Below are 115,343 nucleotides of genomic sequence, written 5' to 3'. Positions count from 1 at the left end.
AATTTATAATAGACTTAGGTTTTATAAATGATTCCGATGATAAACTTTATGTAGTAACAAATGAAAAATTATATATATTTGAAAAAAATATTATTAAAAATCAATACTATATAAATAATTTAAAAAATATAATTTATGACTCAGGAAAAATTTATTTATTCACAAATGATTTAAAAGTTTTTAATTCTAAGGATTTAAAACTTGAAAAAAGTGCTGAAATAGGGGACGATTATTTGAATTCTTATATACTAGATGGGAATATTTTGTTAGTTAAAAAAACTGGGTATGTATTATTCGGAAAAAGTAACTTAAAATCGAAAGAATTCCCTGCTGAAGTAACGGATTCAATTAAAGGTGATGATTCGGTTTATTTGATACTTAAAAATGGATATAAAAAAATAAAATAGGAGGAATTTTCTTTGAACGAAAAATATTTATTACTGACTTTTAATTCAGTTAATCATACAATGCAAATAGAAAAAGAACTTAAAAATTTAGAAAAGAAATTTAAAACAATTCCAACTCCAAGAGAAGTAAGTCGTTCTTGTGGACTTGCAATCTTACTTGATCCAAGTGAGCTGGAAACTGCTAAATCTTTAAAAGAAGCAGGAAAAAATGTCGACTATCTTTGGTATTTTGAAAAAACAAAAGATAGAGGAAATGTTGTAACGGAGATAAATATTAATGAATAATTTTTTTGAAAACTTAATTCCCTCTGAGTCAATCAGAAATATTGTTTTAAAATTATTATTATCTATTGTGGTTTTTATTTTTGCAAAAGTTTTAATTTACTTTTTTGCAAAAGTTTTAAAAAAAGTAGTTAAGACTTATAAGAAAAATGACCATAGCAATATAAAAAAAGTAAATTCAATTGTTTCAATATTATCAAGTGTATTTAAGTATATAATTTATTTTTTTGTAGTAGTTATAATTTTAGGTATTTTTGGTGTGAATACTTATTCTTTAATAGCTACTGCTGGAGTTGGTGGTATCATAATAGCATTTGGTGTTCAAAGTATTGTAAAAGATTTATTTAGTGGAGTTTTCATTCTTTTAGATGATCAATATAATGTTGGAGATGATGTTATTATTAATAATATTTCTGGTAGTGTTTTAGCTATTAATATGAGAAATACACAGATACAAGGATACGATGGAAGTGTTAATACAATTTCAAATGGAAGTATTACAACTGTTACAAATTTAAGTAAAGGAAATCAAAGATCTGTTGTTACTTTTTGTTTCCCAGTTGATGTAGATGTTGAAAAGATTAAAAAAATAATTAGTACTTATTCAATAGAGTTTACTGAAAAGAATGATTCTGTTATAAAAGCTCCTGAATATTTTGGAGTTACAGAGATTCAAAGCTATTATATAAAAATTGCTGTTGCTCTTTGGAGTAAACAGTCAACACAATGGAGTAATGAAAAGAATTTAAGAGAAGAATTATATAAAAAATTTAAAGAAGAAAATATTGAATTTTTGAAACTTGAAAAGGGTGATAAAATTGTATAAATATCAAATATCGGATATTGTTGTACTAAAAAAAGAGCATCCCTGTGGAACCAACAAATGGCAAATTCTAAGAACAGGAATAGATATAAAATTAAAATGCTTAGGCTGCGACAGGGAAGTTTGGGTTAAAAGAATAGATTTTGAAAAAAGACTTAGAAAAGTTGAAATAGATGGTAAACTTTATAAAGTTGCAAATCTTTAATTGGAGGTAGTTATGGACTTTTTAGAATTAGCAAAAAAGAGATATTCAGTAAGGGAGTTTTCTAGTAAGAAAGTTGAAAAAGAAAAGATTTTAAAGATTTTAGAATCAGCTAAGATTGCTCTTACTGCCAAAAATAAACAACCAATAAAAATTTATTATTGTACTGATGATGAAAAGTTAAAATTATTGAATGAGTCTTCACCATGTGAATATAACTCACAACTTATGTTTGTTATAACATATAATTTAGAAGAATGTTGGTATAATAGTCATACTGGAATTCCAAGTGGAATTGTTGACGCTACAATTGCATCTACACATATGGTACTAGAAGCAGAAGATTTAGGGCTAGGTTCAGTTTATATTGGGGCATTTAATCCCGAAATTGTTAGGGAAAAATTTGATATTCCTGAACAAAATCAAATAGCAATGCTTTTGTTTATGGGATATAAGGCTGAAAGTTCAGAACCTTCTCCTATGCATGAAACTTTTAAATTAGATGAAGAATTGTTTGAGGAACTAAAAATAAGATAATTGAAGAGGAAGATATATGGATAAAATATTAAAAGATTTATTTTCTTTTCAAGATATCGAATATAAAGACTTTAATTCAAAACTAATTCCAACTGTAGATAAAGACTTAATAATTGGAGTTAGAACTCCTATTTTAAGAAATTATGCTAAGAAATTATTTAAAGAGGATGAAAAAAGAACTTTTAATTTTTTAAATAATCTTCCGCATAAATACTATGAAGAAAATAATTTACATGGATGTTTAATTGAGCAAATAAAAGATTTTGATTTAGCAATGGAATATACTAAAAAGTTTGTTCCATTCATTGATAACTGGGCAACTTGCGACTTATTTTCTCCAAAAGTTTTTAAAAAATATCCAAATGAGACATATAAATATGTTTTAGATTGGATAAAAGATGAAAAAACTTATGTTATAAGATACGGAATAGGTCTTTTGCTTTCAAATTATTTGGATGAAAATTTTAAAGAAGAACATTTGGAAATTGTTTCAAATGTAAGGTCTAAAGAATATTATGTAAATATGATGATTGCTTGGTATTTTGCAACTGCTCTTGCTAAACAACAAAAATATGCTATAAAGTATATTGAAAATAAAAAACTTGATGATTGGACACATAATAAAGCAATTCAAAAGGCGATTGAGAGTAGAAGAATTACTGATGAACAAAAAACGTATTTAAGAAGTTTAAAAGTTAAATAGAGAAATAAAATGAAAAGAGCGATTGGCTCTTTTTTTGTTGGTCTTGACGAAAATATTTTAATATTATAAAATAAAGTATTATATATTGTTGTTGGGGGAGAGATGGAAAATTTAAGTACAGTAATCGAAAGATTAAAAAAACTGCAACAAAATTTATCAGAAATTGGTGATTCACTTTGACATTTCAAAGTTGAAAAAGAGATATAAAGAGTTAGAAGCTAAAAGTTTTAAAGAAGATTTTTGGAATGATCCAAAAAATGCAAAATCAATTTTAGATGAAATGAAGCATTTAAAGTTTAAGATAGAAACATTTAATTGTTTAAGTCAAAAAATTTTAGACTCAATAGAATTCATAGAAATTTTATCTGACGAAGAGTTTATGGAATATGAAAAAGAAGCGTTAAAGAATATTCAAAATATAGAAAAGGAATATTTTTCATTGAAGTTGAATACTTTAATGGTTGGCGAATATGACTCAAATAATGCGATTTTAGAAATTCATGCTGGAGCAGGTGGAACAGACGCTCAAGATTGGACAGAAATGTTACAACGTCTTTATACTAGATGGATAAGTAGTAAGGGATTTTCGTTTTCGATTTTGGACTACAATTCTGATACTGAAGGTGGTATAAAGTCTGTTACTTTAAAGGTTGAGGGTGAAAATGCTTATGGATTTTTAAAAGGCGAAAAAGGAGTTCATAGACTTGTTAGAATTTCTCCTTACGATTCTTCAAATAAAAGACATACAAGTTTTGCAAGTGTTGATGTTTTTCCGGAAATAGAAGAAATTACTGATATTGAAATAAATCCTAAAGATTTAAGAATTGATACTTATAGATCTGGAGGAGCTGGAGGACAACATGTCAATAAAACGGATTCAGCAGTCAGAATAACTCATATTCCTACAGGAGTAACTGTTTCTTGTCAATCCGAAAGAAGTCAAATGTTCAATAGAGATACGGCGATGAGACAGCTTATTGCAAAACTCTTAATTATAAAGCAAGAAGAAAATAGGGAAAAAATTGAGGATATACAAGGAAAATATTCCCAAATTGCATGGGGCTCACAGATAAGATCTTATGTTTTCCAACCTTATACTCTTGTTAAGGATCATCGTACAGGATATGAAACAGCAAATGTTGAGTCTGTTATAAATGGAAATATTGATGAATTTATAAATCAATATTTATGTGAGTTAGTAAAAAAAAGCAGGTGATTTTATGAAAAGAGAAACGGCTATTAGAATTGTTGCACTTATATTAGCTTTTATGATGGTAGTTGGAATATTACCAACAATTATAGGATTATTTATATAATGCAAGTTACAAATATTAGTTATAGTAAGTCTAAAGAAGTTTTTGAAGTAGTTTTTGAAGATGAAACAAAACTTCTTTTGAATTACAATATTTTTGAAAAATACAAAGTTTCAGTTGATATGGATTTTTCAGAAACTGAAATTCAAGAAATGAAGTATTTTTCAGATATTGAAAGAGCAAAGTCAAGAGCTATTAATTATATCTCAGGAAAGTTAAAAACAAAATATGAAGTAAAATTAAAGCTTAAAGAGAAAGATTTTACAGAAGATATTATTGATGAAGTTATAGATATTTTAGAAAGAGAAGAATATCTTAACGATAGACTTTATTGCGAAGTTTTTATTGAAGATAAAAAACAATTAAATGGTTATGGAAAAAATAAAATAAAATCTTTATTGATTCAAAAAGGTGTTTCAAAAAGCGTGTTTGAAGATTTTTTAGATGAGTTTGAATATGAAGAAGAATTTGACAATGCACTAAAAATGGGTATAAAAAAACTGAACCTATTGTCTAATGAAGATGATAATTTCAAAAAAAAACAAAAGTTAATAAACTATTTAGCTTATAGAGGTTTTAGTTTTGATGTTATAAATGATGTTTTAAGGGAAATTTTATGATGACTTTTGTATATATGTTAGAGTGTAATGATGGAACTTTTTATACTGGTTATACAACCGATTTAAAAGCTAGAATTGAAAAACATAACTCAGGTTGTGGAGCAAAGTATACAAGAGGAAGAACTCCCGTAAAATTACTTTATTTTGAAGTTTATGAAACAAAGTCTGAGGCACTTAAAAGAGAAATAAAGATTAAGAAGATGACTAGGTTAAAAAAAGAAAAATTAGTATTAAATTTTGATAAAAGTAAATTTTCTACTTATATGGAAGGTGATGTCTAATGATTAATAAAAATTTATATGAAAAATATAATGATTTAAGAGAAAATTTAGCGGAATTATTACTTTTAAAAGAAGACATTATTTCAATTAGAAATGACTTAGTTTTAGAAGATGAGGAAAAGTTTAAGCTTTTATATAAAAAGAATATGGAAAGCCTTGTAAAAATTCAAAAATCTCTTGAAAGAGATGTAATGAACCTTTTTAGGGCAGGAGAGATATTAAAAACTCTTGAATTTTCAGATAATTTCGTAGATGTAAGTCAAGTCTACACAATTATTGATTCAGAAAATAGAAATAGTAAAAAATTTAATTCAAATGAAGTTAAAAATTTTGTTGGACTGTTTGATGAATTAGATTATGAGGAAAACAAGGGTTGTGATGATGTATTCAAAGCAATTGCAAAGGAAATTTCTCCTCAAGCAAATAATAAAAATTGGAATAAAGAACTTTGGAAAAAGACGCTAAAAGCAAAAGCTGATGATAGCAAAAGAACAATGAATAAAATATTTAAAACAATTGAGGAAGAAAATTTAACTACAAATCCTTTGGATTTTGATATTGATGAGTACTCAGAAAACATTCGTACTTTGGAAAAAAATTTGGAATTCCTTCAAAGAGAAGTTAGAAACTTAGGAGAATCATGTAAGGATAATCTTGATGAAGAGAAGGTTAAAAGAATGGAAAAATTGTTGAAAAATGTTGAAGATAAAAAGTCTGAAATTAATCATTCAATTGAAATTTTGACAAAAATTAAAAATGGATTAATGGATGGATTCATTGCATCTTTACCAACGAATAAAAATGGAATTTTAAATTAGGGGGAAAATATGGAACTAAAATATGAAATTGCAGAAGAATTAGGCGTTCTTTCTGAAAATGAAAAAGGATGGAGAAAAGAATTAAACTTAGTTAGTTGGAATGAAAGAGAACCTAAGTATGATATTAGAGATTGGAATCCTAATCATGATAGAATGTCAAAGGGTATAACTCTAACTAAGGAAGAAGCAGAAGCTCTTTATGAAATATTAAAAGAAGAATTTGGAGAATAATGTGAAAAAACTTTTTGGAAAATTTATTATAGGACTTTCTAATGTATTAAATAAAATTTTTGGAGCAACCATAAATGGTTTATCCTATATTGTAAATTTATTGAGTAATATAGCAGTTCTCTTAGTGTTAGCCGGTGTGGTACTACTAGCTTTAAGTTCATTTTTGCTTCCGGTTATAATAACAATTTTATTGTTTCATCCTGCTTTTTGGATTATTATATTTGTATTTTTTATTGTTCCATTTCTTGGAAAGAAATTTATTTCATTTCTTAGATATTTTAACTATTCACTATGTGAGTATTTAAACGATTATGGTAATTTTTTAATTGGTAATAACAGTGGTTTCTCATCTTTTAAAGAATATAAAAGAAAATATGAAGATGCACAAGAAGAACAACGTAAAAGAGAACGTGAAGAAAGACAAAGAAGAGAACAAGAAGAATGGGAAAGAAGATTTAATGCTTTCAACGAATATTTTTCAAGTCAAGGAAGCTACTATGGAAATTATAACGGAAATTATAATGGCTACTATCAAAATACAGGTGGTGCAAGTTATGACCCATATAGCGACTTTAAAAATAAATTTGAAAATGCTTGTAAAGTGTTAGAATTTAATTCTTATGATATTGATTTTTATCAAGTTAAGCTTCAATATAGAAAACTTGCAAAAAAATATCATCCTGATTTAAATAGAGATACAGATACAACAGAAAAATTTCAAGAAATTAATTCAGCTTTTGAATTTTTAACTGAAGAAAATATTAGAAGATATAATCAAATGAAAAGATAGTGAAAGATAATCACTATCTTTTTTAAATTGTAAAAATGTGGTAAAATAAATATATAATATATTATTGGAGGTAGTTATGAATATAGTAGATCGTTTTGTGGAATATGCAAAAATAGACACTCAATCAAATCCTAAATCTGAAACTGTTCCTTCAACAGAAAAGCAAAAGAATTTAGGAAATTTACTTGTAAAACAATTAAAAGAAATGGGAATTGAAAATGCTCATATCGATGAAAAAGGTTATGTTTATGCGCATTTAAAATCAAATGTAGATAGAGATTTAAAGAAAGTTGGTTTTATTGCACATATGGATACTGCAACAGAACTTACTGGAGCAAATGTAAATCCACAATTTGTTGATTACAAAGGTGGAGATATTAAATTAAATGATGAAGTAACAATGTCTGTAAAGGAATTTCCTTGTTTAAATGAAGTTGTAGGAGAAAGACTTATTACAACTGATGGAAATACTTTATTAGGTGCAGATGACAAATCAGGTATTGCAATTATAATGGATGCAATTCAAAATATAATTTCAAACAATTTACCTCATGGAGATATTTCAATTGGATTTACTCCTGATGAAGAAATTGGACGTGGAGCAGATCATTTTGACGTTGCGAAATTTGGAGCTGATTTTGCTTATACTATTGATGGTGGAGCAATTGGAGAACTTGAATACGAAAGTTTCAATGCTTGTAGTGCTGTTGTAGATATTAAAGGAAAAAATGTTCATCCAGGATCTGCAAAAGATATAATGAGAAATTCACTAATAGTTGCTCATAATCTTTTATCAATGTTACCTGCAAATGAAAGACCTGAACATACTGAAGGTTATGATGGATTTTATCATTTATTAGAAATGAACGGAGATACTGAAAATACTCATATGGAATTTATCATAAGAGATTTTGATAGAGAAAAATTTGAATACAAAAAAGAATATATGAAAAAGGTAGTTGAAGTTTTAAACTTCAAATATGATAATTCAATTAAATTAGAACTTGAAGATTCATATTACAATATGAGAGAAAAATTAGAAGATAGAAAAGATATTATTGATCTTGCATATAATTCAATGGTTGAAGTTGGTATTACTCCAAAAGTTAAGGCTATTAGAGGAGGTACTGACGGTTCAAGACTTTCTTTCATGGGACTACCTTGTCCAAATATTTTTGCAGGTGGTTTTAACTTCCACGGCAGATATGAATTTGTACCGGTTTCATATATGGAAAAAGGTTCAGAATTACTTGTAAAAATCGTTGAAAATATCGTAAAAGGAGAATAATATGAATTTAAAACCTGAAAGAGTTTTTCACTATTTTAGAGAAATATCAGATATTCCTCATGAATCACATAATGAAAAAGCAATATCTGATTATATCTATAATTTTGGGAAAAAATTAGGACTTGAAACTAAACAAGATGACATACTAAATGTTTATATAAGAAAACCTGCAACAAAGGGCTATGAAAATAAGCCTGGAATTATCTTACAAGGCCATATGGATATGGTTTGTGAAAAAGCTACAAGCTCAAATCATAATTTTGCAACTGATAAAATTGAGTGGGTTATAAAAGATGATTTGATTTTTGCTAATGACACTACACTTGGAGCTGATGACGGAATTGCAGTTGCTATGGCAATGGCTATTTTGGAAGATGAAAATTTAGTTCATCCAGAACTTGAAGTTATTATAACAGTTGCTGAAGAAACTACAATGGGAGGAGCTTTAGGACTTGAAAAAGGTCTATTAAAAGGAAAATATTTATTTAATATAGACTCTGAAGAAGAAGGAATTTTAACATTAGGTTCAGCAGGAGGAACTCTTTTTAAAACAAATCTAGAATTAAAATTTGAAAATAAAGAAGTAGAACTTGTTAAACTTCATTTCGATGGATATTTCGGAGGACATTCTGGAATGGAAATTGGAAAAAATAGAAGAAATATGATTAAGACAATCGCTGAATTCATTAAAGAAAGTGGACTTTCAATAGCTAGTGTTGACTGTGGGAATAAAGATAATGCAATCCCTAGAGTTGGAGAATTGGTAATCGAAAACTCAGAAAAACTAGATGAATTAATTGCTAAATTTACTGAAAAATATAATGGTGAAGAACAACTTACAATTGATAAAAAAGAGATTTTCAAAGGAAAAGTTTTAACAAATGCATTAAAAGATGTATTAGTTGAAGTTTTAGAAGCTTTACCAACAGGCGTAAATACACAAGACGAAACAGGTATTATAAGTTCTTCAAATCTTGCAATAGTTCAAACTACAGAAAATGAAATTTTAATTCGTGATTCTATACGTTCAGCTTCTATTAGTATTTTAGAAGAAATGAAAAATTCTTTTTCAAAAATCGCTGAAAAATTCTGCTTAAATTATGAATTTGCTGGAGGTTATCCATCTTGGGAAAAGAAAGAAAACTCAAGTTTGCAAAAATATGCAAATAAAGTTTATAAAGATTTGACAGGAAAAGAATTTGAAAATATTATAATTCACGCTGGTCTTGAATGTGGAGCAATTTACGAAAAATATCCAAATCTTGAATTAATTTCATTCGGACCAGATATTAGAGGAGCTCATACTCCAAAAGAAAATATTTCAATTTCATCAACTGAAAGAGTTTATGACTTTACTTTAAAATTGATAGAAGAAATTGCTAAAAACTAATTTAAAAATCAGTTAACTTAAGTTAACTGATTTTTTTATAAATAAATAAGTTTTAAAAATTCAATTTTCTAGATTTATTGAAAAAATAGAGTTTTTATGTTAAGATTATTATATATAATGAAAATTTAGGAGGTATTTTTATGACACCACATAATAGAGCGATAAAAGGAGAAATTGCAGAAACTGTCTTAATGCCAGGAGATCCTTTAAGAGCTAAGTTTATCGCAGAAAACTTTTTAGAAGATGTTACTCAATTTAATGATGTAAGAGGAATGTTAGGATATACAGGTACTTATAAGGGTAAAAAAGTTTCAGTTATGGGAAGTGGAATGGGTGTTCCATCAATTGGAATTTATTCTTATGAATTAATTCATTTCTATGGAGTTAAAAATCTAATTAGAATTGGATCTTGTGGAGCATATAGTGATAAATTAAAACTTTATGATGTAGTTGTAGGAATGGCTTCATCAACAGATTCTAATTTTGCACATCAATATAAATTAGATGGAACTTATTCAGCAAACTGTTCATGGGAACTTTTAAGAAAAACTTATGAAGCATCAAAAGACTTAAATATAGATATCAATGTTGGTAATATATTCTGTTCTGATATTTTCTATAATGCTGCTCCAGAAGATTGGAAAAACTGGGAAAAATTAGGAGTTCTTGCAGTTGATATGGAAAGTTATGCTCTTTACTGTAATGCAAATTATGCGGGAGTTAATGCTATTACTATATTAACTGTATCAGATTCTTTCCATTTCAAAGAAATCACAACTCCAGAAGAAAGACAAAATAGTTTTACAACAATGATGAAATTAGCATTGGAGATAGCATAATGGAGTTAAATAGGTATATGGATCATACTGCTTTAAAAGCAGATACCACTTATGAAATGATAGATAAGCTTTGTGAAGAAGCTAAAAAATATGATTTCTTTTCAGTTTGTGTCAATGGTTGTCATGTAAAAAGATGTGCTGAAAATCTAAAAGGTACAAATACTAAAGTTTGTACTGTTGTAGGTTTTCCTTTAGGAGCAATGACAACTGAAAGCAAAGTGTTTGAAACTGAAAATGCGATTAAAAATGGTGCAAGTGAAATTGACATGGTAATAAATATTGGTGCATTAAAATCAAATGATTTAGATTTTGTATATAATGATATTAAAGCGCTTGTAGATGTTACAAGAAATAAGGCGCTACTAAAAGTTATTTTAGAGACTTGTCTATTAACTGATGAAGAAATTATAAAAGTTTCAGAACTTTGTGTTAAAGCGGGGGCTGAATTTGTAAAGACTTCAACAGGATTTAGCACTTCAGGAGCTAATGAACATGTAGTAGCAATTATGAAAAAAACAGTTGGAGAGAATGCAAAAGTTAAAGCTAGTGGTGGAATCAGGGATAAGGCAACTGCTTTAAAAATGATTGAACTAGGTGCAGACAGACTGGGAGTAAGTGCAAGTGTACAAATAATTACTGAATAATTGGAAGTTGTAAAACAACTTCCTTTTTTTTATTTTGAGTAAAGAAGATTTCAAGGTATTCACCTTAAAAAAGTGTGGATGAAGGACTACTTATTATTTTTAAATAAATTTGATTATCGTTTTCTTTTATAGGGTATATCTTTTATTAGAATTAAGGAGATGATTTTATGAAAAAAATTTTAATACCTTTAATTATTTGTGTATTAATATTTGGATTTATTATAACATATAAAGGAAATGCTAAAAAAGGAGAAAAGACTATGGAAAGGCCAAAAGTTGATTTAAGTTTAATTAAAAATAAAGGAGAAATATATTTAGCAGGAGGTTGCTTCTGGGGTGTAGAGGGATATTATTCAAAAATTGAAGGAATATTAGATACAACAGTAGGATATGCCAATGGAAATGGAACAGATACAAATTATGAAAAAATTAAAAGTACAGATCATTCCGAAACTGTCCATATTGTTTATGATAAAGATATAATTTCTCTTGAAGAAATTTTACAACATTATTTTAGAATAATAGAACCTACAAGCGTTAATAGACAAGGTAATGATATTGGTAGACAATATAGAACAGGAATATATTTTGTTGACGAAAATGACAAGAGTATTATAGATAAATTTATTGACAGTCAAAGAGCAAATTATGATAAACCTATAACAGTAGAGGTAGAAAATTTAAAAAACTTTGTTGTTGCAGAAGAATATCATCAAGATTATTTAAAGAAAAATCCAAATGGATATTGTCATATTGATTTAGATCTTGCTGATAAACCACTTGAAAGAGTAGGTGGTAAATATAAAAAGCCAAGTAACGAAGAATTAAAAAATAAACTAACTGAATTGCAATATAATGTAACTCAAAATTCTGCTACAGAAAGACCTTATACAAGTGAATACGATAAGTTTGATGAAAAAGGAATATATGTAGATATTGTAACTGGAGAGCCACTTTTTTCATCTAAAGATAAATATGATGCAGGTTGTGGATGGCCAAGCTTTACAAAGCCAATTGATGAAAATATAAATTATAAAAGAGATAGTAGTCATGGTATGGAAAGAATAGAAGTAAAAAGTAAGGGTGGAGATTCCCACTTAGGTCATGTGTTTGATGATGGTCCTAAAGATAAAGGTGGAAAGAGATATTGTATCAATGGAGCTTCGTTAAGATTTATTCCATTAGAAGATATGGAAAAAGAAGGATATGGAAAATATATTGATAAGGTTAAATAAAAGTAATTTCAAAATTTAATTAGGAAAAGGTATATAATTAAAAAAATATGATTATATACCTTTTTTATTTTTTTGTACAATTTCACCTATAAATATTTGTAAAATACAGAGATTTAAGTTTTTAGCATATACAAAGTGATATATAGATAAATAAAAAATTAATAAAAAAATAAAAAAGTTTTCCTAAAAATATATTGACTTATATTTCAATAAAGTGTATAATACAAGTAATAAATTTTATAGGAGGTATTATATGAACTTATTATCTAATTTTGTATTACTAAGCGGTTCAAATTTTGTTGAAACTATCAACAAAATAAACGATTTTATCGCTGGTAAGATTTTGGTAACAGGTTTGTTATTTGCGGGATTATTCCTTTCATTTATTTTGGGCTTCCCACAAATTACAAAAATGGGAAGAGCATTCAAACTAGTTTTTGGAGGACTTTTCAAAAAACAAGAAGGACCTAAAGAAGAAGGTTCTATGTCATCATTCCAAGCATTAGCTACAGCAGTAGCTGCTCAAGTTGGAACAGGTAACGTTGCAGGGGTTGCAACTGCTATTACTGCAGGTGGACCTGGAGCTGTTTTCTGGATGTGGGTATCAGCATTCTTTGGAATGGGAACAATTTTCGTAGAAGCAGTTTTAGCTCAAAAATACAGATCTAAAATTGATGGAGAATATGTTGGTGGACCTGCTTACTACATATCAAAAGGTCTTAAGAAAACAGGTGGATTTGCTAAAGTTTTAGCTGGATTTTTCTCAATCGCTATTGTATTAGCTTTAGGATTCATGGGAAATGCTGTTCAATCAAACTCAATAGCATCAGGTATTCAAGGTATTAAAGGACTTGAAAATATTAACCCAGCAATTGTTGGTGTTGTTATTGCTATCCTTGCTGCTTTAATCTTCGTTGGTGGTATGGACAGAATTGCAAAATTCGCAGAATTAGTTGTTCCTGTAATGGCAGCTGTTTATATCTTAGGAAGCTTAGTAATCTTAGTATTATATGCTAGTCATGTTGGACCTACATTTGCTTGGATTTTCAAGAGTGCATTTAATGGAACTGCAGTAGCTGGTGGTATCGCTGGGGCAGCAGTTAAAGTTGCTGTTCAAAAAGGTGTTGCTAGAGGATTATTCTCTAACGAAGCTGGTATGGGTTCTACACCACATGCTCACGCTGTAGCACATGTTAAACACCCTGCTGAACAAGGTTTAACAGCTATTATCGGTGTATTCATTGATACTGTTTTAGTATGTTCTGCAACTGCACTTGCAATCTTAGTAACAGGTGCTTATGATGTTAAAGGTGCTGATGGAAAATTCTTAGCAGGTGCTCAATTAACTCAACAAGCATTTAGATCTGCATTTGGTTCAGGCGGAGCTATTTTCTTAGCAATATGTCTATCATTCTTCGCATTTACAACTATCGTTGGTTGGTACTATTTCGGAGAAGCAAACATCAAATACTTATTTGGTAAAGCTGGTCTATTACCATATAGAGCTATAGTTCTTATCTGTATCGTAGCTGGTTCTCTTGGAGAAGTTGCTATCGTTTGGTCATTAGCAGATATCTTCAATACTTTAATGGTAATACCAAACTTAATTGCTATCCTTTGGTTATCATTTGAAGCTAGAGCTATTATGAAAGATTACAATAAGTGCTTATTAAATAATGATGTTCATTATGATTATGAAGTAAAATAATTTATTAAAAATTAAGGAGAGATTTAATCTCTCCTTTTTTATGCTTAAATTTAATATTTTTGTAACACTTTTGTAATATTTTTGTAATTTTTATCGTTTATTTTTAGCTATTTCTTGTTTTTGTATTAAAAATATGTTAAAATTATCAGTAATAGTATATTTTTGATATTAATAGGAGGAATTTATGAAATTAACTAAGAAAGTTTTACTATGTTCTCTAGTTGTAAGTAATCTATTAGTTTTTAATAATACACTTGGAAATGAAAAGATTGTAAAAGCTTCTGAGTACAGAAATAGAATTTTTTATGATAATAGTGGAAAACCTGCAACTGGTTGGTATGATGATGGTAAGGCTTGGTACTATTTTAAAAATGGTAAAAAACTTACTGGTTATGCTACAGATGGAAATGGTAAAAAATATTTTTATGAAGGTAAATATGCATCTGGTTGGTTTGATGACGGAACTGCATGGTATTTCTTCCAAGACGGTTCTAAACTTGTAGGTTACGGTGTAGACGGAAATGGAAAGAAATATTTCTACAATGGAAAGTATGCATCCGGTTGGTTTAATGATGGAAATGCATGGTATTTCTTCCAAGACGGTTCTAAACATAGTGGCTATGGAACAGATGGAAACGGGAAAAAATATTTCTACAATGGAAAGTATGCATCTGGTTGGTTTGATGATGGAAGTGCTTGGTACTTCTTTAAAGACGGCTCTAAACATCGTGGATATGGTGTAGATGGAAATGGAAAGAGATTCTTTGATAATGGTAAATATGCTAACTGGTGGTATGATGATGGAACTGCATGGTATTTCTTCCAAGATGGAGTAAAATTCACAGGTAGAGCAAAAGATGCATCAGGAACAAAAGATTTCATTAATGGTAAATATGCTTCATCAGCAAGAAATAAATATAAAGATGGTATTTTCTATGATGAAAATGGTGGTCCTGCTAACGGATGGTATAGTGACGGAACAGCATGGTATTTCTTTAAAGACGGATACAAACATCGCGGATATGGAGTAGACGGAAATGGAAAAAAATATTTCTACAATGGAAAGTATGCATCTGGTTGGTATGATGATGGAAGTGCATGGTACTTTTTTAAAGACGGCTCTAAACATCGTGGATATGGTGTAGATGGAAATGGAAAGAGATTTTTTGATAATGGTAAATATGCTAACTGGTGGTATGATGATGGAACTGCATGGTATTTCTTCCAAGATGGAGTAAAATTCACAGGTAGAGCAAAAGATGCATCAGGGACAAGAGATTTTGTAAATGGTAAATACTCAACAAATGTAAAGAAAAAATATAAAGATGGTTTATTCTATGATGATAATGGAGTTCTTGCATCTGGTTGGTATGATGACGGCAGTGCATGGTATTTCTTTAAAAATGGAAAGAAACTAAGTGGATACGATTATGATGCTAATGGAAAGAAATTTTTCTATAATGGTAAATATGCTGCTGGTTGGTATGATGACGGAACAGCATGGTATTTCTTCCAAGATGGAGAAAAATTTACTGGAAAAGCAAGAGATGAATCTGGACTAAGAGATTTTGTAAATGGTAAGTATAGAAAAGTTACTTCTCAATCAGAATTTATAGATAAGATTACTCCAAGTGTCTTAAAAGCTGTAAAAGGTAAGGGCTTATTCCCTTCAATTGCTATTGCACAAGCTTGTTTAGAAACAAGATATGGTAATGACGGATTATCACCTGCGCCAATTTACAATTTATTTGGAATAAAGGCTGCTAAGAATACACCTGCTTCCAGATATGTTGAAATAAAGACAGCTGAATATAATGATAGTGGTGAAAAATATTATATAATTGCTAAATTTATGAAGTTCACTGATTATGATGATTCTTGTGAATATTATTCAAATTTATTTACAAGAAATAGTTGGCTTAGAGATTACTATAAAGGTGTTTTAGCTGCTAAAACTCCAGAAGAAGCTGCAAATGCATTAACTGGAACTTATGCAACAGATCCAAATTATGGTAAAAAACTATTAGAAATAATAGAAAAACATGGTTTAAAAGCTTTAGATAAAAAAATATATAAAAATGGAGTAAAACCTTAATGAAAAAATTTAAGAATGAATTTATTGGTATTTCCTCAGGATTTCTGTGGGCAGTTAATGGTTTAGTATTATCCGTATTACTAGGAAGTGAATTAATGAAAAACTATAGTGAGGCAATTGTGTTTTTCCTACCTTTAGTTTTTGCAGGATTCAACGATTTGTTCGCGGGATTATTAGTACTTGGATATGATAAGTTTTTGGGAAAATTGAAGCTATTTTTACCTTCATTAAAAACGAAAACTGGAAAATGGGTTTGCTTAGCAGGCTTGATTGGAGGACCTGTTGGACAATGTTCATATATAATGGGAATTTCTCTTGCAGGACCAGCTTACGCTATTCCAATTTCAGCATTGTGTCCAATGTTTGGTACAATTTTATCTTTTATATTTTTAAAAGAAAAAATAAATTTAAAAACATTTATTTGTATTGTTGGTTGTATAATAGGAACATTTGTACTTTCTTATGAAGAACCTTCAGGAAATTATCCTTATTTTTACTTAGGAATATTATTTTCTTTAATAGCAGGTTTTAGTTGGGGACTTGAAGCTACTATTGTAACTTATGCAACCAAGGAAGAACTTGATGAAGAAATAATACTAACAATAAGGGAATTAATTTCAGGAATAAGTATATTATTCTTAGTATTACCTATTATGAAACTTTTTGGTGGTTTTGTTACTACAATACAAAGTTTTGCTATATTAAAATATTTATTCTTTGCAGGATTCTTTGCAGGTTTAAGTTATCTACTTTACTATAAAGGAATGAACTTAAATGGTGTATCAAAAGGAATGGCATTGAACAGCACATTTAGTTTATGGAGTGTTGTATTATCAGTGATATTTTTATCCACACCTCTTACTATGTTTTTAGTAGTAGGAGTAATAATTGTAACAATATCAATAATTGGCCTATCATTTAATGGCTAACATTCTTAATAAGATCTATAAAAAAATTTAATTATTTTACTATAAACTATTTATTTAAAATTAAAAATGTAGTATAATAAGTATATATGAAAAATAAAAGGAGGAAATTTGTATGCATCCAATGTTACAAAAAAGCGTAGACACAGGTTACATGAAAGAAGAACATGGTCTATATATCGAAGAAGCTATTGCTAAGGGAGAAACTTTAATTATTTCAGGACATAGATCAGCTGGAATAAGACCATTTATGGCAGCTGTTATGGCTGTTGCTAAAGGTTCACATAAGACTGTTCAAGTTAAAGATGAAGCTGGAATCGAAGCTGCAAGTGATGTAGATTATATTTTAATTCCTGCACTTACAGAAGAAAACTGCGAATCAATGGTTCAAGCAGCTTTCAATAAAAAAGGAATGTCAACTATTACTTACAAAGAAACTGAATTAAAATATTCAATGATGAAAATCATGAAAGTTCAAGCTAAAGAAGTTGGAGATTTAAGTAAAGTTGTTCATTTAGTTGAATGTAGAAAATTAGATGGTATCCCACACTTAATTAACTTCAGTAAATTTACTTATGACGATAAAGGAAAAGTAAAAAGAGAAGATTTACTAAGCTGTGAAGATTACGAATAAAAATAAAGTTAAAGCAAGATTTTAATCTTGCTTTTTTTATGCAAAAAATCTCGATTTAAAATGATAAATATAACTTTAATTGAAAAATTATGTGTTTTATGTTATCATATTTGTTAGTATTGGAGGATTTTTTGTGATTATTTTTGGATTAGACCCTGGACTTGCAATAGTTGGGTACGGGATTATTGAAGCTATCGGAAATAGAGTGAGACTTATAGATTATGGAGTAATTGAAACTAAGTCAGGGGTTCCACTTCCAGATAGACTTAAAATTATTGATGAAGAATTGAATAGATTAATTGAATTGCATAATGTTGATGAATTAGCAATTGAAGAACTTTTCTTTAACAAGAATGTTAAGACTGTAATAAATGTTGCACAAGCTAGGGGTGTTGAAATTTTATCTTTTACAAAGAAAAATATCTTAGCTTATGAATATACTCCTTTACAAGTTAAACAAGCAATTACAGGCTATGGTAGAGCGGATAAAAAGCAAATGCAAGAGAGTGTTAAGATGATTTTTAAACTTCAATCCGTTCCAAAGCCAGATGATGCAGCAGATGCTTTGGCAATTGCTCTTTGTCATTTTTTTAGTTTGAAATTTAAAGAACAATTTAGAATGAAATAGGTGTTTTATGTACGAATATATTAGTGGAGAACTTAAATTTATCTACAATGATTATATCGTTATAGATAATGGAGGAATAGGTTATAAGATTTTTACTTCTAACAATACATTATTCAATGTAACTGTTGGAGAATATTATACGATTTATACAGATTATATAGTAAAAGAAGATTATGTTGCTTTATTTGGATTTAAAACAATTGATGAACTATCAATGTTTAAATTACTTATAAGTGTAAATAGCATTGGTCCAAAAGTTGCTTGTGGGATTTTATCCTCAATGTCTGTTGATAGTCTAAAATTGACAATAGTAAATGGGGATGCCGTTGTTCTTGCGACTGCAAAGGGTGTGGGAAAGAAAACTGCACAAAAAATCATTTTGGAATTAAAAGATAAAATTTCAATTGATAGTATTAGTAGCAAAGATATTTCTGGAATAGAACCAACTGTAGAAAGTGGAAAAGACTTTGAAAAGAGAGAACTTGTATCTGATGCTTTAATTAATTTAGGATTTATGAAAAATGATATTGAGAGATTTCTTTCAAGTATAAACATTGATGAAATGGAAATTGAAGATATTATTAAACTTAGTATGAAACAATTATAGGTGTAAGTATGTTTGAAGATTTTGAAGATAGAATTATTGGTACTGGATTTTCAAGAGAAGATATTGAAATAGAAACCAGTTTAAGGCCAAAATGGATTGATGAATACATTGGTCAAGAAAAAGCAAAAGAAAGACTTAAGATTTTTATTGAGGCTGCAAAAACAAGAAATGAACCACTCGATCATTGTTTACTTTATGGTCCACCAGGACTTGGTAAAACAACTCTTGCAAATATTATTGCAAATGAAATGGGTGTTAATATTAGAGTTACATCAGGACCTGCAATAGAAAAACCTAGCGACCTTGCAAGTATTTTAACAAATTTAAGTAAAGACGATGTTTTGTTTATAGATGAAATTCACAGAATAAACAGAAGTGTTGAAGAAATTTTATATCCAGCAATGGAAGATTATGCTCTTGATATAATAATTGGTAAAGGACCAAGCGCAAGAAGTCTTAGAATTGACCTTGAAAAATTTACATTGATAGGAGCGACAACAAGAACAGGACAATTAACAGGACCACTTCGTGATAGATTTGGAATTATGTTGAGTCTTGAATTATATAGTATTGAAAATTTACAAAAAATAATTACAAGATCTGCTGGAATTTTAGGAGTTGATATTGAACCTGAGGGAGCTCTTGAAATTGCAAGACGTTCAAGAGGAACGCCAAGAATTGCAAACAGACTTTTAAAGAGAGTTAGAGACTTCGCACAGGTTAAAAGAAATGGTAAAATTGATTATCAAACAAGTAAAGATGGACTTGATATTTTAGAAGTTGATTCTCTTGGACTTGATACAATAGATAGAAAGATAATAACTACAATAATAGATAATTTTTCAGGTGGGCCTGTTGGAATTGATACAATCGCTGCTTCCACAGGTGAGGAGAGAATTACAATTGAGGATGTCTATGAACCTTATTTACTACAAATAGGATTTCTAAGTAGAACAAGCAGAGGAAGAATTGTAACAGATAAAGCATATAAACATTTTGGTAGAATGAAAAAGTAAAATATATTATTAGTGTATTTCAGAGTATGGACAAAATCTTTACTTTGTCCACACTCTGAGAATTAGCTATATTTTTATATTGTTAATTCTCTTTTTTTTGGAGGATGTAATGAAAAAGATTATTTGTTTTCTTTTAGCTTTAATATTTTTAACTTCTTGTGGATCTTTTAGAAATAAAAATTCTAATGTAAATACAAATGAACTCATATTTTTTAAGGGAGAAAATAGGGAAGTTAGAAATAAAAAACTTATAGAGGATTTAGAGTATTTTGAAAGTGTAATGCTTGAAAAACATCAAAGGGAATATAGATATATTACAGATGAAGATTTTAAAAATAGAATAAAAGAATTAAAATCAAATATAGATAATATTTCTGATAGTGAGTTTGTAGTTGAAATTCAACGAATAATTAGCTATTTTAAAGAAGGACATCTTAGTTTTTTAAATCCAAGTCAGGCTATATTACCTTTTTATTTAAAAACTTTTGATGATGGTACATATATAATCGGAATTGAAAAAGAGTATGAAGAGTATAATTTTAGTAAAGTAAAAAGTATAAATGGAATTGAGATAAAAGATATTAGGGAAAAAGCAAAGGAAATAATTTCTGGAGATAATAAATATAATATTGATTATTGGGTTGATTATTATATAACAGATTTGGATTATCTTGTAGGACTTAAATTAATTTCAAATGTAAATGAAATAAATGTAGTGATTGAAAAAGATAAAAAAGAATTTAATGTAAAGTTTAAACCGAAGATTAATAGGGATGTTAAAACAGAAAAAAGTGAATATTCTGAAACAGAGGAATTTAAGAAAAATAAAGAAATTTATAAAAAATCAATATTAAAATTAATTGAAAAATCATCAGGAAAAGAAAGAGAAAAATTAGAAAATGATTTTAAGAAAATAGACAATTTAGAGTTTGTTATATATAATTATATTGGCAAATCTTTTTTAGAAATTGACAATATTCCATATAAGATGAATCCAAAACAATCTTATACTTTTGAAACTTTTCCGAAGAACAAAGCAATGGTTCTTCATTATAATAAATGTTTTAGTGAAGAACATAAACCTTTTGACAAATTTTCAGCTGAATTTTTTAATTACATTCGAGATAATAAAAATTTATTGGAAATTAATAATATAATAATTGATTTAAGATATAATGAGGGAGGAAGCGAAACTGTTTTTCTATCTTTTTTAGATGAGTTAGAAAAGTATGAGAAGGAAAATAAAAAATTAAGAATTCATATTTTAGTAGGAAGAAATACTTTTTCTGCAGGAACAAGTGCAGTATATTCTCTAAAGAAAAAATTTAAAGATGCTACAATTTTTGGAGAGCCTTTGGCAGGAGGAATTTATTCGTCAGGAAATGTAACACAAGATATTTTGCCTAATAGTAAATTAATATTCAGTTATGGACAAAGCTTTTTCGACAATACAAAAGATAATAAAGATTTATTTACAGAAAAAGAAATAAAAGAAAATGTATTAATTCCGAATGAAATTTTAAAACCGACAATAAAAGATTATATTGACAATAGAGATTATGTTTTAGAAGAAATATTGAATAGAATGAAAAAGTAACGATTATTTAACCGTTACTTTTTTTACTTTAAGAATTTATAAATAATGTATTGTAAAAGCTTGTTTTAATTAAAAAAATTTGAAAAATATTGGAAAACAATATATAATATTACATTGTAGAAGTATTTTATATTTTAATAAAGGAAGAGAGTTAATGAATAGTTTAAAAACTGATGATTTTGATTTTGAGCTTGATGAGTCTTTGATTGCTCAGTTTCCGCTTAAGGATAGATCAAGTTCAAAACTTTTAGTTGTGAATAGAGAAAATTTTGATTTAGAACATAAAAATTTTAAAAATATTGTTGATTATATAAAAAAAGATGATGTTTTAGTAATTAATGATACTAAAGTTATTCCTGCAAGACTTTTTGGAGCAAGACCGGGTAAGGACGAAGCGATTGAAGTTTTGCTCTTGAAAAAGCACGAGGATAATACTTGGGAAACTTTGGTTAAGCCCGGAAAGAAAATGAAGATAGGCTCAAAAGTTGAGTTTGGGAATGGAAAATTGCTTGGAGAAGTTGTAGGTATAAGTGAGGATGGAGAAAGATTTGTAAAATTTTCTTATGATGGAATTTTTGAAGAAATTTTGGACGAACTTGGAACAATGCCACTTCCACCATATATTCATGAAAAATTGGAAGAAAGAGACAGATACCAAACTGTTTATGCAAAACATAATGGTTCCGCCGCAGCACCAACAGCAGGACTTCATTTTACAGATGAACTTTTAAAAGAGCTTCAAGAAAAGGGAGTTAAGATTGCAAGAGTTACTCTTCATGTCGGACTTGGAACTTTTAGACCTGTTAAGGTTGATAATGTTTTGGAACATAAGATGCATGATGAGTATTATGAAATTTCAGAAGAAAGTGTTGAAATAATTAATTATGCAAAAGAAAATGGAAATAGAATTTTTGCAGTTGGGACTACTAGCGTAAGAACTTTGGAAACAGTTTATAAAAAATATGGAAAACTTGTAGCTTGTAAAGGAAATACGGATATTTTCATTTATCCAGGTTTTGAGTTTAAGGTTGTTGATTGCCTTATTACAAATTTTCATTTACCAAAATCAACATTAATTATGCTTGTTAGTGCTTTTGCATCAAAAGAGATAATAATGAATGCATATAATGAGGCTACAAAGAATAAATACAGATTTTTCAGTTTTGGAGATGCAATGCTTATTAAAAAGGAGAAGTAATGGAGTTAAAATATGAATTGATAAAAAAGTCTTCTGACTGTAATGCAAGACTTGGAAAAATATATACAAACAGGGGTGTTATCGAAACTCCAATTTTTATGCCAGTAGGAACGAGAGCGACTGTAAAGGCTATGAATGTAGATGAGTTAAAAGAGATTGGCTCACAAATTATTTTAGGAAATACTTATCATTTATATTTAAAACCTGGTCAAGAAATTATTAGAATGGCTGGTGGACTTCATAAGTTTATGAATTGGGACAAGCCGATTTTAACAGATAGTGGTGGTTTTCAAGTTTTCAGTCTTGGAGATATTAGAAAAATAACTGAAGAAGGTGTAGAATTTAGATCTCACATTGACGGTTCAAAGCATTTTATTTCTCCAGAAAAATCAATGGAAATTCAAAATGATTTAGGCTCTGATATTATGATGGCTTTTGATGAATGCGCACCATATCCTGCAAGTTATGATTATGTAAAGAATTCTATGGAAAGAACTTTACGTTGGTTAAAAAGATGTAAGGATTATCATAAAAATACAGATAATCAAGCACTTTTTGGAATTATTCAAGGTGGAATGTTCAAAGATTTAAGAAGAGAGTCAGCACTTGCTACAATAGAAATGGATTTACCGGGATATGCTATTGGTGGACTAAGTGTAGGTGAACCTAAAGATATTATGGTTGAATATCTAAATTATACAGTACAATTTATGCCTGAAAATAAGCCTAGATATTTAATGGGAGTAGGAACTCCAGATTATTTATTTGAAGCTGTTGAAGCTGGAATTGATATGGCTGACTGTGTTCTTCCTACAAGAATTGCAAGAAACGGAACTGCAATGACTTCAAAGGGAAAACTCGTTATAAAAAATGCTAAATATGCAAAGGACTTTGCTCCACTTGATGATGAATGTGATTGCTATGCTTGTAAAAATCATACAAGAGCTTATATAAGACATTTAATAAATGTTGATGAAATATTAGGAGCAAGACTTCTTTCAATTCATAATTTAAGATTTTTACTTAAAACAATGGAAAATATAAGACAAGCAATTAGAGAAGATAGATTTTTAGAATACAAAAAAGAATTCTATAAAAAATATGGATATGAGGACTAAAAATGAATAAATTTTTAAAATTATTGTTAATTTTAGCGATTACTCCGATAATTTTGGCTACAACAGGTTTTGTTGTATTGCCATCATCAGTTTTTGCTTATATCAAAGACGGAAAAGAAGTTTTTATCGGATCATATATGATTTTTACATTTGCCATAGCAAATACAGTATTATCATTTTTTGGAATAACATATTTAAGAAGAGTAAAAAAGAAATTTAATGACGAAAATTATCCAATGGGAGTAACAGTTGTTGCATTTATAAACTTACTAATCTCTATTATGTGTAATTACTTTACATTTTCAGTTTTAAAACTAATGTTAAAAAATTCAAAAATGGAAATTCCTTTTTTATTAATTAGATTAGTCTTTACTTTAATAGCAATTTTAACTGTAATGTATGGAATTTATCTAAGACAAGCAAAAAAAGATAATGAGTTTGCAATAAGAAACAAATGGACATTAACAAATGAAATAGTTTTTACTCTAGCTAATAAATTCTCTGGAGTTGTATTTATTGCAGGAGGAGTTTTTATTTCAATTGTAACTTGGATAATAACAAATCAAAATCAACTATATATAACAACAATGTTTACTTTGGGAATTTGTGCTTTATCGTCAAACTATATAAGTAGAACAGTTGGTATGAGATATAAAATTATGTATAAAGAGAAAAAATAAAAATAAAAAAGAAGTCGTTTAAGCGACTTCTTTTAATTTGTAATTTTTTATAAATACTGCTAATAGTAAATAAAATATAATAAATACAGTTTGTGAGCCTATGAATATTAAAAATTGTTCTGAATTTATATTTTGTAAAAAGTGTATAAAATAATATTGCGGCATAAACTTTGAAAGATTTACAACTCCTTGTGGCAATAATCTTACAGGGAAAAATACTCCTGATGAGAATGCCATTACTAGTGTAAAAGCTGCATTTATACCATTTATAACTTTTACATTTTTTGATAATGATACAAATAGTTGTCCAAGTGAAATTGCAGTAAATGAGAAAACTAGAACAGCTAATATAGTATAAATTATATTTGCTTTTGACATATCCAGATTTATTCTTAAAAGTACAATGGAGATGTAGATTGCAGATATAAATACTGCTATAATAATTTGAGCTGCAAATTGTTGTAACATTTGTGATTTTTGAGAATAAGGAGATAGTCCCATTCTCTTTAATAAACTTTCTTTTTTAAATTCTGAATCTATATTTATAATTATAGAAATAACATCCATAAATACAAGATAGCTTAGTATTGCAAAAGATGCTGCAAATGCTTCATTTGATTCTTCTTGGCTGTATAATTTTGTATCTACTATTTTAACATCTATTTCTTTATTTAAGGTATCTATAACTTCTTTTTGATCTACATTTGATTTATATCCAGCTAGTGTATAATTCATATATTTGTTTAAATCTATCTTTAAAAAAGTTATATAAGCAGTTTTTGTTGAAGCTAAAAGGGATATAGCTTTTTTATCATTTAGTAAATTTTGTTTAAAATCTTTTTTTATTTCAATAAAAGCTGTAATTTTATTTTCAACTATTTGTTTTTTTGCTTCGTCTTCAGTTATTTGTCCTTCTGTTACATTATGTTTTTCTTTTATATAATTTATAAAAGCTTTTGAATCTTCACTTTTGTCTTGGTCATTAATCATTATATCGAGTTTCATTGCTTTGAATTCTGTTTCTTTAGAGCTTTGACTAGTAAATATAATTAACAAAAGCATAAAAATCATGAAAGAAAATATAATAGTCTTTATATTTTTAAAACATATTTTTAAATAATTTTTAAAAATCATTATATTTATGCCTCCTTAAGTAAATTAGTGTAATTCCAAATAATATCAATGAAAAAGGAATTATATATTGAATCATTGATATTAAGTAATTTATATCATTTGCTATATTAACACCCAATAGAGCATTTTCCATATATATTGTTGGATTTATTTTTTTTATGATAGGGAAATTAGTAGTAATTATATTTGTAACTCCTGTTCCCATCATTCCGGAAGTGTAGTTCATTAATAAAATAAGTCCAAGCCCTAACGCCGTTTTCTTTTCTGTTCCCGATTTTATTGATACTGAAAGTAGCATTCCCATTGTTATACCAAAAAACATAATAATTATTATGGTAACAAATGTAGCGAGATAGTTTGTTATTAAAGTTATTCCAAAAACAAATTTTACATATAAAATTAGAAGCAAAGTGTTAAAACCTGAAACTAATAATGTAGATAAAATACCATTAATCAAATATATTGATTTTTTAAGTGGTGAAACCAGCATTCTCACTGCAAAATCTGATGTTCCATATAAAATGTTATCAATATAAGCAACACCATCAAACATAGTATAAAGACTTGTCATAATGACTATTGAAAAAAGCATCATTTCAACTCCACTTGAGCTTTGATTTTTATTTTCAATGAATTCTTTATTCATATTTTTAATTATTTCAACTTGATTAATTTTTGTTTCTTTTAATTGTTTCACTTGATCAAGTATATTTTTAACAATCATAACTTCAGAATCAGATGATACTATTTTCATTGATAAATCATCTTCGATATATGCTTTATATTCTTTATTTTTTAAATCCGTTAAAACATCTTCTTTAACTTCTTTTAAGTTAAGATGAGGTATTTGTTTTAAAATAGTTATATTTGGGTTATTTTTGTCAATACCAACATTTACAGATTCGAATGATTTTCCAACATTAGGCATAACAATGCAGAAAAATGTTGCTAAAATTAATGGAAAAAAAGTATTCCAAAAAAAAGCCATTTTATCTCTTACTAAAGTAAGTAAGTTAATTTTTAAAGCAGATAAAATTCCCATTATTCTCTAAGCTCCTTTCCAGTCATTTCTAAGAATATATCTTCTAATTTTGGTTTCTTAGAAAAGATTTCTTCATATACAACATTGTTATCATCAAGTAAGTAAATTAATCTTTTAATATTTCCAACATCGTTAGAATAGTTTAAAGTTACTTGATTTTCTTTTACTTCAACGTCAACTACGTCATCTTGATTTTCTAAAATTGAAATGATTTCAGGTTTTATATAACCTACAACTGTAATTTTTTCTTTTACACTAACACCATTAATTAAAGTTTGCATATCTCCTGTTAATATATTTTTTCCATTATCCATAATTGAAATTTTGTTACAAAGATATTCAGCTTCATCTAGATAATGAGTAGTATATAGGATTGATGCTCCGTTATCAGCTAAATTTTTTATTCCGTCTAAAATGAATTTTCTACTTTGAGCATCTACTGCAACAGTTGGTTCATCAAGAATAACTAATTCTGGTTTGTGCGAAATTCCACAAGCGATATTTAAACGTCTTTTAAGTCCACCAGAAAGTTTCTTTTGTAACATTTTTTCGTGACTTTGAAGTCCAGTAAATTCTATTGCTTCGTTAACAAGTCTTTTTCTTTCGTTTTTATTTTGAACATATAGTCCACAAAAATAATCAATATTTTCTCTAACATTTAAGTTTTCAAATACTGCTAGTTCTTGAGGAACAATTCCTATTTTTCTTTTTATATCATATTCGTTTTGAATATCTTTTTTTCCAAAAACCTCGATATTTCCACTATCATATTTTAAAAGAGATAGTATACACATTATTGAAGTTGTCTTTCCACAACCGTTAGGACCTAGTAGTCCAAGAACATCTCCTTTCTCAAGAGATAAATTAAAATGGTCTAAAACAATTTTTTCCTTATATTTTTTTATTAAGTCTTCTACTTTTATAATCATAATTATCACCTCGCAATAATTATATCAATTATTTTTTTGCATTTTTAGTGTAAGATGTAATTTTATGAATATGACAAATGTAATTTTTTGAAAAATATGGTAAAATATATGTATAATATAAATAAAGATAATATTTTTTGATAATAATATGGAGATTTTATGGTATTTTTAAAATATTTTTTACTAAATTTTTTATATTTATTTTCAGATGAATTAAGTTTTACAAATGTAGCAATTTTTAGTTTTGTTTCTTTAATTTTTGTACTTATTATAGAGATTAGGGAAAGTTTTTATTCTAGCACAGTTTTGTCAGTTGTTTTTTTAATTGTAATTTACTTTTTTCCTGAATTTAGATTTTTTATGTTCTCTTTTGTTTATGCAATATATAGTAAATCAATTTACAATATTCCTATATTTTTTGTATTTTTAATAACTAGAGAATTGAACTTTTTTGCATTGGCATTACTAATCGTTTGTCTTTCACAATATGATAGAGAACTTTATGAAAAAAAAGTCAACTATTATAAAGAATTTTTAAATTTTTATAAATCAAATTATAAATTAAAAAAAGATTTAAAGACATTATATCTTGAAGAAGAAAAAAAGAATTATGAAAATATCTTAAAAGAGAGAGAAAAAATTTCAAGAGAATTGCATAATTCGATAGGTCATACTATTTCAGCATCTGTTTTAGAGCTTAGAGCTTTAGAGTTTATGACAGATGATGAAGATGTAAAAACTGCTCTAATTAGAGTTAGAGAAAATCTTTCTGTTGGTCTTGTAGATATTAGAAAAATAATTCACAATATGTATAAATCAGCTTTTGATTTGCAAAGTTCGATAGAAAAAATTATAAATGTTCCAAATGTTAATACTAAATTAATATATAAAATAAAGAATAAAATGAATGAAAATTTAAGTTTTGATATTCTTAGTATAGTAAAAGAAGCATTTACTAATTTTACTAAGTATTCTAATGGAGATACATTTACAGTTAGAATTATAGAAAACGAAAGTTCATATATTATAACAATTTTTGACAATGGAAAGAATATTAATTTTAAAAAAGATGAAGGCTTAGGAATCTCATCTATGGAAGAATTGGCTAGAAAATATAAGGGGCTATTTAATATAATTACTGATGATGGTTTTAAAATAAATATTACAATAGGTAAGGGTGAATAGAGTGAAATTAATAATGGTTGATGATGATGTTCTTGTATTAAATGCACTAAGTACAATTTTAGGCAAAAGTGGTTATGAAATTGTGCTGGCAACAACGGATTCAAAAAAAGCTATTGAAACATATAAAGAAAATAAAGTTGATGTTGTTATTTTAGATATAAGAATGAAAGAAATAAATGGTGTTGATGTTGCAATAGAATTATTAGAATATGATAAAGAAGCAAAGATAATGCTACTTACAACTTTTAATGATAGTGATGATATTATGAGAGGAATTGATAGAGGAGTTTTAGGGGTTATTTTAAAAGATAATGTAGCATCTCTAATTCCTGCGATAGAGAGTGTAAGTCTTGGAAATAAGATTATTGATAATGAATTAAATATTAAGAGTCTTTTTAAAACGACAAAAAAAGAATTTGATCTTTTAACACAAAAGGAAATAGAAATTTTAGAACAGATTGCAAAAGGGCTTTCAAATAAAGAAATCTCAGAAAAATTATTTTTAAGTGAGGGAACTGTTAGAAATTATATTTCTGGAATATTAGAAAAATTAGATCTTAGAGATAGAACACAACTTGCAATATATTATTATACAAAATAAAAAAGCCAACGATGTTGGCTTTTTATTTTTAATAAATATTTAATTATTTAAAGCAAATAAAATTAATAATTGCTTTTGTGAAATGAAAACAATCAAATATTTATTATTTTGATATTAATTAATTTCTATGACTGTTACTATTTAATTCATATACAATTGCTTGAAGTAAATTTGGTTTATGAACAAATGCCTTTTGTGGTAATTTAAATACAGTCTTACCTTCATCGTTTCTTACAACAACATTACCTATTTTAGCATAAATATCATATTCATCCCAGTTATATTCTTTACCATTAACTTTGAAATAGTTTTTTGTGATTTCAATCTTTAGACTTTCTTCTAGAATTTTTCTAACAGTTTTGAAGCCTAATCTACGATTCTTTGGATCGTGATATAAGAATTCTACAGTTTCTCCATCATATATTTTTTTCATGTATATTGGATAGTTAACTTTAACAAAATCTTCTTGCCAAAGTTTAAATGCTTTTTTAGAATACCCACTTCCAGATAAAGATTTCCACTTTCCATTTGCATAATACCAAATTGCTAGAAATTCAATAGGATTAACTGGATTAGATATAAAGAAATAATCTAAATCTTTATAAAGAATCTTTTCGTTATCTTGTTTACCAATAACAACACCATCATCGTAATAATATAATTTAGGGAATAATACGAATAAATAATATGGTAATACATATGCACATAATATTAAAAATAAAGAAATTCCTCCTACAAGAAGAATAGCTGGTGTCATAGATCCCTTTTTTGTAATATTGTCAATATTACGTACAAAAAGTCTAATAAATGCGAATAAGAAACCATTAAATAATACAAAACATGCTAAAGCAATTAATTTTAAGAATAATTTAAGTCCTTGAGTTTCCTTTTCTGTTCCAAAATTTTTCAAAATGTCACCTCCTTATGAAATATCAAAATTATATAACTATATTGATTATTATTATATAATTAATGATATTTTAGCATAATTAAATTTTCAATTCAAGATGCTGTTTTTTTAAAAATTTTATAAAATATTAATATTATATAGAATTGCATAAATATTTATTTTTAATTGAATAAATTTGCAATTTTTGGTATAATACTTAGTAAGTGGAGGTGTATTAATTATGAATAAAAATAAATATGAAAACGGCAGTATTAAAATATCAAATGATATTTTTTATATGATAACAGCTATGGCAACTCTTGAAGTTGATGGTGTTAAACATATAGTTGGAATCCCTGAAGATGCTGAAAAAATTAATGCAAAAAATTCTAAGAAGGGAATTGAAATTGAATTTTTGGAAAATGGAATTCAAGTTTCTGTTAAAGTTGTTGTAGAATATGGACAAAAATTTGAGGAAATTGTTAAGAAAATTCAAGAAAATATAAAATTAAAGATAGAAATAATGACAAGTATTAAAGTGTTAGGTGTGAATATTTGTATTGAATCTATTGAAAAGTAGAGAGTTTATATGACAAGAAGTGAAGCACGTGAGTGGTGTATGAAGTTGATTTATCAACTTAGCATACAGGACAGTTTCAAATGTGATGAGATTGAAAGTTTTATAGAATATTTTGATTTACCTACTAGTGAACTTAAATATATTAGAAAAAATTGCAACTCTATAATCGAACACATTGATGAAATTGACAATATAATAAAAGATAATTTAGAAGGTTGTTGGAATTACAATAGAATAGCTAAAATAGATTTAGCAATTTTAAGAATTGCTGTTAATGAAATCTATTACTTAGATGATATTCCTGAGAGTGTTGCAATAAATGAAGCTATAGAAATTGCAAATAAGTATTCTACAGAAGCTTCATATAAATTTATAAACGGTATTCTAGGAACTATAGTAAGGTCTAAAAATAACATTTAATTTTAGGAGGCAATTATGGGAATTATTAATACTTTATTGCTTATTGGATTTGCTGGAATTGTTTGTTCTGGCATTGCTGTTTCAACTTATTTAATTGGAACGGAAGGTACAAAAAGATGGATTGTCTATCCGATTCTTTGTATTGTGTGTTTTGCAATATTCTTGTTTTTTAAACATACAATGATTCCTAAATTATTACCATGGAGAAATGCATATTTAATAATATCATACTATGTTCCATTGGTTTGTAGTTTGAGTGCATTAATTGCAATTCCTAAAAAATCTTTAAAAGCATTAATTGAACATGTATTACCTGCAATAAGTATATTTGCAATTTTTGGAGTTCTTTTAGTGTTATTCTAAATAGGAGAAATTTGATGACAACATTTAAGGTTAAAGAAGTAAGTAAGTATATTGCAAATGTACTTAGAAGAGATTCTTTTTTATCCAATATTAGTGTTGAAGGCGAAGTATCTAATTTTAAAAAATCGGGAGGACATAGTTATTTTAGTATAAAAGATGATGAAGCTATGCTAAAATGCGTTGTTTTTAAAACTGTACCGATTGCACAAAATTTAAATCTTACTGACGGACAGAAGGTTGTTGTAACCGGAACCGTTATGACTTATGAAAAGGGTAGCTACTATCAAATCCTTTGTAAAAATGTTGAAGAGGTTGGGCGTGGAAATTTATATGAACAATTTCTAGCTCTTAAAGAAAAACTTTCAAAAGAAGGCCTCTTTAATGCTGAATTTAAAAAACCTATTCCGAAATTTCCAAAGAATATCGGAGTTGTTACAGCTAAAAATGGAGCTGCTATTCGTGATATCTTAAATACTTTAAGAAGAAGATATAGGATTGCGAATATCTATTTTTATCCTGCAAAAGTTCAAGGAATTGGTGCTAGTGAGGAAATAGCTGAAGGTGTTAAATACTTAGATTCACTCGATTTTATTGATACAATAATAGTCGGTAGAGGTGGTGGTTCTTTTGAAGATTTGAATGCGTTTAATGATGAAAATCTTATTAGAACCATTTTTAATTGTAAAAAACCAATTATTTCAGCAGTAGGTCATGAGATAGATACAATGCTTACGGATTATGTTGCAGATAAAAGAGCAGCGACTCCGACAGCAGGTGCAGAGCTTTCATCAGTGAGTATGGATGAGTTAAAAGAATTTTTAAGTCAAGCTGAGAAAAAACTTAATAAAAATATTTTAGAGGAAATTTCTGCTGAAAAAATTCAGCTAGAACATTTTAAGAAAGAATTGGAATATTATAATCCAGTTAATAGGATTACTACATTAAAAGAAAATCTAGAGAATTTAAAAAAATCTTTAGACGAAAAAATAAATGCTGTATTTAAGTATAATAAACAATTACTAGACTTTAAAAGACAATCTTTGGAGATTATTAATCCAACAAGTGTTTTAGAGAGAGGATATAGTATTATTTATAATGATAAAAATGAAATTGTAAAAGATATTAAGGATGTAAATGTAGGAGATTCTTTGAAACTTAAGGTTTCTAATGGAGAAATTATTTCCGATATTAAGGAGATTATAGATGGCAATTAAGTTAGAAAATTACGATAAGGGAATTGAAGAGCTTATAAAAATTGTGAATACTTTAGAAAAAGAACAATTAAGTCTTGAAAAGAGTATTGAATTATATAAAAAGGGAATTAAACTTCATAAAGAATTAGTTGAAATTCTTGAAAAAGAAGAGGGAAGACTTTTCTTATTTGATGAAAATTCAGAGTCTGAAGATCAAAAATTTGTTGAGAAAACATTAGAAGATGGACAAGTGAGTTTAGAGTTATAATGGACAATTTTTTAAGTTTGATTGAAAAAGATAAAAGAATTATTGAAGATAGACTAGATTTAGTTTATAAAAATCAAAATGAATTTGAAAAAATGTGCGCATATTCTTTTTCTGTTGGTGGAAAGAGAATAAGAGCAATTTTACTTTTAGAGTCTTTTAAAAGTTATAAGGAAGTTTCTGATTTAGCTTTAGACTTTGCTATTTCTCTTGAGCTTATACATAATTACTCTCTTGTTCATGATGATTTACCTGAAATGGATGATGATAAATTTAGAAGAGGAGTTCTTTCTGTTTATGGTAAATATGGACAATCAAATGCAGTTTTGGTTGGAGATGAACTTTTAAATAATGCAAATTTAATTATGTTTAAAGCTATTAAAAAACTTGATAATATTCAAGAGATAAAAAATGCAGTTAGTGCAAGTGAAATTATTCTTAATTCGAGTGGAATAAATGGAATGATTTATGGTCAATTTTTAGATCTTGAAAATAAGGTAGAAGATTTAAGCGATATTGAAAAAATAAATGATTTAAAAACAGGAGAGCTTTTTAAAGCTGCTATTTTATCAGGCGCAAAATTAGCTGGAGCTAGTGATGAAGATTTACTTCACTTAGAAATCTATGCAAAAAATTTGGGACTTGTTTTCCAACTTCAAGATGATTTATTCGATTTTGAAGAGGATGTTAAACTTAATAAAAAGACTTTTGCAACTATTCTTGGTAAAAATGAAGTTGAAAAGAAAATTAATGAGTTAAATCGTATTTCTTTTGAAGAAATAAATAAAATTTCTGGGAATAAGGATTTCTTTATAGACTTTATAGACTTTATGGCAAAAAGGACATACTAATGGAAAGAGCAGATATTTGTTTAGTAAATTTAGGGCTTGCTAAGTCTAGAACTTATGCTAAAAAGATTATTTCTGAAAAAAGAGCTTTTTATGATGGAAAAGTAATAGAAAAAGTGTCCATGCTAATTGAAGATGAAAAGTTAATAACAATAAACTCAACTTTTGAAGATACTTATGTTGGCAGAGGGGCAATTAAATTGGACTGTGCAATTAAAAATTTTAATCTCAATTTGAATAATTTAGTTTGTATGGATATAGGAGCCTCAACTGGTGGTTTTACTCAAATCATGTTAAATGAGAATGCTAAAAAAGTTTATGCAATAGATGTTGGTAGAGATCAACTTGTAGATAGTTTATTAAATGATAAAAGGGTTATAAGTCTAGAAAATACAAATTTTAGATATTTAGATTTTGAACTAATAGGAGAAAAAGTCGATTTTGTTTCGATAGATGTCTCATTTATTTCTTTAAGATATATCTTTGAAAATTTGCATAAATTTTTAAAAGAAGATAGCTTAATTGTTGCATTAATTAAGCCACAATTTGAATGTGAAGGAAAAAGTCTTAGTAAGAAAGGTATTGTCAAGTCTGAAAAAGTAATTGATGATGTTATTGAGAAAATTAGACTGTATGCTTTAGCTAATAAATTAGAAATTATTTCTATCATTGATTCTCCAATTCTTGGAGGAGATGGGAATAAAGAAAAATTAGCACTTATTAAAGGAATTTTTTAAGAGGTTTTTATGAAAAAATATACAAGACAAAGAATTATTTTAGATTTAGTTGAAAATAATGAAATAAAAACGCAGGAAGAACTATCAGAATGTTTAGAAAAGAAAGGTATTCGTTCTACACAAGCAACTGTTTCTAGAGATATTAAGGAATTAAAAATTTTAAAAGTTCAAAATAAAAACGGTGAATATAAGTATAAAGTTGTGGACTCAATTTATGATTCTTTAGATGAAAGATTAAATAAGATTTGTAAACTTGCGATTTTATCTATAAAACATAATGAAGATATGATACTTATAAAGACTATTCCACATACTGCGAGTATTTGTGGATCATATATTGAAAGTGCCAAGTTGAAAATGGTTAGTGGTATTGTAACTGGTACTGATACTATTTTTATTGCAGTTGATGACAAATCTTTTTTAGATTCTGTAATTGAAGATATAAAGAAACTAGTAAGGTAGGGATTTTATGTTATCTGAATTATATATAAGAAATTTAGCGATTGTTGATGAAATAAAAATTTCCTTTACTGAAGGACTTAATATTTTAACGGGAGAAACAGGAACTGGTAAGTCTATAATTATCGGTGCTATTTCTTTGCTTTGTGGTGGGAGAGCTAATACTTCGTCCATAGGTAAACGTAGTGATACTGCTTATGTAGAAGGTGTTTTTTTCCTTTCAGAATATGATGAAACAATAATAAAAAATAAATTTGAATCGCTAGAATTAGATATAGAAATTGAAGATAATATGTTAGTTATTTCAAGAACTGTAAGTAAAAATGGAAGATCAGTTTCAAAGATAAATAATAGAACTGTAAATAATTCTATTCTATCAGAAATAATGATAAATATTTTAAATGTTTGTGGGCAACATGATAGCTACACTCTATTTAATAGAACAGATTTTGTTGAGGTTTTAGACAGTTTTTGTGATGATGAATTTAGAAAAAAATTAAGAGAAATAGAAGTACTATATGGAAAAATAAAAAAGACAAGTACTGATTTAAAGAAGTTAAAAAATAAAGTTAATAATTTTGATGAAAATATTGAAGAAATAAAAGCTGAGATTGAAGAACTTAATAGCCTAGAATTAGAGACATTGGATGAAGAATTCATTGAAAATGAGCTTGATAAATACAATAATAGTCAAGTTATTTTAGGTTGTTGTGGAAATTTAATTGAGCTTTTTGATGGTGAGGGGTCAGAAGTTAATGCTTTTTCTATTTTGAACGAAATAAATAGAAATATTACACTTCTTGAAGAAAATGATAAAACTGTTAAATTAAGTGAAGACTTTGAAAATCTTTCTTTTGGTTTAAAAGAGATTTATGCAAAAATACAAGACTATTATTCAAATATTTATATTGATGAAGAAAGTTTAATGATTTTACAAGAAAAATTCAATCTTTTGAATGACTTAAAGAGAAAACTTAAGACAGATAAAAATGGATTAATAAAATATAAAAATTCATTAGAAGAAGATATATATTTACTTGAACATTCAAAAGATTTACTACTGGAAGAAAACAATAAACTTAAAAAATTAAGTGAAGAATATAAAAAACTTGCAAATGAAATTTCAAATTCTAGAAAAGAAGTTGCAAGAAGAATTGAAAAATTAATTGAAAAAGAACTTTTAGATTTGGATTTGAAAAATTCAATATTTAAAATCGATATAAAAACTAATAATAAAATTACAAATATTGGTTTTGATGAAGTTACTTTTTTAATCTCTACAAATAAGGGAGAAGAGCTTCAAGAAATTTACAAGATTGCATCAGGTGGGGAACTTAGTAGAATTATGTTAGGTTTTAAGAAAGTTTTATCTGATAGAGATAAGATAGCAACTCTTGTTTTTGATGAAATTGATACGGGTATAAGTGGAGTAACTGCTCAGATAGTTGGAGAAAAACTTGCAGAAATTTCAAAAAATCATCAACTTCTTGTAATTTCGCATTTACCACAAATTTCTGTTTTATCTGATACTCACTTTATAATAAGCAAAGAGACAGTTGGAGATATAACTTTATCTAAAGTTGTATGTGCAAATTATGATGAAAAAGTTATGGAAATTTCAAGGCTTATTGGTGGTGCAAATATTAATGATACAACTATAAGACAATCAAAGGAAATGATTGAAATTGCAAACGAAAAAAAGGAAAGATTAAGATGTACAGAAAAGTAAAAACCGAAGAAATTTTTGATGGAAAAATTTTGAATTTAAAACTTGAATATTTTGAAAAAGATGAAAAAATCTTAAAAAGAGAAATTGTTGAGCATAAAGATGCAGTAGCAATTTTTCCGATAGATGAAGAAGGTTTTGTATATTTAGTTAAACAATATAGATTTCCTATTCAAAAAGAATTCTTGGAAATTCCAGCAGGACTTGTGGAAGTTGGAGAAAACTATGAAGAAACAGCTCTTAGAGAGTTACAAGAGGAAATTGGATTTAGTTCAAATACCCTTGAAAAAATCTTTGAAGGATACAACAGTGTGGGTTTTTGTACTGAAAAAACAGTAATTTACAGAGCTGATAGTCTATTTCCTTCAAAACTACCAGAAGATGATGATGAGAATTTAAGTATGGTTAAAATTCATTTTGAAGACTTAAAAAGAATGTATTTTAATGGAGAAATAAATGATTTTAAAACAGCAATGGCTATTTTAAATGAGATAAATAGGGGGTAGTATGGACAATTTAATGGAGCATGTAATCGTTGGAATTGCAGTAATGTTTGTAATTGTTGCTTGCAGAATTTTTCAAGCATATGTAGCTTTAGCTTTAGGAGATGATACACCCAAGCAAAAAGGAGCAACAAGTTTAAATCCTGCTAATCATATTGATTTAATGGGTTTTATTTGCTTTATATTATTCAAATTTGGTTGGGCAAAACCAATAGAAATTAAGATGTCAAATTTTAAAAATAGATTTTGGGGAAAAATAATTTATTCTTTATCAAATGCTTTTATGTGTTTTATAATTGCGTTAATATCAGCAATTTTATATATCAAGATTGGAAAGGATAACGAACTATTATTTTTACTATTTAGAGATATATTTTCAATAAGTATAGTTTTTGGTATTATTGGATTAATACCTTTACCACCATTTGATGGAGCAATTTTTATAAGTGCTTTTTTATCAAGTGATGTAGAGTATGAATATTTTAAACTTTCAAATTATACAACTCTAATTTTACTAGCTTTAATAGTTACAAGAACATTTGGAACTTTCTTATCACCTATTGTTACTGAAGTTGGGAAGCATATACTTAATCTTGCAATTATGTTGGTGATGTAATGCAATTAATGGTAAATTTAGATGCCTATTCAGGTCCTTTGGATTTGTTACTTGACTTAATTTCAAAACAAAAAGTTGATATTTATGATATAGAAATAAGTAAAATAACAAGACATTATTTAGAAGTAATTGAGAATTCTATTCACAGTGAAGATACTGATATTTCTGCTTTTTTGATTATGTCCAGTACTTTAGTTGAAATTAAATCTAGAAGTTTAATTCCAAAAAATATAGACGAAGATGAGGATGAAATTGTTACAAGAGAACAATTGATTGAAAGACTTGTAGAATATAGAAAGTTCAAAAAAGTTGGAGAGTATTTTAAAAATCTTGAAGCTGAAGGAAGTAAGGCATATTCAAAAATGCAATCTGATATAACAGAATATATAACAGAAGATAAAGAAGTTATTTTGAATACTGACGTAAATGTTTTATTAAATTTAATGGAAAATATTATTAATCAGTATAAAGAGAAAAATGATGAGAGTTCTTTTGATAAAATCATAGAAAAAGATTTATTTCCAATTGAAAAGTATATTTCTATGATAAAGTCAAAATTATATGAGAAAAAAGAAGCCTATTTTGAAGAATTAATTTTTCAAAATGGAACAAAAAGTGAGCTTATAACAATATTTATATCTATTTTGGAACTTGTTAAAAATAATTTTGTTAGGATTTTTCAAGATAAAGATAATAAAATTAAGCTTAATTTAGTGGGGGAAGAAGTTGAATAGTAGAGAATATAAGCAAGTAATTGAACAGTTATTATTCGTTTATGGAGATCCTTTAAAAATTGATGATATTGCAAAAGTATTAGAAATTTCTGTAAAAGAAGCTACTGTTTTAGCTGATGAGTTGGTAGAAGAATTTGAGTTTCAAAAAAGAGGACTTGTTATTCAAAAAATTTCTAACCATTATCAAATAAAGACCAGAAAAGAATATCATGAAACAATTTCAAAGCTATTTGAAAAAGTTACAATGAAACATTTAACTAACTCAACTTTAGAAACTTTGGCTATAATTGCATATAAACAACCAATTACTAGACAAGAAATTGAAGAGATTAGAGGAGTTAAATGTAATAGTTCTATTGATACTTTACTTTCAAAAGACTTTATTGAAGAGGCTGGAAGACTTGATAGAATTGGAAAGCCAATTATCTATAAAACAACTTTAAATTTTTTGAATCAATTTAATTTAAAATCGTTAAAAGATTTACCCGATATTGAGAAATTCATTTCAGATGAAGAAAAAAATCAAATAGTTGATGATGAAATAAATATGGAAATTGAAGATGAGAATAAATAAATTTATTGCAAATACAGGCTATTGTTCTAGAAGAAAAGCAGATTTGTTATTAGAACAGGGAAAAGTTCTTGTAAACGGTAAACTTGCAGAAATGGGAATGGAAGTATCTGAACAAGATGAAATAACAGTTGAAGGTAAAAAAATAGCTTTAGAAGAGGTTAAAAGATATTATCTACTAAATAAGCCTATTGGATATTCCAGTACGGCTAAGGCACAAAATCAGGAAAAAATAGTTTTAGATTTAATAGATTCCAAAGAGAGAATATATCCAGTAGGTCGATTGGATAAGGATAGCTTTGGACTTTTACTTTTAACAAATGATGGTGATTTAGCTTTTAGATTAACTCATCCAAAGCATAATGTTGAAAAAGAATACATTGTTCAAGTTGATAAAAAAATTAAAGATGGTGATTTAAAGAAACTATCTGAGGGAATAATACTTGAGGGCAGAATGACTAGAGAAGCAAGGTTTGAAATATTTGATTTTAAAAATAATATAGTTAAAGTTTTTCTAAAAGAAGGAAGAAATAGACAGATAAGAAAAATGTTTAAAATATTAGGATATAATGTTGTTTCTTTAGAAAGAGTTGCTTTTGGAAAGATAAAACTTGGAAATTTAAAAATAGGTACTTACAGAAAACTTTGTAAAGAAGAAATAGAATATTTAAGGAGTTTATAATGATAGGATTAAAAAATGCTACGCCAGAAGAATTTGAAGAACTTTATGTTAAATATGGAATTGGCGGAAGTATGGACTTATCTGTTCCAACATTTTATTTTAGTTTAGTTATGGAAGAAAATATAATTGGATATGTAAAACTAACATTTAGAGATGAAGATTATTATTTAGAAGAGATAAAATACGATGAAGGAATGGAAAAATTTAATAGATTTTTTATAAAATGTATTGCTTATAAAGTATATACAAAAGAAAAGAAGAGCTTTTATTCTAGAATATTTTTTGATGGAATTTCAGGAGTAACTAAAATAAAAGATGATTTATACATTTATGATGTAGACGAAATTTTAGAACAAGGAAAGTGTTGTAGTGGCTGTAATAATAAATAATACTAAGAATTTAATAGAATTTTTTATGCATAGTTATATCAAAGATGTAAATATTGCAGTTGATATGACGGTTGGGAATGGATTTGATGCTCAAAACATTTTGGAGATTATTAAACCAAAAAAACTATATTGTTTTGATATACAACAAGAAGCTTTGGATAATTCAAAAAATTTACTTAAAGATTTTTCTAATTATGAATTAATATTAGATAATCATAGAAATTTTGATAAATATGTTAAAGATTATGTTGATTTTGCAATATATAACCTAGGATATCTACCTAATGGAGATAAATTAATAACTACAAATTCAGTAGATGTTGAAGAAAGTGTAAGAAAATTATTAGATAAATTAAATTCAAAAGGAGTAATTTTTATAACATTTTACATTGGACATCTTTGTGGACAAATTGAGAGTGCAGAAATGTCAAGCTTTTTAAAAACTCTTGATCAAAAAGATTATACAGTTTTGAAGTTTACATTTGAAAATCAAAAGAATTTACCTCCTTATGTGGTTATGATTCAAAAGCGTTAGAGGTATTTATGATTGAGATTTTAGTTGTTGGATTAGGTGGAGCTATTGGAGCGATTTTAAGATATTCAATTAGCTTAATTCCATATAAAAATACATTTCCGGTTTTAACACTAATAACAAATTTGCTTGGAGCAATATTGATTGGGATTGTTGTTGGTATTTCGGTTAAAAATAATTGGTCAAAAAACTTAACTTTGTTTTTCAAAACTGGAGTATGTGGAGGCTTTACAACTTTTTCAACTTTTTCACTAGAAGCAAATAACTTATTTCAAATTAATAAGCCCGTTATGGCAATAATTTATATAATATTGAGTGTTGTATTATGTTTGCTTGGCGTTATGTTTGGGATTTTCATTTCAAGTAGAAATTAAGGAAATAATTTTATTAAATATGGAGAAAATATATTTTTTATCTGGATTAGGTAGTAAAATTGAAACTACAATAGAGTTTAATTTAGAATTAAATAAATATGGATATGAAATAAAATATATAGATATTCCGGGACAATATTCAAATATTGATGTAAATATAAAAAATGAAAAAGAATTTTTAGATTGGATTAAATCGGTTATTCCAAAAAATTCTTTAGTAATGGGTTATTCCTTAGGAGCAGACTTATTATTAAAGTTTTCAAGATTTTTATATGCGAAAAAAATAATTATCTTAGATGGTGGAATTTTTGAAGATGATTATATGAAAACTACCTTAGAGGAAGAAAAAGAATACTCAAGAAATTATATTTTAGAAAATAGTTTGAATATGGATATAAATATAATATCTTCTTTATTTGACATAAGGTATGATGATTACAAAGATATATTTTCACTAGGATTGAAAGATGAAATTTTATTGCTTTTATCTGATTTACCTAAAGATGCTTATGAGTATAAAAATAAAAAGGTTGAAAAATATAAAAAGACAGGAAGTAAAAATATAAAAGTTTATTTTATAGAAAATACTACACATAATTTTTATACAGAAAAGCCAAAAGAAATAGCAACTAAAATTTCAGAGTTTTTAAAGTGAAATTAAAAATTATTGACTAAATTTAAAAAATACATTATAATATATTGGTATCTTGGAGAGCTGTCCGAGTGGTCGAAGGAGCACGATTGGAAATCGTGTAAACGTCAAAAGCGTTTCGAGGGTTCAAATCCCTCGCTCTCCGCCATGCACTAGGCGGGGTGATAGCAGTACCCTGTAACCTGTAATCTGCTATAGCAGGGCTGAATTCCCAAGTTAGATTTTCAAGGGGTGTAGCCGACTTTTGTAAGTGGTGTTGACAAGTGGGTCCTTACGCAATAGAGCTTTATGAATCTGGTCAGGTCTTGACGGAAGCAGCCATAAGTAAAATACTCTATGTGCCGTAAGATTGCTTACTTAGAGCTAACTGCAAAGGTACCGTGCATTTCTTGTTAAGCGACCTTGGGTGTGCTTACATATTAAAAGAGTTATCTGTAAAGATAGCTCTTTTTTTATTGTGAAACAACAAGGTTCCCGGGAACCCACCCGATGCGAAGCATCGTGGAAGGGTGGGGTTCTTATTGTCTTGCTTTATATTTATTTTATGCTAAAATATACTTAAGAGGTATATTATGATAGTTAAGAATAGTATTAAAGAATTATTAGGTATTAAAACTGAATTATCTAAAATAGAGTTTTCAAAACACGGATTAAAAAGACATTTAGAAAAGAGAAAGCATTATGATGTTTTAAAATACTTAGATGATATAGATGAAATAATAGATAATCCAGATTATGTTGGAGTTAATGAAAAAGACAATAAAATAGCTTTAGAATATGTAAAATGCTATAATAAAAATGTTCTCATAGTTTTAAAAGTTAATAAAAGTAAGGATAAGTTTTTTATCGCAAGTATGTATAGTATAAATGATTTTAAACTTAACAACAGAAAATTTAGTGGAAGGCTAAAAAAGGTTGACAAAGAGTAAAAAAGAGGGTATACTATAGTTAAGTAAAGAAGTAGTTGAGGGCAGAAAAGGTTCCTGCCGCACCTTCAATTAGGTATTTGAGATGTTGGGTACACCGACCAACCGACTGCTTAATTCAAATTTATGAGAGTTGGTTTAATCTAACTCTTTTTTTGTAACTAAAAAATTAATATTAGATTAGGAGGAAGTCATGAAAAATTTTAAGCTTTATAATGTGTTTTTCCCAATTTGGTTTTTACTATTGATTCCTATAACTTGGCTAATTGCAATTCCAATTAATTTTGTTGTTGACTCAATTGTAATTCTATTATCTTTAAAAGTTTTAAAGATAGACGATTCATTTAAAAAGTATAAAAAAGTAATCTTTAAAGTATTCTTATTTGGATTCTTTGCAGATTTTATAGGAGCTGTTTTACTATTTTTCATAGTAGATTTAATAGGAAGACTTCCTGAATCCTCTAGTATTTTTGCTTTGTTAAATTCAAATATACTAATTCCTGTAATGGAAAATCCTTTTAGTAACATATATGGATTTTTATTTATGACAGTTATTATAGCAATGGTTGGATTTTTTATATATTTCTTTAACTTAAAATTTAGTTTTTCAAAATTAGATGTAGAATTACAAGAAAAGAAAAAAATTGCATTATATATGGCTGTCTTTACAGCACCATATTTATTCTATATTCCAACAGCAGTAATAAATAATTTTTAAAAGTTAAGTTGACTTTTTTGTAATTTGTGGTATTATATAGATGAGATAAGAATTTTTTTGAGGTCAATTCTTCTCACATAGTTGAATGCAAATAAAAAAGCAAGGTTGGCAGACCTTGCTTTTTATGTTGATTATTCAAATTTTTTTAGCAATTTTAGTAACGCAATCAACAACGTTAATAAAATTATAGCTTCAATAGAGGTCAATAGCTTCACCTCCTTACATATAGAATGCAAAATAATTATATACTAATATAAAATTTTAGTAAATAGCATAAAACTAAATAGATGTAGGTATTAATTTTTAAGTTTTATAGCAAGTTTTATAGCTTGCTTTTTTTATTGTATAAACAATATGCTAATGGTTGAAATATTGACAAAAATCATTTATAGATTTATAATTTAATTGTGTTATTATATTAAAATTGATTTAATTTACACAATGAGAATATAATAATAGGAGGTAACATTGTGAGAGCGTTAAGTAGATTAATTTCAAGAGCAATTACAAATAGTATAGAAAATAGCAAATATAGAGATTATATTTGGTTTGCTTTTTCTGTTGCTGTGTCTTTAGTACTTATTTATACAATTTATTATAATTTTACTAATGGTAAAATGGATACTACTAAGATTATAGGTGTTGTACTTTGTAGTATAATTTTACTTTTAATGATAATGTCTGCAATTGTATTTTTAAAAAAGATTAGAGAAAAATAGTTTACGCTATAGATGTAATCAAAATTTAAGGAGGTAGATGGAATTCTTACCTCCTTACTTATATATTTTAATATTAATTAAAGCAATTGCTTTATTTATGATATGGAGGAAATATGAATATAAATTGGTATCCTGGTCATATGAAAAAGACTATGGATAATATAAGAGCATCATTAAAATTGGTTGATATTGTTGGAGAGATTATAGATGCAAGAATTCCAATTAGTAGTAAAAATCCAGTTATTGATGATGTTTTAAAGGATAAGCCTAGAATAATGATTTTAAACAAGTCTGATATGGCAGATGAAAACGAAACTAAAAAATGGCTTAGTTATTATAGAAAACAAGGGTATGGTGCAGTTGTTGTAGATGCTCTTCATTCAAAGGGATTAGATAAGATTTATTCTGTTGCAAAGGAAATGTTAGCTGACAAGTTTAAAAAACTTGAGGAAAAAAATCTTTCAGCTAAGACTATTAGAATGATGATTGTAGGAATACCAAATGTTGGAAAATCTACTTTTATAAATTCAATTTCTAAGAGAAAGAGTGCTAAAATAGGCGATAGACCTGGTGTTACTAAACAAGTTCAATGGATCAAGACAAAGAACGATTTGGAACTTTTAGACACTCCTGGTGTTCTTTGGCCAAAGTTTGAAGATGAGAGAATCGGTTTGCATTTAGCTTTTACTGGTGCGATTAAGGATGAGATTATGGATATTGAAAATTTAGCTTTTCGTTTTATTGATGAGTTAAATAAAAAAGATGTAAATATTTTAAAAAATAGATATAATTTATCTGAAGATTCTTATGAAGAAACTATATTTTTAATGGATGAGATAGGAAGAAATAGAGGAGCAATTTTAAAGAAAAATGAAATAGATTATTTTAAGGTTGCAAATTTAGTTTTTGATGATTTTAGAAAAGTTAAACTTGGAAGAATAACTTTAGAGACTGTAGAAGATATTGAAAAGTTTGAGGAAGATAATGGAAATTAGAGAAGAACTTGAAAATATTTATAAAAACTACAATTTAATCATCGGAGTTGATGAAGTTGGTAGAGGCTGTCTTGCTGGTCCTGTTGTTTCTTGTGCAATTATTATGAAAAAAGATAGTAAGATTGATGGTGTAACAGACAGTAAGAAACTTTCTAAAAAGAAAAGACTTGCACTTTATGATAAGATTTTAGAAGAATGTGTAGGCTATGGAATTGGAATTGTAGATAATGTAAAAATTGACGAGATTAATATAAAACAAGCTAGTAGACTTGCTATGAAGATTGCAATTTCAAATATTAAAGATTCTTCTGGAAATAAGGTTTCAGGAGATTTCCTAATAACTGATGCAGAAAAAGTTGATGTTGATATTCCACAGTTGAATTTAATTCACGGTGATGAGCTTTCTTATGTTGTTTCCTGTGCTTCGATAATTGCAAAAGAGTACAGAGATAACATGTTTGTGGAATATGAGGAAAAATATCCAAACTACAATTTTATTAAAAATGTTGGATATGGTACAAAAGATCACTATAAAGGTATTGATGAGTTTGGTGTTACACCAATTCATAGAGTAACTTTCTTAAAGAAATATTTTGAAAAGAAAAAAGAAAATGAAAGCTAAAGATATTGGAAATTATGGGGAAGATATGGCTGTAAAATTTCTTTTAGAAAAAGGATATGAAATTATTGAAAGAAATTTTTTAAAGCCTTTTGGAGAAATAGACATTATTGCAAAAGATAAGGATTTTCTAGTTTTTATTGAGGTTAAAGCTAGAAAAAATGCAAATTTCGGTTTCCCTAGAGAATTTGTAAATAGAAGTAAGATAAAAAAGATACAAGATGTAGCACAGACATATATGTTAGAAAAAAATTTGTTTGGATCAAAGATTCGTTTTGACGTTGTAGAAATAATTTTTGATGAACATAAAATTACACATATAGAGAACGCTTTTTAGGAGGTTTTTATGTTTACTGCTTATGTAATTACTGTATCCGATAAGGGATCAGTAGGAGAGAGAATAGACACTTCTGGTGAAGTAATTGTTGATATTTTAAAAGAAAATAATTATGAAGTTATTGATAAAATTATAATTCCGGATGATCAAGCTACGATTGAGGAAAAACTAAAATATGCTAGTGATGTTTTAGGAGCTAATTTAATTTTGACAACGGGTGGAACTGGTTTTAGTAAAAGAGATGTTACACCTGAAGCTACTTTAAATGTTGCTACAAAAAATGCTTTTGGTATTTGTGATTCTATAAGACAATATAGTTTGACAATTACTAAGAGAGCAATGCTTTCAAGAGCTGTTTCAGTTATAAGAAATGATAGCTTGATTGTAAATCTACCGGGTAGTCCTAAGGCTGTTAAAGAATCTTTAGAGTATATTATAGATTCTGTAGAACATGGACTTCAAATACTTTTAGGAACAGCATCAGAATGTGCTAGAAAGTAGGTAAAAAATGTACTCAAAGACTAAGACTTGTGTGTTAAATGGATTGAATGGTTACGATATTGATGTTGAGGCTGATTTAGCAACTGGACTTCAGGCTTTTAATATCGTTGGACTTCCTGATTTGTCTGTAAAGGAATCAAAAGAAAGAGTCAAATCAGCAATTTCAAATAGTGGATATTCTATTCCACCAGGAAGAGTAACAATAAATTTAGCTCCGGCTAATTTGAGAAAAGACGGCTCTCAAATTGATTTGGCTATTGCAGTTAGTATGTTACTTGCTATTGGTGTGATTGAATATTTACCTGATGAAAAGACTGTTTTTTTAGGTGAGCTTTCACTTGACGGTAGAGTTATAACTTTTGATGGGGCTTTACCTATGATTATTTCTCTAAAAGAACTTGGTTTTAAGAAATTCTATATTCCTTTTGCAATAAAAAATGAAGTAAATATTGTGCAAGGAATAGAAATTTATCCTATTTCGCATTTAAAAGAATTAGTCGATTGTTTAAATGGAGTTATTGAAATAAAAAAAGAAGAAATTGCAAAAGTAAATTTAGATGAAGAGATTAAATATGATATAGATTTTTCAGATATAAAAGGTCAGGAAAATTTAAAAAGAGCAATGGAGATTTCTGCTGCAGGAGGACATAATTTGTTGATGGTTGGACCTCCCGGAAGTGGTAAAACGATGATAGCAAAGAGATTACCAACAATTTTACCTAAATTAACTTTTGAAGAATGTATTGAATGTACTAAGATTTATTCGATAGCAGGAAAACTTAAGAATAATAAATTGGTTACACAAAGACCTTTTAGATCTCCACATCATACGAGTAGTCCTATTTCCCTAGTAGGAGGAGGTAAGATTCCAAAACCTGGAGAGGTTTCACTTGCTCATAATGGAGTTTTATTCTTGGATGAATTTCCAGAGTTTTCAAAACAAGCTATTGAAGTTTTAAGACAGCCAATGGAAGATGGGAAAGTTACTATTTCAAGAGCTAATTCTTCAATTACATATTATTCAAACTTTGTAACTGTTTGTGCGTTGAATCCTTGTCCTTGTGGAAATTATGGATCCCAAACTGAAAAATGTACTTGTTCACAGTTGCAAATTCAAAGATATTTAAGTAAAATTTCAGGTCCAATTCTTGATAGAATTGATATTCAAGTTGAAGTTGAACCTGTAAAATTCGATGATTTATCTTCAAAACAAGTTTTAGAAACTTCTTTTGATATTAGAAAAAGAGTAGAAAAAGCGAGAAAAATTCAACTTGAAAGATATAAAAATGAAAAAATATATAATAATGCAAATCTTTCTGCAAGACAGATAAAGAAGTATATAGTTTTGGATGAAAAGCTTGAGAAAATAATAGAATTTGCTTTTAAAAAGTTTAAGTTTTCAGCTAGATCTTTTAATAAAATTTTGAAGTTGACAAGAACAATTGCAGACTTGGACGGAAGTGAAGAAATCAAGGAAGAACATCTGTTAGAAGCTATTAGATATAGAAGTTTAAGTAATAAATATTGGGGTTAGTTTTTATTAATTAAGAATTTGATGTATTTAAATAATCATAATATAGAATCTAATATTTAGAATTTGCATTATTATAAATAAAGATTAAGAGTTCAAAAAATTTAGAAATAAACGGGGGATTATTTATGTCATTTTTAGAATACCATAAGGAAGAGAAATTAGAATTTAACCATAAGAAATCATGTGGGTTATGGTTAATCGTAGTTGGTTTAGTTATTGCATTGGCTACTTTAATAGGAGGAAAACAAATAATAAATATGCAAGTATTTAGTTTTGGATATGTTATTAGTTTTCTTTCAATTAATATGAATAAAAAGCTTATTAATAAATTATCAACTGGAAATTCAACTAAATTTCAAAATAAAGTTTCTTTATATTCAGTAATTTTATTATTCATATTGATGTTTTTATTAGGGGGACCATTTTTCGCAACAGAAAATTGGAGATTAATTTGGTTGGGTGCATTGATGGCTACTGCAATTCATTTTTTTCCATTTTATTTTGTTCATGGTAAATCAATGATTTTATTAGGAATAGTTTGTAGTATAAATATTGCAATAGGATATATTTATTCTGATATGTCTTTATCAATTATTGCATATATTGATGCTTTAATTAAATTATTATTTGGATTATATCTTTTCTTTTTATCAAAACCATCAAAAAGATAAAATCCTATTTATTGAATTAAATAATTTATGAAGTATTTAAGTTATATAAAAGTTTAAGTAATAAATATTGGAGTTAGTTATGAGAAATGAAGATGCTTTGTTATTTTTAAGTTATTTGAATTTTGATTATAAAATCAAAGATGAATTGTTAAATCATTTTACATTGGAACACATTGAAGATATTTTTGAAATGTCTGAAGAATATTTTAAAGAAAATAAACTTTTGACCAAAAATAATATAGATAAATTAATTGAATTAAGAGAAAAATTTAATCCAGATGCTTATCGAGAATTTTTAGAAAAAAAGAAAGTAAAGTATGTAAGTATTTTGAATGAAAATTATCCTGTTAATTTAAAGGATATTGAATATATTCCACAAGTTATTTACTATAAGGGGGATATTTTACCAGAGGATGAATTTGCACTGTCAATTGTAGGTTCTAGAAAATGTACTAATTATGGAGCTTGGGCAACAGAATATTTTGCAAGGTCAATTTCTGAATTTGGAATAAGAATAGTTTCTGGAATGGCTTTAGGTATTGATTCTATTTCACATAGAGCTGCTTTGAAATCAGGTGGAAGAACTATTGCTGTTTTAGGTTGTGGTGTTGATATGGCATATCCAAAGACTAATTATAGGCTTTATGAAGAAATTATAGAAAATGGTGCTGTTATGAGTGAGTTTCCAGTTGGAATGCCGCCACTAGCTCACAATTTTCCAGTTAGAAATAGAATTATTTCTGGACTGTCAAAAGCATTGTTAGTAATTGAAGCACAAGATCGTTCAGGTACACTAATAACTTCAAGATTTGCAAATGAACAGTCAAAAGAAATTTTTGCACTTCCTGGAAATATTAACAGTCTATATAGTAAAGGAACAAATAAATTGATAAAAGATGGAGCATTAATTGCTACGGATTATCAGGATATAATAGATGGAGTTATTGATTTTTCAGAATTTATTTTAAACAAAAATAAGGAAGAAAAAGATTTAAACATTTTAGATGCAAAGGAACTTTTGATTTATAATTTAATAAATGAAGAACCAAAATCTCAAAATAAAATTGCAACAATAACTGGTTTTTCAATTATAGAAACAAATACAATTTTAACTTCATTAGAGCTTAAAGGTTTTATAAAAGAACTTAATGGAGGAATATTTGTAGTTGATTAATATAAGAGATGGAATACATCTCTTTTTTTATAAAAAATGGAGGATTTATGATTAAAATAATATTTTTAATTTTACCTTTTGTTATTATGCTTTTACCTAATAGGGATTATGATTTGATGTCAAAGGAAGACACATTGGCATTTAAAGGCATTTTTTCTATAGTAGTAATTTTACACCATGTATCTCAAATAGAGAATACTATACCTTATATACATCATTTTGCAAATTTTGGTATGTATGCAGTTAGTTTCTTTTTCTTTATTTCAGCTTATGGAATGACAAAACAAGTAAAGCTTAATAGAGAAAAATATTTGAAAGGATTTTTTAAAAAGAGATTTTTAAAATTACTTTTACCAATATTTGTAGTTACAGTCTTGCATATTGTTGTAAATATATTTGTTTTCAAAAGCGAATATACATTAAACTCTATTTTTAATATATATAAAAATGGATCGTCTTTAATAAATAATGGATGGTATTTAAATTCAATTTTAGTTATTTATTTGATATTTTATCTTAGCTTTAAAATAACTAAAAATCAAAATCTATCATATATTATTTTTACTATTTTAATAATTAGTTATATACTAGTTTTGAAAAAAATAGGTTTTGGAATTTGGTGGTATAACAGTATGATAGGTATGATATTTGGAATGTATTTTGAAATATTTGAAGAAAAAATTAAAAAAATATTAAATACTCATATTTATAATTTATTATTAATTTTATCAGTATGGACTTTTTATTTTTGGAATAATAAAGAGGCTGATTTAGTAAGTTTCTTTTCCAGTTTTGGAATATACTCAGATTATGCAATAGTACAAAATTTAACTTGTTTTAATTTTATTGTAATGGTAATTCTAATTTCAAAGAAAATTAATTTTAGAGGATTAGTGCTTAATAAAGAAAGTATGAAGTTATATTCTAAATTTGTTTTGATTAGGAATGAAGTACTATCATTTCTAGGTAAAATTTCTTTTGAGATGTATATGATTCATGGACTTATTATGAGCTTGTTATCAATATATCTAAAAGCAAATATTGTTTATTTACTAACTTTATTTGGTTTAACAATTTTACTTTCATATATTCTAAATATGTTTTTCAATAAATTATATATAATTTTAAAATTGAATAAATAGGAGATATTATGAATTTTACAGTTTTTGATTCACCAGTTGGAAAAATTAAAATAATAGAAGAAGATAATAGAGTTGTCGAAATAAGATTTGTAAAGGATGAGAAAAATATTTCTCCTAATACCGAAGTTTTAAAACTTGCAAAAAAAGAATTGAAAGAGTACTTTACTGGAAAAAGAAAAGTATTTACATTTCCAATTAAGCTAGATGGAAGAGAGTTTTCGCTAAAAGTTTATAAGGCTTTAATGGAAATTCCTTATGGAGAAACTTGCAGTTATAAAGATATTGCAAGAAAAATAGGAAATGAAAATTCACAAAGAGCTGTAGGTGGAGCAAATAATAAAAATAAATTACCGATTGTAATTCCATGCCATAGAGTTATAGGAAGTAATGGAAAGCTTGTTGGTTATGCTGAAGGAATAGAAATTAAACAAATACTTTTGGAATTGGAAAGAAAAAATAATTAGAAATTATAAGAATTTTGTAAAAAAATCTAGAAATAGCAAAAAAATTAAAAAAATAGGATATATAATATAAATTTATTCAAAACTGAAAGGAGTTTATTATGAATTTTAAAAAATTGAATATTATTGTTGCTATTGTAATTAATATTTTATTAGCAGTTTTCTTTATATTAAGTTTTAGTGGAAGAATTCGCTATGATGAAGGAAGAAACTTTATGTATCCATTGTTATTATTAAATATTTTTACATTTGCTCTTAATGGGATTCTATATAAAGACAATGATAATAAGATTTCTAACAAAAAATTATTATTACTTCTATTAGAAACAATAATAGTATCCTTCTTCGCTATTATGTTATTGTTTATTAATAGATAAATAAAAACTACTATTGGAAGTTCTAGAAAAATTCTAATACTACTTTTTATTGTAAAAAGTTTATTTGATAAATATTATGCTTTAATAGTAAAAAAAGTTTTTAGAGTAAATTTAGTATAAAAAATTGAAATTTTTTTATAAATAATGATAAAAATTCAAAAAAAAGTAAAAAAATAGCAAAAAAATTGAAAAAAATATAAAAAAATCACATTAAAGTGTTGACAAAGTAAATTTTATGAGGTATAATATATACAACAAACAAGATAACGCGTTAAATAGTTTGATGACTGGAGGTAAGACCAATGAAAATTTTAAAAACAATTTCATCTGAGTTGCAGTATCATTGGTTTTTAGAAAAAACTTACGATGCCAGCAACTTGAATAGCAGATAATATATTTTGTGAATTAAGAGGTTGATAATAGTATAATTAAAGATTAAAAACTAATCGTAAAAATTTAGAATGTAAGTTGTATGATTAAGATTATATAAATTATATATAAGATAATTGAGATATTAAGAAATCTATAAAGTTATATCTAGAATTTTTGGAATATTATAATATTATAACAGTATGAACTAGATAGTTGAGACGAAGGTTAAGAAACTTGAGTACATATGGGTTAAATATTATGAGATGAAATTAATAGGTTTTTAAATTAGATTATTGATATTAAGAAATTTAAGTGTTTAAAGGAGTAAAATTTTGTATCAAAAAAGATTAGTTAGAATATATTATACTTAAGATACAATGTGAAGTAATATAAAGACACAAAAGATATTACAAGCAGTTGTGGTTGTAGATTTATCATAAGATTGTATGTTTATAGTATGAAAAGAAAAAGAAGGTTGTTGATATAAATATTTATCGGTGATTAGCTAGTTTATGCTAAAGTATTATTTTGATAGATTTACAAAAACAAAATTGAAGTTCAAGTGTAAAGAAATTTGGATTTCGCTGAAATAACAATTAAATATTTTAAATATAAAAAGTGCATCTAAAAGATGCACTTTTATTATGAAATAACAAGGTTTCCGGGTACCCACCCAATGCGAAGCATCGTGGAAGGGTGGAGTTCTTATTATGAAATAACAAGGTTTCCGGGTACCCACCCGATGCGAAGCATCGTGGAAGGGTGGAGTTCTTATTATGAAATAACAAGGTTTCCGGGTACCCACCCGATGCGAAGCATCGTGGAAGGGTGGAGTTCTTATTTTGTGAAAATTTTATTATCTGCTATTTGCTTTTTGTTTTAATTCTCTTAAATATGTTACAGTATCTCTATCTAATTCTTTTGCATATTCAAATCTTAAATTAATTGCTATTTGTAAAGATAATTTTCTAAATAATCCACAAATGTTAAATAGGGCTATCCAAAGAGATTCTAATTCCAATTTTGAATAACATTGTAAATATTTTTCAAAAATTTCAGTATCAACATAGTTAAATACTAATTTATTTTCTTTTCCTAACTCTAATAGGTATTTATTTTCAGATAAAACATAGTGTTTTAAATGTTCATCTAAAAGTTCTAAAACTTTTCTATATTCTTCAGATATATTTAAGAATTCTTTAGTATATAGTTTGTTTCCAAATTTTAATATATTCCAGAAGAAGTTACAAGTATTTACTAAGAATTCATCTTCAGTAAGTTTATGAACTTTTCTTTCAATATAAACTCCACCTTTTTTTTCTTCTTCTTTATTAAGTACACAAATGTATTTTTCTTGAAGTTCCTCTAAAACTTCGATAGATTTTTTTGAAACAATTCTAAAAATACCTTGTGTAAAGTTTTCGTAAATTATTCTATATTCTATTATGTTTTCATTTTCAGTATTTTCGTACATAGTTAGTACATCGCCAAAATGTTCAATAAATTCAAAAGAAGTATCATCAAAAGACAAATCTTTTACTAAATACAGAACATTAAAAAAGTTAACATCACTGGACATACTTTGAGTTTCAAGTTGTTCGATATACAGTTTTTCAACTCTATCATCATCCATTGCAATTTTTTTTGCTATTTCTTTAAGTTCATTGAAAGTTAAAATATTATTCATAATAAACCCCTCCTAAATTTCTTGTACCTTAAAGCCACGACCCTTAACTTCATAAGCCTCAGATATAATTAAAAATGCCGCTGGATCAACTTCATCCAGTATTCTCTTTATATTTACTACTTCTCTTGTTCTAACGATACAGAATATAACATTTTGTGTTTTATGTGTATAAGCTCCTTCTCCGTGAAGAAGAGTAACACCTCTATTAAGATCTGATAGAATTCTATCAGTAACTTCTCTTTGATTTGAAGTTATAATCATAATTTTCTTCGTATCTCCAAATCCCATTTGGATTTTATCTAGCATTTTGTATGCAACATACATTGATACAATTGTTAAAAGTCCTCTTTCAAGACTGAATATATAAGATGCAACTCCAATTATCATTGCGTTTATCATCATAAGAGATGAACCGATATTCATATTTAATTTGGTTTTAAATATAGTTGCTATTATATCAAGTCCTCCTTGACAAGCTCCATGTCTAAATAAAACACCCATTCCAACTCCATTTATAAAACCACCAAAAATAGCAAATAGCATATTATTATCAAGTTTAAAATCAATTGGAATTTTACGCATTGCTATCAAGATGAATGAATAGATAAATGTTGATAAAAATGCATAAGTCATGAATTTTTTGTTTAAGAAAAATGCCCCAATAACCATCATAGGTAAATTTAGTACAAATACTGAAACTCCAGTTGGAATACCAGATAAATATTCAATCATAAGTCCAATACCTCCAAGGCCACCGGATAATAGTCCTGCTGGTACTAAAAATTTAACTACAGCAAAGGAGCATATTAAATCTCCAAGTATCAAGTATTATATAAAATAATGTTCTAAAAAAATAGCTTCTATCCCCAAAAAAAGATTCTAACATAAACACCAACCTCTTCAATTTTATTTAACGATATATAATCAGTATAATTATATCATAATTTTTATTTATATGATATAATTATACTGTTATTATCGTATTTTTCTTTAAAAAAATTCGATTTTTTTAATAAAAATTTAAGGAGTTGTATTAATGGGTTTATTTTTATTCGTTTTAATTGTAGTAATTTATGTTTTATTCCAATTTTCATGTTTTAAGAAAGAGAAAAAAGCAAGAAAGATTTATAGGAATGGAGATTTTCCATTAGTTTTTGCACATAGAGGATCTAGTCATTTATATCCAGAAAACACAGAATTAGCTTTTATAAAGTCTTTTGAAATGGGTGTTGATGCTTTTGAAACTGATATCAGATTAACTAAAGATGGGAAAATCATTACTCAACATAATGAAGATATCGATGAAACTACTAATGGAACAGGAAAAGTTATTGATTATACTTTTGATGAAATTAAAGAATTTAATTTTGGATACAGATTTAAAGACTTAAATGGTAATTTACCATATGCAGATAATAGAGTAAGTGGTCTATATCCAATGGAAGTTTCTTCACTTTTTGAGAAATTTGGAGATTCTGTTATATATAGTATTGATGTTAAAGATAATGGAGAAAATGGTTTAAAATCAGTGGAGCTTTTATATAATTGTGTAAAAGAATATAGATTAGAAAAAAATGTTATTTTTTCAAGTTTTAATGAGGATAATCTGGAGTTTTTAAGAAAGATAAGTAAAGGTGAAATAATTATTTCTGGCTCAATGAAAAAAACTATAGAAGTTGTATTATCTTCATATTTAGGATTTGATAGTTTTAAAAAATATAATACTAATGCAATGATGATTCCAAGATTTGAGAAATTACCATTAGATACAAAATATTTAATTTACAAATTCCATAAACATAATATGGCAGTTTGTTATTGGACCATAAATACGGAAAAAGAAATGAAAAAACTAATTGGTAAAAAGGTAGATGGAATAATAACTGATAGGGTTGATTTGCTTTTAAAGTTAAAAAAAGAATTGTATAAATAGATTAGATTTTTAAGGGTAAATTATTGACTTTTTCTTAATAATTTAGTATCCTATTATAAATGAATATTTACGTTGAAAAGGAAAAGAAACAACGAATTTTAGAGAGATGTTGTGTGGTGAAAAACATCAATGTTGAAGGTGCATCCTTGGAGTATTGTTTGCTACTTTATAGCAATTTAAGTGGAGTTTTCAATTAGAGTGGAACCGCGGAATTTTTTCGTCTCTTGTTTTTTTCAAGAGGCGTTTTGTTTTATATAAAAATAAAATATTTCAAAATAGAGAGGTGTATTATGAAGATTTATAACACATTAACAAGAAAGAAAGAAGAATTTATACCTATACAACCGGGCAAGGCATTAATTTATGTTTGTGGACCAACTGTATATAATTACATTCATATTGGTAATTCAAGACCTATGATTGTATATGATACATTGAGAAGATATCTTTTATACATAGGGTATGATGTAAAATATGTAAGTAATTTTACTGATATTGATGATAAGATTATAAATAGAGCTAAGGAAGAAAATGTACCTTTTACAGATATTACTAAAAAATATATCGAAGCATATCTTGAAGATAGTTATGCATTAAATCTTTTTGAAAGTCATACAATTCATCCTAAAGCAACAGAATGTATTGATGAGATGATTGAATTTGTAAAGATTTTAGAAGAAAAGGACATTGCTTACAATGTTGATGGTAATGTTTATTTTGATATTACTAAAGCAAAAGATTATGGTAAATTATCAAGAAAAAATATTGAGGATTTAAGAGCTGGAGCAAGAATTGATATTTCTGACGAAAAGAAAAATCCTCTTGATTTTGCTCTTTGGAAAAAAAGAAAAGATGAAACTGAACCTGCTTGGGAAAGTCCATGGGGAATGGGTAGACCAGGATGGCATTTGGAATGTTCAGTAATGGCTAAAAAACTTTTAGGAGAGACAATTGATATTCATGCTGGTGGAGAAGATTTACAATTCCCCCACCATGAAAATGAAATTGCTCAATCCGAATGTTGTAATGACAAAATTTTTGCTAACTACTGGATGCATAATGGAATGATTAATGTTGATAACGAAAAAATGAGTAAGTCAAAAGGTAATTTCTTTACAGTTAAAGATATTCAAAAAGAATATGACTTAGAAGTTGTTAGACTTTGGATTTTATCTACTCATTATAGAAATCCATTAAATTTCAGTAGAGAAGTTATGGAACAAACAAAAAATGGTCTTGAAAGAATGTATAATGGCAAAGAACATTTAGAAAGACTTTTAGAAATTTGTGAAGAAAAAGAAGATGGAGATATTTCTAAATTAGTTGAGCTTAAAAAAGAATTCTTAGAATCTATGGATGATGACTTAAATACTGCAGATGCAATTTCTAAGATTTACGAGCTTATTCGTTATACTAATTCATTTGATGAAAATACTGATTTAAAAGTAGTTAAAGGAGCAGTTAAATTATTGGATGACTTTGCTTCTGTTTTAGGTCTTCTTTACAAAGAAGAAGATAATAATTTGGACGAAAAAGTTGAAAAATTAATTGAAGAAAGAGAAGAAGCTAGAAAAAATAAAGATTTCAAGAGAGCAGATGAAATTCGTGATATCTTAAAAGAAATGAATATAGAATTGAAAGACACTAGAAATGGTGTTATTTGGAAAAGGGTGTAATATGAGCGACTATATATTTGGTAGAAATGCTGTTTTAGAGGCTTTAGAAAGTGATAGAAAAGTAGAAAAAATCTACATTTTAAAAGGTGATTTAAAAGGCTCAATAAATAAAATAATTGGAAAGGCTAAAGCTAATGGTATTTTAATTTCTGAAATTGATAAACATAAATTAGAAAATATGGCAGAAGGTGTTGTACATCAAGGTGTTTGTGCTTTGGTTTCTAGTTTTGACTATTCAACAGTTGAGGAAATTATTAATAGTGCAAAATCAAAAAATGAAGATTTGTTTTTAGTTATTTTAGATGAAATTGAAGATCCACATAATTTCGGAGCTATCATTCGTACTTGTGAAGCTGTTGGTGTTCATGGAATAATTGTTTCAAAAAGAAATCAAGCACCAGTAACATCAATTGTTCAAAAGTCTTCAGCTGGAGCAGTAAATCATATTAAAATAGCAAAAGTTGCTAATATTGCAGATACTATTTTGAAATTACAAAAAGAAAATGTATGGGTTTATGGAGCATGTGGAGAGGCAGAAAAAATTTATACGGATATGGATTTTAAAGGGAATATTGCAATAGTAATTGGAAACGAAGGAAAAGGAATAGGTCAACTTATAAGAAAGAGATGTGACTTCTTAACTAAACTTCCAATGAAAGGTAAAGTTTCAAGCCTTAACGCATCAAATGCCTGTGCTATTCTAGTTTATGAGGCATTAAGACAAAGAGATGAAAACTAAAAAATTAATAATTATAGACGGATACAATATTTTAAATGCTTGGGAAAAATATAAACCATTTTTAAAGTTGAGTTTTGAAAATGCTAGACAAGAGCTGATATATGATATGGGAGAGTATTCAAAACTTGTAGGAATAGATTTGCTATTAGTTTTTGATGCTTACAAGATTAATTTTAAAGGAAGCTCTGAGATTATAAAAGGTATAGAGGTAGTTTATACAAAACAAAATGAAACTGCGGACCAATATATCGAAAAAAAATTAGATGAAATGGGAAGAAAAATCTTAGTTTCAGTAGGAACTGATGACACTCTTATTCAAAAACTTGTTACACAAAGAGGTGGAAATGTCTTAACTGCAAAAGAATTATTGTATCGTTATGAGAATTTAAAAAATAAAAGTAACCGTTATGAAATAAAAAATAGAATTTCTAACAAAAGCTATTTCAACACACTAGATGAAAAAGCATTAAATCAACTAGATGAAATAGAAGAAAAATTATTTGGAAAGTAGGGGGAATTATGAGAAAACCTTGGGCAGAATATTTTATGGATTTAGCTAAAATGGTTGCAACTAGAGGTACATGCGATAGAGCTTATGTTGGTTGTGTTTTAGTTAATAAAGATAATAGAATTGTTTCAACTGGATATAATGGTTCAATTTCAGGAAATCCTCAATGTGATGAAATAGGTCATACAATGAGAGATGGTCATTGTATCGCAACAATTCATGCTGAACAAAATGCACTTTTATATTGTGCAAGAGAAGGAATAAAAGTAAAGGGATGCACTTGTTATGTAACTCATTTTCCATGTTTGAATTGTACTAAGGCGTTAATTCAAGCCGGAATTTCAAAAATATACTATGATAATAGTTATAGAATGGATGAGTATGCAATTGAGTTACTCAAAAAAAATAATATCGAGTTTATAAAACTGGGAGATAATTAAAAAGGATATGATAATAATATCCTTAGACTGATGACAAAGGTGTCGATGAGCAGCCATTGGCACTTTTTTAGTGGGGGAAAAAGAGAATAAGTAGTATAATAATCAGACTATAATCAAATAATTTAAAAAGAAATCCAACCTTCTACGATGCTTCTCATCTAGTTGGTACCCGTGAACCTTATTGTTTCACAATAAAAACAAAAATATAAAAAAGTAAAGACAAAAATTATACTTTGTCTTTGCTCTGAATGTATCGTAGATACATGTAGTAATTATATTTTTTATTTCTTTCAGAAATATTATTGTTTGTAAACAAACAATAATTGAGATCTTTCGACTACACTACGTTTCGCTCAAGATGACGTGTTAGGAGTATTTCTTTACAAATAACTTTGACGTGCATTATTTTGTTTTATATATATTTTATCACCTTTTTTAAAATAATTTTCGAAGTTTATTTGCTTTTAACGTCTAGCTTTTAAACAAAGGTACTTCCTTTATACGTCATCTCGACCAACGCGAATCTAGCCCTAACTTTGCTTGTTTACAAGCAAAAGTAGGTCTGACGCAAAGATTGTTCAAATCTTTGATTTGAGTACAATCGACTGAGGAGATCCCATACTTTTGCTTTAGCAAAAGTAAATGTATTGTAGATACATCCAGACTTATGGCAAAGGCATCGATGAGCAATTATTGGCACTTTTTTATAGTAAATTTATTTTGTTTTCTTTGCAAATTTTCAACATTTCATCTGGCCAAAAACTTGATTGAACTTCTCCAATATGTGCTTTTTGAAGGAAAAACATACAAATTCTTGATTGTCCAATTCCACCACCAATAGTAAATGGTAATTCATCATTAAGTAACATTTTGTGGTAGTTTAATGTTTTTCTATCTTCGTTACCACTTAATTTTAATTGATTTAATAGTATTTCTTTATTAACTCTAATTCCCATTGAGGATAGTTCTAATGATGAATTTAAGATAGGATTCCAGAAAATTAAGTCTCCATTTAAATTCCAGTCATCATAGTCCGGACTTCTTGTATCATGTTTATTTCCACTATTTAAAACATTTCCTATTTTTGTTATAAATACTGCTTTTTTTGCTCTTGCTATCTTATGTTCTCTTTCTTTTGGAGTATCGTTAGGGAACATATCTTCAAGTTCTTGAGTAGAAATAAAAAATACTTTTTCTGGTAAAGACTTTTTATAGTTTAAAAATCTTCTAGATAGGTATTCATCAGTTCTTTTAAATACATTAAAGATTTTCTTTACTATATCTGTCAAAAATTTCTCATTTCTATCTTCGTTCTTTATAACTCTTTCCCAATCCCATTGATCAACATAGATAGAGTGAATATTATCCAATGTTTCACAAGGTCTTATGGCATTCATATCTGTGTATATTCCTTCTCCAACTGAGATTCCATAATTTTTTAGAGCAATTCTCTTCCATTTTGCTAGAGATTGAACTATTTCTAGTTGTTCAAAATTTTCTATTTCACTTAAAGAAAAGCTAACAGGGGATTCAGTTCCACTTAGATTATCATTTATTCCAGTGTTCTTTTTAACAAATAAAGGCGCAGAAACTCTTGTTAGATTTAGTTCATTTGCTAAATTTGTTTCAAAAAAATCCTTAATTTCTTTAATTGCTTTTTGTGTTTCTATTATGTTTAAATCTGAAGAATATCCTTCGGGGATAACAATATTATTCATAAGATCACTCCTTAATAATTTACTAAAATATAGAATTAATGATACTATATTCTTCAAATATTGTCAATAGTTTAGAGAGGTAAAATATTATATTAAAAAAATAGAGTTGTTATCAACTCTATTTAATATCTACTACAATAATTGCTCGATGTATTCAAATTGAATATCTTCATCTTTTTTAGCATAAGCCATATCTCTTTCTTTTGTAACAGCAATATTATCTACAAAAAAAGGTTTAATAGTCTCTGTGTTATTGTCCTCATTAAATAATTTTACCTTTACTATTTCAGATAGAGTATAGCTATCAACTACAACACCTTTCCCTTCATCAGTAATAACAAATGTTCCACAAGGTGGTATTTTTTTTAGCTTTTCTTCATAGACATTTTGTTCGTATTTTAAACAACACATAAGTCTACCACAAGTTCCTGAAATTTTATTTTGATTTAAAGATAGAGATTGATCTCTTGCCATTTTAATAGTTACAGGAGCAAATTCTCCTAAAAATCTTTTACAACAGCATTCTTGACCACATGAGCCAATTGCACCAATTATTTTAGCATGATCTCTAACTCCGATTTGTCTTAGTTCTATTCTATTTTTAAATATATATGCAAGATCTTTAACTAATTCTCTAAAATCAATTCTATTATCAGAAACAAAGTAAAAAATTACTTTTTGATTATCGAATGTATATTCACAATCAACTAATTTCATATCTAAGCCGTGTTCTTGTGCTTTTACTTTACAAATTTCTATAGCATCTTTAGCTTTTTTCTTATTTTCTTCATGGATATATTTATCCATGTTGTCTGCAATTCTCAAAACTGGTTTTAATGAAGAAACAAGTTTTGACTCTTCAACCTCTCTAGGTTCAATGGCTACAACTCCATATTCAATTCCACGAGAAGTTTCAACAATTACATGGTCATTTTTATTTATACTAAAGTTGCAGGGATCAAAGTAATAAATTTTTCCGGCTTCTTTGAATCTTATCCCAACTACTTTTTTCATAGTTCCTCCTAAAATTTATACACACATATTATACCATAATTCTCTGTTGAATACTAGATATATTAATTTAATGGGATTAGAGTTGTTATAAAAAACAACGGAATTTTTTTCCGTTGTTTATAAGATTATACTCTTGATTATGACAGAATTAAGCGATAGTAAATTATTCTCTGTTTTTTAGAACTTCGCTGAAATTCATCTTTGATATTCTATAAAATTGTAATATACTTACAAATAGATAAGTAGCAATAGTTATCACAATTGACATTATTACAATTTTTAGCGAAATTTCAAGCTCTAAATATCCTGAAAATTTTAGCATTGAATAATACATTATTTGTTTTACTGTATATATTTCAAGTGGTATTAAAGCTATTAAACTTAATAATACTGTTAGAGTTACTGGTCGAATATAGATTTTTGAAATTTCTCTATTCGTGTAACCGAAAATTTTTAAATATGCAATTTGGATAGTATTTTTATCTGTTATTATTTTCATTAGACTGTAAGTAAAGCCTGCTAAGAATATTGTAGATACAGCTATAAATGCAGATAGCATTGGTCCCATGAGTTTAGACATCTGTTTAGAAACATCTGTCATTGAATTTTCATCTATTGTCGTTGAAACATACTTTTCATCAATATCCAATTTTTCATTACTAAAATATCCATTAAAGAATTCTTTATTTTGCTCTAATTCTTCATTCAAATATTCTTGCTTTATAAAGGCTGAAAGATTAGCAGACTTTTTGTGTATACCAACTATTTTATAAGTCTTTTCTTTATCTGATAAATTCCCTTTAACTGTTATTTCATCTCCAATATACTTTCTAAGTTTCTTTGAAAGATTTTCACTAATAACTATCTCATTTTTGTTTTCGGGTAGTTTGGTGTTTTCAAAGTATTTTGAATTTTCAGTAATTCCTAAAAGAAGTATGTCTTCATCTGATTTTTTGATACTATGATAAACTCTTGCTGGTGTAGTCGTATATTTTTCTGCTGTTTTATTGCTAATTTCAATAGGAGCCTTTAGCACATATTGATATTTACTAATCAAATTTTCTTTTATATTATTTCCGTAGTTATCGAATGTAGGTTTTGCAGAAATTCCAAAGATGAATAATATTGAAGTAAAAAATATTCCTAGTACTATCGCTACATAATCACCTTTGTTGGATTTTATAATTGATTTTCTAAATGAACCTAAAAAGTTTTTGTTGACTTTTAATTCATTTTCATGCTTTGACTTTCTTTTATTTTTATAATGTTTTAAATTTTTTCTTAAAAAATCTAATGGTGTGAAGTTTAATTTTCTATAAATATAGATATAATTAAAAATTAAAATTATTGAAATAGGGATTATAGTTGTAATTATTAATGCTTCAAAGTTGAAACTAGGAGTGAAGTTCTGCATATTAAATGATTTGTAGTAAACAGATTTAAAAGAATTTGTAAAAACTGTGTACCCAAAAATATTTCCTAAAACAGCAGCAAAAAATGTAATTATAAGAGAGTTTGCTATATAATTTATAACAAGTTCTGATTTTTTATATCCATTCGCAAGAAGTATTCCGATTATTTCAGATTCTTCTTGTATTTTACTCACAATAGAAAGTGCAAATATGAATCCTATTAGCGTTACCATTAAGCAAAGCAAAACAATAACCATTGGCCTATCTCCACCCATATCGTCAATTAAATAACTTATTGCATTATTATCTTTTTTTGGAAGTTGTTCTAAAACTGTTTTTGATATATTAGCAGAATTTACAACTTCTTTATTTTTTTCTTTCGTTTCTTTTTCGCTTAGATCTCTATCATTAAATCTATAAGAAACTTGATATTTTAGCTTACTTTCATTAAAAATATCTTTATCCTCGTCAGATACCAATCCAACTCCAAAATCTATTGCATTAAATATTAAATCTGTAGATTTTTGAAATGATGAATTATAATCCGGAGTTACTATAAATCCAACTATTTTAAAAATTCGTTCTTTATTATCTTTAAAAAATTCTTTTTTAAAAGTGATAGTATCACCGACTTTTAAATCATTATTTTCAGCAAATAATTTATTTATAGTTATTTCATTTTTGTTTTTTGCAAGATTACCTTCATTTAAAACAGGGAGATTTATATTTTTTCTATTTGTATAAAGCCTAATTGTCTTTTCGTCTTTATCATCTTTAATTTTATTAATTTTTGCATCAACATAAGGAGCTTTCTCGACTTTAACATTAGTTTTTTCAATGGATTTTAATACTTCCTCTGTAGGGTCAAATGCGAATAAAATTTTTCCATCTTCAACAACTCCAGTTGACATAAGTTCATAATATAAAGTCTTGATACTTCCTGATGAAACTAACATGCCTGAAGTTGTGGAAATCATAAAAAACAGAAGTATAAAGAGAAATAAATTTTTTGACCATTGAGCTTTTAATCCTCTAAGAATTCTTTTGTTTAAATTTCTCATGTTACCACTCCAATTCTTGTGCATCCATTATTTTGTAATTTTCAATTTCTTGACATATAACTCCATCTTTAAGCCTTATTGTAATATTAGACATCTTAGTTATTTCTTCATTATGAGTTGCAAGAATAATCGTAGTTTCGTACTCTTTATTTATTCTTTGAAGTAGTGATAAAATATCTTTTGAAGTTTTATAATCTAAAGCACCCGTAGGCTCATCACAAAGTAATATTTCAGGTTTTTTTATTAAAGCACGACCTATTGCGCATCTTTGTTGTTGTCCACCTGATAATTGTCTTGGATATTTATTTTTATGTTCCCATAAACCTAAATCTTTTATTAATTTTTCAATATCCATAGGGTCATTATGTATAAAAGAACCAACCTGAATATTTTCTGTTACGGTTAAGTCCGGAATTAAATTGTAAAATTGAAAAATAAAGCCTAAATATTTTCTTCTAAAATTTGAAAGGGCATTTTGTTTTAAATTTAAAATTTCATATTCATTTATCACTATAGAACCACTGTCGATTTTTTCAAGTCCGCCAATGGCATTAAGTAATGTTGATTTTCCTGAACCAGATGGTCCTAATAGAGTACAAAGTACACCTTTTTCTAAAGAAAAATTTATATCTTTTAAAACGGAAATTTTATTTTCATTTGTTCCATAAGATTTGTTTAAATTTTTTACAACTAAAAACATAAATACCTCCATAAAAATTTATTTAACTTTAAACCAATTATAGCACTTTTGATATTTATTATCAACAATAAAATTTTATAATAGATAGTACTTTTTAATTTGATTATTAAAGAGATTTTTGCGGTATATTATTTTTGTTATTGACTATTTTATAGTATAATATAAAGATGAGATTTAATATGTTATATAGATATTTAGGAGTGGATTATGGAGTTTGTTTTAAATTCAAAATTTAAACCTACGGGAGATCAACCCGAGGCTATTGAAAAAATTGCGGATTCAATTAAAAAAGGAAATAAAGAGATAATTTTAAAAGGAGTTACAGGAAGCGGAAAAACTTTTACAATGGCAAATATAATTGAAAAAGTACAAAAACCAACACTTGTAATTGCACATAATAAAACTTTGGCTTATCAGCTTGCGAGTGAATTTAAAGAGTTTTTTCCGAACAATGCTGTTGAGTTTTTTGTGTCCTATTATGATTACTATCAACCAGAAGCTTATGTTCCACAATCCGATACATATATCGAAAAAGACAGCTCTATCAATGATGAGATAGATAAACTTAGACACTCCGCTACAATGTCATTATTTGAAAGAAGAGATGTAATTATTGTGGCATCTGTTTCTTGTATTTATGGTTTAGGAGATCCAATTGACTATGAAAATTTAGTAGTTTCATTAAGACCGGGAATGATAAAAGATAGAGATGAAGTAATAAGAAAACTTGTTGATATACAATATGTGAGAAATGATATTAACTTTATTCGTGGTACTTTTCGTGTAAGAGGAGATAGTTTAGAGATATTTCCAGTTTCTTCTTCCGAAAATAGTATTAGAGTAGAGTTTTTTGGGGATGAAATAGATAAAATTTCAGAAATTGATGCTCTAACAGGTAATGTCATAGGAACTCGTGAGCATGTTGCTATTTATCCGGCATCTCACTTTGCTACAAGTTCTGAAAAAATTGAAAGAGCTATAGGAACAATTTCACAAGAATTAGAAGAAAGACTTGAAGTTTTAAATAAAGAAAATAAATTAGTTGAGGCACAAAGACTTGAACAAAGAACAAAATATGATTTAGAAATGTTACAAGAAATTGGTTTTTGTAGTGGTATAGAAAACTACTCTGCCCATTTAAGTGGTAGAGAAAGAGGCTCTAGACCTTATACTTTGATTGATTATTTTCCTGATGATTTTTTAATTATTGTTGATGAAAGTCATGTTACTATTCCTCAAATAGGTGCGATGTATGAAGGAGATAGAAGTAGAAAACAAAATCTTGTAGATTACGGTTTTAGATTACCATCAGCTTTAGATAACAGACCTTTAAAGTTCGCAGAATTTGAAAATATGGTTAATCAAATTTTATATGTTTCTGCAACGCCCGGTAAGTACGAAAAGAGCCATAATTTAGAAGAAGTTGAACAAATAATAAGACCAACTGGTCTTTTAGATCCATTAATTGAAGTTAGAAAAACCGAAGGACAAATTGATGATATAATTGGAGAAGTAAATTCAGTTATTAAAAAAGGAGAACGTGTTTTAATTACAACTTTGACTAAAAAAATGGCTGAAAACTTAACGGATTATTTAAAAAATGTTGGAATTAAAACCACTTATTTGCATAGTGATATTGACACAATTGAACGTATGGAAATAATTAGAGATTTGCGTATTGGTAAATATGATGTACTTGTAGGAATAAATCTTCTTAGAGAAGGTCTTGATTTGCCAGAGGTAAGTATGGTTATTATTATGGATGCAGATAAGGAAGGATTTTTGCGTTCTGAAACATCAATGATTCAAACTATTGGACGTGCTGCGAGAAATGTAAATGGTAGAGTTATTATGTATGCAGATAGAATTACAAAGTCAATGGATGTTGCGATTAAAGAAACAAATAGAAGACGTGAAATTCAAAATAAATACAATATAGAGCACAATATTACACCTAAGAGTGTTAAGAAAGATATTAGAGAGATTATTCAAGCGACTAAAGTTGCAGAGGATGCTGTTGAATATAAGAATGAAGATGTTGAAATTACAGATTATGAAAGTTTCATTGAAGATTTGAAAAATGAGATGTTATCTGCAGCCGACTCTTTAGACTTCGAAAGAGCAGCATCAATTAGAGATGAAATAAAGAAATTAAAGGAAATGTGGGGATTAGATGTCTAAAAATACAATTAGAATTAAAGGAGCAAAAGTAAATAATTTAAAGAATATAGATTTAGAGATTCCTAGAGATAAAATGGTTGTTTTTACAGGACTTAGTGGAAGTGGAAAATCTTCTTTGGCTTTTGATACTATTTATGCTGAAGGGCAAAGAAGATATGTTGAAAGTTTATCAAGTTATGCAAGACAATTTTTAGGGCAAATGGATAAACCAGATGTTGAATATATTGATGGACTTAGTCCGTCTATCTCAATTGATCAAAAGACAACAAATAGAAATCCGAGATCTACTGTTGGTACTGTAACAGAGATTTATGACTATTTAAGATTACTTTTTGCAAAGATTGGTATTCCAAGATGTCCTGAATGTGGAACTGAAATAAAAAGTCAAAGTATTGACCAAATGGTTGATAGAGTTATGAAGTTAGAAGAGCGAAGTAAAATTTTCGTGTTAGCTCCTGTAATTCGTGGGAAAAAGGGCGAACATAAAAAACTTCTAGAAAATATAAAAATTCAAGGCTTTGTTCGTGCTATTATTGACGATAAGGAATATGAACTTACAGAAGAAATTGAACTTGATAAGAATAAAAAACATAATATTGATATTGTTGTAGATAGACTTGTAGTAAAGGAAGGAATTGAATCAAGACTTACAGAAAGTTTAGAAACAGCTTTTAAATTTAGTGAAAGTATTGTTAAAGTTAAAGTAGTTGATGGAGAGGAAATTATGTTCTCTGAAAAAATGTCCTGTCCAAATGGACATATTTCTTTTGATGAAATAGAGCCTAGAACTTTTTCTTTTAACAGTCCATTTGGTATGTGTCATGATTGTAATGGACTTGGAAGTCATAAAATTATAGATCCTGATTTAGTAATTCCTGATAGAACAAAATCACTTTTAGAAGGTGCTATTGAATGTTACAATATGACTACTGGAGAAGATGGATACTATTATAAAATATTCCATGAAATAATAAAGTATAATGGTTTTGATGAAAATACTCCTTTTAAAGATTTGAGTAAAGAAACTATAGATGAACTATTTTATGGAACAGGTTCAAGAGAAGTAAAGTTCAAGTTTGAGAGTAAATTTACAAATGAGAATAAAACATTTAATAAACCTTTTGAGGGGATTATTAAGAATTTGGAAAGAAGATATGCAACTTCTCCAATGTCTTCTATGAGAGAAAAAATAGAAACAGTTATGTCTGAAATGGAATGTGAAACTTGTAAGGGAAAAAGACTTAATGAAAAAGCTCTTTCTGTTTTTATAAGAGATAAGAATATTTCAGATGTTACTGCAATGTCAGTTCAAAAATTAAATGAATGGTTTAATAATTTAGAATTAACAGAAACTGAAAGTATAATTGGAGAAAGAATTTTAAAGGAAATTCGAGAAAGACTTAAATTTTTAAAAGATGTTGGTCTTGAATATTTAACCTTAGCAAGAAGTGCTGGAACTCTTTCTGGTGGAGAAAGCCAAAGAATTAGACTTGCTACTCAAATAGGATCAGGTTTAGTTGGGGTTGTTTATGTATTAGATGAGCCAAGTATCGGTTTACATCAAAGAGATAATGAAAAACTTTTAAATGCTTTAAGAAATTTAACAAACCTTGGAAATACTTTAATTGTAGTTGAACATGATGAAGATACTATTCGTTGTGCAGATTATATTGTAGATATTGGTCCAAGAGCTGGTATTCATGGTGGGGAAGTTGTTGCTCAAGGAACTCTTAAAGATATTATGAAGAGTAAAAAGTCCATTACTGGAGCTTATCTTTCAGGTAAAAGTAAAATAGAAGTTCCAAAAGAAAGAAGAAAATACACAGATACAATTAAAGTGTTTGGAGCAAAGGAAAATAATCTTAAAAACATTGACGTTGAATTTCCTATAGGTGTATTTACTTGTGTAACAGGTGTTTCAGGAAGTGGTAAAAGTAGCTTGGTAAATTCTATTTTAAACAAAGAATTATCAAATAAATTAAATAGAAGTAAACAAAAAACAGGAAAGTTTGATAGAATAGAGGGTTATGAAAAACTTGATAAAGTTATTGAAATTGACCAAAGCCCAATAGGAAGAACTCCTCGTTCAAATCCTGCTACTTATACTAAAGTTTTTGATAATATTAGAGATGTTTTTGCAATGACCACAAAGGCAAAAATGAAAGGATATAGCAAAGGCAGATTTAGTTTTAATGTTCATGGTGGTCGTTGTGAAGCCTGTAAAGGAGATGGAACTATTAAGGTTGAAATGCACTTTTTACCTGATGTATATGTTCCTTGCGAAGTTTGTGGTGGAAAAAGATATAATAGAGAAACTTTAGAAGTAACATACAATGGAAAAAATATCTCTGAAGTGTTGGAAATGACAGTTGAAGACGGACTTGAATTTTTTGAAAATCACCCTTCAATAAAAAGAAAATTACAAACACTTTATGATGTAGGATTGGATTATATAAAGATTGGACAAAGTTCGACAGAACTTTCAGGTGGAGAGGCTCAAAGGGTTAAACTTGCATCTGAACTTGCAAAACGTGGTACTGGTCAAACTGTTTATATTTTAGACGAACCAACAACTGGACTACACATTGATGATATAAAAAAATTAATTGAAGTTTTAAATACATTAGTTGAACAAGGAAATACTGTTATTGTTATTGAACATAATTTAGATATGATAAAAATTGCAGATCATATTATTGATTTAGGAGTTGAAGGTGGCGATGGTGGTGGAACTATTGTCGTTACTGGAACACCAGAGGAAGTTGCTAAGTGCGAAAAATCATATACTGGACAATTTTTAAAGAGAATATTAGGAGAATAAAATGGATAGATATATTTTAATTTTAACAGATACTTTTGAAGAAGTTGAAGCACTTACTCAAGTTGACTATTTAAGAAGAGCTGATATTAAAGTAGATATGATTTCAATTACAGGAAAACTTCAAGTTACAAGTAATAGAGGAATAACTGTTCTAGCAGATGATTTGATAGAAAATATAAGTCTAAAAGAGTATGCTGGGATAATTATTCCTGGCGGACTTCCTGCTGCTTTTGATATTAGAGATGATAAGAGAGTTTTAGATATAATTAAGAAATTTGATGAAGACCATAAATTAATTGCTGCGATTTGTGCAGGACCTTCTGTAATTGCAAAGGCAGGTGTTTTATCTGGAAGAAATGCAGTAATTTATCCAGGAATGGAAGAAGAATTATTAGATGCAAATATAAAAGAAGATGCAATTTGCATTGATGATAATATAATTACTGCCAGAGGGGCAGGACTTGCAGGTGAGCTTGCTTATACGCTTATTCGTACAATTAAAGGTAAAGTACAAGAAAAACAAGTTCGTTTTATGTCTGTTGATAATTTATTAAGAGATTTTATTCTAAAGGAAGAAAATAATGGAAAATAAAAAAATAGAATTCAATTCTTTGAAACTTGAAGAATTAGAAGATATATTTTTAAGCTTGGGAGAGAAAAAGTTTAGGGCAGAACAATTTTTTAGATTTATGCATCAAAAGAAAAACTATGATATAGAAAATTGTAAACAATTACCTAAGGTTTTAATTGAAAAGCTTAAAGATATTGGCTTTATAAATGCTTCAACAATTTATACAAAGTATGAATCAAAGATAGATAATACGAAAAAATATTTAATAAAATTATACGACAATAGAATAATTGAAACTGTATTTATGGATTATGGTAGTTATTGTACAGTTTGTATTTCAAGCCAAGTAGGATGTAGAATGGGTTGTACTTTTTGTGCTTCTACAAAAGAAAATTTTAAAAGAAATTTAACTTCTGCTGAAATGCTAAATCAAATTTATCTGATAGAAAATGATTTGAATTTAACTATAAATAATATTGTTATTATGGGAATAGGCGAGCCACTTGACAATTATAAAAATGTTATAGGATTTTTAAAACTTATAAATTCTGAAAAAGGTAAGAATTTAAGTCTTAGAAATATTACTATTTCAACTTGTGGAATTGTCCATAATATATATAAATTAGCTGATGAAAAATTACCAGTAACACTTACAATTTCTCTTCATAATCCATTCCAAAAGGAAAGAAGGGAGATTATGCCAATTTCAGATAGTTTTTCAATTGATGAAATATTAAAAGCATGTAAATATTACTTTGATAAGACATCGAGAAGAGTTAGTTTTGAATATACTATAATAAAAGGACAAAATGATTCAAGAGAACATGCATTAGAATTGAAAAATATTCTAAAAGGCTTAAACTGCCATATAAATATTATTCCTTTAAATTCAATTAAAGAGTTTGATGGAGTTGCTCCAAGTACAAAGTACATTTATCAATTTAAATCTATTCTGGAAAATTTCGGAATTAATGCTACGATAAGAAAGAAACAAGGTGATGATATTAATGGAGCTTGTGGACAACTTAGACAGGGTGTATTAGAACAAGAAAATTAACTGACTGAAAGGTCAGTTTTTTTATGTCTAAAATAAATAGTTTTATTATAATATCAAAGTATGACTAAAATGTAATAGAAAGTTTGATATTTTTTATTAATTTTTTTTATGCTTTTAAATTTTTATAATTGTAAATAACAACATTTACAAAATTAACGATTAATAAAACTTATAATAATATATTTTTCCATAAAAAATATTTATAGAAAAACGCTTATAAATATTGAAAAATCACTAAACTCTAAAAATAACCATAATATTATTTATACTATCAAACTGAATTTTTAAAAATGATTATTAATATGCTATAATGGGAAAACAATAAATAATCTTCATAGATTATGAAGATTATTTATATTTCAAAAATTGGAGGTTAACATGAGTAATTTTTACGAAGAAGCATTAAAATTTGCTAATGAACATATTTTGCCTTATGCAAAAGAAATTGATGAAAAGATGGAGTTTCCGGTTGAATCTTTTAAGGAAATGGGAAAAGCTGGATATTTTAAATTAATGGTTCCAACAGAACTAGGTGGATTAGGAAAAGGAATGACAGAGCATTCTGAAGCTTGTAGAGCTTTTGCAAAAAGTAGTGCAACAGCAGGACTTTGCTATATGATGCATAATGTTTGTTTAAGCATTGTTTTAAAATATGGTAGCGAGGAATTAAAAAATAAAATAGTTAAAGATATAGTAGAAAATAATAAATTTTTAGGATTTGCTTATTCAGAATTTGGATCAGGAACAAACTTCTATTTTCCAGATATTAAAGCTGAATTTACAGATAAAGAAGTAATATTAAATGGTTCAAAGAGTATGGTTACTTCTGCTGGACAAGCATCATATTATTTATTACTATCTCCATCAGAATCTGGTGAAGGAATTGATAACTGGATAGTTCCAATTGAAACTGCTGGTGTTGAATTTAAACAAAGCGAATGGAATGGTTTAGGTATGAGAGGAAATGTTTCATGTCCTATGGAATTAAAAGATGCTCATTTACCAAAATCATATAGAATTGGAGAAATCGGCGATGCTATGACTCATATTTTCGAAGTTGTTGCACCATTCTTCATTACTGGTTTAGCTTCAGTTTATACTGGTGTATGTGAAGCTGTTCTTCAAGAAGCTTTAAATCATGCTACAAACAGACAACATACTTTTGGACCAAAACTTGCAGAATATGAAACTATACAAACTCATATTTCAAGAATTTATTCTCAAACAAATGCTGCAATATTAGGAACAAAAGAAGCTGCTAGAGCTGCTGATGCTGGTGAAAGTGATGCTATTTTAAAAATTATATCAGCTAGAATTTTCGCATCTGAAGCTGCAATAGAAGTTGCAAGATTAGGTATGAGAGTAGGCGGAGGAAAAGCTTATAATAAGATGGGAATAATGGAAAGATTATTAAGAGACTCTTATGCTGGACAAATAATGGCTCCAGGAGTTGATGTTCTAATTCTTTGGTTAGGAAGAGCTCTAATGGGATTACCATTAATCTAATTTCTATTTAAATGGTTAAGCTTTCAGTTTAAAATTAAAAATAGGAGAAAAATATGGATAAATTAAAAGTTGGTGCAGTAGTATATGCGCCTAGAGTTACTGTAATCTGGGGAATAATAGCTGATTTCTTTAAAGAAGAAGGTTTTGAAATTGAACCAGTTTATTATAAAGACTATAGATCTCAAGTAGATGGTCTTATGAAAGGTGAAATTGATGTAGCTTGGAATTCACCACTTGCTTGGTTAGATGCTTATTTAAGAACAAATGGAAAATCTTTAAATGGATCTATGAGAGATACTGATAATGACCGTTCAACTTATTTGGTTGTAAAAAAATCTTCAAATATAAAATCAATTGAAGATTTAAAAGGAAAAACAATTGGTTTTGGAGCTATAGATTCTCCTCAAGCTAGACTTATCCCAATATATAATTTACATCAACATGGACTTGAATTTGGAAAAGACTATGTTGAAAAAAGATTTGATATAGGTATTGGTCTACACGGAGATCATGTTGGTGGAGAATTGGATTCTGCAAAAGCAATGATTAATGGCGAAGTTGACGCAACTTGGATGTTAGATTTAAATTATGAAGCATGGATACTTGATGGAACTCTTGATGAAAATCAAGTTGAGATAGTTTATAAAACTCCAAATTTTGATCATTGTATATTTTCAGGAAGACCAGATCTTGAAGTTGAAAGATTTGAATTATTTGGTAAAATACTACACAAAATGGATTACAATAATCCTGACCACAAAGAAATGATGGATATGGAAGGTCTAAAAAAATGGGTTGTTGGTAGAACATCAGGATTTGAACAAATAAAAAATGCCAATGAATATATTAATTTTTTAGAAACTTTTTATAAGTAGGTACGAAATGAAAAAAACTTTTAAACCATTTTCAGCATCTCTAATCGGAAGTATGCCTAGAAGTAAAAAAATAATGGCTTTAAATAGAAGATTAAAAATGGATATGGATTATGAAAAAGAATATGAAGATTTAATCAAGACTGAAACTGAAAACTTAGTTAAGCTTCAAGAAAAGTATTCTATAGATTTAATAACTAATGGGGAATTGGCAAGAGATAATTATGTTTCTTTCGTTGCAGATAGAATTGATGGCGTTGTAATGATGAATATGGGAGATATGCTTGAGTATATAGAAGATAAACAAGCATTTGAACAAATTTTGGAAACATTAGATGTTCCATCTGTTAGCATAAAAAATGCAATTTGTAATGGTGTTTTAAAATATAATAAGAGTTTAGTTTCTGACGAAATTAAATTTTTAAAGAAAATCACAAACTCACCAGTAAAAGCAACACTTCCAGGTCCTTATTTAATGACTAGATCTATGTGGCTTCCTTCTCTTAGTAAGAAATTCTATAATAACAAGGAAGAATTAGGCGAAGATGTAATTAAAATTTTAAAACAAGAAATAGATAATTTGGTAGAAGCTGGTGTGGATGTAATTCAATTTGATGAACCTGTATTAACAGAAGTTGTTTTTTCAGAGGGGAAAACAAGATCTTTTATGTGTGCTGCTCTTTCTGAAAGAAAGGACCCAAGTGAAGAATTAAAATTTGCTACTAATTTGATAAAAAGTGTTATGGATTACATTAAAGAAAAGGATGTATTAAGTTCACTTCATGTTTGTAGAGGAAATTGGAGTAAAGATGAAAGTATTCTTCTTAGTGGCCCATATACACCACTTGTTCCACTTTTTGAAGAGACTTCACCAGATATTTTAGCATTAGAATTTTCAACTCCTCGTGCAGGAGAGTTAGATTCTTTATTGTCTAGTGAAAAAATAAAAGAAAATTCGATTCTTGCTCTTGGAGTTATAAATCCAAGAACTGATATTATTGAGTCTTCTCAGTCAATAATAGAAAAAGCAGAAGAAGCTTTAAAATTTATACCGAAAGAAAGAATTTGGTTAAATCCTGATTGTGGTTTTGCAACTTTTTCAAATAGACCAGTAAGTACATTTGAAATAATTGAAAAGAAATTAGAACAGTTAGAAATAGCTAAGAATGCTTTAAGGGAAAAATATGAGTAGTTTATATGAATCATATAATTATGACGTTTCTTATAGAGCTATTGTAAATTCAAATAATGTTGTAAAAGTTTTTACAGAAAGGGATTGTATTGAAGTAAATTCTCAGATAAGTTTTGATATAGAGGATAGTAGTAAAACATCTTTTAATTATTTTACAAGTTCTATTATTTCGGGAATAATTCATAATCTAATATTTGTTTCAAAAAAATCTAATATAAAATTAGAGGATATTGAAGGGAAGATTAAAATTAAATTAAAAAATCCCCTTACAGTTTTAGCTGTTAATGGATATACTGAAGAAGCTAAAATTGATAGTTGTGAAATAACTATATATTTATTTTCAGATATTGAAGATGATGAATTAGTGGATTTTTGTAAGAAATCTTTGAATAGTTGTTTTATTTATAATACACTCAAAGATATAATGGATATAAATATAAAGTTTATTCCAATTTTATAAAGTATTATTAGACTTCAAATTATTAATGAATGAATTGATTATTTGAAGTCTTTTTTTACGTTTATAAATGTGTATAACACTATTATATAGTCAAAAAATTGCAAAAAAATTGTATTAAATATAAACTTAGTAATATGGATTTTTTATGAGTTTTTTTATTATATTTTACACAAAAAAGCATATATCAAATTAATTCAACATTTATGAAAAACGTTTTTAAAAAATTTCATTAAAAGTATTGAATTGTTTAAACAATAGTGGTAAAATATATGTGTATTCAAATATAAAAATCTTAGGAGGCTAATTATGTTAGAAAAAAACGTTATAATAAAGAACGAGACAGGGCTACACGCAAGACCTGCTGCATCTTTGGTTCAATTTGTAAAAAAATATAATGAAAGTATTGAGATTATTTTAGATAACAAAGTTGCAGATGCAAAGAGTATTTTTAATGTTATGAGTTTAGGTATTTCTAAAGGAACAGAAGTAACATTAAGAGTAGATGGAGAAAATGAAGAAAAGACTTTAGGAGAAGTTGTTAACTTCATAGAAAATTTAGCTGATTAATAATAAATATAGCTTCTCGTAAGAGAAGCTTTTTTGGTGGAGTATTATGAAAATTTATAATGGTTTTTCCGTTTCTAACGGAGTTGCATATGGTAATGCTGTCACGGTATTTTATGATACAAATGTAATTAGAGAAAAAATTGCTGACAGTGAAAAAGAAAAAGAAATAATTAGATTTGAAGACTTATTTTCTAGTTACTTGGAACAAGATAGAATAAAGTCTAATGATAAAAAATTAGAAAATTTATTAAATGTACATCTCGAGTTAATTGATGATCCATTTTTAAAGGAAAGTATTAAAAATAAAATTTTAAATGAAAATAAATCATTGGAAAAAGCTATAGAAGAGACTTTTTCTCATATTTGTTATGAGTTAAATAATTTAGATTCTGATTATATGAGGGATAGAATATATGATTATATTTCAATTCAAGAAGAATTTATTAGAACTTTAACTTCTGTAGAGGAGGTTAAAATATTTGAAAATAAATTTGTTTTATTTACAGAAAATCTATCTCCTAAGATAATTGATAAATATAAGGATCAACTTATTGGAATAGTTTCAAAAAATGGTGGAAAAACATCACATGCATCTTTGTATGCAAAAAATTTACAAATTCCATATATTATTTGTGATTCTTTAGATTTTCAAGAATTGAAGGATAAAAGATTTGACTGTATTTTAGATTGTAACCAAGAAAAATTATATTTAAGTCCTGATAAAGAAATAATTGAATCTTATAAGAAATTATTAAAATCTTCTCAAAAAGAATTTTTAGATGAGAATATAGTAAGGACAAAAAACAATAGATTTATAAGAGTTTGTAGTAATATTTCAAGTGTTGAAGAATATGAAATTTCTCTTAGTAATGGAACTGATGGATGTGGCTTATTTAGGACTGAATTTTTGTATATGTCATCTGAAGCACCAACTGAAGAGTATCAGTTTAATTCATTTAAAAAAATTGCAGAAGTATCTGATAAGCCTATAATAGTTAGAACTTTTGATATTGGTGCGGATAAAAAATCAATGTTCTTTAAGCTTGATGAAGAAAAGAATCCTTTTTTAGGCTTTCGAGGATTTAGAATTTATAAAGAATTTCATAAGGAACTTAGAAAACATCTAAGGGCAATTCTTAGAGCTTCAGCGTTTGGTAATATAAAAATTATGATCCCAATGATTACTACATTAGAAGAACTTTTATGGATTAAAAATGAGATATCCAAGATTAAAGACGAATTAAGAGAAGATGGAATAGATTTTGATGAAAATATTGAATTTGGAATTATGATTGAAACACCAGCATCAGTTCTTCTTTTTGATATTTTAGTTAAAGAGGTTGATTTTGTTAGTATTGGAACTAATGACTTAGTTCAATATACTCTAGCTTGTGATAGAGAAAATTCGAAGATGCAACTTCTTTACGATTGTTATAATCCAGCTGTTATTCGTTCAATTCATCGTGTTGTTGATATTGCTCATAGAAATGGAAAAATTGTATCAATGTGTGGTAATTTTGCTAGTGAGTTAGATGCTGTTGAGCTTTTAATATTATTAGGAATTGATGAATTTAGTGTTACAAATGATGTTTTACAAAAGATAAAGAAAAGGATAAAATTATTTGATCAAAATAATTATTTAGATTTTTTTGATAATATAAATAAGTTTAAAACAGGTCGTTCAGTAATTAATTATTTTGATAATAAATAAAAAAGACACCAAATGTTAACTTTTTGTAATATTATTGTAATTATTTTGTAACTTTTTTTGCTTTTTTTACTACATTTTATAAATTTTGTGTTATAATATTACTGATCATTATTAAAAAATTAAATGAGGTGATATTTTGTTAGAATTTATAGAAGTAAATAAAATATATAATAATGACGTTTGCGCTTTGAAGGATCTTAGCTTCAGAGTTGAAGACGGAGAGTTTATTTTTTTAATAGGAGCTAGTGGTGCAGGGAAGACAAGTATTATAAAAATGCTCTTAAGAGAAATAAAACCATCATCAGGGGAAATAATAGTTGATAATGTTAATATAGTTAAGTTAAGAAATAGAAAAATTCCTGAGTTAAGAAAGACAATGGGAGTTGTTTTTCAAGATTTTAGATTATTAGAAGGAAAGACTGTTTTTGATAATATAAAATATCCACTTCAAATTTTAGGGGTTTCAAAAAAAGAAATAACTAGAAGAGTAAATGAGATTTTAGAATTGGTTGGCTTGTCGGATAGAGCAAGTTCTTTTCCAAATCAATTATCAGGTGGAGAACAACAAAGAGTTTGTATTGCTAGAGCTCTAGTAAATAGACCAAAATATTTAATAGCTGATGAACCTACAGGAAACTTAGATCCAAATACTTCAGAAGATATTATGAAGCTACTATTGGATGTTAATGCTAAAGGTACTACAGTTATTGTTTCAACTCATGATAAGGATATAGTTAATAAACTTAAAAAGAGAGTAATTAGTATGGATCATGGGGAAATGATTAATGATGAAGAACGTGGAGGTTATTTCGATGAGTTCAATTAGAAGATTTTTTTCTGCAATTGGAGAAGGCTTGGTTGGTCTATGGAGAAATATATCCATGGGTATTGCATCAATAGTATCTATTTGCTCTATGCTTTTAATTCTAGGTGGAATTACTTTTGGTGTTTTTGTTGCTAATAATATAGTAGAAGACATGAAAACAAAAGTTGACCAAATAGATGTTATTTTAGAGCCTGAAGTAAGTACAGATAGAGTTGCAAAGATTAAAGAAGAATTATTAAAAATAGAAAATGTAAAAGAAGTACATTACGTTTCAAAAGAACAAGCTCTTTCAAAGATGAAAGAACAATGGAAAGAAAATTCATTCTTATTAGATGGAATGGAATCAGCTCTTCCAGAAAGTTTTGAGTTAAAAGTTGAAAATATTGAAAATTCAAATACTGTAGCATCAAATATTAATAATATTAAAGATGTTGAAAAAGTTGTGTACTATAAGGATATAGTTGATAAGATAACAAAAATGTCTCAAATTGTTAAATATGTAGGTATTTCATTGGTAGGCGTGTTGTTGTTAGTAAGTTTCTTTATAATGTCAATAACAATAAAACTTACAGTTATTGCAAGAAGAAAAGAAATAAGTATAAAGAAGTATATTGGGGCAACGAATATGAGTATAACGGGTCCGTTTATTGTAGAAGGAATGTTGCTTGGTATAATAGGTGCTGGAATATCTTTTACAATGATATTCTTTGCATATGGTTATGTTTATGATAGTTTTGCTTGGGGAGTAAATAATTTAGTTTCTAATTATTTATTACCAGTTAATGTTTTTGGTACATATGTAGCAATTGCATATTTTGGAATAGGTATAGGAATTGGAGTATTAGCATCAATATTCTCAAGTAGAAAGTATATGAAGGTTTAGGTGGTTGTTTATGAAAAAAAGAAGATTTTTAGCATTTGTATTGCTATTTTCTATGTTTAGTTCAGGTGTAATTTCTTATGCAGATAAAGTTGATGATCTAAAGAAAGAAAAACAAAGTCAAGAACAAAATCTAGAAAACAAAAAGAAATCAATCAATGATATGACAACTCAAAAAGATGCTGCATTTAAGGAAATTGTTGAAAAACAAAAACTTATTGATCAATTAGATAAAGAACTTACAGTATTAGAAGACGCAATTAATAAACTATCTGAAGAAATTCAAGCTTCTAAAGAAAAAATTACAATTTTAGAAGAAAGAATTAAGGAAAAACAAGAACTTTTTAAGAAAAGAGTTCGTGTTATGTATGGAAATAAAGATTTAAATTCAATTGAAGTATTATTTTCTTCATCGAATATAAGAGATTTCATTTCAAGATATTTTATGATGCAATCAATTGCTGATTATGATAAAAAATTAATTACTAGTTTAAAAAATGACAAAATTGCTTTAGAAAAAGAAAAAGCACAACTTGAAGCTCGAAAAGAAGAAAAAGTAGCTAAGAAAAAAGAAATGGAAATTAAGTATCAAGCTTATTCTGAAGAAGTTGAAAAGAATAAACAACGTATTGCAAAATTGGAAGAAAGTATTGAATATACTAAATCTGAAATTGACCAATTACAAAGCAAAGTTAAGAGCTTAGATGCGAATATTAGTTTTGAAGAAAAAGTTAAAGCTGATATTTTAAGAAGTATGAATGAAAAGAAAATCCAAAGAGATCTTGAAGATGGTAAAATAGATGCTCGTCCTTCAAATGGAGAAATGATGTGGCCACTAAAGAGTCATTTCCATATTTCAAGTCCTTTTGGATGGAGAAATGCACCGATAGGAAGCGGTGGAGAAAGACATAGAGGAATTGATATTCCAGCGCCATCAGGAACACCTGTTTATTCAGCGACAGATGGAGAAGTAATATCTTCAGGTTGGAATGGAAGTTATGGTAATGCTGTTATGATTAAATATACAAATAATATAGTAATTGTATATGGTCATAATTCTAGCTTGGTAGTTAGAGCTGGACAAAAAGTAAGTAAGGGACAAGTTATCTCTTTAGTTGGTTCTACAGGAAATTCAACAGGACCACATTTACATTTTGAAGTTAGATATAATGGCTCGCCAGTAGATCCTCTAAAATATTTGAATCACTAGGAGTAATAATATATGATAAAAAATAAAAAAATAACGGCTTTTTTAGTCTTAATGATATTCTTATGTTCATTTGTATCATATAAGGCTGGAAAAAATTCTGCGGGAATAATTCCGCAAAGTAATAGTTCAGGAAAAAAAGATGAAAATTCTACAGATTATGGTAGTTTTAAACCATTTGTAGATGCGATAAAAGATAGATACTATTTCGATATAGATTATGATAAAATGAATACTGAAATTAAGAAAGCAATATTTTCTTCATTAGGAGATCCTTACACTCAATATATGACTGAAAGTGATATGAAGGAGCTTCAAAAGACAAGTACAGGAAAGTTTGTTGGAATCGGTGTTCAAGTAAGTGTTAATGATAAAGGAGAAATAGTTGTTGTTGCTCCGATCAAAGGGGGTCCAAGTCAAAAGGCTGGAATACAAGCAGAAGATATCATTATTAAAGTTGATGATCAAGAACTTGCAAAAAATGATTTAGAATCTGCTGTAAAACTTATGAGAGGAGAAGAAAAAGCAGGTACTGAAGTTAAGGTAACTATTAAGAGAGTTGTAGATTCTGAAGAAAAGACTCTAGATTTTATACTAAAAAGAGAAGAAATTACTACTGAATCAGTTTCTTCTAAGCTTTTAGATAATGGAATATTATATATTCAAATTACAAACTTCGCAGAAAAAACTGGAGAAGATTTCGAAAAAGCTGTTGATGAAGGGCTAAAGAAAGGTGCAAAATCTCTAATTATTGACCTTAGAAATAATCCAGGTGGTCTTGTAACAGCTGTTAAGCAAGTTGCAGATAAGATTTTACCAGATGCTACTATAATGAAGGTTGTAGATAGTAAAGGTCATGAAACAATTGAAAAAGCAAGCGGAAGTGGTCTTGATATGCCAATAATAGTATTAATAAATAAAGGTTCAGCTTCTGCATCTGAAGTGCTTAGTGTTGCACTTCATGATAATAAAAAAGCTCAATTGCTAGGAGAAAAATCTTTTGGTAAAGGTATTATCCAATCAATTTTCCCAATTAATAATGAAGGTAAAGCTGAAGGAATTAAGATTACTATTGCAGAATATTTTGGACCGAATGGAACTAAAATAAATAAAGTTGGGTTAGAACCTGATCACAAAGTTGAACAAAAAAATTATTCAAAGATTGGTATTGAACATTTAGATATCGATCCACAATTACAAAAGGCTATAGAATTGTTGAAGTAATATTTTGGATTTAAAAAAAGCAACTATTTTAAATAGTTGCTTTTTTAGTTATATTTTTTAAATTAATTTTAAGGAATATTTGATATAATAATAAAAAAATTTTTTTATTTTTAGTGTCAAAAACGTGTAAAATACCGATGTTTTCAAAACAAAACTTGACTTATTGAAGTATTTAGAATATAATATTTTATGAAAACATAGGTTTTCGTAAAGCTTTTTAAAGGGGTGTAGTATGTCTTTTTATATGAATTCAGATAAAGGAAATGTTAGGAAGAATAACGAGGATAATTTTCTTTATGAAAGATTTGAAAAATTAAATATATTAATTTTAGCTGACGGTATAGGAGGACATGATAGTGGAGAGATTGCATCTGATTATGCGGTAAATATAGTTATGAAGTATATTAAGGATAATTATAAACTGTATTCGGATTATTCTCATTTGTTAGTTGATGCTTTTTGTGAAGCTAATAAAATTATATATGAAATTAATTTAGAAAAAAATTCAGGGGATGAAGGAGTTTCCAAGAGATTAATGGGAACTACTTTAGAAGTACTATTAATTGATGGAGATATTCTATATTTTGGACATGTAGGGGATAGTAGAATATATATAAAAAATGATGATTTTAAAATGTTAACTAAAGATCATTCTTTAGTTCAATATTTATATTCAAGCGGAGCATTAACAGAAGAAGAAGTTAAAAATTATGGCGATAAAAATTCAATCTTAAGAGCTATAGGGATTGAAAAATATGTAGAAGTTGATGTCGATTCTATTAGAATTAAACCTAAAGATATTCTGCTTGTATGTTCTGATGGACTTACAAACGAATTAAGCGATGAAGAAATTTCAGGAATGTTAGACTTTAAGTATAGTGCCAAAGAAATGGTTGATAATATTATTTCTACTGTTACAAATGGTGAAGCTAAGGATAATGTTACTGTTGGAATTTTTAAGAATGATGAGGAGACTTTATGTTAGGATCAATTTTAAATGGCAGATATGAGATAATTGAAAAAGTTGGAATTGGCGGAATGGCCATAGTATATAAAGCTAAAGATATCTATTTAAAGAGAATAGTTGCAGTAAAAGTTTTGAAAGAACAATATCTTGATGATAAAGAATTCATTAAAAAATTTGTTATTGAAGCTCAATCTGTTGCTAATTTAAACAATCAAAATATAGTTAAAATCTATGATGTTGGGCAACATATAGAAGACGGAAAAATCTTTAACTATATTGTTATGGAATATATTAATGGTAAGACTTTAAATGAATTAATTAAAGATAAGGGAAGATTAAATTCAACTGCAGTAGTTTCTATTTCAAAACAAATAGCTAATGCGTTGGATTGTGCACATAAACATCATATAATACACAGGGATATAAAACCTCATAATATTATTATTGATGAAAATTTGAATGTTAAGGTTACGGATTTTGGTATAGCTAGAATTGCTACTAGTTCAACTATAACTTATACTTCATCAGTTCTTGGAACTGTGCATTATATTTCTCCAGAACAAGCAAAGGGAAAATTTATTGATGAAAAATCTGATATTTACTCTTTAGGTGTTGTAATGTATGAAATGGTAACTGGTAGAGTGCCTTTTGATACAGATAATGCGGTTGGAATAGCTATGCAACATATTAATGAACCTTTAGTTGAACCGATAAAGCTTGTACCAAATTTAGAGCCATGGTTAAATTCTATTATTGTTAAATGTATGGAAAAAACACCAGAAAATAGATTTGATAGTGCTAGTAGTTTGATTAAAGCATTAGATGATAAACATATTGATAATAATCAAAAAGTTACTTTTAATGATAATTCTGATAGAGCTATTTATAGAGAATCAGTTTATAAGACAAGTAAAGCAAAAGATTCTAATAAGCCAATTATTAGAAATAGTAATAAAAATAGAGAACAATTAAATAAGAAAAAAGGAATTTTTGATTATAGTATAACTTATGTAATTCTAGCGTTACTAATTATTGCTTCTGTATTTTTCATTTATAGATTAGCTGTTTCAAATAAGGCTACAGACAATGTTAAAGTACCTGCGGTTACTGGGTTAGATAAAGATGAAGCAATAAAATTACTAAAAGAAAAGAAATTAAATGGTCTTATAGTGAAGACAGTTAATGATGATTCTGTTGAAGCAGGAAAAATCGTTGAACAATCACCAGCTGCAAATTCCGAAGTAAAAGAAGGAACAAATGTTGAGTTGACTGTTAGTGTTGGTAAGAATAAAACTATAGTTCCTAATTTATCAAATATTGATTTAGATAAAGTAGAAGATATTTTATCAAAGAGTAATTTATCTCTTGGAAAAGTCGAAAGAAAATATGATGATAAAGTTGATGAAAATAAAATAATCAGTCAAAGTGTAAATTTTGGAGAAGAAGTTGAAAAGGGAACTAAGATTGATATTGTAGTCAGCAGAGGAAAAGAAGATAAAAAAGTTGAAGTTCCTGATTTAATGGGTAAGACAGAAGCTGAAGCTATTAAGATTCTTTATGATAGTGGGCTTGCTGTTGGTAAGACTGAAAAGAAAGCAGACAACCAAAAGGCTGGAACAGTTATTTGGCAATCTTATGGTAAGGGAGTAAAAGTTGACGCTGAAACTAAGATAGATATTGTTATTAGTTCAGGTAAGTCTAATTCAGATAGTGTTCTAAACTTAAATCATTATACTGAAGCTGATGCTGTTATTAAGAAATATACTATAAGTGAACCAGATAAAAATTACCAATTACGAATCACTAAGAATACTGACGCAGGTGAAACTAAGATTTATGAAAAAACAATAGTAACTGGCGGAGGAAAGTTAACAATTAATATAAAAGCTAAGTCTTCTGATAGATTCAATATTTATATAAATGGAGAACTAATTTTATCAGGTGAGAATTAATATGTTTGAAATAGGCGTTATTTATGATATTTCAAAAGATTTATATTATGTAAAAACCGAAACTGGAAGATATATGTCAAAGGCTAGGGGAGTTTTTAGAAAACATAAATTTTCTCCAATGGTTGGAGATAATGTAAAAATTGAAATTTTTGAAGATTCTACTGCGTATATAGTAGAGGTTTTTGAAAGAAAAAATGAAATTTTAAGACCACCGGTTGTAAATGTTGACCAGGCTATAATAGTTTTTTCTTTAAAAGAACCAGAAATTTCATATAAAATAATTGACAGATATATAATGTATTATGAAATAATGAAAGTTCCAGTAGTTTTATGTTTGAATAAATGCGATTTGATTGATAAAGAAATAGAAGAAGATTTTAAAAATACTTATGAAAAATTAGGATATAAAGTAATTTTTAATAGTATTAGTTTGGATAACAGAAATTTGTTTGAAGAAATTTGTAGAGATAAAATTTCTGTAATTACAGGACCTTCAGGAGTTGGGAAAAGTACAATTTTAAATTTCCTTAATCCAGAATATAATATTTGGGTTGGAGAAATAAGCAACAAGACAAAAAGAGGTAGACATACTACTAGAGCGGCAACTTTATATGAATTTTTTGATAATTCATTTATTATTGATACCGCTGGATTTACTTCTCTAGATCTTACAAAATTTATAGACAATGAAGCTCAAATTAGAGATGCTTTCGTTGAATTTGAATATGGTACAAAATGTAAATTTTCAGATTGCAAACATATTAATGAACCTGATTGTTATGTAAAGGATAAATTAGAAAGTGGAGACATTAGTAAGAGTAGATACGATAGTTATATATTTTACTTAAATGAGTATCTAAAAAATAGGAGGTATTAAATGTTAGAATTATCACCATCATTGTTATCAGCTGATTTTACAAATTTGAAATCAGATATTGAAGTTTTGGATAAAAACGGAGTTAAGTATTTACATTTAGATGTAATGGATGGGATGTTTGTTCCAAATATTTCATTTGGTCCAATGATAATTAAACAATTGAGACCTTTAACAAATATGGTTTTTGATGTGCATTTAATGATAGAAGATCCTGATAGATATGTTCAAAGTTTTAAAGATGCTGGAGCTGATATTTTAACTGTTCATTATGAAGCTTGTAAACATCTTCATAGAACTATTTCTTATATAAAATCTTTAGGGATGAAGGCCGGAGTTTCTTTAAACCCTGCAACTAATATTGATGTTTTAGATTATGTATTAGAGGATTTAGACTTAGTTTTAATCATGAGTGTAAATCCAGGTTTTGGTGGTCAAAGCTTTATACCTTCTGCTTTAGATAAAATTAAAAACTTAAAAGAAAAGATAAAAGAAAGAAACTTAAATGTTATAGTAGAAGTTGATGGTGGTGTTAAAACTACTAATGTTAAAGATGTTATTGAAGCTGGAGCGGATTTGATAGTTTCAGGTTCAGATGTTTTTGCGGATAAAGAAAATAGAATTAAGGCTTATAATGATATTTTTAATAATTATAAAAAATAATTATGAGCTGTAATATATAAAAAGATTGAGTTCTCAATCTTTTTTATAATGTATGAAAGAAAAAGAGGTAAATATGTTTATAGATATTGCAAAAATCGAGTTAAGAGCCGGGAAAGGTGGAGATGGTTGTGTTTCTTTTAGAAGAGAAAAATATGAACCAGATGGTGGCCCATACGGTGGAGACGGCGGAGATGGTGGAAGCGTAATTTTTATATCTGATGAGGGCGTAAGAACTCTTATGGACTTTAGATATAAGAAACACTATTTCGCACAAAATGGAGAAAATGGAAGAACTAAAAAACAATATGGAAGAAAAGGTGAAGACCTAATTGTAAAGGTTCCAGTTGGTACTTTAATAAAAGATTTTGAAACAAATAGAGTAATTCATGATTTTAAAGTTAAAGATGATAAATTTATTGTTGCGAAAGGTGGTAGAGGTGGAAAGGGAAATGCTAGATTTGCTACAAGTACTAGACAAGCACCTCGTTTTGCACAACCTGGAACAAAGGGAGAAGAGAGAACAATAAAATTAGAATTAAAGTTAATTGCTGATGTTGGACTTGTAGGACTTCCAAATGTTGGTAAATCTTCTTTGCTTTCTGTTTTAAGTGATGCAAAGCCTAAGATTGCAAATTATCATTTTACAACTTTAGAACCAAATTTAGGAGTTTGTAGAGTTGAAGAGAATAAATCATTTGTAATTGCAGATATTCCTGGGCTTATTGAAGGTGCTAGTGAAGGAATTGGACTTGGTTTTGAATTTTTAAAGCATGTTGAAAGAACAAGACTATTAGTTCATGTGTTAGATGTTTCAGGCATTGAAGGTAGAGATCCTATTGAAGATTACAATACGATTTATAAAGAGTTAGAACTTTATAATGAAAATATAAAAAATAAAAGAGAAATTATTGTTGCTAATAAAATAGATTTACTTACTTCAGATGACAATTTAAATAGAGTAAAAGAATATTTTAAAGATAGAACTGTATTAGAAATTTCTGCTGTTACTCAAATGGGAGTAAGAGAATTAAAATACAAAATTTTTGAAGAATTATCAAAAATCGAAATAGATTATGAAACTTTTGATGAAGAATATGAATATGTAGAAGAACTTGAAAAAGAAGCTTATGAAATCTACAGTGAAGATGGTACATTCTATGTTGAAGGACCTCTTATTGAATACTTAGTTTATATAACTAATTTTGAGGATTATGATTCATTGAAATATTTCCAAAAGGTATTAACTGATAAAGGAGTTATTGAAGAGTTAAAACAAAAAGGTGTAGAAGAAGGCCAAACTATTGTTATAGGAGAAATGGAATTCGAATTTTTTGAATAATAAGGAGAGTATATGATAAATCCAAAGCAAAGAGCATATTTGAAGTCTTTAGCTCACTCTATGGAGCCTGTTATGAATATAGGTAAATATGGAGTTAATGATGAGACTATAAGACAATTAGATTTAGCTTTAGAAAAAAGAGAACTAATAAAAATTAAGATATTAAATAATAATTTAGATGATAATAAAGAGCTAGTAGAACTTGTTTTACAAAAAACAAGAGCAGAATTTGTTCAACATATCGGAAATAAATTTGTTATTTATAGAAGAAAACGAAAAGACGAAAATAGAATAGAGTTACCATAATAATGAAAAAAATAGGAATATTAGGTGGAAGTTTTTCGCCTGTTCATAATGGACATTTACAAATTGCACAGGATTGTTTGATAGAAATGGGACTTGATAAAATATTGTTTCTACCAAACTCAAATCCTCCTCACAAAGCCAAGGATAAATATCCTTTTAATATAAGGGTTGCGATGTTAAAATTGGCAATTGAAGATAATGATAAATTTGGTATTTCTTTAGTTGAGGAAGATTTAACAAAAATTCATTATTCATATAATACAATTAGAGATAATTTTTATGATGCTGAAGATAAATATTATTTTATAATGGGAGATGATGAATTTTTAAATATTAAGTCTTGGAAAGAATATGAAAAATTTTTAGAAATTATTTCAATAATTGTTTTTTTAAGGAAGTATGATTATAATTATGTTCTTGAGAAAAATAGAGATATTATAGAAAAATATGATGTAAATATTATTAATAACTCAGTAATTTCAATATCATCTACTGATATTAGAAATAGAATGTATGAAAAAAAATCTATAAGGTATCTTGTTCCTGAAAAAGTAAGTAGATATATTTACGATGAACTTAATTATTATGATATTGAAAAAATAAAAAAAGATTTAAAAGAAAAGCTTTCAGAAAATAGATATGAACATTCTCTAAGAGTTGCTGATTATTGTAGAAGACTTGCAAAAATATATAATGCTAATGAGAATAAAGCATATTTATCTGGGCTTGTTCATGATTGTGCTAAAAATTTGGAAGAATATTATATGTTGAATAATAAGGTGAATTCTGATATAATACTTGATACTGAAGAAAAAAATAATCCAAAAATTCAACATGGTCCAATAGGTTCTGTTGTTTGTAAAAATATCTATAGTGTAGTTGATGATGAAATACTTTCAGGTGTTCGTTATCATACAACAGCTAAAGAAAATATGTCTATGATTGAAAAGATTTTATTTATATCAGATAAAATTGAGCCTAATAGAAAGTATGATACTGTTGAGGAATTAAGAAAACTTGCAGATTATAATATTGATAAGGCTATTATTAAATTTTTAAATGATAGTTTTAATTACTTAGAGAAAAAATCAGAAAGAATACATCCGCTATCTATTAGAGCAAGGGATTATTTAGTAAATATGAGGTGATTTAATGGAAAAACTAGATATTATCTTGAAAGCATTAGATGATAAAATAGCAGAAAATATTGTAAGCATTGATTTAAGAGGAAAATCTTCAATTGCTGAATATTTTGTTATTGCTACTGGAAGTGTAACTAATCATAATCAAGCTATTTGTGATGAAGTTGTATTACAATTAAAGAATAATAATATGGACTGTTTAAGTACAGAAGGATATAAAGATGGAAATTGGATTTTATTAGACTGTGGAGAAGTTATAGTTCATATTATGACAGAAGATTATAGAAGCTATTACAATCTTGAAAGATTGTGGGCATAAATTTAGGAGGTAGTAAAATGAGCGTAGAATTTTTAAAAACTGATAAGGCTCCAGCGGCAATTGGACCTTACTCACAAGCTGGAAAAGTTGGTAACTTAATTTTTGTTTCTGGACAATTACCAATTACTAATGGAGAATTACAAACTGAAATAAAAGCTGCAACACTTGCAAGTTTAACTAATGTTTTAGAAATCATTAAAGCAGGTGGTGGATGTTTAGAAAGTATTGTTAAAGTTAATGTTTTTGTAAAAGACATGAATGACTTTGAAGCGATAAATGGAGTTTATGCAGAATTCTTTGGTGATCATAAACCAGCTAGAGCCTTAGTTCAAGTTGCAAAATTACCAAAAGATGCTTTAATTGAAATTGAAGCAGTAGCTGCTGTTTAAAAATAACTTTTAATACTGATGTTTCAACATCAGTATTTTTTTGTAAATTTAAGAGAAGTTTGTATAAAATGTAGATTTTATTTATTAAAATTAAAAATTTCTTAATTTATATATTTAATTTTATAAATTATTTTGCTATAATATAGATTGTAAAGTTCTGACTTATAATTGAAAAACAAGTATTCCACTTTTAGTTTTATTTAAAGTATATATTATAAAATATGTTAGGATTATTGATTAATAAAAATAATATATGTTTTAAATAATTATAAAAATACGATAATTTAAATATAAAAAAATATCAATTTTTAGGAGGATTTTTTGTGAAGTATTTAGAAACTTTAAACAGTTACAAATATTCAGAAAAAATTGCTTATATTTGTAATGAAAGCTCTATTACATATAAGGAGCTTATGCTATTTTCAGACAGATTAGCAAAATATATTTTAAAAAATTTTGGTTCTAAAAATAAAGAGGCAATTCCTGTTTTTGGTCATAAGGATTATTTAATGTTAGTAAGTTTTTTAGCTTGTACAAAATCAGGACATCCTTATTGTCCAATGGATATTACTTTTACAAGGAATAGAGTTGAGGATGTGTTAAATATTACAGAGTCTAAATTTTCGCTATTTACAGAAGATTTGGTGGTAGATGAAAAGTTTAACACATTGACTAAAAAAGATATATTAGAAATAATTAATGATAAAAAATATGATGAAATTACTAATGAAGGTCTGTATGAAATCGAACCGGAGGATATTGTTTATATAATATTTACTTCAGGTAGTACAGGAAAACCTAAAGGAGTTCAAATAACTTACGATAATTTGAATAATTATATTGATTGGATGCATAATGTAGTGGAGAATAAAAAGAATAAAGTATATTTAAACCAAGCGCCTTTTTCTTTTGATTTATCTGTAATGGATCTCTATTTATCATTATATTCAGAATCTACATTATATGCTATTACTAAAGAAGATCAACAAGATTTTGCTAGATTATATGAACATTTAAAAAAATCCGGAATTACAAATTGGGTATCGACACCTTCGTTTGCAGATATGTGTTTGTCTATGACGGAATTTTCTTCTGAGAATGTAAAAGACATTGAATATTTTCTATTTTGTGGAGAGGTGTTAACTAAGAAAACAGCTAAAAGATTAAATGATAGATTTCCTAATGCAAGAATAATTAATACTTATGGTCCAACAGAATCAACTGTTTGTGTTACTGATATATTAATATCTGATGAAGTTATTGAAAAATATGAAACTCTTCCATTAGGTGATGTAAAAAAAGGAAGTAGAATTGAAATAAGAGATGAAGATAAAATTTTAGGTGATGGAGAAATCGGTGAAATTGTTATAATAGGAAATACAGTAAGTAGTGGATACTATAAGAATCCAATTCAAACTGAAAAATCATTTTTTATTACTGAAAATAATGAAAGAGCATATAAAACAGGAGACTTAGGTTTTTATAAAAATGGACAATTATTCTTTTCAAATAGAAAAGATTTTCAAGTTAAATTAAATGGATATAGAATTGAACTAGGAGATATTGAAAGCAATCTTTTAAATATTGATGGAGTAATTTCTTGTTGTGCATTACCTAATTATGATTCAGATAATAAAGTTAAGAGTATTACAGCATTTGTTGTAAGTAATGATATAAAAGATGAAAAAGAATATACAAAATTTTTAAAAGATGAATTGAAAAAGTATATTCCGGTTTATATGATACCAAAGAAAATTAAATTTTTAGAAAAATTACCAATGAATAATAATGGTAAGGTAGATAGAAAAGAATTAAAGAGAATATTAGAAAATAAATAGGAGAAAGTTATGGAAGAAAAAGTATTTGAGATTTTAGAAGATATTTGTGAAGAAGATTTAAGAGAAACTCCTGATGTTAATATATTTGAAGAAGGTTTGATGGATTCCCTTGGACTTGTTAGATTTATTGTTGAAGTTGAAGAACAATTTGGAATTACTTTAGGAATCATGGAATTAGATAAGGAAGTAGTTAATACTCCTAATAAAATTATTGAATTTTTAAAAAGTAGGAAATAGTAATGGAGTTTTTTAGTGGTTTAAATTTTTGGCTATTACTCATTATTTTGAGTATTCCTGCAATATTCCTAGGCATTAAAGAGAAAAAAAATAAATATTATATTCTTTTTTCGTCATTGGTTTTCTGCTTTTTAGTTTATTCAAAAAATATAAATTCACTAATATATTTAGTTATATTTTTAATATATGAGTATATGTTAATAAAAGTGTATTTGAGATTAAAAATAGAAAAAAATTGTGATAGAGTTACTATATTTGTAATTTTAAGTTTAGTACCACTTTTTATTTCTCGTATATTACCGATTTTAGAAATAGATTATAAATTTGGATTTTTAGGAATATCATACATAACTTTTAAAGTAATGCAAATTCTTGTAGAAATAAAAGATAATATGATAAAAGATGTTAATTTTATAGATTATTTATCATTTATGATATTTTTTCCAACTTTATCGTCAGGTCCTATTGATAGAAGTAGACGGTTTATAAAAGATATAGAAAAAACAATTAGTAAGAATGAATATTTAGATAATTTAGGAAAAGGGATAGAATATATTTTACAAGGATTAGTGTATAAAGTGATTCTATCTCAACTAATTTTTGATAAGATAAATATTATTTCAGAAGCGACATATACATTTGAAAATCTTACAATATATATGTATTTATATGGGTTTTACTTATTTTTTGACTTTGCTGGATATAGTTTAATGGCAGTTGGTGTTAGTAAGATATTTGGAATAGATACACCAATGAATTTTAATAAACCTTTTTTAGCAAAAGATATGAAAGATTTTTGGAATAGATGGCATATGAGCTTGTCTCATTGGTTTAGAGATTTTGTTTTTAGTAGATTAGTTTTTGCTATGTTTAAGAAAAAAATTTTTAAAAACTCATTAACTACAGCAATGGTTGCTTATATTGTAAATATGACGCTTATGGGAGTATGGCATGGATTAAACTTTAGTTATCTTTTATATGGTTTATATCATGGTATTATTTTAGCAATTACTGAATATTTACAAAAAACAAAATTCTATAAGAATAATAAAAATAAAAAATGGTTTGAATATTCTTCAATATTTATTACATTTAATTTAGTTATGTTCGGATTTTTTATTTTTTCTGAAAAATTTGTATATGTTTTTCAAGTAATAGGAGGTAGATTATGGTAAAAAAAGAAACGAAAGAATTTATATTTAGAGTTTTTTTCTATACAATAATGATTACCTCACTAATTATATTTAGTGTATTGTATGATTATAATGTCGTAAAAGATTTTATATATAGCAATTTTTAGGAGTAAATATGAAAAGATTAAAAGCGTTAGCGGTATCAATAGTTTTATCTTTAATTATTTCTTTTACATTCTTAAATTTTTATATTAATAAAGAGAAAAAAACATTTAATTTATTTTCAGTTAAGAACAATTCCATTAGATATAGTGATATTACAGAAAAATATAAATCACATGATGTCTTAACTAAAAATATAGGAAAAGGAACTATAACACTTTTTGGTTCATCTGAACTTATTGTTACTAATGATTGGAAACAGCATCCTTTCAGAGTTTTAGACTATTCTGATTTGAATATTATGCAAATTGGGGAAGGTTTTTATCAATCTATAATACATGCGATAACATTAGGATCAATAGGAGAAGATAGTCCTATAACAACTGTAAATTTAATCTTATCTATGCAATGGTTTGAAGGTATTGGAATGAGGCCCGAAGCTTTTCAACCAAGATTTTCAGTGGATCATTTATATAATTTATATAGAAGTGAAAAGATTTCGCAAGAAACAAAAACAAAGATATATAATAGGATTCTTGAACTTTCTAAAAGTAATGGTGTAGTAACTAGAATAGTAGAAGGAATAAAAAGAAATACAAAATTTGATCAATTTGTTAATAATCTTATGTATAAAAAATATAAGTTGATAGCAAATAGTAAATTTATGAAACATTATAAAGTAGATTATAGTGTTAATGAAAAAAAAGCTCCTGAAAAAATTGATTGGGATGCTTTGAGAAAAGAAGCAATTTCAGAATGTGATGCTGACTCTTCATCTAATGAGTTCTTTATGTTTAATAAATACTTTGATAAAAATTTCAAGATGAAACTTGCAAAATTAAAAGATTCCGCAAAGAATATAAAGTATAGAAGTGAAGAAGAATATGGAGATTTACAATTATTTTTGGATGTTGCAAAAGATTTAGGTTTAAAAGTTAATTTGATTTTAGTACCGCTTCAAGGATATTGGGCTGATTATACTGGTGTTCCTAAAGAAGAGATAGAATATTATTATAGTAGAATTAGAGAAATTTCTGATAAGAATAATGTTAACTTGATAGATTATAGTAAATATTCTTATACAAAATATTTCTTTAAAGATGCAACTCATTTAGGAAGACTTGGTCTTTTACAATTACAAGAAGATTTAATAAAATATAATGATTAAAAAAACTTGTATTAAATGATTGAAAATGAACTTAAAATGGTATATAATTAGTTGCTGATGAAAATTTAGGAGGAAGTTATGGACTTAAAATCAAAAATAAGAGTTATAGAAGGATTCCCAAAAGAAGGAATTAGCTTTAAAGATATAACTACATTAATTAGTGATGGTGAAGCTTTTAGAGAAGCTGTAAATTTAATGAAGAAAAATTTAGAAAATAAAAATATAGACTATATTGTAGGGCCGGAAGCGAGGGGATTCGTATTTGGATCAGCAGTTGCTTACGCTTTAAATGTAGGATTTATACCAGTTAGAAAACCTGGAAAATTACCTGGAGAAACTGTTTCTTTTGAATATTCTCTTGAATATGGAACGGATAAGCTAGAAATTTGTAAAAATGCATTAAAAAGTGGAGACAGAGTTGCTATAGTTGATGATTTACTTGCCACAGGTGGAACTATTAATGCTTGTGCAAAATTAATTGAGTCACAAGGGGCTGAAGTTGTTTCAATGCAATTTTTAATGGAATTAACTGACTTAAACGGTAGAGATAAAAACAAGGAATATCAAGTAGATTCTATTTTGGAGTATAATATTTAATGAGAATAGATAAATTTTTAAAAAATTCAAGACTTATAAAAAGAAGAACTGTTGCAAAAGAAGCTTGCGAAAAAGAAAGAATTTTTAGAAATGGAAAAGCTATGAAACCTTCTGATGAAGTAAAAGTTGGAGATATCATAGAATTAAAGTTTGGAAATTCTGATGTTAAAATTAGAGTGTTAGATATAACTGATAGTCAGAAAAAAGAAGATGCTCAAAAAATGTACGAAAATCTGTAAAAGTATTGAAAAAAATAATTTTTTAGTATATAATTTATAAGAGATAGGGAGGTGGCTTGATGAATAAGAGAAATAAAGCTCGAATTCGATTTTATGCGTTAGTATTTTTTGCTCTATGTATTGTTTTTGGAAAAGCTATTGTTTATCAAGCTAAGGAAAAAAACAGATTAAGTAAAAAAATTCAAACTTTAGTAGATAGAAAAGATAAACTAAATGCTGAAATCTCAGAAGCAAAAGAAAGTCTTCAAAATGTAGACAATGAAGAATTTATTAAAAAAGTAGCTAGAGAAAAACTTAAAATGGTAGAAAAAGACGAAGTAATAGTAAAGTATAAAGATGTCGATTAGTTTAATTTAGTAGAGAAAGGAGCCGGGTTTATACTCGGTTTTTTATTTTTATGAAAAATGAATTTTTAAAAACTGTAAAAAATTATGATTTATATGGTTCTGGAATTTTATTAGCTGTTTCGGGCGGTAAAGATTCTATGACTATGTTAGATTTATTTAATTATTATAAAAATGATTTTAAATTAAATATTATTGTTTGTCATTTTAATCATTCTTTAAGGGAAGATGCTGATAGAGATGAAGTTTTTGTTAAAAGACAATGCGAAAAATATGGTTTAAAATTTTACTCAAAAAAAGAAAATGTTACACTTTTTTCTAGTGATAATAAGATGTCTATAGAAGAAAGCTCAAGAACATTAAGATATAAGTTTTTTGACGAGATTAAAAGTATTGAAAAATTAGATTACATAGCCACTGCTCATAATAAGAACGATTTAGCTGAAACTGTTATTATGAGAATACTAAGAGGTACAGGTATTAATGGACTAATTGGCATACAGTCAGAAAGAGGAGATTTAATTAGGCCTTTATTGAATTTTTCAAGAGATGATATTGAACAATATATTGAAGAAAATCAAATTCCTTTTGTTGAAGATGAAACTAATTTTGAAGAATTATATTTAAGAAATAAAATTAGATTAAATCTAATGCCTGTTCTAGAAAATGACTATAATCCAAGAATATTAGATGCTTTGTCTAGATTATCAAATATTGCAAATGATTATAATAGTATTTCTAGAGAATATATATTTTCAAAAGAAGGATTATTATGGGAATTTAATAAAGAGCAAATTGTTGTTTATATTGAAAAATTAAAAAAACAATCTAAATCGTTTAGAAATATAATGTATAGAGAATTTTTTGAATTTATAAGTAAAGATCCTGATGGAATTAATTATAAGATTATTGAAGAAATAGACAATTTGATTTTTACAAAAACGGGTAAATATATAGAAATAAAAGATGTAATTTTTAAAATAGAATACGATAAACTACTCATTTGTGATAAAAATATTTTTAAAAATTCAAAAATAGAATTCTATTTTGAAAATTTAGATTTTTCTTTGTATTCTACTAAGTTTTTTGATATAATTATAGAACAGTCTAATATAGAAGAATTTAATAATTTTAAACAAAAAAAAGATATACTTTTTATAAATAAAAAGTATTTAAAATTGTTAAAGATTAGAAATAGAAAAAATGGGGATTTTCTAGAATTTAATTTTGGAAAGAAAAAGCTAAAGGATATATTTATTGATGAAAAAATAAATCTTGAAATGAGGGATAATATACCTATTTTTGAAATTAATTCAGATATCATTTGGGTTGCTAATGTGAGGAGATCAAATAGATATTTAGTAGACAGTAATGAAGATATAATAAAAATTAAGGTTTTATCAAAGGAGATTTTATGGAGAGATTAGAATCTATAGTTAAATCAGATATGAAAGAATTATTATTTGATGAAAAAACTATAAAAGATAGAGTTAAGGAACTTGGACAAGAAATAACTAATCATTACCAAAATGATGATGCTGAACTTGTTGTAGTTGGAATTTTAAGAGGTTCTATATTGTTTTTTGCAGACTTGATTAGAGCTATTAATCTTCCGATATCAATAGATTTCATGGCAATTTCATCTTATGGAAACTCATCTGAAAGTGGAATTGTAAAAATAGTTAAAGATTTAGAAGCTGATGTTTCAGGTAAAAATATTTTAATTGTTGAAGATATTATTGATACTGGAAAAACATTAAAATATCTTTTTAATTATTTTAAAGATAGAGGTGCAAAAACTGTTAAAGTTTCAAGTATGCTAGACAAACCAGAAAGAAGACTTGTAGAAATTTCTGGAGATTTTGTAGGATTTGAGGTTCCAAATGACTTTATTGTAGGTTATGGACTAGATTATAATCAATCATATAGAAATTTACCATATATTATTTCTCTTAAGGAAGAGGTATATAAATAGAATATTAGGAGGGAAAGCGTGAATAAAAAAACTAAAGCGTATCTTGTATATTTGATACCAATTTTGTTTTTAACTGCATATTTTTTTGTAATAAAAACTTCAACACCAGTAGTTAAAGAGTACACAGTTACAGAAATAGTATCAAAAATAAAAAATGATGAAGTTACGGAAGTAACTACACAAGGTTCATATATAACTGGAAAATTAAATGATAAAGATAAAACAGAATTTAAGGCATATTTACCTTCAGAATTTAGAATTAATTTTTATGATAATTATCTAAAGGCAAAGGTAGATAACAATACTATAAAATATAATGGTAAGGCTGAGCCTACAAAGCCATTCTATTTAGAAATTTTGCCTACACTTATAGTTTTAATAGGTCTTGGAGTACTTTGGTTTCTATTTATGAGACAAGCTCAAGGTGGTGGCAAAGTAATGAATTTTGGAAAGAGTAAAGCAAGACTTCATAAAGATAAGAAAAATGAAGTAACATTTACAGATGTTGCTGGACTTGAAGAAGAAAAAGAAGAATTACAAGAAATTGTTGACTTCTTAAGATCTCCTAAAAAATATAGTGACATTGGTGCTAGAATTCCAAAAGGTGTTTTACTTGTAGGTCCTCCGGGAACTGGTAAGACATATCTTTCAAGAGCTGTTGCTGGAGAAGCAAAAGTTCCTTTTTTCAGTATAAGTGGTTCAGACTTTGTTGAAATGTTTGTAGGTGTTGGGGCATCAAGAGTAAGAGATTTATTTGAAGAAGCTAAGAAGAATGCACCATGTATAATTTTTATAGATGAAATTGATGCTGTTGGTAGAAGAAGAGGCGCTGGCCTTGGTGGTGGACATGATGAAAGAGAACAAACATTAAACCAATTACTTGTTGAAATGGACGGTTTTGGTGTTAATGAAGGAATAATTGTTATGGCTGCAACAAATAGACCTGACATTCTTGACCCAGCGATTTTAAGACCTGGTAGATTTGATAGACAAATTTATGTAGGTATACCAAATGTAAAAGAAAGAGAAGCAATATTAATGGTTCATACAAGAAATAAGAGATTAGATCCTGATGTAGACCTTAAAGTTATTGCTAAACATACTACTGGATTTACTCCAGCGGATCTTGAAAATTTATGTAATGAAGCTGCATTATTATCAGCTAGATATAATTTAAAGACTATTCCTATGAAGGTTTTTGAAGAAGCTGCAATAAAAGTTGTAGCTGGCCCTGAAAAGAAATCTGCTGTTGTTACAGATAGAGATAGAAAGATAACTGCTTATCATGAAGCAGGTCATGCTATTGTTTCAAGATTTGTTCCGTTATCAGATCCTGTTCAAATGATTACAATAGTTCCAAGAGGAAGAGCAGGTGGATTTACTGCTTATTCTCAAGATGAAGATAGTCAATATATGACTGTAAAAGCAATGAAGTCTAGACTTGCAATGATGCTTGGTGGACGTTCAGCTGAGCTTATAATCTTTGAAGATGTAACAACTGGAGCATCTAATGATATTGAAAGAGCAACTAAACTTGCAAGAAGTATGGTTACTACTTATGGAATGAGTACTAAAATTGGACCTATAAATTATGATATGGGAGAAGAAGAAACTTTCTTAGGAAGAGATTTTGGAAAGGGAAGAACTTATTCTGAAGATGTTGCAAGACTTATTGATGGTGAAGTTAAAGATCTTCTTGATGAAGCATATAATACTGCTCAAAATGTATTAAATGAAAATATAGAATTCTTACACATAATAGCTAACAAACTTTTAGAAGTAGAAACTATTAGTGGAAAAGAATTTGAAACTATGTATAATAAGTATATGGGTATTGAAGAAGAAGTAGTTGAAGAATCAGTAGAAAAGGTAGAAGAAGTTTTTGGTGATGAAGTTGATGAAGAATCAACTGAGAAAAAAGCAAATACTACTAAAGAAACTGTAGAAGAAAAAATAGAAAATGATGAAAATTAAAATTAAGTAGAAGCTTGCTTCTACTTAATTTATATGGAGGATTTATGGGAAGTAGTGATTTATTATTAATAGTATTCGGGGTAATATTAATATTTGTAATTAAGAAAATAGTAGCAATTTTTCAAACTAGAAAAAAATTAACTGGAGAATTAACTACTATGCCTCTTAGAGGTAGAAAAGTATTGTTTGGTTTATCTATTGCGTTAGTTGCATTTGGTGTTGTATATGCTGTACAAATTCAAGATATTTATAGTATCGTATATGTTTTAATTGGTATTACTTATTCAATAGTATCTCTTGATAGGTTATATATTGGAGATAATGGATTTTGCTTTGATGGAAAACTTGGAGAGTATAAGAAAATCAAAAAATGGGGTGCTCTAAATAGTAAGTTTTTTGAAGTTGTAGTTACTGGTGATTTAAAAGATGAAATTTTAACTATTCCTCTTGAAAAAGAAAATGCGGAAAAACTTTCAATTCTTATAAAACAAAATAAAGCAAGACCAAAGTCAAAAAAATAATGAAACTTTACGAAAAAGATAATTTAGTAATTTTAGAAGATGTAGAAAATTTTGATGCTAAGGCTATTTTTACTTGTGGACAGGCTTTTAGATGGTATGAAGAAAAAGATGGTAGTTTTACAACAGTACATTTAGGAAGAGTTTTAAATGTATTAAATAAAGATGACAAAGTTATATTTAAAGGAACAAATTTAGAAGAATTTAACGAAATTTGGATAGATTATTTCGACTTGAATACAGACTATCAATCTATAAGAAAAAGCTTAGCAAATAACAAAATTTTAGCAAATGCAATGGAATACGGAAAAGGTATTAGAATATTAAATCAAAATCATTTTGAAATGTTAATAAGTTTTATAATATCAGCTAATAATATGATTCCTAGAATTAGAAAATCCATTGAAGTAATTTCTATGAGATATGGAAAATTTATTTGTGAAGATGAAAATAGAAAATATTATTCATTTCCAACTGTTGAAGAATTGAGTAAGGCCACAGTAGAAGAATTAAGAGAATTCGCTAAGGTAGGGTTTAGAGATAAGAGAATTTTTGATACAGTTAATATGATAAAAAATGAAAATATTGATTTGGATAGTTTTGAAAATTTAGAAACAGATGTTCTTAGAGAAGAACTATTAAAATTTTCGGGAGTTGGAAATAAAGTTGCAGATTGTATTATGCTATTTTCATATAAAAGAGGGGAAGTTTTCCCAGTAGATGTCTGGATTAAGAGAGTTATGGAAGAACTTTTCATAAAAGAAGAAACTCCAGTTAAGAAAATTTCAAAAGAAGCAGACAGAATATTTGGAAAATATGCCGGTTATGCTCAACAGTATCTTTTCTATTATGGAAGAGAAGAAAAAATTGGTAAATAAATGTAGAGGTGATTCTATATTTTTTAATAAAAAAGGAAGTGATAAAATCACTTCCTTTTTTTCTACTTATTTATTCTTTTACGAGCAAATAATGAACTTAATATTATAGCAGTAATTGCAAATAGTAGGATATTATAGTTATTAGAAATTCCAGTCTTAACTAGTTTATTATTTCTTGTCTTAGTTGTATTATTAGCGTTATTGTTTTCGCTATTATTACTGTTGTTGTTACTACTATTATTGCTGTTGTTACTATTAGTGTTGTTGTTACTACTACTATTATTGCTGTTATCATTGCTGTTGTTATTTGAATTATTATTATTATCAGAACTATCTCTGTTAGCAATAGTTAGAGTAGTTTCTATTTTACCAGTTGTAAATTCAAATACAAGTGTGTGAGTTCCAACAGCTAATGTATCTGTAAAAGCTTCTTTGAATTTTACTATTGTACTTCCTTGAACTAATGAATAATAATCTTTATTAACTTCATTACCGTCAACTAAAAGTCTAACAAATTTTGAAATGTCTTCACTAATTTTGATATCGGAAATTTTTTCTCCAAGTTTAACAGTTTGGTTATCCCCATAATGGAAAGTTATTGGAGTTTGATTATCATCATTTTGTATTTTAGAAATTACTACAGTATCTTCGTCCTTTTTGTCTTTTGTAAGTTCAACTTCAAAATTGTTCTTGTCAATATTGTATTTTTCATCTAATTCAACGATTATCTTATATTTGCCTAATGCTACAGATTTTTCAAAAGATTTGCCTTTGTTTTCAAGTTCAATTTCTTCGCCTGTAACTTCATTAATAGCTTTTACTTTTAAGTTGTTAGGGATATTTTCTCCTGAAATATTAATTTTAATTATATATCCCATAACTGATTTTGCATCCTCAATATCTTTAATTGCAGATTCAAGTTCTTTTAGCTTGAAATTAACGTTTAGTAGTTGTTTAGCATTTTCAATTGCATCTAAATAAGCTTCATTTTCTTCTTCATCTGAATTAATATAAAGATTACCATCAGATAAAACATCTTTTTCATTGATTAAATCTTTTAATTTCTTTACAAGTTTTGCATGTGCTTTATCACCATCTAAAGAATCTTTTGCAAGTTTTAACTCTTCAACAGCTTTTTTTACATTAAATTCAGTTCTTGTAGATTCATTGTCTAATAAGTCTTTAGCAGCTTTTGTTGAATTATCATAAAGTTCTTTTAATTCGTCAATAGCATTTAGATACTTTTCTGATTTTTTGATTTCTTTGCTTTCTTCAACTAATTTTGTTAATTCAGAGATATCAATACTACTTGGTTTTCTCTTTATCTTGAAATTAAATACTTGATCAGGATTTTCAAAGTTTAAATTGAAATTATTAACAGCGTTAGGGGAGATTTCATAATTTGAAATATTGCCATCAACATCTGTAATTTCAAGTTTATGATTTCCTATTGAAACAGGAATTTTATTACCAGTTAAGGATATTTCTTTTCCGTCAAGTTCAATTTTACTTAATTTATCGGTTGTATCAATATATTCTAGTCCAATTTTTATTGTTCCAGTAGTTATTTTTTCAAGATTAATAGAAATTTCATTGGTATCTTTTGTAATTTCAATTTCTTTATCTATATTCTTTCCTTTATAGCTTTCTGGACTTAATATTTCAACCTTATATTTTCCTAATTCTAATTTGTTATTTCCTGATTTGAAATCTAAATCATTTAATTTGAATTTTACATTAGGAATTTCAGTATCTCCAACTTTAAATTTGAAATTAACATCTTTACCATCAATAACATTTTTTGTAATGTTAAGAGTTATTGGGTGACCATCTGCTCCGAAAACCCAAGCTTCACCATTAGGACAAGAATATCCATTAGCAATATTTGTAGCTACAACATCATAACCAGATCCACTAGGAATAATAACTGAATGCGTATTTTCGTCGGATTGTTTGTAAGTGTGTTTTACAACAACTTCACCAGAATCTTTCTTTCTTATTTCTAGTTTAATTTCATCATTAGGGTAGTTTTCAGGAATATTTGCAATTATTTTTCTTGAGTATTTTTCAACAAAATTTTCTTCATTATTTTTTCCCCAAGTAAATCCAACAGTAACATTTTTTTCACCCTTTTTAACTTCTATTACTTTTTCTTTTAAGTTGTAAGTTGGAGTAGGCTCATTAGCTTGTGCTTTGTATTCTCCATAATCTTCTTCTTGAGCTTCGATACAATACCAACCTGGGTTAAGTTTCATACCAGGAGTATAGTCTAAACTGATTTTTCCTTTTTCAAAATTAAATCTTTCATTGTAGTTATAGATTTTATACTTAGTTTCAATACCTTTTTCTTTAGCATTATCTTGAATTAATAAAGAGAATTTATCATCTTCATTTTCTTTATAGTATTCAAAAACAACTTCTTGTACTGGATTTTCATCAGTTAATTTTACAGTTTGCATACCAGGAACAACATAATATCCTTCAGGAACTTCTTTAGGAACTATTTCTGAACGACCTCTACCAATACTTCTAATATCTACTGGTTGTCCAACTGAAAGGTTCATTCCCATATAATCTATATGTCCATCATATCCTTTTGTAATTGGAACTACTTTAAATAAATTTTCAGAGAAAAGTAAATCCACTCTCTTGTTAATTGAATTTTCATCAATTGTTACTTCGGATATTTCTTTTTGGTCATCAGTACTAAGTACATAGTTGTATTTTAATGCTTTATTTGGGTTAGTAATTTCTACAACTATCTTATACTTTCCAAATGGGGCAGAGAAGAAAAATTGTGGAGTTTCTTCAACTTCTTGTCTTAATCTAAATTTTTGTTTTGGATTATCAACATTTACAGCAGTAATTTTAAAATCCTTAAAACTAAGATCTCCTGTGCCTCTAACTAATACCATTTTTTGTCCGATTTTTTGTTTAGAAAATTTCAGCTCTATTTCATGGTTTAAGTTTTCTTCAGTAATTTCAAATTCTTGTTCTAAATTTTCACTAATTAATTTGTATTCGATAGGGCAGAATTTATATACAAAAGTATATTTTCCAGGTCTAAGCTTTTGAGTATTCTTTACAATTCTATTTGATTCATCATATACATCATATTTTATTGGTACATGTTCACCATTTTCAGATTTGGAAATTACTTCAAGCTTTCCTAGTGTTTTATCTGTTGTCATCATATCACAGTCTTCTGTATTTTCATTATATGCAATATCAGTTGCTGTAATATTGACATCTTTTAAATCTGTATCATCTTTTAATTGGATTTCGTATTGATTATTACCAATATCATTAACTTCAAGTTTAACTTCTTTTGCTATCTTATAGTCAGGATAATCAGGATAAGGAATTTGATATTCTATTCCAGTGGCTTTTACAGATTTAATTTCATTAGAATCTTCTACCGTGAAAGTAAATTTTTTAGTTTCAGTATCTAGTTTTGCGTTTTTAAATTTAGGAGCTTCATTATCTATTGTAAATTTAATAGAATGTTTTTGCTCTTTAGCACCTTCTACAGTTGGTTTTGCTAATATGTTAAGAGTGTATTCACCATCTTTTTGATCTTTAAGATTTGAAATATCAATATTAGTATATCCTAAAAATTCTGGATTTAAATCTTCTTTATCCGCCCAATCTGAAATATTTTTAAGTATAAGCTTAGTATTTTTTTGTTCTGCAACAACTTTGTCTTCTGAATTTCTTATTTCATATCTTGCATCAGCATTTCTAGTAAATACAGAGTATAGGGTAATATCGTCTAATTTTCCATCACCATTAGGGCTAATAACTAATTTTTTACTAAATACTGGTTTAATGTCTGTATCTTTTTGTAATTTTTTAACATCATTAATTTCATCGAAATTTTTCATGCCTAAAACAACTGGATAATCATCAATTTTACTTTCAATATGAGTAAAGAATCTATGCCAAGCATTTGCAGAAGGTTTTAAATTCCAGTACATTGGACTTTCTTTATCAAAATCAAATTCATACACTGGTTTTTCTATTACAGAAAGATTATTAAAATCTCCTTTAAAAGTAACGAATGGGAAGTTTGCTTTTTTGCCATCATTAGCTGATAAAGTTAAAAATCCTTCAACAAAAGCACCTTTATCAAAATCTTTAATTTTATCTAAATTTTCTAATGGAATATTAATTTCTTTAACAATTTCTTGATTAGCTCCAATAGTAAATTTGTCAGAATTTAAAGTTTTTGTAAATAATTCTGTTGGCTTTAATAGATTTTTCTTGCCAGAATGAGCATCAATAGTTACTATTACAGATGGAGTAATTTCCTTATCATGATTAGAATAATTTTTAATTCTTAATTTTAGAGTAATAGTGTCTTTTATATCTTTAATAAAAGTTGATGCAACATTTGTATCCTTATCAACAACTGTAAAATCTAGTTCTACAGCAGATTTCATATCAACAATACCAGCTCCTTGTTGTCTAGGGGAAACAGGTACATTATTTTCTTTATCATTTAGTGGTTTTGCTGAATTCATAAGTATTGTCTTAACTAATTTTCCTCTATTAGCAACACTTAAATTTTTGAATTCTTCTCTTTCTTTTAAACTTTGTGAAACAATTGCGACTGCACCAGATACATGAGGGGTTGCCATTGACGTTCCACTCATTTCTACAAATCCTGCTCCGTTTTTTGCAGAATATATATGTCCACCAGGAGCTGTTAAATCAGGTTTTAAAATTCCATCAGATGTAAGTCCCCAGTTTGAGAAACTACTCATTCTTCCTTCTAGTGGGTTTTTAACAAAATCTTGTTCATTAGTAATAGTTATTTTTACTGGTAATTTTGAAATAAGTTTTTCTCCATCTTCCATAGAAATACCAATTACAGGAATTGTAGAAGTATTATCTAGACTCATTGAAAATGATCCTAGTACATTATTATAGATAATAACACCTATTGCACCAGCATCTTCAACTCTTTTAACTTTATTTTTGAAAGTATCTCCACCACGCTTAATAAGAGCAACTTTTCCATTAACATTTGGTAATTTATCATCTTCTAATGCTTCACCACAATTAACTATATCAAAAGTATTTTTTTCAAAAATTCTTTCTTTAACTTCATAATATGGAATTTTTTCATTACCTACGGTTAAAAATTTTGCCATATATGAATTATTTTCTACAGATGCTACAGTTATAGCACTTTGTTGAATCCCTGGAGATGCAACAGTTCCGAAATCAGGATGATCAATGGACATATCTCCTTGGTATTCTCCTTCATTACCACCTGCTATTACAACATTTGTACCAACGGAAGCAGCTCTATCAATTATCTCAGAAACACTCTTATCTACTGAACTATGATTTCTTATTGTACCTTTTGGTTTACCAAGACTCATATTTATAGCAGTTGCTCTTAAGTAAACAGCATCACTGATAGCTTTTATATAGTATGTAGAGGATGTACCTTCATTTGCAAAACAGTTCATCATTAGGAGTTGTGTATTAGGTGCAACACCTCTCCAGTCATATTTATTATTTATTTTAGTCTTGCTTCCTCCAATAACTGCAGCAACATGTTGACCATGCCCTTCTTCAGTTTTTTCGGGATTTAAATTTGTATCTTCATTTACATAATGGTATCCTAGAGGTACTTTTGAACTAAAATATAATTTATCTTCAGTGAAATTCTTTAGAGCACCATTTTTATGCTTAACTAATTTTTGTATATCTTCTTTAGTTATTGAAGGAGTTACATCATTGTCTAATTTAAAAACTTCATGATTTGGGTCAAAGTTTGTATCAATAACACCAACAACTTCACCACGTCCATCATATTTTTTTAATAATTCATCATCAATGCCAATTATTTTTGTTGCATCAGCAGAACTACGAGGGGTAGGTCTAACAATATTTGGTTTTAGAGTTTCTTCATACTCAATATCAAATTCTATATCCTTAACAAAGTCTAAGGTTTTTAGTTTTGATATTTGAGCATTTGTAGCCTCAAAAGAAATAAATGGCAAAAGAAAATCATCTCTAGATAGTTCTTTGAAGTCACCAATAAGCTCATTAATTTTTTCTTTGGCAATCTTTAAAGAACTTGAGTTAATTTCTTTTACTTTATCATATTCTCCTTTTTTTAAATATGTATCGACATTTTCATTTGAAATTTTTGAAGTATCGACTTTTAAGATTATTTTTTTTGCATTATCTTCAGCTTTTGTTATGAAATTTGTACTAAAAATCGAAAAAACTAAACAAAATGCTAAAAATCCAGAAAAGATTTTTTTCATTTTCAATCCTCCTATAAATAAATTTATAAAGTATTTGTATATTCAATAAAAAAAAAAAGAACAAAAATACAATTATATTATAAACTATAAATATTGTATTTTCAATATTTATACCATTAATATTTCTTATGGTAATATAATAAAATATTAAAATTTCTTATAAGTTTATTTTTAAAAAATAAAAAAAATGATGTGATATGGTAATAAATCATTTTTGTTTAATATTTTAAAATTTTTATAAATAATTTTAAATTTTTGTATAAAAACTATTGATAAATGATTTATTTGTGATATAATATGTAGTGTTTAGTATAGAGATATTATTTGTTTAATATAGTGTTATATTGGGAGAAAGAAAAAATGGATATCGGAGAAAAAATAAAAAATTTAAGAACCATTTTAGGACTTACTCAAGAAGAGCTTGCTGATAGAGCAGAACTTACAAAAGGTTTTATTTCTCAGCTAGAGAGGGGACTTACATCTCCATCGATTAGTTCTTTGGAGGATGTTTTAGAGGCTCTTGGAACAAATATTTCAGATTTTTTTAAAGAAGAGAAAGAAGAGAGATTTGTTTTTAAAAAAATTGATGCATTTGAAACGATTTTTGAAAATGGAAATAGTAAATTAGAATGGATAGTTCCAAATGCACAGAAGAATTCAATGGAACCAATAATTGTGACTTTAAATGAGAATAAAAGCTACTCAAGAACTTATGAACCATTTGAAGGAGAAGAATTTGGTTATGTGTTAAAAGGTAAAGTAGAACTTCATCTTGGAACAAATACATATGTTTTAAATGAAGGAGAGTGCTTTTATACAAGTGGTCAATTTGAAAGAAGTATAATTAATTTATCTAAAAAAGAATCAAAAGTTTTGTGGATTACAAATCCACCAAGTTTTTAGGAGGGATATATGAGCAATCATGCTGTTGAGTTAGTTAATGTAAATAAAAAATTTGGAGATAATATTGTTCTAGATGATATAAATCTATATATTAGAGATAAAGAGTTTTTAACACTTTTAGGTCCATCTGGTTGTGGGAAAACAACTACTTTAAGACTTATTGGAGGATTTGAAACTCCTACAAGCGGAAAAATTTTATTTGAAGGAAAAGATATTTCAAATGTTCCGGCATATGAAAGAAATATAAATACAGTTTTTCAAAAGTATGCACTTTTTCCAAATATGAATGTTTATGAGAATATTGCATTTGGACTAAGAATAAAGAAAATGTCTGAAAGTGTAATCAATGAAAAAGTTAAAGAAATGTTAAGACTTGTTAACTTAAAAGGATTTGAAAAAAGATCAATTTTATCTTTAAGTGGTGGACAACAACAAAGAATTGCTATAGCTAGAGCTTTAGTAAATGAGCCAAAGGTTCTACTTTTAGATGAGCCACTAGGAGCTTTGGATTTACAACTTAGAAAAGACATGCAAGTTGAACTTAAAAATATTCAAAAAAGAGTAGGTATCACTTTTGTGTATGTAACTCATGATCAAGAAGAAGCTCTTACAATGAGTGATACAATTGTAGTTATGAATGATGGAAAGATTCAACAAATTGGAACACCTATTGATATTTATAACGAACCTAAAAATGCTTTTATTGCATCATTTATTGGTGAAAGTAATATTTTAGATGGTATTATGAATGAAGATTTTCTTGTAAGCTTTTCAAGTAGAAAATTCAAATGTGTGGATAAAGGATTCGCACTTAATGAAGAAATTGATGTAGTAATTCGTCCAGAAGATTTAGAGCTTGTTGATGAAGAAGATGGTATGTTAGTTGGTATAGTAAAATCTGAAATTTTTAAGGGTGTTCATTATGAATTACTTGTTAAAGTAGGAGATTTTGATTATATGGTACACTCTACAATTACAAAACCAATTGGTTCAAAAGTTGGACTAAAAGTAACACCAGATAATATTCATATTATGAAAAAAGGAGCTAAAGAAGTATAGATGAAATTTAAGAGGTTTGCATATCCATATGTTGTATGGTTAGTAATTTTTATCATTGTTCCTCTAATTTTCATAGCAAAATATTCTATTGACTATGGTGGAGAAAATTTTACTTTCTCTATGGAACATTATCAAAGATTTTTCAATCCTATTTATATGAAAGTTTTGTTTAGATCTTTAAAAATGGCAGTATTTTCTACTATTTTATGCTTAGTGATTGGATATCCTTTCTCATATTTTATTACAAAATTTAAGCTTAAAACTAGAAATATGATGATTTTATTAGTTGTTATTCCGATGTGGATGAACTTTTTACTTAGAACTTATTCATGGATAAGTATTTTAAGCAAAAATGGACTTTTAAATTCTATTTTGAATTTCTTTGGTTTACCTTCTGTAAATCTTATGTATTCAAATACGTCTATTTTAATAGGGATGGTATATAACTTTTTGCCGTTTATGATTTTACCTATTTATACAACATTGATTAAGATTGATAAAGAATATATTGAAGCATCTCATGATTTAGGTGCAAATAGAATTAAAACATTTACTAGATTAGTATTTCCTATGAGTTTACCTGGAGTTATAACTGGTATTACAATGGTGTTTATCCCTGCGATATCAACATTTGAAATATCTGCTCTTTTAGGTGGGAATAAAGAAAACTTAATCGGAAATGTAATAGAACAACAATTTAGAGTAACTGGAAATTGGAATTTTGGATCTTCTATGAGCATGGTACTTTTAGTTATGATTCTTGTTTCGCTTTTTGTTATGAATAAATTTGATCCTGAATATTCAAAAGAGGTGGAAAATGGAAAATAAGTTTAGAAAATTATATATTTCACTTGTATTTATATTTATTTATGCACCGATTTTTGTTCTAATACTATATTCATTTAATGATTCAAAACTTCGTGGATCATTTTCTGGAATTACTTTTAAGTGGTATATGGAGTTATTTAATGATAAGGAAGTTTTAACTTCACTTTATTACACAATTGTAATTGCAGTTTTAACTACTATAATTGCTACTTTTATAGGAACCGTAGCTGCGATTGGTATATATTATATGAAAAAAAGTGAAAGGTTTTTAGTGCTGAATTTAAATTATATTCCTGTTCTAAATCCAGATATAGTAATTGCTATTTCATTAATGGTACTTTATAAGGCATTTAATATAGATTATGGTTTTTTAACATTACTTGCTTCACATATTGTTTTAGCGACTCCTTATGTTATTCTTTCCGTATATCCAAAAATGAAACAGATGAATAAGTTTCTGCCTGAAGCTGCAATGGATTTAGGTGCAACGCCTTTTTATGCACTTAGAAAAGTTATATTGCCTGAAATCAAACAAGGAGTATTTGCTGGTTCATTATTAGCATTTACACTTTCATTAGATGATTTCGTTATAGCATATTTTAATAGTGGTAATGGTGTTGTAAATTTAAGTACACAAATTTACTCTATGGCTAGAAAGGGAATAAATCCTTCAATTAATGCACTTTCAACATTGATGTTTATAGCTATGATAGTTTTATTACTTATTATAAATAAAAAAAGTGAGGAGGGTATTTTGTATGACTAAAAAGAAAATATTTTTAAATTTACTTTTTTCACTTTGTTTAATGTTTTTGCTTTCATCTTGTAATAAAAGAGAAGGTGATGTTGTAAACATGTATAACTGGGGAGAGTATATAGATAAAGAAGTTTTAGATGAGTTTACTGAAGAAACTGGAATTAAAGTTAATTATGAAACTTTTGTTACGAATGAAGATATGTATTTGAAGATAAAACAAGGTGGAAGTAATTATGATATTGTTGTACCTTCAGATTATATGATTGAAAAAATGATAAAAGAAGATATGCTTGAAAAAATTGATAAAAGTAAATTATCAAACTATGATAATATAGATAAGAAATTTTTAAATAAAGACTATGATCCCGAATCAAATTATTCTATTCCATTATATTGGGGAACATTAGGTATTGTATATAATAAAAATTTAGTTGACGGAGAAATTACTTCTTGGGCTGATTTATGGGATTTAAAACATAAGGATAAAATTGTTATGTTAGATAGTTCAAGAGATAGTTTAGCCGCTGCTCTTTTAAAAAATGGATTTTCAATGAATACAAGAAATATAGAAGAACTTGAAATTGCAAAAAAAGATTTAATTAAGCAAAAGAAATCAATTCTTGCTTATCTTGTAGATGAGACAAAAGATAATATGTTAGCTGAAAATGCTGCAATAGCAGTAATGTATTCTGGGGATGCTACTGAGCTTATGGATGAGGATGAAAAATTTGTATATGTAAAACCAAAAGAGGGAACAAATCTTTGGTTTGATTCAATGGTAATTTTAAAAGATGCAAAAAATAAGGAAAATGCATATAAATTGATAGATTTCTTAATAAGAAAAGATATTTTGTCAAAAAATATGGATTATACTTATTATGCAGTTCCAAATCAAGAAGTTATAGATGAAAATGAATTAGTAAAATCAGTTACAGAAATTGATGATGAATATTTTGAAAAATTAGAAGTTTTTAGAGATCCTTCTGATTTTATAAAAGAATATGATAATATTTGGACAGATGTTAAAGCTGATTAAAAAAGGCATAGATTTTAAATCTATGCCTTTAATTTTTTTAAATTATTTATCTAAAAGATATTCTAACATTAATCTATATGTGTTTTCAATTCCTAAAATATGAGTTCTTTCATAGCTGTGACTTGCATCAACTCCTGGACCAATTAATGCACAACGTATATCATATCCTGAACTAAGAGCAGCAGATGCATCTGATCCGTAATGTGGATAAATATCAATTCTATAGTCAATATTTTTTTCTTCAGCAATTTTTCTTAATTTATTTCTCATTCCTAAATCGTAAGGTGTTGAAGAATCCATTGCACAAATTGTTACAGCTCTTTCATCAGATTCTTGACCAACTCCTGGAGCAGCCATATCTACAGCGAAGAATTCAACAGTATTTTCAGGGATATAACTTGAACCATGTCCAATTTCTTCATAATTACTTATAAAGAAATTGATTGTATTCTTTGGCTTTATATTATTTTCAACTAAATGTTTTGCAAGTCCCATCATAGCAGCTATACAAGCTTTATCGTCTAAATGTCTTGATTTAATAAATCCTGAATCATAAATTCTGCATCTTGGATCTAAGTAGATGAAATCTCCAACTGAAATTCCAAGTTTTTTTACATCTTCAGCATTTTCAACAACTTCGTCAATTCTTACTTCCATATTTTTAATTGAACGTTGAGCAGAAGTAGTTGTATCATAAACGTGAACTGAGGCTTCATTATATAAAACAGTTCCTGGAATTAATTTTCCATCATAAGTTTTAATAAATACATTTTCTGTTTCAACACTTGTTGGAGAAAAACCACCAACTAATGAGAAAGCTAAACGTCCATTTGATTTTATCTCTTTTACCATCAATCCTAATGTATCAACATGACCTGAAAAAGTTATAGCTTCTTTTTCTTCGCCCTCTATTGTTGCGATAAGAGCATTTTTATTTGTTCTTCTTGAAGGAATATTTAATTCTTTAAATTTTTCTTCCATAAAACGAATTGCATTTTCAGTATCTCCAGTAGGGCTGTAGATATTTAATAATTCTTCAAGTAAATTTTTAACATAATTTCTATCCATAACAACCTCCAAATTAATTTTATATATTTATTATACACGATTATAAAAATATTGTAAATTATTATCAAATTGACAATAAAAAAAATTAATGATATACTTTCTTTGATTTCTTATGAATGAGGGGATATTATGAATTTATTTGTTTATAGAAAATTAAATGTGGTAATTAATGTATTAATCGTTGTTATTTGTATTTTAATGTTAATATTTTTAAATTTAGAACTTTTTAAAAAGATAATAATTGTAACTATTTTAATTCTAAAATCACTTAGTGTTTTAGACCATTTTAAAAAATTGAAAAGTGATGATAATAAAGAGAAAAAAGTAAGTAATAAAAAGAAAAAAGGAGCAAAATTGATGTGAACCCCTAAATCCGGACAAAGGATTTGGGGGTTTTTGAATGTCAAAATATGATAAAAAATTAAAAATAAAAGTAATTAAAGAATATGAGAAAAATAATATTAGTCAATGTAAATTATCAAAAAAATATAAAATACCACTATCAACAATCAAAAATTGGATAAAATGGTATATGGATAATGGTATTAAAGGCGTAAGTAAAAAAGTAAAAAATAAAAGTTATACTAGTAATTTTAAGCTGTTTGTATTACAATATAAAAAAACTAATAATCTAACTTTCAGAGAAACTGCTGTTAAATTTGATATAACAAATGATTCAATCATAGTTAATTGGCAAAGGAAATATGATGAATATGGATTAGAAGGTTTAAATAGTAAAACAAAAGGAAGAAAGCCTAAAATGAAAAAATCTATACCAATAGAACAAAAAAGAAAAAAAAATTTACAAGAAAGCGAAAGAGAAGAACTTTTAAGACTAAGAGAAGAAAATCTCCTATTAAAGGCAGCTATAGCTTATGAAAAAAAACTTCAAGCCTTGCTTATGGAAAAGGACTTAAAAACAAAGAAAAAGCAAAAGCGATAATTGAATTAAGCAAGGCAAAAGAATATAAATCAATTACAATATTACAATGGTTAAAAGTGGCTAAATTAAATAAAAGTTCCTTTTATGAGTGGAAAGAAAAACTATATAAACAGATAAAGTCAAAAGAGATTTATATTATTGAAAAAATAAAAGATATAGTAAAAGAATCTAAAGGAAGATATGGATATAGAAGAGTAAGTAAGGTATTAAGATTAGAATATGGACTTATTGTAAACCACAAGAAAGTTTTAAGAATAATGAAAGAAAATGAACTTTTATGTATAAAGTTTAAAAATAGAGTTAGAAAGTATAATTCATATAAAGGAACAGTAGGAAAGATAGCAAATAATATTGTTAATAGAAATTTTAAAGCTGATAAACCAAATAAATTATGGCTAACAGATATAACAGAATTTAAAATAAGAAATAGTGAAAAGAAGATATATTTATCACCGATTTTAGATACTTTTAATGGAGAAATAATATCATATTCAATAGGTTTTAGTCCTACAGTAACTTTAACAAATAAGTCATTAGAAAAAGCTTTAAAAAGAATAAAAAACAAAGAAGATTTAACAATTCATACAGATCAAGGCTTTCATTATCAACATAGTAGTTTTGTAAGAATATTAGAAAATAACAATATAAGACAAAGTATGTCTAGGAAAGGAAACTGCTTAGATAATGCACCAATGGAGAATTTTTTTGGAATATTGAAACAAGAAATGTTTTATGGAGAAAATTATTCTTCTTATGAAAAATTAATAGAAGATATAAAAGAGTATATTAAATGGTACAATACGAAAAGAATTAAGGAGAATTTAAAAGGAATGTCTCCTATTGATTATAGATTACATTCCTTTGAATAATTTATTTAACTGTCCGTATTTTTGGGTTCAGCTCAA

121 protein-coding genes, 1 tRNA gene and 1 other RNA gene (1 of these 123 running past the window's edge) are annotated in these 115,343 nt (G+C 27.2%); 111 read left to right on the top strand and 12 right to left on the bottom strand.

The window, feature by feature from the left end; translation table 11 throughout:
• From ACLGL0_RS05890 to ACLGL0_RS05755, 28 genes are all read left to right on the top strand, one after another.
• On the top strand, positions 1-407 hold the 3' portion of the coding sequence (locus ACLGL0_RS05890; protein WP_411013990.1) for a hypothetical protein. It extends 610 nt beyond the left edge of the window; the window shows 407 of its 1,017 coding nt (coding positions 611-1,017); its start codon lies off the left edge, out of view; the stop codon is at positions 405-407.
• A gap of 12 nt (positions 408-419) precedes the next feature.
• On the top strand, positions 420-692 hold the full coding sequence (locus ACLGL0_RS05885) for a putative Se/S carrier protein (protein ID WP_411013989.1): 273 nt from the start codon (positions 420-422) through the stop codon (positions 690-692).
• The gene (locus tag ACLGL0_RS05880) at positions 685-1,515 is read left to right on the top strand and encodes a mechanosensitive ion channel family protein (RefSeq protein ID WP_411013988.1); all 831 of its coding nucleotides are present in this window, start codon (positions 685-687) and stop codon (positions 1,513-1,515) included. Before ACLGL0_RS05885 ends, ACLGL0_RS05880 begins: the two co-directional genes overlap by 8 nt.
• Entirely contained in the window at positions 1,508-1,717 is a 210-nt protein-coding gene (locus ACLGL0_RS05875) for a DUF951 domain-containing protein (RefSeq protein WP_233055254.1), read from the top strand. The genes ACLGL0_RS05880 and ACLGL0_RS05875 overlap by 8 nt, the downstream gene beginning before the upstream one ends.
• Before the next feature lie 12 nt (positions 1,718-1,729).
• The gene (locus ACLGL0_RS05870; protein ID WP_411013987.1) at positions 1,730-2,251 is read left to right on the top strand and encodes a nitroreductase family protein; all 522 of its coding nucleotides are present in this window, start codon (positions 1,730-1,732) and stop codon (positions 2,249-2,251) included.
• A 16-nt stretch (positions 2,252-2,267) separates the two neighbouring features.
• Complete coding sequence (locus ACLGL0_RS05865; protein ID WP_411013986.1) at positions 2,268-2,954, top strand: DNA alkylation repair protein; 687 nt, start codon at positions 2,268-2,270, stop codon at positions 2,952-2,954.
• A 102-nt stretch (positions 2,955-3,056) separates the two neighbouring features.
• A protein-coding gene (gene prfB / locus ACLGL0_RS05860) for a peptide chain release factor 2 (RefSeq protein ID WP_411013985.1) occupies positions 3,057-4,170 on the top strand; the annotation gives its coding sequence in 2 pieces (ribosomal slippage) (positions 3,057-3,131 and positions 3,133-4,170; 1,113 coding nt in all).
• A 99-nt stretch (positions 4,171-4,269) separates the two neighbouring features.
• Positions 4,270-4,887 carry a regulatory protein RecX gene (locus ACLGL0_RS05855; RefSeq protein ID WP_314557101.1) on the top strand — a complete coding sequence of 206 codons (618 nt, stop codon included), beginning with the start codon at positions 4,270-4,272 and terminating at the stop codon, positions 4,885-4,887.
• Positions 4,888-4,901: 14 nt separating this feature from the next.
• Positions 4,902-5,168 carry a GIY-YIG nuclease family protein gene (locus ACLGL0_RS05850; RefSeq protein ID WP_427189505.1) on the top strand — a complete coding sequence of 89 codons (267 nt, stop codon included), beginning with the start codon at positions 4,902-4,904 and terminating at the stop codon, positions 5,166-5,168.
• Positions 5,168-5,986: a hypothetical protein gene (locus tag ACLGL0_RS05845; RefSeq protein WP_411013984.1), complete on the top strand. Its 819-nt coding sequence runs from the start codon at positions 5,168-5,170 to the stop codon at positions 5,984-5,986. The genes ACLGL0_RS05850 and ACLGL0_RS05845 overlap by 1 nt, the downstream gene beginning before the upstream one ends.
• Positions 5,987-5,995: 9 nt before the next feature.
• Positions 5,996-6,217: a YdbC family protein gene (locus tag ACLGL0_RS05840; RefSeq protein WP_233055261.1), complete on the top strand. Its 222-nt coding sequence runs from the start codon at positions 5,996-5,998 to the stop codon at positions 6,215-6,217.
• 1 nt (position 6,218) lies between these two features.
• A complete protein-coding gene (locus tag ACLGL0_RS05835; protein ID WP_411013983.1) occupies positions 6,219-7,007 on the top strand; it encodes a J domain-containing protein in 789 nt (262 codons plus the stop codon).
• A 76-nt stretch (positions 7,008-7,083) separates the two neighbouring features.
• Positions 7,084-8,295 (top strand): peptidase T, encoded by a 1,212-nt coding sequence (pepT, locus tag ACLGL0_RS05830; RefSeq protein WP_411013982.1) that lies wholly within the window; start codon positions 7,084-7,086, stop codon positions 8,293-8,295.
• A 1-nt stretch (position 8,296) separates the two neighbouring features.
• Positions 8,297-9,685 (top strand): beta-Ala-His dipeptidase, encoded by a 1,389-nt coding sequence (pepD, locus tag ACLGL0_RS05825; RefSeq protein WP_411013981.1) that lies wholly within the window; start codon positions 8,297-8,299, stop codon positions 9,683-9,685.
• 140 nt (positions 9,686-9,825) lie between these two features.
• Positions 9,826-10,524 (top strand): purine-nucleoside phosphorylase, encoded by a 699-nt coding sequence (gene deoD, locus ACLGL0_RS05820; protein ID WP_314557115.1) that lies wholly within the window; start codon positions 9,826-9,828, stop codon positions 10,522-10,524.
• A complete protein-coding gene (gene deoC / locus ACLGL0_RS05815; RefSeq protein ID WP_411013980.1) occupies positions 10,524-11,168 on the top strand; it encodes a deoxyribose-phosphate aldolase in 645 nt (214 codons plus the stop codon). Before deoD ends, deoC begins: the two co-directional genes overlap by 1 nt.
• A gap of 167 nt (positions 11,169-11,335) precedes the next feature.
• Positions 11,336-12,403 (top strand): peptide-methionine (R)-S-oxide reductase MsrB, encoded by a 1,068-nt coding sequence (msrB, locus tag ACLGL0_RS05810; protein WP_411013979.1) that lies wholly within the window; start codon positions 11,336-11,338, stop codon positions 12,401-12,403.
• A 253-nt stretch (positions 12,404-12,656) separates the two neighbouring features.
• Positions 12,657-14,111, top strand: a complete 1,455-nt coding sequence (locus tag ACLGL0_RS05805; RefSeq protein ID WP_233055268.1) for an alanine/glycine:cation symporter family protein — start codon at positions 12,657-12,659, stop codon at positions 14,109-14,111.
• Between the two features lie 184 nt (positions 14,112-14,295).
• Positions 14,296-16,206, top strand: coding sequence for a glucosaminidase domain-containing protein (locus ACLGL0_RS05800; RefSeq protein ID WP_411013978.1), 1,911 nt, complete (start codon positions 14,296-14,298; stop codon positions 16,204-16,206).
• On the top strand, positions 16,206-17,135 hold the full coding sequence (locus ACLGL0_RS05795) for a DMT family transporter (RefSeq protein ID WP_314557126.1): 930 nt from the start codon (positions 16,206-16,208) through the stop codon (positions 17,133-17,135). Before ACLGL0_RS05800 ends, ACLGL0_RS05795 begins: the two co-directional genes overlap by 1 nt.
• A gap of 112 nt (positions 17,136-17,247) precedes the next feature.
• Positions 17,248-17,766 carry a hypothetical protein gene (locus ACLGL0_RS05790; RefSeq protein WP_411013977.1) on the top strand — a complete coding sequence of 173 codons (519 nt, stop codon included), beginning with the start codon at positions 17,248-17,250 and terminating at the stop codon, positions 17,764-17,766.
• 133 nt (positions 17,767-17,899) lie between these two features.
• Complete coding sequence (ruvC, locus tag ACLGL0_RS05785) at positions 17,900-18,394, top strand: crossover junction endodeoxyribonuclease RuvC (protein WP_314557130.1); 495 nt, start codon at positions 17,900-17,902, stop codon at positions 18,392-18,394.
• Between the two features lie 7 nt (positions 18,395-18,401).
• Positions 18,402-19,001: a Holliday junction branch migration protein RuvA gene (ruvA, locus tag ACLGL0_RS05780; protein WP_411013976.1), complete on the top strand. Its 600-nt coding sequence runs from the start codon at positions 18,402-18,404 to the stop codon at positions 18,999-19,001.
• Positions 19,002-19,009: 8 nt separating this feature from the next.
• Entirely contained in the window at positions 19,010-20,017 is a 1,008-nt protein-coding gene (gene ruvB, locus ACLGL0_RS05775; protein ID WP_233055274.1) for a Holliday junction branch migration DNA helicase RuvB, read from the top strand.
• 109 nt (positions 20,018-20,126) lie between these two features.
• Positions 20,127-21,614, top strand: a complete 1,488-nt coding sequence (locus ACLGL0_RS05770; RefSeq protein ID WP_411013975.1) for a S41 family peptidase — start codon at positions 20,127-20,129, stop codon at positions 21,612-21,614.
• 154 nt (positions 21,615-21,768) lie between these two features.
• Positions 21,769-22,812 carry a tRNA preQ1(34) S-adenosylmethionine ribosyltransferase-isomerase QueA gene (gene queA / locus ACLGL0_RS05765; RefSeq protein ID WP_411013974.1) on the top strand — a complete coding sequence of 348 codons (1,044 nt, stop codon included), beginning with the start codon at positions 21,769-21,771 and terminating at the stop codon, positions 22,810-22,812.
• On the top strand, positions 22,812-23,930 hold the full coding sequence (gene tgt, locus ACLGL0_RS05760) for a tRNA guanosine(34) transglycosylase Tgt (RefSeq protein WP_411013973.1): 1,119 nt from the start codon (positions 22,812-22,814) through the stop codon (positions 23,928-23,930). Before queA ends, tgt begins: the two co-directional genes overlap by 1 nt.
• A gap of 2 nt (positions 23,931-23,932) precedes the next feature.
• Positions 23,933-24,610 (top strand): SdpI family protein, encoded by a 678-nt coding sequence (locus tag ACLGL0_RS05755; RefSeq protein WP_411013972.1) that lies wholly within the window; start codon positions 23,933-23,935, stop codon positions 24,608-24,610.
• An 18-nt stretch (positions 24,611-24,628) separates the two neighbouring features.
• Here ACLGL0_RS05755 and ACLGL0_RS05750 read toward each other — a convergent pair whose 3' ends face one another.
• From ACLGL0_RS05750 to ACLGL0_RS05740, 3 genes are read right to left on the bottom strand one after another with little or no spacing between them, the layout of a single operon-like run.
• Positions 24,629-25,744: an ABC transporter permease gene (locus ACLGL0_RS05750; RefSeq protein WP_411013971.1), complete on the bottom strand. Its 1,116-nt coding sequence runs from the start codon at positions 25,742-25,744 to the stop codon at positions 24,629-24,631.
• Positions 25,734-26,786, bottom strand: a complete 1,053-nt coding sequence (locus ACLGL0_RS05745; protein WP_411013970.1) for an ABC transporter permease — start codon at positions 26,784-26,786, stop codon at positions 25,734-25,736. The genes ACLGL0_RS05750 and ACLGL0_RS05745 overlap by 11 nt, the downstream gene beginning before the upstream one ends.
• Positions 26,786-27,715: an ABC transporter ATP-binding protein gene (locus ACLGL0_RS05740; protein ID WP_233055281.1), complete on the bottom strand. Its 930-nt coding sequence runs from the start codon at positions 27,713-27,715 to the stop codon at positions 26,786-26,788. Before ACLGL0_RS05740 ends, ACLGL0_RS05745 begins: the two co-directional genes overlap by 1 nt.
• Positions 27,716-27,874: 159 nt before the next feature.
• On the opposite strand from ACLGL0_RS05740, the gene ACLGL0_RS05735 reads away from it, so the two are divergent.
• Both ACLGL0_RS05735 and ACLGL0_RS05730 read left to right on the top strand, forming a co-directional pair.
• Positions 27,875-28,900, top strand: a complete 1,026-nt coding sequence (locus ACLGL0_RS05735; protein WP_411013969.1) for a sensor histidine kinase — start codon at positions 27,875-27,877, stop codon at positions 28,898-28,900.
• A 1-nt stretch (position 28,901) separates the two neighbouring features.
• Positions 28,902-29,501 (top strand): response regulator transcription factor, encoded by a 600-nt coding sequence (locus ACLGL0_RS05730; protein WP_233055283.1) that lies wholly within the window; start codon positions 28,902-28,904, stop codon positions 29,499-29,501.
• A gap of 118 nt (positions 29,502-29,619) precedes the next feature.
• On the opposite strand, the gene ACLGL0_RS05725 is transcribed toward ACLGL0_RS05730, so the two are convergent.
• Positions 29,620-30,411 carry a hypothetical protein gene (locus tag ACLGL0_RS05725; RefSeq protein ID WP_411013968.1) on the bottom strand — a complete coding sequence of 264 codons (792 nt, stop codon included), beginning with the start codon at positions 30,409-30,411 and terminating at the stop codon, positions 29,620-29,622.
• 220 nt (positions 30,412-30,631) lie between these two features.
• Between ACLGL0_RS05725 and ACLGL0_RS05720 the strand changes: the two genes are divergently transcribed.
• The 33 genes from ACLGL0_RS05720 to ACLGL0_RS05560 all read left to right on the top strand — a co-directional run bounded on the left by ACLGL0_RS05720 (position 30,632) and on the right by ACLGL0_RS05560 (position 52,208).
• Positions 30,632-30,970, top strand: a complete 339-nt coding sequence (locus ACLGL0_RS05720) for an Asp23/Gls24 family envelope stress response protein (protein WP_314557148.1) — start codon at positions 30,632-30,634, stop codon at positions 30,968-30,970.
• A gap of 9 nt (positions 30,971-30,979) precedes the next feature.
• A complete protein-coding gene (gene nusB / locus ACLGL0_RS05715; RefSeq protein WP_314557150.1) occupies positions 30,980-31,390 on the top strand; it encodes a transcription antitermination factor NusB in 411 nt (136 codons plus the stop codon).
• Between the two features lie 15 nt (positions 31,391-31,405).
• Entirely contained in the window at positions 31,406-31,753 is a 348-nt protein-coding gene (locus ACLGL0_RS05710; protein ID WP_411013967.1) for a hypothetical protein, read from the top strand.
• Between the two features lie 14 nt (positions 31,754-31,767).
• Positions 31,768-32,967 (top strand): exodeoxyribonuclease VII large subunit, encoded by a 1,200-nt coding sequence (gene xseA, locus ACLGL0_RS05705; RefSeq protein ID WP_411013966.1) that lies wholly within the window; start codon positions 31,768-31,770, stop codon positions 32,965-32,967.
• Positions 32,957-33,214 (top strand): exodeoxyribonuclease VII small subunit, encoded by a 258-nt coding sequence (gene xseB / locus ACLGL0_RS05700; RefSeq protein WP_347714540.1) that lies wholly within the window; start codon positions 32,957-32,959, stop codon positions 33,212-33,214. The genes xseA and xseB overlap by 11 nt, the downstream gene beginning before the upstream one ends.
• On the top strand, positions 33,214-34,062 hold the full coding sequence (locus tag ACLGL0_RS05695) for a polyprenyl synthetase family protein (RefSeq protein ID WP_411013965.1): 849 nt from the start codon (positions 33,214-33,216) through the stop codon (positions 34,060-34,062). The genes xseB and ACLGL0_RS05695 overlap by 1 nt, the downstream gene beginning before the upstream one ends.
• A complete protein-coding gene (locus tag ACLGL0_RS05690; protein WP_411013964.1) occupies positions 34,062-34,796 on the top strand; it encodes a TlyA family RNA methyltransferase in 735 nt (244 codons plus the stop codon). The genes ACLGL0_RS05695 and ACLGL0_RS05690 overlap by 1 nt, the downstream gene beginning before the upstream one ends.
• A 9-nt stretch (positions 34,797-34,805) precedes the next feature.
• Positions 34,806-35,258 (top strand): arginine repressor, encoded by a 453-nt coding sequence (locus tag ACLGL0_RS05685; RefSeq protein WP_411013963.1) that lies wholly within the window; start codon positions 34,806-34,808, stop codon positions 35,256-35,258.
• Between the two features lie 7 nt (positions 35,259-35,265).
• Complete coding sequence (recN, locus tag ACLGL0_RS05680; protein ID WP_411013962.1) at positions 35,266-36,984, top strand: DNA repair protein RecN; 1,719 nt, start codon at positions 35,266-35,268, stop codon at positions 36,982-36,984.
• Entirely contained in the window at positions 36,969-37,487 is a 519-nt protein-coding gene (locus ACLGL0_RS05675) for an NUDIX hydrolase (protein WP_411013961.1), read from the top strand. Before recN ends, ACLGL0_RS05675 begins: the two co-directional genes overlap by 16 nt.
• Before the next feature lies 1 nt (position 37,488).
• Positions 37,489-38,100 (top strand): site-2 protease family protein, encoded by a 612-nt coding sequence (locus tag ACLGL0_RS05670; RefSeq protein WP_314557166.1) that lies wholly within the window; start codon positions 37,489-37,491, stop codon positions 38,098-38,100.
• Positions 38,100-38,834 carry a segregation and condensation protein A gene (locus tag ACLGL0_RS05665; protein ID WP_411013960.1) on the top strand — a complete coding sequence of 245 codons (735 nt, stop codon included), beginning with the start codon at positions 38,100-38,102 and terminating at the stop codon, positions 38,832-38,834. The genes ACLGL0_RS05670 and ACLGL0_RS05665 overlap by 1 nt, the downstream gene beginning before the upstream one ends.
• Complete coding sequence (scpB, locus tag ACLGL0_RS05660; protein WP_233055297.1) at positions 38,827-39,408, top strand: SMC-Scp complex subunit ScpB; 582 nt, start codon at positions 38,827-38,829, stop codon at positions 39,406-39,408. Before ACLGL0_RS05665 ends, scpB begins: the two co-directional genes overlap by 8 nt.
• Positions 39,395-40,087, top strand: a complete 693-nt coding sequence (locus ACLGL0_RS05655; protein WP_411013959.1) for a pseudouridine synthase — start codon at positions 39,395-39,397, stop codon at positions 40,085-40,087. The genes scpB and ACLGL0_RS05655 overlap by 14 nt, the downstream gene beginning before the upstream one ends.
• On the top strand, positions 40,087-40,476 hold the full coding sequence (locus tag ACLGL0_RS05650) for a hypothetical protein (protein WP_233055299.1): 390 nt from the start codon (positions 40,087-40,089) through the stop codon (positions 40,474-40,476). Before ACLGL0_RS05655 ends, ACLGL0_RS05650 begins: the two co-directional genes overlap by 1 nt.
• Complete coding sequence (mnmM, locus tag ACLGL0_RS05645) at positions 40,457-41,011, top strand: tRNA 5-(aminomethyl)-2-thiouridylate-methyltransferase MnmM (RefSeq protein ID WP_411013958.1); 555 nt, start codon at positions 40,457-40,459, stop codon at positions 41,009-41,011. The genes ACLGL0_RS05650 and mnmM overlap by 20 nt, the downstream gene beginning before the upstream one ends.
• Positions 41,012-41,019: 8 nt before the next feature.
• On the top strand, positions 41,020-41,382 hold the full coding sequence (gene crcB, locus ACLGL0_RS05640; protein ID WP_233055301.1) for a fluoride efflux transporter CrcB: 363 nt from the start codon (positions 41,020-41,022) through the stop codon (positions 41,380-41,382).
• On the top strand, positions 41,354-42,037 hold the full coding sequence (locus ACLGL0_RS05635) for an alpha/beta hydrolase (RefSeq protein WP_411010611.1): 684 nt from the start codon (positions 41,354-41,356) through the stop codon (positions 42,035-42,037). Before crcB ends, ACLGL0_RS05635 begins: the two co-directional genes overlap by 29 nt.
• Positions 42,038-42,091: 54 nt before the next feature.
• A tRNA-Ser gene (locus ACLGL0_RS05630) sits at positions 42,092-42,182 on the top strand.
• An RNA gene (gene ffs / locus ACLGL0_RS05625) (signal recognition particle sRNA large type) lies at positions 42,182-42,448 on the top strand. Before ACLGL0_RS05630 ends, ffs begins: the two co-directional genes overlap by 1 nt.
• Before the next feature lie 158 nt (positions 42,449-42,606).
• Complete coding sequence (locus ACLGL0_RS05620) at positions 42,607-42,963, top strand: PBECR3 domain-containing polyvalent protein (RefSeq protein WP_411013957.1); 357 nt, start codon at positions 42,607-42,609, stop codon at positions 42,961-42,963.
• A gap of 190 nt (positions 42,964-43,153) precedes the next feature.
• Complete coding sequence (locus ACLGL0_RS05615; protein WP_411013956.1) at positions 43,154-43,678, top strand: hypothetical protein; 525 nt, start codon at positions 43,154-43,156, stop codon at positions 43,676-43,678.
• Positions 43,679-44,148: 470 nt separating this feature from the next.
• The gene (locus tag ACLGL0_RS05610) at positions 44,149-44,397 is read left to right on the top strand and encodes a hypothetical protein (RefSeq protein ID WP_411013955.1); all 249 of its coding nucleotides are present in this window, start codon (positions 44,149-44,151) and stop codon (positions 44,395-44,397) included.
• Between the two features lie 113 nt (positions 44,398-44,510).
• Positions 44,511-45,392 (top strand): ribosome biogenesis GTPase YlqF, encoded by an 882-nt coding sequence (gene ylqF / locus ACLGL0_RS05605; RefSeq protein WP_233055309.1) that lies wholly within the window; start codon positions 44,511-44,513, stop codon positions 45,390-45,392.
• Complete coding sequence (gene rnhB, locus ACLGL0_RS05600) at positions 45,382-46,014, top strand: ribonuclease HII (RefSeq protein WP_411013954.1); 633 nt, start codon at positions 45,382-45,384, stop codon at positions 46,012-46,014. The genes ylqF and rnhB overlap by 11 nt, the downstream gene beginning before the upstream one ends.
• Positions 46,004-46,348 (top strand): YraN family protein, encoded by a 345-nt coding sequence (locus ACLGL0_RS05595; protein WP_411014033.1) that lies wholly within the window; start codon positions 46,004-46,006, stop codon positions 46,346-46,348. Before rnhB ends, ACLGL0_RS05595 begins: the two co-directional genes overlap by 11 nt.
• A gap of 9 nt (positions 46,349-46,357) precedes the next feature.
• Positions 46,358-46,849 carry a MogA/MoaB family molybdenum cofactor biosynthesis protein gene (locus ACLGL0_RS05590; protein ID WP_314557191.1) on the top strand — a complete coding sequence of 164 codons (492 nt, stop codon included), beginning with the start codon at positions 46,358-46,360 and terminating at the stop codon, positions 46,847-46,849.
• 7 nt (positions 46,850-46,856) lie between these two features.
• Positions 46,857-48,383, top strand: a complete 1,527-nt coding sequence (locus tag ACLGL0_RS05585) for a YifB family Mg chelatase-like AAA ATPase (RefSeq protein WP_411013953.1) — start codon at positions 46,857-46,859, stop codon at positions 48,381-48,383.
• Positions 48,384-48,508: 125 nt separating this feature from the next.
• Positions 48,509-49,054 carry a DUF6609 family protein gene (locus ACLGL0_RS05580; protein ID WP_313962042.1) on the top strand — a complete coding sequence of 182 codons (546 nt, stop codon included), beginning with the start codon at positions 48,509-48,511 and terminating at the stop codon, positions 49,052-49,054.
• Positions 49,055-49,133: 79 nt separating this feature from the next.
• Complete coding sequence (dprA, locus tag ACLGL0_RS05575; RefSeq protein WP_411013952.1) at positions 49,134-50,228, top strand: DNA-processing protein DprA; 1,095 nt, start codon at positions 49,134-49,136, stop codon at positions 50,226-50,228.
• 47 nt (positions 50,229-50,275) lie between these two features.
• A complete protein-coding gene (locus ACLGL0_RS05570; RefSeq protein WP_411013951.1) occupies positions 50,276-51,370 on the top strand; it encodes an acyltransferase family protein in 1,095 nt (364 codons plus the stop codon).
• A gap of 8 nt (positions 51,371-51,378) precedes the next feature.
• Positions 51,379-51,834: a methylated-DNA--[protein]-cysteine S-methyltransferase gene (locus tag ACLGL0_RS05565; protein ID WP_411013950.1), complete on the top strand. Its 456-nt coding sequence runs from the start codon at positions 51,379-51,381 to the stop codon at positions 51,832-51,834.
• A gap of 98 nt (positions 51,835-51,932) precedes the next feature.
• Positions 51,933-52,208 carry a hypothetical protein gene (locus ACLGL0_RS05560; RefSeq protein ID WP_411013949.1) on the top strand — a complete coding sequence of 92 codons (276 nt, stop codon included), beginning with the start codon at positions 51,933-51,935 and terminating at the stop codon, positions 52,206-52,208.
• A gap of 1,228 nt (positions 52,209-53,436) precedes the next feature.
• Here ACLGL0_RS05560 and ACLGL0_RS05555 read toward each other — a convergent pair.
• Positions 53,437-54,267 carry an aminoglycoside 6-adenylyltransferase gene (locus tag ACLGL0_RS05555; protein ID WP_411013948.1) on the bottom strand — a complete coding sequence of 277 codons (831 nt, stop codon included), beginning with the start codon at positions 54,265-54,267 and terminating at the stop codon, positions 53,437-53,439.
• Positions 54,268-54,279: 12 nt separating this feature from the next.
• Positions 54,280-55,092, bottom strand: a complete 813-nt coding sequence (locus ACLGL0_RS05550; RefSeq protein WP_411013947.1) for a YitT family protein — start codon at positions 55,090-55,092, stop codon at positions 54,280-54,282.
• 211 nt (positions 55,093-55,303) lie between these two features.
• Between ACLGL0_RS05550 and ACLGL0_RS05545 the strand changes: the two genes are divergently transcribed.
• The 5 genes from ACLGL0_RS05545 (at position 55,304) to ACLGL0_RS05525 (ending at position 59,563) form a co-directional block, all read left to right on the top strand.
• On the top strand, positions 55,304-56,200 hold the full coding sequence (locus ACLGL0_RS05545) for a glycerophosphodiester phosphodiesterase family protein (RefSeq protein ID WP_411013946.1): 897 nt from the start codon (positions 55,304-55,306) through the stop codon (positions 56,198-56,200).
• Positions 56,201-56,490: 290 nt separating this feature from the next.
• The gene (gene cysS, locus ACLGL0_RS05540) at positions 56,491-57,876 is read left to right on the top strand and encodes a cysteine--tRNA ligase (protein WP_411013945.1); all 1,386 of its coding nucleotides are present in this window, start codon (positions 56,491-56,493) and stop codon (positions 57,874-57,876) included.
• Position 57,877: 1 nt separating this feature from the next.
• The gene (gene rlmB, locus ACLGL0_RS05535) at positions 57,878-58,615 is read left to right on the top strand and encodes a 23S rRNA (guanosine(2251)-2'-O)-methyltransferase RlmB (RefSeq protein WP_314557211.1); all 738 of its coding nucleotides are present in this window, start codon (positions 57,878-57,880) and stop codon (positions 58,613-58,615) included.
• On the top strand, positions 58,605-59,126 hold the full coding sequence (locus tag ACLGL0_RS05530) for an NYN domain-containing protein (protein ID WP_313962049.1): 522 nt from the start codon (positions 58,605-58,607) through the stop codon (positions 59,124-59,126). Before rlmB ends, ACLGL0_RS05530 begins: the two co-directional genes overlap by 11 nt.
• An 8-nt stretch (positions 59,127-59,134) precedes the next feature.
• Positions 59,135-59,563, top strand: a complete 429-nt coding sequence (locus tag ACLGL0_RS05525; RefSeq protein ID WP_411013944.1) for a deoxycytidylate deaminase — start codon at positions 59,135-59,137, stop codon at positions 59,561-59,563.
• 704 nt (positions 59,564-60,267) lie between these two features.
• On the opposite strand, the gene asnA is transcribed toward ACLGL0_RS05525, so the two are convergent.
• From asnA to ACLGL0_RS05505, 4 genes are all read right to left on the bottom strand, one after another.
• Positions 60,268-61,281: an aspartate--ammonia ligase gene (gene asnA / locus ACLGL0_RS05520; RefSeq protein WP_411013943.1), complete on the bottom strand. Its 1,014-nt coding sequence runs from the start codon at positions 61,279-61,281 to the stop codon at positions 60,268-60,270.
• A 132-nt stretch (positions 61,282-61,413) separates the two neighbouring features.
• Entirely contained in the window at positions 61,414-62,295 is an 882-nt protein-coding gene (locus tag ACLGL0_RS05515) for a PSP1 domain-containing protein (RefSeq protein WP_411013942.1), read from the bottom strand.
• Positions 62,296-62,458: 163 nt separating this feature from the next.
• Entirely contained in the window at positions 62,459-64,768 is a 2,310-nt protein-coding gene (locus ACLGL0_RS05510) for an FtsX-like permease family protein (RefSeq protein WP_411013941.1), read from the bottom strand.
• A 1-nt stretch (position 64,769) separates the two neighbouring features.
• A complete protein-coding gene (locus ACLGL0_RS05505; RefSeq protein ID WP_411013940.1) occupies positions 64,770-65,468 on the bottom strand; it encodes an ABC transporter ATP-binding protein in 699 nt (232 codons plus the stop codon).
• Positions 65,469-65,675: 207 nt separating this feature from the next.
• On the opposite strand from ACLGL0_RS05505, the gene uvrB reads away from it, so the two are divergent.
• From uvrB to ACLGL0_RS05330, 35 genes are all read left to right on the top strand, one after another.
• Positions 65,676-67,649, top strand: a complete 1,974-nt coding sequence (uvrB, locus tag ACLGL0_RS05500) for an excinuclease ABC subunit UvrB (protein WP_411013939.1) — start codon at positions 65,676-65,678, stop codon at positions 67,647-67,649.
• Positions 67,642-70,470 carry an excinuclease ABC subunit UvrA gene (uvrA, locus tag ACLGL0_RS05495; protein ID WP_411013938.1) on the top strand — a complete coding sequence of 943 codons (2,829 nt, stop codon included), beginning with the start codon at positions 67,642-67,644 and terminating at the stop codon, positions 70,468-70,470. The genes uvrB and uvrA overlap by 8 nt, the downstream gene beginning before the upstream one ends.
• A gap of 1 nt (position 70,471) precedes the next feature.
• Positions 70,472-71,062 (top strand): DJ-1 family glyoxalase III, encoded by a 591-nt coding sequence (locus ACLGL0_RS05490; RefSeq protein ID WP_411013937.1) that lies wholly within the window; start codon positions 70,472-70,474, stop codon positions 71,060-71,062.
• A complete protein-coding gene (gene rlmN / locus ACLGL0_RS05485) occupies positions 71,052-72,098 on the top strand; it encodes a dual-specificity RNA methyltransferase RlmN (RefSeq protein WP_411013936.1) in 1,047 nt (348 codons plus the stop codon). Before ACLGL0_RS05490 ends, rlmN begins: the two co-directional genes overlap by 11 nt.
• 378 nt (positions 72,099-72,476) lie before the next feature.
• On the top strand, positions 72,477-73,604 hold the full coding sequence (locus ACLGL0_RS05480; RefSeq protein ID WP_411013935.1) for an acyl-CoA dehydrogenase family protein: 1,128 nt from the start codon (positions 72,477-72,479) through the stop codon (positions 73,602-73,604).
• 53 nt (positions 73,605-73,657) lie between these two features.
• Entirely contained in the window at positions 73,658-74,479 is an 822-nt protein-coding gene (locus ACLGL0_RS05475) for a phosphate/phosphite/phosphonate ABC transporter substrate-binding protein (protein WP_233055334.1), read from the top strand.
• 7 nt (positions 74,480-74,486) lie between these two features.
• Entirely contained in the window at positions 74,487-75,668 is a 1,182-nt protein-coding gene (locus ACLGL0_RS05470) for a 5-methyltetrahydropteroyltriglutamate--homocysteine methyltransferase (RefSeq protein WP_411013934.1), read from the top strand.
• The gene (locus ACLGL0_RS05465; RefSeq protein WP_411013933.1) at positions 75,661-76,128 is read left to right on the top strand and encodes an OsmC family protein; all 468 of its coding nucleotides are present in this window, start codon (positions 75,661-75,663) and stop codon (positions 76,126-76,128) included. The genes ACLGL0_RS05470 and ACLGL0_RS05465 overlap by 8 nt, the downstream gene beginning before the upstream one ends.
• 306 nt (positions 76,129-76,434) lie before the next feature.
• Positions 76,435-76,695 carry an HPr family phosphocarrier protein gene (locus ACLGL0_RS05460; RefSeq protein WP_314557241.1) on the top strand — a complete coding sequence of 87 codons (261 nt, stop codon included), beginning with the start codon at positions 76,435-76,437 and terminating at the stop codon, positions 76,693-76,695.
• Positions 76,696-76,741: 46 nt separating this feature from the next.
• Positions 76,742-78,406, top strand: a complete 1,665-nt coding sequence (gene ptsP, locus ACLGL0_RS05455) for a phosphoenolpyruvate--protein phosphotransferase (protein WP_411013932.1) — start codon at positions 76,742-76,744, stop codon at positions 78,404-78,406.
• Between the two features lie 136 nt (positions 78,407-78,542).
• A complete protein-coding gene (ftsE, locus tag ACLGL0_RS05450; RefSeq protein ID WP_411013931.1) occupies positions 78,543-79,232 on the top strand; it encodes a cell division ATP-binding protein FtsE in 690 nt (229 codons plus the stop codon).
• Positions 79,219-80,115 (top strand): permease-like cell division protein FtsX, encoded by an 897-nt coding sequence (gene ftsX / locus ACLGL0_RS05445; RefSeq protein WP_411013930.1) that lies wholly within the window; start codon positions 79,219-79,221, stop codon positions 80,113-80,115. Before ftsE ends, ftsX begins: the two co-directional genes overlap by 14 nt.
• A gap of 10 nt (positions 80,116-80,125) precedes the next feature.
• Positions 80,126-81,322, top strand: a complete 1,197-nt coding sequence (locus tag ACLGL0_RS05440; protein WP_411013929.1) for a murein hydrolase activator EnvC family protein — start codon at positions 80,126-80,128, stop codon at positions 81,320-81,322.
• 12 nt (positions 81,323-81,334) lie between these two features.
• Complete coding sequence (locus tag ACLGL0_RS05435; protein WP_314557246.1) at positions 81,335-82,543, top strand: S41 family peptidase; 1,209 nt, start codon at positions 81,335-81,337, stop codon at positions 82,541-82,543.
• Positions 82,544-82,775: 232 nt separating this feature from the next.
• On the top strand, positions 82,776-83,528 hold the full coding sequence (locus ACLGL0_RS05430) for a PP2C family protein-serine/threonine phosphatase (protein ID WP_411013928.1): 753 nt from the start codon (positions 82,776-82,778) through the stop codon (positions 83,526-83,528).
• A complete protein-coding gene (pknB, locus tag ACLGL0_RS05425) occupies positions 83,522-85,462 on the top strand; it encodes a Stk1 family PASTA domain-containing Ser/Thr kinase (RefSeq protein ID WP_411013927.1) in 1,941 nt (646 codons plus the stop codon). Before ACLGL0_RS05430 ends, pknB begins: the two co-directional genes overlap by 7 nt.
• A gap of 1 nt (position 85,463) precedes the next feature.
• On the top strand, positions 85,464-86,339 hold the full coding sequence (gene rsgA, locus ACLGL0_RS05420) for a ribosome small subunit-dependent GTPase A (protein ID WP_411013926.1): 876 nt from the start codon (positions 85,464-85,466) through the stop codon (positions 86,337-86,339).
• On the top strand, positions 86,340-86,999 hold the full coding sequence (gene rpe / locus ACLGL0_RS05415; protein WP_411013925.1) for a ribulose-phosphate 3-epimerase: 660 nt from the start codon (positions 86,340-86,342) through the stop codon (positions 86,997-86,999).
• A 73-nt stretch (positions 87,000-87,072) separates the two neighbouring features.
• Entirely contained in the window at positions 87,073-88,338 is a 1,266-nt protein-coding gene (obgE, locus tag ACLGL0_RS05410) for a GTPase ObgE (RefSeq protein ID WP_313962058.1), read from the top strand.
• 12 nt (positions 88,339-88,350) lie between these two features.
• Positions 88,351-88,644: a ribosome assembly RNA-binding protein YhbY gene (yhbY, locus tag ACLGL0_RS05405; protein WP_313962059.1), complete on the top strand. Its 294-nt coding sequence runs from the start codon at positions 88,351-88,353 to the stop codon at positions 88,642-88,644.
• 2 nt (positions 88,645-88,646) lie between these two features.
• Positions 88,647-89,792 (top strand): nicotinate-nucleotide adenylyltransferase, encoded by a 1,146-nt coding sequence (gene nadD / locus ACLGL0_RS05400; RefSeq protein WP_411013924.1) that lies wholly within the window; start codon positions 88,647-88,649, stop codon positions 89,790-89,792.
• Between the two features lie 4 nt (positions 89,793-89,796).
• A complete protein-coding gene (gene rsfS, locus ACLGL0_RS05395) occupies positions 89,797-90,105 on the top strand; it encodes a ribosome silencing factor (protein ID WP_411013923.1) in 309 nt (102 codons plus the stop codon).
• 17 nt (positions 90,106-90,122) lie between these two features.
• Positions 90,123-90,494: a RidA family protein gene (locus ACLGL0_RS05390; RefSeq protein WP_233055351.1), complete on the top strand. Its 372-nt coding sequence runs from the start codon at positions 90,123-90,125 to the stop codon at positions 90,492-90,494.
• 323 nt (positions 90,495-90,817) lie between these two features.
• Entirely contained in the window at positions 90,818-92,332 is a 1,515-nt protein-coding gene (gene dltA, locus ACLGL0_RS05385) for a D-alanine--poly(phosphoribitol) ligase subunit DltA (protein WP_411013922.1), read from the top strand.
• 9 nt (positions 92,333-92,341) lie between these two features.
• Complete coding sequence (gene dltC, locus ACLGL0_RS05380; RefSeq protein WP_411013921.1) at positions 92,342-92,569, top strand: D-alanine--poly(phosphoribitol) ligase subunit DltC; 228 nt, start codon at positions 92,342-92,344, stop codon at positions 92,567-92,569.
• A gap of 2 nt (positions 92,570-92,571) precedes the next feature.
• On the top strand, positions 92,572-93,744 hold the full coding sequence (gene dltB, locus ACLGL0_RS05375; protein WP_411013920.1) for a D-alanyl-lipoteichoic acid biosynthesis protein DltB: 1,173 nt from the start codon (positions 92,572-92,574) through the stop codon (positions 93,742-93,744).
• A 133-nt stretch (positions 93,745-93,877) separates the two neighbouring features.
• Positions 93,878-95,032 (top strand): D-alanyl-lipoteichoic acid biosynthesis protein DltD, encoded by a 1,155-nt coding sequence (gene dltD, locus ACLGL0_RS05370; protein ID WP_411013919.1) that lies wholly within the window; start codon positions 93,878-93,880, stop codon positions 95,030-95,032.
• 78 nt (positions 95,033-95,110) lie between these two features.
• Positions 95,111-95,629: an adenine phosphoribosyltransferase gene (locus tag ACLGL0_RS05365; protein WP_411013918.1), complete on the top strand. Its 519-nt coding sequence runs from the start codon at positions 95,111-95,113 to the stop codon at positions 95,627-95,629.
• Positions 95,629-95,868, top strand: coding sequence for an RNA-binding S4 domain-containing protein (locus tag ACLGL0_RS05360; protein ID WP_233055357.1), 240 nt, complete (start codon positions 95,629-95,631; stop codon positions 95,866-95,868). The genes ACLGL0_RS05365 and ACLGL0_RS05360 overlap by 1 nt, the downstream gene beginning before the upstream one ends.
• A 59-nt stretch (positions 95,869-95,927) precedes the next feature.
• Positions 95,928-96,215: an FtsB family cell division protein gene (locus ACLGL0_RS05355; protein ID WP_314557272.1), complete on the top strand. Its 288-nt coding sequence runs from the start codon at positions 95,928-95,930 to the stop codon at positions 96,213-96,215.
• A gap of 50 nt (positions 96,216-96,265) precedes the next feature.
• Entirely contained in the window at positions 96,266-97,639 is a 1,374-nt protein-coding gene (tilS, locus tag ACLGL0_RS05350; RefSeq protein ID WP_411013917.1) for a tRNA lysidine(34) synthetase TilS, read from the top strand.
• Positions 97,627-98,187, top strand: coding sequence for a hypoxanthine phosphoribosyltransferase (gene hpt / locus ACLGL0_RS05345; protein ID WP_314557276.1), 561 nt, complete (start codon positions 97,627-97,629; stop codon positions 98,185-98,187). The genes tilS and hpt overlap by 13 nt, the downstream gene beginning before the upstream one ends.
• Before the next feature lie 18 nt (positions 98,188-98,205).
• A complete protein-coding gene (gene ftsH / locus ACLGL0_RS05340; protein WP_411013916.1) occupies positions 98,206-100,161 on the top strand; it encodes an ATP-dependent zinc metalloprotease FtsH in 1,956 nt (651 codons plus the stop codon).
• A gap of 44 nt (positions 100,162-100,205) precedes the next feature.
• Positions 100,206-100,682 (top strand): DUF5673 domain-containing protein, encoded by a 477-nt coding sequence (locus tag ACLGL0_RS05335; RefSeq protein ID WP_411013915.1) that lies wholly within the window; start codon positions 100,206-100,208, stop codon positions 100,680-100,682.
• A complete protein-coding gene (locus tag ACLGL0_RS05330) occupies positions 100,682-101,557 on the top strand; it encodes a DNA-3-methyladenine glycosylase family protein (protein WP_411013914.1) in 876 nt (291 codons plus the stop codon). Before ACLGL0_RS05335 ends, ACLGL0_RS05330 begins: the two co-directional genes overlap by 1 nt.
• 62 nt (positions 101,558-101,619) lie before the next feature.
• On the opposite strand, the gene ACLGL0_RS05325 is transcribed toward ACLGL0_RS05330, so the two are convergent.
• A complete protein-coding gene (locus tag ACLGL0_RS05325; RefSeq protein WP_411013913.1) occupies positions 101,620-107,844 on the bottom strand; it encodes a S8 family serine peptidase in 6,225 nt (2,074 codons plus the stop codon).
• 360 nt (positions 107,845-108,204) lie between these two features.
• Here ACLGL0_RS05325 and ACLGL0_RS05320 point away from each other — a divergent pair, with 360 nt between their 5' ends.
• The 5 genes from ACLGL0_RS05320 to ACLGL0_RS05300 are packed head-to-tail and all read left to right on the top strand — an operon-like array spanning position 108,205 to position 112,427.
• Positions 108,205-108,747: a helix-turn-helix domain-containing protein gene (locus tag ACLGL0_RS05320; RefSeq protein WP_233055365.1), complete on the top strand. Its 543-nt coding sequence runs from the start codon at positions 108,205-108,207 to the stop codon at positions 108,745-108,747.
• 9 nt (positions 108,748-108,756) lie between these two features.
• A complete protein-coding gene (potA, locus tag ACLGL0_RS05315; protein ID WP_313962431.1) occupies positions 108,757-109,806 on the top strand; it encodes a spermidine/putrescine ABC transporter ATP-binding protein in 1,050 nt (349 codons plus the stop codon).
• Complete coding sequence (locus ACLGL0_RS05310) at positions 109,807-110,634, top strand: ABC transporter permease (protein ID WP_411013912.1); 828 nt, start codon at positions 109,807-109,809, stop codon at positions 110,632-110,634.
• Positions 110,624-111,400 carry an ABC transporter permease gene (locus ACLGL0_RS05305; RefSeq protein ID WP_411013911.1) on the top strand — a complete coding sequence of 259 codons (777 nt, stop codon included), beginning with the start codon at positions 110,624-110,626 and terminating at the stop codon, positions 111,398-111,400. The genes ACLGL0_RS05310 and ACLGL0_RS05305 overlap by 11 nt, the downstream gene beginning before the upstream one ends.
• A complete protein-coding gene (locus tag ACLGL0_RS05300; RefSeq protein WP_314557294.1) occupies positions 111,393-112,427 on the top strand; it encodes an ABC transporter substrate-binding protein in 1,035 nt (344 codons plus the stop codon). Before ACLGL0_RS05305 ends, ACLGL0_RS05300 begins: the two co-directional genes overlap by 8 nt.
• Before the next feature lie 42 nt (positions 112,428-112,469).
• Here the strand turns inward: ACLGL0_RS05300 and ACLGL0_RS05295 are convergent, their stop codons facing one another.
• On the bottom strand, positions 112,470-113,495 hold the full coding sequence (locus ACLGL0_RS05295; protein WP_314557295.1) for a M42 family metallopeptidase: 1,026 nt from the start codon (positions 113,493-113,495) through the stop codon (positions 112,470-112,472).
• A gap of 129 nt (positions 113,496-113,624) precedes the next feature.
• Here ACLGL0_RS05295 and ACLGL0_RS05290 point away from each other — a divergent pair, with 129 nt between their 5' ends.
• From ACLGL0_RS05290 to ACLGL0_RS05280, 3 genes are read left to right on the top strand one after another with little or no spacing between them, the layout of a single operon-like run.
• Entirely contained in the window at positions 113,625-113,858 is a 234-nt protein-coding gene (locus tag ACLGL0_RS05290; RefSeq protein WP_411013910.1) for a hypothetical protein, read from the top strand.
• 37 nt (positions 113,859-113,895) lie between these two features.
• Entirely contained in the window at positions 113,896-114,438 is a 543-nt protein-coding gene (locus ACLGL0_RS05285; protein WP_411013180.1) for a helix-turn-helix domain-containing protein, read from the top strand.
• Positions 114,435-115,307, top strand: coding sequence for an IS3 family transposase (locus ACLGL0_RS05280; RefSeq protein ID WP_411014032.1), 873 nt, complete (start codon positions 114,435-114,437; stop codon positions 115,305-115,307). Before ACLGL0_RS05285 ends, ACLGL0_RS05280 begins: the two co-directional genes overlap by 4 nt.
• The last annotated feature ends 36 nt before the right edge of the window (positions 115,308-115,343 follow it).

The organism is Parvimonas pharyngis (genome assembly GCF_046569675.1).
GTDB lineage: Bacteria > Bacillota > Clostridia > Tissierellales > Peptoniphilaceae > Parvimonas.
This window is presented reverse-complemented; position numbering and strand designations above follow the sequence as displayed.

Bases quoted from the DNA above. Each gene is read 5' to 3' on its own strand.
- obgE (WP_313962058.1), top strand. From the start codon at position 87,073: ATGTTTATAGATATTGCAAAAATCGAGTTAAGAGCCGGGAAAGGTGGA.
- queA (WP_411013974.1), top strand. From the start codon at position 21,769: ATGAATAGTTTAAAAACTGATGATTTTGATTTTGAGCTTGATGAGTCT.
- dprA (WP_411013952.1), top strand. From the start codon at position 49,134: ATGAGAAATGAAGATGCTTTGTTATTTTTAAGTTATTTGAATTTTGAT.
- ACLGL0_RS05365 (WP_411013918.1), top strand. From the start codon at position 95,111: ATGGACTTAAAATCAAAAATAAGAGTTATAGAAGGATTCCCAAAAGAA.
- ACLGL0_RS05750 (WP_411013971.1), bottom strand. From the start codon at position 25,744: ATGATTTTTAAAAATTATTTAAAAATATGTTTTAAAAATATAAAGACT.
- ACLGL0_RS05595 (WP_411014033.1), top strand. From the start codon at position 46,004: ATGAAAGCTAAAGATATTGGAAATTATGGGGAAGATATGGCTGTAAAA.
- crcB (WP_233055301.1), top strand. From the start codon at position 41,020: ATGATTGAGATTTTAGTTGTTGGATTAGGTGGAGCTATTGGAGCGATT.
- ACLGL0_RS05745 (WP_411013970.1), bottom strand. From the start codon at position 26,786: ATGGGAATTTTATCTGCTTTAAAAATTAACTTACTTACTTTAGTAAGA.
- ACLGL0_RS05665 (WP_411013960.1), top strand. From the start codon at position 38,100: ATGCAATTAATGGTAAATTTAGATGCCTATTCAGGTCCTTTGGATTTG.
- ACLGL0_RS05710 (WP_411013967.1), top strand. From the start codon at position 31,406: ATGGGAATTATTAATACTTTATTGCTTATTGGATTTGCTGGAATTGTT.
- ACLGL0_RS05855 (WP_314557101.1), top strand. From the start codon at position 4,270: ATGCAAGTTACAAATATTAGTTATAGTAAGTCTAAAGAAGTTTTTGAA.
- ACLGL0_RS05545 (WP_411013946.1), top strand. From the start codon at position 55,304: ATGGGTTTATTTTTATTCGTTTTAATTGTAGTAATTTATGTTTTATTC.
- pepT (WP_411013982.1), top strand. From the start codon at position 7,084: ATGAATATAGTAGATCGTTTTGTGGAATATGCAAAAATAGACACTCAA.
- ACLGL0_RS05590 (WP_314557191.1), top strand. From the start codon at position 46,358: ATGTTTACTGCTTATGTAATTACTGTATCCGATAAGGGATCAGTAGGA.
- ACLGL0_RS05470 (WP_411013934.1), top strand. From the start codon at position 74,487: ATGAAAAAAACTTTTAAACCATTTTCAGCATCTCTAATCGGAAGTATG.
- ACLGL0_RS05390 (WP_233055351.1), top strand. From the start codon at position 90,123: ATGAGCGTAGAATTTTTAAAAACTGATAAGGCTCCAGCGGCAATTGGA.
- rsgA (WP_411013926.1), top strand. From the start codon at position 85,464: ATGTTTGAAATAGGCGTTATTTATGATATTTCAAAAGATTTATATTAT.
- ACLGL0_RS05440 (WP_411013929.1), top strand. From the start codon at position 80,126: ATGAAAAAAAGAAGATTTTTAGCATTTGTATTGCTATTTTCTATGTTT.
- recN (WP_411013962.1), top strand. From the start codon at position 35,266: ATGTTATCTGAATTATATATAAGAAATTTAGCGATTGTTGATGAAATA.
- ACLGL0_RS05510 (WP_411013941.1), bottom strand. From the start codon at position 64,768: ATGAGAAATTTAAACAAAAGAATTCTTAGAGGATTAAAAGCTCAATGG.
- ruvB (WP_233055274.1), top strand. From the start codon at position 19,010: ATGTTTGAAGATTTTGAAGATAGAATTATTGGTACTGGATTTTCAAGA.
- ACLGL0_RS05800 (WP_411013978.1), top strand. From the start codon at position 14,296: ATGAAATTAACTAAGAAAGTTTTACTATGTTCTCTAGTTGTAAGTAAT.
- dltD (WP_411013919.1), top strand. From the start codon at position 93,878: ATGAAAAGATTAAAAGCGTTAGCGGTATCAATAGTTTTATCTTTAATT.
- ACLGL0_RS05460 (WP_314557241.1), top strand. From the start codon at position 76,435: ATGTTAGAAAAAAACGTTATAATAAAGAACGAGACAGGGCTACACGCA.
- ACLGL0_RS05580 (WP_313962042.1), top strand. From the start codon at position 48,509: ATGTCATTTTTAGAATACCATAAGGAAGAGAAATTAGAATTTAACCAT.
- ACLGL0_RS05465 (WP_411013933.1), top strand. From the start codon at position 75,661: ATGAGTAGTTTATATGAATCATATAATTATGACGTTTCTTATAGAGCT.
- ACLGL0_RS05560 (WP_411013949.1), top strand. From the start codon at position 51,933: ATGAATTTTAAAAAATTGAATATTATTGTTGCTATTGTAATTAATATT.
- rlmN (WP_411013936.1), top strand. From the start codon at position 71,052: ATGGAAAATAAAAAAATAGAATTCAATTCTTTGAAACTTGAAGAATTA.
- dltC (WP_411013921.1), top strand. From the start codon at position 92,342: ATGGAAGAAAAAGTATTTGAGATTTTAGAAGATATTTGTGAAGAAGAT.
- pknB (WP_411013927.1), top strand. From the start codon at position 83,522: ATGTTAGGATCAATTTTAAATGGCAGATATGAGATAATTGAAAAAGTT.
- ACLGL0_RS05790 (WP_411013977.1), top strand. From the start codon at position 17,248: ATGCATCCAATGTTACAAAAAAGCGTAGACACAGGTTACATGAAAGAA.
- rsfS (WP_411013923.1), top strand. From the start codon at position 89,797: ATGGAAAAACTAGATATTATCTTGAAAGCATTAGATGATAAAATAGCA.
- ACLGL0_RS05795 (WP_314557126.1), top strand. From the start codon at position 16,206: ATGAAAAAATTTAAGAATGAATTTATTGGTATTTCCTCAGGATTTCTG.
- rnhB (WP_411013954.1), top strand. From the start codon at position 45,382: ATGGAAATTAGAGAAGAACTTGAAAATATTTATAAAAACTACAATTTA.
- rlmB (WP_314557211.1), top strand. From the start codon at position 57,878: ATGAGCGACTATATATTTGGTAGAAATGCTGTTTTAGAGGCTTTAGAA.
- ACLGL0_RS05325 (WP_411013913.1), bottom strand. From the start codon at position 107,844: ATGAAAAAAATCTTTTCTGGATTTTTAGCATTTTGTTTAGTTTTTTCG.
- hpt (WP_314557276.1), top strand. From the start codon at position 97,627: ATGGAGAGATTAGAATCTATAGTTAAATCAGATATGAAAGAATTATTA.
- ftsX (WP_411013930.1), top strand. From the start codon at position 79,219: ATGAGTTCAATTAGAAGATTTTTTTCTGCAATTGGAGAAGGCTTGGTT.
- nadD (WP_411013924.1), top strand. From the start codon at position 88,647: ATGAAAAAAATAGGAATATTAGGTGGAAGTTTTTCGCCTGTTCATAAT.
- ACLGL0_RS05330 (WP_411013914.1), top strand. From the start codon at position 100,682: ATGAAACTTTACGAAAAAGATAATTTAGTAATTTTAGAAGATGTAGAA.
- deoC (WP_411013980.1), top strand. From the start codon at position 10,524: ATGGAGTTAAATAGGTATATGGATCATACTGCTTTAAAAGCAGATACC.
- ACLGL0_RS05355 (WP_314557272.1), top strand. From the start codon at position 95,928: ATGAATAAGAGAAATAAAGCTCGAATTCGATTTTATGCGTTAGTATTT.
- ACLGL0_RS05525 (WP_411013944.1), top strand. From the start codon at position 59,135: ATGAGAAAACCTTGGGCAGAATATTTTATGGATTTAGCTAAAATGGTT.
- potA (WP_313962431.1), top strand. From the start codon at position 108,757: ATGAGCAATCATGCTGTTGAGTTAGTTAATGTAAATAAAAAATTTGGA.
- ACLGL0_RS05740 (WP_233055281.1), bottom strand. From the start codon at position 27,715: ATGATTATAAAAGTAGAAGACTTAATAAAAAAATATAAGGAAAAAATT.
- ACLGL0_RS05880 (WP_411013988.1), top strand. From the start codon at position 685: ATGAATAATTTTTTTGAAAACTTAATTCCCTCTGAGTCAATCAGAAAT.
- ACLGL0_RS05360 (WP_233055357.1), top strand. From the start codon at position 95,629: ATGAGAATAGATAAATTTTTAAAAAATTCAAGACTTATAAAAAGAAGA.
- ACLGL0_RS05695 (WP_411013965.1), top strand. From the start codon at position 33,214: ATGGACAATTTTTTAAGTTTGATTGAAAAAGATAAAAGAATTATTGAA.
- ACLGL0_RS05850 (WP_427189505.1), top strand. From the start codon at position 4,902: ATGTTAGAGTGTAATGATGGAACTTTTTATACTGGTTATACAACCGAT.
- ACLGL0_RS05300 (WP_314557294.1), top strand. From the start codon at position 111,393: ATGACTAAAAAGAAAATATTTTTAAATTTACTTTTTTCACTTTGTTTA.
- yhbY (WP_313962059.1), top strand. From the start codon at position 88,351: ATGATAAATCCAAAGCAAAGAGCATATTTGAAGTCTTTAGCTCACTCT.
- ACLGL0_RS05685 (WP_411013963.1), top strand. From the start codon at position 34,806: ATGAAAAAATATACAAGACAAAGAATTATTTTAGATTTAGTTGAAAAT.
- ACLGL0_RS05840 (WP_233055261.1), top strand. From the start codon at position 5,996: ATGGAACTAAAATATGAAATTGCAGAAGAATTAGGCGTTCTTTCTGAA.
- nusB (WP_314557150.1), top strand. From the start codon at position 30,980: ATGACAAGAAGTGAAGCACGTGAGTGGTGTATGAAGTTGATTTATCAA.
- ACLGL0_RS05805 (WP_233055268.1), top strand. From the start codon at position 12,657: ATGAACTTATTATCTAATTTTGTATTACTAAGCGGTTCAAATTTTGTT.
- ACLGL0_RS05675 (WP_411013961.1), top strand. From the start codon at position 36,969: ATGTACAGAAAAGTAAAAACCGAAGAAATTTTTGATGGAAAAATTTTG.
- ACLGL0_RS05615 (WP_411013956.1), top strand. From the start codon at position 43,154: ATGAAAAATTTTAAGCTTTATAATGTGTTTTTCCCAATTTGGTTTTTA.
- tilS (WP_411013917.1), top strand. From the start codon at position 96,266: ATGAAAAATGAATTTTTAAAAACTGTAAAAAATTATGATTTATATGGT.
- deoD (WP_314557115.1), top strand. From the start codon at position 9,826: ATGACACCACATAATAGAGCGATAAAAGGAGAAATTGCAGAAACTGTC.
- ACLGL0_RS05690 (WP_411013964.1), top strand. From the start codon at position 34,062: ATGGAAAGAGCAGATATTTGTTTAGTAAATTTAGGGCTTGCTAAGTCT.
- ACLGL0_RS05565 (WP_411013950.1), top strand. From the start codon at position 51,379: ATGAATTTTACAGTTTTTGATTCACCAGTTGGAAAAATTAAAATAATA.
- pepD (WP_411013981.1), top strand. From the start codon at position 8,297: ATGAATTTAAAACCTGAAAGAGTTTTTCACTATTTTAGAGAAATATCA.
- ACLGL0_RS05650 (WP_233055299.1), top strand. From the start codon at position 40,087: ATGATAGGATTAAAAAATGCTACGCCAGAAGAATTTGAAGAACTTTAT.
- ACLGL0_RS05310 (WP_411013912.1), top strand. From the start codon at position 109,807: ATGAAATTTAAGAGGTTTGCATATCCATATGTTGTATGGTTAGTAATT.
- ACLGL0_RS05475 (WP_233055334.1), top strand. From the start codon at position 73,658: ATGGATAAATTAAAAGTTGGTGCAGTAGTATATGCGCCTAGAGTTACT.
- ACLGL0_RS05555 (WP_411013948.1), bottom strand. From the start codon at position 54,267: ATGAATAATATTTTAACTTTCAATGAACTTAAAGAAATAGCAAAAAAA.
- ACLGL0_RS05620 (WP_411013957.1), top strand. From the start codon at position 42,607: ATGATAGTTAAGAATAGTATTAAAGAATTATTAGGTATTAAAACTGAA.
- ACLGL0_RS05655 (WP_411013959.1), top strand. From the start codon at position 39,395: ATGAGAATAAATAAATTTATTGCAAATACAGGCTATTGTTCTAGAAGA.
- ACLGL0_RS05430 (WP_411013928.1), top strand. From the start codon at position 82,776: ATGTCTTTTTATATGAATTCAGATAAAGGAAATGTTAGGAAGAATAAC.
- tgt (WP_411013973.1), top strand. From the start codon at position 22,812: ATGGAGTTAAAATATGAATTGATAAAAAAGTCTTCTGACTGTAATGCA.
- ACLGL0_RS05480 (WP_411013935.1), top strand. From the start codon at position 72,477: ATGAGTAATTTTTACGAAGAAGCATTAAAATTTGCTAATGAACATATT.
- dltB (WP_411013920.1), top strand. From the start codon at position 92,572: ATGGAGTTTTTTAGTGGTTTAAATTTTTGGCTATTACTCATTATTTTG.
- ACLGL0_RS05845 (WP_411013984.1), top strand. From the start codon at position 5,168: ATGATTAATAAAAATTTATATGAAAAATATAATGATTTAAGAGAAAAT.
- ACLGL0_RS05490 (WP_411013937.1), top strand. From the start codon at position 70,472: ATGGATAGATATATTTTAATTTTAACAGATACTTTTGAAGAAGTTGAA.
- ACLGL0_RS05870 (WP_411013987.1), top strand. From the start codon at position 1,730: ATGGACTTTTTAGAATTAGCAAAAAAGAGATATTCAGTAAGGGAGTTT.
- ACLGL0_RS05530 (WP_313962049.1), top strand. From the start codon at position 58,605: ATGAAAACTAAAAAATTAATAATTATAGACGGATACAATATTTTAAAT.
- uvrA (WP_411013938.1), top strand. From the start codon at position 67,642: ATGTCTAAAAATACAATTAGAATTAAAGGAGCAAAAGTAAATAATTTA.
- msrB (WP_411013979.1), top strand. From the start codon at position 11,336: ATGAAAAAAATTTTAATACCTTTAATTATTTGTGTATTAATATTTGGA.
- xseA (WP_411013966.1), top strand. From the start codon at position 31,768: ATGACAACATTTAAGGTTAAAGAAGTAAGTAAGTATATTGCAAATGTA.
- ACLGL0_RS05670 (WP_314557166.1), top strand. From the start codon at position 37,489: ATGGACAATTTAATGGAGCATGTAATCGTTGGAATTGCAGTAATGTTT.
- ACLGL0_RS05570 (WP_411013951.1), top strand. From the start codon at position 50,276: ATGATTAAAATAATATTTTTAATTTTACCTTTTGTTATTATGCTTTTA.
- ACLGL0_RS05720 (WP_314557148.1), top strand. From the start codon at position 30,632: ATGAATAAAAATAAATATGAAAACGGCAGTATTAAAATATCAAATGAT.
- asnA (WP_411013943.1), bottom strand. From the start codon at position 61,281: ATGAATAATATTGTTATCCCCGAAGGATATTCTTCAGATTTAAACATA.
- ruvA (WP_411013976.1), top strand. From the start codon at position 18,402: ATGTACGAATATATTAGTGGAGAACTTAAATTTATCTACAATGATTAT.
- ACLGL0_RS05515 (WP_411013942.1), bottom strand. From the start codon at position 62,295: ATGAAAAAAGTAGTTGGGATAAGATTCAAAGAAGCCGGAAAAATTTAT.
- ACLGL0_RS05305 (WP_411013911.1), top strand. From the start codon at position 110,624: ATGGAAAATAAGTTTAGAAAATTATATATTTCACTTGTATTTATATTT.
- ACLGL0_RS05285 (WP_411013180.1), top strand. From the start codon at position 113,896: ATGTCAAAATATGATAAAAAATTAAAAATAAAAGTAATTAAAGAATAT.
- ACLGL0_RS05320 (WP_233055365.1), top strand. From the start codon at position 108,205: ATGGATATCGGAGAAAAAATAAAAAATTTAAGAACCATTTTAGGACTT.
- ptsP (WP_411013932.1), top strand. From the start codon at position 76,742: ATGAAAATTTATAATGGTTTTTCCGTTTCTAACGGAGTTGCATATGGT.
- ACLGL0_RS05755 (WP_411013972.1), top strand. From the start codon at position 23,933: ATGAATAAATTTTTAAAATTATTGTTAATTTTAGCGATTACTCCGATA.
- xseB (WP_347714540.1), top strand. From the start codon at position 32,957: ATGGCAATTAAGTTAGAAAATTACGATAAGGGAATTGAAGAGCTTATA.
- rpe (WP_411013925.1), top strand. From the start codon at position 86,340: ATGTTAGAATTATCACCATCATTGTTATCAGCTGATTTTACAAATTTG.
- ylqF (WP_233055309.1), top strand. From the start codon at position 44,511: ATGAATATAAATTGGTATCCTGGTCATATGAAAAAGACTATGGATAAT.
- uvrB (WP_411013939.1), top strand. From the start codon at position 65,676: ATGGAGTTTGTTTTAAATTCAAAATTTAAACCTACGGGAGATCAACCC.
- ACLGL0_RS05435 (WP_314557246.1), top strand. From the start codon at position 81,335: ATGATAAAAAATAAAAAAATAACGGCTTTTTTAGTCTTAATGATATTC.
- ACLGL0_RS05295 (WP_314557295.1), bottom strand. From the start codon at position 113,495: ATGGATAGAAATTATGTTAAAAATTTACTTGAAGAATTATTAAATATC.
- ACLGL0_RS05290 (WP_411013910.1), top strand. From the start codon at position 113,625: ATGAATTTATTTGTTTATAGAAAATTAAATGTGGTAATTAATGTATTA.
- ACLGL0_RS05585 (WP_411013953.1), top strand. From the start codon at position 46,857: ATGTACTCAAAGACTAAGACTTGTGTGTTAAATGGATTGAATGGTTAC.
- ACLGL0_RS05770 (WP_411013975.1), top strand. From the start codon at position 20,127: ATGAAAAAGATTATTTGTTTTCTTTTAGCTTTAATATTTTTAACTTCT.
- ACLGL0_RS05735 (WP_411013969.1), top strand. From the start codon at position 27,875: ATGGTATTTTTAAAATATTTTTTACTAAATTTTTTATATTTATTTTCA.
- ACLGL0_RS05865 (WP_411013986.1), top strand. From the start codon at position 2,268: ATGGATAAAATATTAAAAGATTTATTTTCTTTTCAAGATATCGAATAT.
- ACLGL0_RS05505 (WP_411013940.1), bottom strand. From the start codon at position 65,468: ATGTTTTTAGTTGTAAAAAATTTAAACAAATCTTATGGAACAAATGAA.
- ACLGL0_RS05335 (WP_411013915.1), top strand. From the start codon at position 100,206: ATGGGAAGTAGTGATTTATTATTAATAGTATTCGGGGTAATATTAATA.
- cysS (WP_411013945.1), top strand. From the start codon at position 56,491: ATGAAGATTTATAACACATTAACAAGAAAGAAAGAAGAATTTATACCT.